The organism is Pseudomonas sp. MDT1-17, assembly GCF_054898105.1.
Genome location: NZ_JBUBVM010000001.1, coordinates 3547661 through 3663003, shown reverse-complemented (window position 1 = coordinate 3663003; position 115343 = coordinate 3547661). Strand labels below are relative to the sequence as shown.

General features: G+C 59.9%; 101 protein-coding genes and 1 tRNA gene (2 of these 102 running past the window's edge). 51 read left to right on the top strand and 51 right to left on the bottom strand.

Going from position 1 to position 115343, the window contains the following annotated elements; all coding sequences use genetic code 11:
* From fdhE to ACYZTX_RS16965, 4 genes are all read left to right on the top strand, one after another.
* Positions 1–565, top strand: the 3' portion of a protein-coding gene (fdhE, locus tag ACYZTX_RS16980; protein WP_462035039.1) for a formate dehydrogenase accessory protein FdhE. 362 nt of this gene lie to the left of the window's left edge; the window shows 565 of its 927 coding nt (coding positions 363–927); its start codon lies off the left edge, out of view; its stop codon occupies positions 563–565.
* A 51-nt stretch (positions 566–616) separates the two neighbouring features.
* Complete coding sequence (selA, locus tag ACYZTX_RS16975; protein WP_462035038.1) at positions 617–2035, top strand: L-seryl-tRNA(Sec) selenium transferase; 1419 nt, start codon at positions 617–619, stop codon at positions 2033–2035.
* Between the two features lies 1 nt (position 2036).
* Positions 2037–3944, top strand: coding sequence for a selenocysteine-specific translation elongation factor (gene selB, locus ACYZTX_RS16970; protein WP_462037060.1), 1908 nt, complete (start codon positions 2037–2039; stop codon positions 3942–3944).
* A gap of 6 nt (positions 3945–3950) precedes the next feature.
* A tRNA-Sec gene (locus tag ACYZTX_RS16965) sits at positions 3951–4046 on the top strand.
* A gap of 12 nt (positions 4047–4058) precedes the next feature.
* Here the strand turns inward: ACYZTX_RS16965 and ACYZTX_RS16960 are convergent.
* Together ACYZTX_RS16960 and ACYZTX_RS16955 are read right to left on the bottom strand one after the other, a co-directional pair.
* Positions 4059–4544, bottom strand: a complete 486-nt coding sequence (locus tag ACYZTX_RS16960) for an RES family NAD+ phosphorylase (protein ID WP_462035037.1) — start codon at positions 4542–4544, stop codon at positions 4059–4061.
* Positions 4541–5050: an antitoxin Xre/MbcA/ParS toxin-binding domain-containing protein gene (locus tag ACYZTX_RS16955; protein ID WP_462035036.1), complete on the bottom strand. Its 510-nt coding sequence runs from the start codon at positions 5048–5050 to the stop codon at positions 4541–4543. Before ACYZTX_RS16955 ends, ACYZTX_RS16960 begins: the two co-directional genes overlap by 4 nt.
* 603 nt (positions 5051–5653) lie before the next feature.
* Between ACYZTX_RS16955 and ACYZTX_RS16950 the strand changes: the two genes are divergently transcribed.
* Complete coding sequence (locus tag ACYZTX_RS16950) at positions 5654–6025, top strand: DUF6124 family protein (protein WP_462035035.1); 372 nt, start codon at positions 5654–5656, stop codon at positions 6023–6025.
* A 215-nt stretch (positions 6026–6240) separates the two neighbouring features.
* Here the strand turns inward: ACYZTX_RS16950 and phaC are convergent, their stop codons facing one another.
* The 3 genes from phaC to phbB all read right to left on the bottom strand — a co-directional run bounded on the left by phaC (position 6241) and on the right by phbB (position 10032).
* Complete coding sequence (phaC, locus tag ACYZTX_RS16945; protein ID WP_462035034.1) at positions 6241–7944, bottom strand: class I poly(R)-hydroxyalkanoic acid synthase; 1704 nt, start codon at positions 7942–7944, stop codon at positions 6241–6243.
* Positions 7945–8042: 98 nt separating this feature from the next.
* Positions 8043–9221 (bottom strand): acetyl-CoA C-acetyltransferase, encoded by a 1179-nt coding sequence (locus ACYZTX_RS16940; protein WP_462035033.1) that lies wholly within the window; start codon positions 9219–9221, stop codon positions 8043–8045.
* A 64-nt stretch (positions 9222–9285) separates the two neighbouring features.
* Positions 9286–10032 carry an acetoacetyl-CoA reductase gene (gene phbB / locus ACYZTX_RS16935; RefSeq protein WP_462035032.1) on the bottom strand — a complete coding sequence of 249 codons (747 nt, stop codon included), beginning with the start codon at positions 10030–10032 and terminating at the stop codon, positions 9286–9288.
* Positions 10033–10360: 328 nt separating this feature from the next.
* Here phbB and ACYZTX_RS16930 point away from each other — a divergent pair, with 328 nt between their 5' ends.
* Entirely contained in the window at positions 10361–11398 is a 1038-nt protein-coding gene (locus ACYZTX_RS16930; RefSeq protein ID WP_462035031.1) for an AraC family transcriptional regulator, read from the top strand.
* A gap of 24 nt (positions 11399–11422) precedes the next feature.
* Here the strand turns inward: ACYZTX_RS16930 and ACYZTX_RS16925 are convergent, their stop codons facing one another.
* A complete protein-coding gene (locus ACYZTX_RS16925) occupies positions 11423–13960 on the bottom strand; it encodes a DUF3141 domain-containing protein (protein WP_462035030.1) in 2538 nt (845 codons plus the stop codon).
* Positions 13961–14215: 255 nt separating this feature from the next.
* Between ACYZTX_RS16925 and phaP the strand changes: the two genes are divergently transcribed.
* Entirely contained in the window at positions 14216–14785 is a 570-nt protein-coding gene (gene phaP / locus ACYZTX_RS16920; RefSeq protein ID WP_462035029.1) for a TIGR01841 family phasin, read from the top strand.
* Between the two features lie 35 nt (positions 14786–14820).
* Here the strand turns inward: phaP and phaR are convergent, their stop codons facing one another.
* The 6 genes from phaR to ACYZTX_RS16890 form a co-directional block, all read right to left on the bottom strand.
* A complete protein-coding gene (gene phaR / locus ACYZTX_RS16915; RefSeq protein WP_462035028.1) occupies positions 14821–15369 on the bottom strand; it encodes a polyhydroxyalkanoate synthesis repressor PhaR in 549 nt (182 codons plus the stop codon).
* Between the two features lie 145 nt (positions 15370–15514).
* Complete coding sequence (locus ACYZTX_RS16910) at positions 15515–16783, bottom strand: OprD family porin (RefSeq protein WP_462035027.1); 1269 nt, start codon at positions 16781–16783, stop codon at positions 15515–15517.
* Between the two features lie 128 nt (positions 16784–16911).
* Positions 16912–18684 carry an acyl-CoA dehydrogenase C-terminal domain-containing protein gene (locus ACYZTX_RS16905; RefSeq protein ID WP_462035026.1) on the bottom strand — a complete coding sequence of 591 codons (1773 nt, stop codon included), beginning with the start codon at positions 18682–18684 and terminating at the stop codon, positions 16912–16914.
* A 64-nt stretch (positions 18685–18748) separates the two neighbouring features.
* The gene (locus ACYZTX_RS16900) at positions 18749–20419 is read right to left on the bottom strand and encodes a cation acetate symporter (RefSeq protein ID WP_462035025.1); all 1671 of its coding nucleotides are present in this window, start codon (positions 20417–20419) and stop codon (positions 18749–18751) included.
* Complete coding sequence (locus tag ACYZTX_RS16895; RefSeq protein WP_462035024.1) at positions 20419–20745, bottom strand: DUF485 domain-containing protein; 327 nt, start codon at positions 20743–20745, stop codon at positions 20419–20421. Before ACYZTX_RS16895 ends, ACYZTX_RS16900 begins: the two co-directional genes overlap by 1 nt.
* A gap of 131 nt (positions 20746–20876) precedes the next feature.
* Positions 20877–22499, bottom strand: a complete 1623-nt coding sequence (locus ACYZTX_RS16890; RefSeq protein WP_462035023.1) for an acyl-CoA synthetase — start codon at positions 22497–22499, stop codon at positions 20877–20879.
* Between the two features lie 230 nt (positions 22500–22729).
* Between ACYZTX_RS16890 and ACYZTX_RS16885 the strand changes: the two genes are divergently transcribed.
* The 6 genes from ACYZTX_RS16885 (at position 22730) to ACYZTX_RS16860 (ending at position 29370) form a co-directional block, all read left to right on the top strand.
* Complete coding sequence (locus ACYZTX_RS16885; RefSeq protein ID WP_462035022.1) at positions 22730–25006, top strand: PAS domain-containing sensor histidine kinase; 2277 nt, start codon at positions 22730–22732, stop codon at positions 25004–25006.
* Between the two features lie 4 nt (positions 25007–25010).
* Positions 25011–25646: a response regulator transcription factor gene (locus ACYZTX_RS16880; RefSeq protein ID WP_462035021.1), complete on the top strand. Its 636-nt coding sequence runs from the start codon at positions 25011–25013 to the stop codon at positions 25644–25646.
* A 78-nt stretch (positions 25647–25724) separates the two neighbouring features.
* Complete coding sequence (locus ACYZTX_RS16875; RefSeq protein WP_462035020.1) at positions 25725–26825, top strand: AI-2E family transporter; 1101 nt, start codon at positions 25725–25727, stop codon at positions 26823–26825.
* Between the two features lie 66 nt (positions 26826–26891).
* Positions 26892–27356, top strand: coding sequence for a MaoC family dehydratase (locus ACYZTX_RS16870; RefSeq protein WP_462035019.1), 465 nt, complete (start codon positions 26892–26894; stop codon positions 27354–27356).
* Between the two features lie 102 nt (positions 27357–27458).
* A complete protein-coding gene (locus tag ACYZTX_RS16865; protein WP_462035018.1) occupies positions 27459–28643 on the top strand; it encodes a patatin-like phospholipase family protein in 1185 nt (394 codons plus the stop codon).
* A gap of 130 nt (positions 28644–28773) precedes the next feature.
* Positions 28774–29370 (top strand): flavin reductase family protein, encoded by a 597-nt coding sequence (locus ACYZTX_RS16860; RefSeq protein WP_462035017.1) that lies wholly within the window; start codon positions 28774–28776, stop codon positions 29368–29370.
* On the opposite strand, the gene ACYZTX_RS16855 is transcribed toward ACYZTX_RS16860, so the two are convergent.
* Positions 29354–30223: a LysR substrate-binding domain-containing protein gene (locus ACYZTX_RS16855; protein WP_462030176.1), complete on the bottom strand. Its 870-nt coding sequence runs from the start codon at positions 30221–30223 to the stop codon at positions 29354–29356. The genes ACYZTX_RS16860 and ACYZTX_RS16855 overlap by 17 nt on opposite strands.
* 132 nt (positions 30224–30355) lie before the next feature.
* Between ACYZTX_RS16855 and ACYZTX_RS16850 the strand changes: the two genes are divergently transcribed.
* On the top strand, positions 30356–30970 hold the full coding sequence (locus ACYZTX_RS16850; RefSeq protein ID WP_462035016.1) for a DUF1989 domain-containing protein: 615 nt from the start codon (positions 30356–30358) through the stop codon (positions 30968–30970).
* Between the two features lie 85 nt (positions 30971–31055).
* Positions 31056–31997 carry a LysR family transcriptional regulator gene (locus ACYZTX_RS16845; RefSeq protein ID WP_462035015.1) on the top strand — a complete coding sequence of 314 codons (942 nt, stop codon included), beginning with the start codon at positions 31056–31058 and terminating at the stop codon, positions 31995–31997.
* On the opposite strand, the gene ACYZTX_RS16840 is transcribed toward ACYZTX_RS16845, so the two are convergent.
* Complete coding sequence (locus ACYZTX_RS16840; RefSeq protein ID WP_462035014.1) at positions 31968–33329, bottom strand: amidase family protein; 1362 nt, start codon at positions 33327–33329, stop codon at positions 31968–31970. The two genes, ACYZTX_RS16845 and ACYZTX_RS16840, sit on opposite strands and share 30 nt — an antisense overlap.
* Positions 33330–33365: 36 nt before the next feature.
* On the bottom strand, positions 33366–34034 hold the full coding sequence (locus ACYZTX_RS16835; RefSeq protein ID WP_462035013.1) for an FMN-dependent NADH-azoreductase: 669 nt from the start codon (positions 34032–34034) through the stop codon (positions 33366–33368).
* Between the two features lie 332 nt (positions 34035–34366).
* On the opposite strand from ACYZTX_RS16835, the gene ACYZTX_RS16830 reads away from it, so the two are divergent.
* The 3 genes from ACYZTX_RS16830 to ACYZTX_RS16820 all read left to right on the top strand — a co-directional run bounded on the left by ACYZTX_RS16830 (position 34367) and on the right by ACYZTX_RS16820 (position 37270).
* Entirely contained in the window at positions 34367–35797 is a 1431-nt protein-coding gene (locus ACYZTX_RS16830) for a purine-cytosine permease family protein (protein ID WP_462030178.1), read from the top strand.
* A gap of 52 nt (positions 35798–35849) precedes the next feature.
* A complete protein-coding gene (locus ACYZTX_RS16825; protein ID WP_282378109.1) occupies positions 35850–36401 on the top strand; it encodes a VOC family protein in 552 nt (183 codons plus the stop codon).
* A gap of 89 nt (positions 36402–36490) precedes the next feature.
* Positions 36491–37270, top strand: coding sequence for a creatininase (locus ACYZTX_RS16820; RefSeq protein ID WP_282378111.1), 780 nt, complete (start codon positions 36491–36493; stop codon positions 37268–37270).
* Positions 37271–37282: 12 nt separating this feature from the next.
* Here the strand turns inward: ACYZTX_RS16820 and ACYZTX_RS16815 are convergent, their stop codons facing one another.
* The gene (locus ACYZTX_RS16815; protein WP_462035012.1) at positions 37283–37957 is read right to left on the bottom strand and encodes a LysR family transcriptional regulator; all 675 of its coding nucleotides are present in this window, start codon (positions 37955–37957) and stop codon (positions 37283–37285) included.
* A 38-nt stretch (positions 37958–37995) separates the two neighbouring features.
* Positions 37996–38127 (bottom strand): LysR family transcriptional regulator, encoded by a 132-nt coding sequence (locus tag ACYZTX_RS16810; RefSeq protein ID WP_282378114.1) that lies wholly within the window; start codon positions 38125–38127, stop codon positions 37996–37998.
* 66 nt (positions 38128–38193) lie between these two features.
* On the opposite strand from ACYZTX_RS16810, the gene ACYZTX_RS16805 reads away from it, so the two are divergent.
* Positions 38194–38862 (top strand): LysR substrate-binding domain-containing protein, encoded by a 669-nt coding sequence (locus tag ACYZTX_RS16805; protein WP_462035011.1) that lies wholly within the window; start codon positions 38194–38196, stop codon positions 38860–38862.
* Between the two features lie 36 nt (positions 38863–38898).
* On the opposite strand, the gene ACYZTX_RS16800 is transcribed toward ACYZTX_RS16805, so the two are convergent.
* The 8 genes from ACYZTX_RS16800 to wecB form a co-directional block, all read right to left on the bottom strand.
* Positions 38899–39546, bottom strand: coding sequence for an MliC family protein (locus ACYZTX_RS16800; protein WP_462035010.1), 648 nt, complete (start codon positions 39544–39546; stop codon positions 38899–38901).
* A 130-nt stretch (positions 39547–39676) separates the two neighbouring features.
* A complete protein-coding gene (locus ACYZTX_RS16795; protein WP_462035009.1) occupies positions 39677–40540 on the bottom strand; it encodes an alpha-amylase family protein in 864 nt (287 codons plus the stop codon).
* Complete coding sequence (locus tag ACYZTX_RS16790; protein WP_462035008.1) at positions 40537–41526, bottom strand: alginate O-acetyltransferase AlgX-related protein; 990 nt, start codon at positions 41524–41526, stop codon at positions 40537–40539. The genes ACYZTX_RS16795 and ACYZTX_RS16790 overlap by 4 nt, the downstream gene beginning before the upstream one ends.
* Positions 41523–42176, bottom strand: a complete 654-nt coding sequence (locus tag ACYZTX_RS16785; RefSeq protein WP_462035007.1) for an alginate O-acetyltransferase AlgF — start codon at positions 42174–42176, stop codon at positions 41523–41525. Before ACYZTX_RS16785 ends, ACYZTX_RS16790 begins: the two co-directional genes overlap by 4 nt.
* Positions 42177–42184: 8 nt before the next feature.
* Positions 42185–44728 (bottom strand): NfrA family protein, encoded by a 2544-nt coding sequence (locus ACYZTX_RS16780; RefSeq protein ID WP_462035006.1) that lies wholly within the window; start codon positions 44726–44728, stop codon positions 42185–42187.
* Entirely contained in the window at positions 44725–46839 is a 2115-nt protein-coding gene (locus ACYZTX_RS16775) for a glycosyl transferase family protein (RefSeq protein WP_462035005.1), read from the bottom strand. The genes ACYZTX_RS16780 and ACYZTX_RS16775 overlap by 4 nt, the downstream gene beginning before the upstream one ends.
* A gap of 12 nt (positions 46840–46851) precedes the next feature.
* On the bottom strand, positions 46852–49065 hold the full coding sequence (locus ACYZTX_RS16770; RefSeq protein ID WP_462035004.1) for a hypothetical protein: 2214 nt from the start codon (positions 49063–49065) through the stop codon (positions 46852–46854).
* A gap of 41 nt (positions 49066–49106) precedes the next feature.
* Complete coding sequence (gene wecB / locus ACYZTX_RS16765; protein ID WP_462037059.1) at positions 49107–50345, bottom strand: non-hydrolyzing UDP-N-acetylglucosamine 2-epimerase; 1239 nt, start codon at positions 50343–50345, stop codon at positions 49107–49109.
* A 909-nt stretch (positions 50346–51254) separates the two neighbouring features.
* On the opposite strand from wecB, the gene ACYZTX_RS16760 reads away from it, so the two are divergent.
* Positions 51255–52976: a type I secretion system permease/ATPase gene (locus ACYZTX_RS16760; protein WP_462035003.1), complete on the top strand. Its 1722-nt coding sequence runs from the start codon at positions 51255–51257 to the stop codon at positions 52974–52976.
* Positions 52969–54339 carry an HlyD family type I secretion periplasmic adaptor subunit gene (locus tag ACYZTX_RS16755; RefSeq protein ID WP_462035002.1) on the top strand — a complete coding sequence of 457 codons (1371 nt, stop codon included), beginning with the start codon at positions 52969–52971 and terminating at the stop codon, positions 54337–54339. The genes ACYZTX_RS16760 and ACYZTX_RS16755 overlap by 8 nt, the downstream gene beginning before the upstream one ends.
* A gap of 97 nt (positions 54340–54436) precedes the next feature.
* On the opposite strand, the gene ACYZTX_RS16750 is transcribed toward ACYZTX_RS16755, so the two are convergent.
* The gene (locus ACYZTX_RS16750; RefSeq protein ID WP_462035001.1) at positions 54437–60052 is read right to left on the bottom strand and encodes a putative Ig domain-containing protein; all 5616 of its coding nucleotides are present in this window, start codon (positions 60050–60052) and stop codon (positions 54437–54439) included.
* Positions 60053–60507: 455 nt separating this feature from the next.
* The gene (locus ACYZTX_RS16745) at positions 60508–61176 is read right to left on the bottom strand and encodes a polysaccharide lyase family 7 protein (protein WP_462035000.1); all 669 of its coding nucleotides are present in this window, start codon (positions 61174–61176) and stop codon (positions 60508–60510) included.
* A gap of 351 nt (positions 61177–61527) precedes the next feature.
* Between ACYZTX_RS16745 and ACYZTX_RS16740 the strand changes: the two genes are divergently transcribed.
* From ACYZTX_RS16740 to ACYZTX_RS16730, 3 genes are all read left to right on the top strand, one after another.
* Positions 61528–62619: a DUF3616 domain-containing protein gene (locus tag ACYZTX_RS16740; RefSeq protein WP_462034999.1), complete on the top strand. Its 1092-nt coding sequence runs from the start codon at positions 61528–61530 to the stop codon at positions 62617–62619.
* Positions 62620–62813: 194 nt separating this feature from the next.
* Positions 62814–63605 carry an alpha/beta fold hydrolase gene (locus ACYZTX_RS16735; protein WP_462034998.1) on the top strand — a complete coding sequence of 264 codons (792 nt, stop codon included), beginning with the start codon at positions 62814–62816 and terminating at the stop codon, positions 63603–63605.
* A 382-nt stretch (positions 63606–63987) separates the two neighbouring features.
* Positions 63988–64659, top strand: a complete 672-nt coding sequence (locus ACYZTX_RS16730) for a dTMP kinase (protein WP_462034997.1) — start codon at positions 63988–63990, stop codon at positions 64657–64659.
* A 300-nt stretch (positions 64660–64959) separates the two neighbouring features.
* On the opposite strand, the gene ACYZTX_RS16725 is transcribed toward ACYZTX_RS16730, so the two are convergent.
* From ACYZTX_RS16725 to napE, 5 genes are read right to left on the bottom strand one after another with little or no spacing between them, the layout of a single operon-like run.
* On the bottom strand, positions 64960–65556 hold the full coding sequence (locus ACYZTX_RS16725) for a cytochrome c3 family protein (RefSeq protein WP_462034996.1): 597 nt from the start codon (positions 65554–65556) through the stop codon (positions 64960–64962).
* 9 nt (positions 65557–65565) lie between these two features.
* Positions 65566–66051, bottom strand: coding sequence for a nitrate reductase cytochrome c-type subunit (locus ACYZTX_RS16720; protein ID WP_462034995.1), 486 nt, complete (start codon positions 66049–66051; stop codon positions 65566–65568).
* A gap of 11 nt (positions 66052–66062) precedes the next feature.
* On the bottom strand, positions 66063–68567 hold the full coding sequence (napA, locus tag ACYZTX_RS16715) for a nitrate reductase catalytic subunit NapA (RefSeq protein WP_462034994.1): 2505 nt from the start codon (positions 68565–68567) through the stop codon (positions 66063–66065).
* Positions 68564–68824: a chaperone NapD gene (locus ACYZTX_RS16710; RefSeq protein WP_462034993.1), complete on the bottom strand. Its 261-nt coding sequence runs from the start codon at positions 68822–68824 to the stop codon at positions 68564–68566. The genes napA and ACYZTX_RS16710 overlap by 4 nt, the downstream gene beginning before the upstream one ends.
* A 38-nt stretch (positions 68825–68862) precedes the next feature.
* Positions 68863–69030, bottom strand: coding sequence for a periplasmic nitrate reductase, NapE protein (gene napE, locus ACYZTX_RS16705; protein WP_046027232.1), 168 nt, complete (start codon positions 69028–69030; stop codon positions 68863–68865).
* 318 nt (positions 69031–69348) lie between these two features.
* On the opposite strand from napE, the gene ACYZTX_RS16700 reads away from it, so the two are divergent.
* The 10 genes from ACYZTX_RS16700 to ACYZTX_RS16655 all read left to right on the top strand — a co-directional run bounded on the left by ACYZTX_RS16700 (position 69349) and on the right by ACYZTX_RS16655 (position 81386).
* Entirely contained in the window at positions 69349–69792 is a 444-nt protein-coding gene (locus tag ACYZTX_RS16700; protein WP_462034992.1) for a CopD family copper resistance protein, read from the top strand.
* Positions 69793–69909: 117 nt separating this feature from the next.
* Positions 69910–71256, top strand: a complete 1347-nt coding sequence (locus ACYZTX_RS16695; RefSeq protein WP_462034991.1) for an oxygen-independent coproporphyrinogen III oxidase — start codon at positions 69910–69912, stop codon at positions 71254–71256.
* A gap of 22 nt (positions 71257–71278) precedes the next feature.
* Positions 71279–72667 carry an oxygen-independent coproporphyrinogen III oxidase gene (hemN, locus tag ACYZTX_RS16690; RefSeq protein ID WP_462034990.1) on the top strand — a complete coding sequence of 463 codons (1389 nt, stop codon included), beginning with the start codon at positions 71279–71281 and terminating at the stop codon, positions 72665–72667.
* A gap of 104 nt (positions 72668–72771) precedes the next feature.
* Positions 72772–74952 carry a transcriptional regulator NosR gene (nosR, locus tag ACYZTX_RS16685; protein ID WP_462034989.1) on the top strand — a complete coding sequence of 727 codons (2181 nt, stop codon included), beginning with the start codon at positions 72772–72774 and terminating at the stop codon, positions 74950–74952.
* A gap of 56 nt (positions 74953–75008) precedes the next feature.
* A complete protein-coding gene (gene nosZ / locus ACYZTX_RS16680; protein ID WP_462034988.1) occupies positions 75009–76928 on the top strand; it encodes a TAT-dependent nitrous-oxide reductase in 1920 nt (639 codons plus the stop codon).
* A 27-nt stretch (positions 76929–76955) separates the two neighbouring features.
* Positions 76956–78248 carry a nitrous oxide reductase family maturation protein NosD gene (locus ACYZTX_RS16675; RefSeq protein ID WP_462034987.1) on the top strand — a complete coding sequence of 431 codons (1293 nt, stop codon included), beginning with the start codon at positions 76956–76958 and terminating at the stop codon, positions 78246–78248.
* Positions 78245–79168: an ABC transporter ATP-binding protein gene (locus ACYZTX_RS16670; protein ID WP_462034986.1), complete on the top strand. Its 924-nt coding sequence runs from the start codon at positions 78245–78247 to the stop codon at positions 79166–79168. Before ACYZTX_RS16675 ends, ACYZTX_RS16670 begins: the two co-directional genes overlap by 4 nt.
* A complete protein-coding gene (locus tag ACYZTX_RS16665; RefSeq protein ID WP_462034985.1) occupies positions 79165–79995 on the top strand; it encodes an ABC transporter permease in 831 nt (276 codons plus the stop codon). Before ACYZTX_RS16670 ends, ACYZTX_RS16665 begins: the two co-directional genes overlap by 4 nt.
* Positions 79996–80028: 33 nt before the next feature.
* Positions 80029–80532, top strand: a complete 504-nt coding sequence (locus tag ACYZTX_RS16660) for a nitrous oxide reductase accessory protein NosL (RefSeq protein WP_462034984.1) — start codon at positions 80029–80031, stop codon at positions 80530–80532.
* A 110-nt stretch (positions 80533–80642) separates the two neighbouring features.
* Positions 80643–81386, top strand: coding sequence for an SDR family NAD(P)-dependent oxidoreductase (locus ACYZTX_RS16655; RefSeq protein WP_462034983.1), 744 nt, complete (start codon positions 80643–80645; stop codon positions 81384–81386).
* Positions 81387–81946: 560 nt separating this feature from the next.
* On the opposite strand, the gene ACYZTX_RS16650 is transcribed toward ACYZTX_RS16655, so the two are convergent.
* The 11 genes from ACYZTX_RS16650 to ACYZTX_RS16600 form a co-directional block, all read right to left on the bottom strand.
* Positions 81947–83452 carry a cytochrome D1 domain-containing protein gene (locus tag ACYZTX_RS16650; protein ID WP_462034982.1) on the bottom strand — a complete coding sequence of 502 codons (1506 nt, stop codon included), beginning with the start codon at positions 83450–83452 and terminating at the stop codon, positions 81947–81949.
* Positions 83449–84288, bottom strand: coding sequence for a uroporphyrinogen-III C-methyltransferase (gene cobA / locus ACYZTX_RS16645; protein WP_462034981.1), 840 nt, complete (start codon positions 84286–84288; stop codon positions 83449–83451). Before cobA ends, ACYZTX_RS16650 begins: the two co-directional genes overlap by 4 nt.
* Positions 84289–84359: 71 nt before the next feature.
* Positions 84360–85538, bottom strand: coding sequence for a heme d1 biosynthesis radical SAM protein NirJ (gene nirJ, locus ACYZTX_RS16640; RefSeq protein ID WP_462034980.1), 1179 nt, complete (start codon positions 85536–85538; stop codon positions 84360–84362).
* A gap of 205 nt (positions 85539–85743) precedes the next feature.
* On the bottom strand, positions 85744–86259 hold the full coding sequence (ahbB, locus tag ACYZTX_RS16635) for a siroheme decarboxylase subunit beta (protein ID WP_462034979.1): 516 nt from the start codon (positions 86257–86259) through the stop codon (positions 85744–85746).
* A complete protein-coding gene (locus ACYZTX_RS16630; protein ID WP_462034978.1) occupies positions 86234–86677 on the bottom strand; it encodes an Lrp/AsnC family transcriptional regulator in 444 nt (147 codons plus the stop codon). The genes ahbB (ACYZTX_RS16635) and ACYZTX_RS16630 overlap by 26 nt, the downstream gene beginning before the upstream one ends.
* Positions 86670–87185, bottom strand: coding sequence for a siroheme decarboxylase subunit beta (gene ahbB / locus ACYZTX_RS16625; RefSeq protein ID WP_462034977.1), 516 nt, complete (start codon positions 87183–87185; stop codon positions 86670–86672). The genes ACYZTX_RS16630 and ahbB (ACYZTX_RS16625) overlap by 8 nt, the downstream gene beginning before the upstream one ends.
* Positions 87182–87640, bottom strand: a complete 459-nt coding sequence (locus tag ACYZTX_RS16620) for an Lrp/AsnC family transcriptional regulator (RefSeq protein ID WP_462034976.1) — start codon at positions 87638–87640, stop codon at positions 87182–87184. Before ACYZTX_RS16620 ends, ahbB (ACYZTX_RS16625) begins: the two co-directional genes overlap by 4 nt.
* A 1-nt stretch (position 87641) precedes the next feature.
* Entirely contained in the window at positions 87642–88820 is a 1179-nt protein-coding gene (locus tag ACYZTX_RS16615) for a cytochrome D1 domain-containing protein (protein ID WP_462034975.1), read from the bottom strand.
* On the bottom strand, positions 88817–89143 hold the full coding sequence (locus ACYZTX_RS16610; protein WP_462034974.1) for a c-type cytochrome: 327 nt from the start codon (positions 89141–89143) through the stop codon (positions 88817–88819). Before ACYZTX_RS16610 ends, ACYZTX_RS16615 begins: the two co-directional genes overlap by 4 nt.
* 16 nt (positions 89144–89159) lie before the next feature.
* Positions 89160–89477 (bottom strand): c-type cytochrome, encoded by a 318-nt coding sequence (locus ACYZTX_RS16605; protein WP_462034973.1) that lies wholly within the window; start codon positions 89475–89477, stop codon positions 89160–89162.
* Positions 89478–89501: 24 nt separating this feature from the next.
* Complete coding sequence (locus tag ACYZTX_RS16600) at positions 89502–91190, bottom strand: cytochrome D1 domain-containing protein (protein ID WP_462034972.1); 1689 nt, start codon at positions 91188–91190, stop codon at positions 89502–89504.
* Positions 91191–91389: 199 nt separating this feature from the next.
* Here ACYZTX_RS16600 and ACYZTX_RS16595 point away from each other — a divergent pair, with 199 nt between their 5' ends.
* Genes ACYZTX_RS16595 through ACYZTX_RS16585 form a run of 3 tightly spaced genes read left to right on the top strand, consistent with a single transcriptional unit; the run spans position 91390 to position 93032 of the window.
* The gene (locus ACYZTX_RS16595) at positions 91390–92193 is read left to right on the top strand and encodes an AAA family ATPase (protein WP_462034971.1); all 804 of its coding nucleotides are present in this window, start codon (positions 91390–91392) and stop codon (positions 92191–92193) included.
* On the top strand, positions 92177–92764 hold the full coding sequence (locus ACYZTX_RS16590; RefSeq protein ID WP_462034970.1) for a cytochrome c oxidase subunit 3 family protein: 588 nt from the start codon (positions 92177–92179) through the stop codon (positions 92762–92764). Before ACYZTX_RS16595 ends, ACYZTX_RS16590 begins: the two co-directional genes overlap by 17 nt.
* A gap of 10 nt (positions 92765–92774) precedes the next feature.
* Positions 92775–93032, top strand: a complete 258-nt coding sequence (locus ACYZTX_RS16585; RefSeq protein WP_462034969.1) for a cytochrome C oxidase subunit IV family protein — start codon at positions 92775–92777, stop codon at positions 93030–93032.
* 392 nt (positions 93033–93424) lie between these two features.
* Here the strand turns inward: ACYZTX_RS16585 and ACYZTX_RS16580 are convergent, their stop codons facing one another.
* Positions 93425–94483 carry an IS110 family RNA-guided transposase gene (locus ACYZTX_RS16580; RefSeq protein ID WP_462037001.1) on the bottom strand — a complete coding sequence of 353 codons (1059 nt, stop codon included), beginning with the start codon at positions 94481–94483 and terminating at the stop codon, positions 93425–93427.
* Between the two features lie 251 nt (positions 94484–94734).
* Here ACYZTX_RS16580 and ACYZTX_RS16575 point away from each other — a divergent pair, with 251 nt between their 5' ends.
* From ACYZTX_RS16575 to ACYZTX_RS16565, 3 genes are all read left to right on the top strand, one after another.
* Positions 94735–95175 (top strand): c-type cytochrome, encoded by a 441-nt coding sequence (locus tag ACYZTX_RS16575; RefSeq protein WP_462034968.1) that lies wholly within the window; start codon positions 94735–94737, stop codon positions 95173–95175.
* Between the two features lie 3 nt (positions 95176–95178).
* The gene (locus tag ACYZTX_RS16570) at positions 95179–96609 is read left to right on the top strand and encodes a cbb3-type cytochrome c oxidase subunit I (RefSeq protein WP_462034967.1); all 1431 of its coding nucleotides are present in this window, start codon (positions 95179–95181) and stop codon (positions 96607–96609) included.
* 77 nt (positions 96610–96686) lie between these two features.
* Positions 96687–98534, top strand: coding sequence for a nitric oxide reductase activation protein NorD (locus ACYZTX_RS16565; RefSeq protein WP_462034966.1), 1848 nt, complete (start codon positions 96687–96689; stop codon positions 98532–98534).
* A gap of 191 nt (positions 98535–98725) precedes the next feature.
* On the opposite strand, the gene ACYZTX_RS16560 is transcribed toward ACYZTX_RS16565, so the two are convergent.
* Complete coding sequence (locus ACYZTX_RS16560) at positions 98726–98923, bottom strand: protein DnrP (RefSeq protein WP_462034965.1); 198 nt, start codon at positions 98921–98923, stop codon at positions 98726–98728.
* The gene (locus ACYZTX_RS16555) at positions 98920–99603 is read right to left on the bottom strand and encodes a Crp/Fnr family transcriptional regulator (protein WP_283184266.1); all 684 of its coding nucleotides are present in this window, start codon (positions 99601–99603) and stop codon (positions 98920–98922) included. Before ACYZTX_RS16555 ends, ACYZTX_RS16560 begins: the two co-directional genes overlap by 4 nt.
* A 482-nt stretch (positions 99604–100085) precedes the next feature.
* Between ACYZTX_RS16555 and ACYZTX_RS16550 the strand changes: the two genes are divergently transcribed.
* Together ACYZTX_RS16550 and ACYZTX_RS16545 are read left to right on the top strand one after the other, a co-directional pair.
* Complete coding sequence (locus tag ACYZTX_RS16550) at positions 100086–101276, top strand: NnrS family protein (RefSeq protein WP_462034964.1); 1191 nt, start codon at positions 100086–100088, stop codon at positions 101274–101276.
* A gap of 28 nt (positions 101277–101304) precedes the next feature.
* Positions 101305–101742: a CopD family copper resistance protein gene (locus ACYZTX_RS16545; protein WP_462034963.1), complete on the top strand. Its 438-nt coding sequence runs from the start codon at positions 101305–101307 to the stop codon at positions 101740–101742.
* 75 nt (positions 101743–101817) lie between these two features.
* Here ACYZTX_RS16545 and ytfE read toward each other — a convergent pair whose 3' ends face one another.
* Positions 101818–102492 (bottom strand): iron-sulfur cluster repair protein YtfE, encoded by a 675-nt coding sequence (ytfE, locus tag ACYZTX_RS16540; RefSeq protein ID WP_462034962.1) that lies wholly within the window; start codon positions 102490–102492, stop codon positions 101818–101820.
* 154 nt (positions 102493–102646) lie between these two features.
* On the opposite strand from ytfE, the gene norR reads away from it, so the two are divergent.
* The 7 genes from norR (at position 102647) to ubiT (ending at position 109415) form a co-directional block, all read left to right on the top strand.
* On the top strand, positions 102647–104176 hold the full coding sequence (norR, locus tag ACYZTX_RS16535; RefSeq protein ID WP_462034961.1) for a nitric oxide reductase transcriptional regulator NorR: 1530 nt from the start codon (positions 102647–102649) through the stop codon (positions 104174–104176).
* Positions 104177–104264: 88 nt separating this feature from the next.
* A complete protein-coding gene (gene pdxH / locus ACYZTX_RS16530; RefSeq protein ID WP_462034960.1) occupies positions 104265–104912 on the top strand; it encodes a pyridoxamine 5'-phosphate oxidase in 648 nt (215 codons plus the stop codon).
* Positions 104913–105149: 237 nt separating this feature from the next.
* Complete coding sequence (moaB, locus tag ACYZTX_RS16525; protein ID WP_462034959.1) at positions 105150–105704, top strand: molybdenum cofactor biosynthesis protein B; 555 nt, start codon at positions 105150–105152, stop codon at positions 105702–105704.
* Entirely contained in the window at positions 105701–106936 is a 1236-nt protein-coding gene (locus ACYZTX_RS16520) for a molybdopterin molybdotransferase MoeA (protein WP_462034958.1), read from the top strand. The genes moaB and ACYZTX_RS16520 overlap by 4 nt, the downstream gene beginning before the upstream one ends.
* Positions 106937–107054: 118 nt before the next feature.
* Positions 107055–108050 (top strand): ubiquinone anaerobic biosynthesis protein UbiU, encoded by a 996-nt coding sequence (gene ubiU / locus ACYZTX_RS16515; RefSeq protein ID WP_462034957.1) that lies wholly within the window; start codon positions 107055–107057, stop codon positions 108048–108050.
* Positions 108051–108060: 10 nt separating this feature from the next.
* Positions 108061–108951, top strand: coding sequence for a U32 family peptidase (locus tag ACYZTX_RS16510; protein WP_462034956.1), 891 nt, complete (start codon positions 108061–108063; stop codon positions 108949–108951).
* Complete coding sequence (gene ubiT, locus ACYZTX_RS16505; protein WP_462034955.1) at positions 108945–109415, top strand: ubiquinone anaerobic biosynthesis accessory factor UbiT; 471 nt, start codon at positions 108945–108947, stop codon at positions 109413–109415. The genes ACYZTX_RS16510 and ubiT overlap by 7 nt, the downstream gene beginning before the upstream one ends.
* Before the next feature lie 110 nt (positions 109416–109525).
* Here ubiT and ACYZTX_RS16500 read toward each other — a convergent pair whose 3' ends face one another.
* From ACYZTX_RS16500 to ACYZTX_RS16485, 4 genes are all read right to left on the bottom strand, one after another.
* Entirely contained in the window at positions 109526–109936 is a 411-nt protein-coding gene (locus ACYZTX_RS16500; RefSeq protein ID WP_462034954.1) for a putative zinc-binding protein, read from the bottom strand.
* A gap of 21 nt (positions 109937–109957) precedes the next feature.
* Positions 109958–110632: a Crp/Fnr family transcriptional regulator gene (locus tag ACYZTX_RS16495; protein WP_462034953.1), complete on the bottom strand. Its 675-nt coding sequence runs from the start codon at positions 110630–110632 to the stop codon at positions 109958–109960.
* Positions 110633–110718: 86 nt separating this feature from the next.
* Positions 110719–111366 carry a two-component system response regulator NarL gene (gene narL / locus ACYZTX_RS16490; protein WP_462034952.1) on the bottom strand — a complete coding sequence of 216 codons (648 nt, stop codon included), beginning with the start codon at positions 111364–111366 and terminating at the stop codon, positions 110719–110721.
* Positions 111363–113165 carry a HAMP domain-containing protein gene (locus ACYZTX_RS16485; RefSeq protein WP_462034951.1) on the bottom strand — a complete coding sequence of 601 codons (1803 nt, stop codon included), beginning with the start codon at positions 113163–113165 and terminating at the stop codon, positions 111363–111365. Before ACYZTX_RS16485 ends, narL begins: the two co-directional genes overlap by 4 nt.
* Positions 113166–113469: 304 nt before the next feature.
* Here ACYZTX_RS16485 and ACYZTX_RS16480 point away from each other — a divergent pair, with 304 nt between their 5' ends.
* Both ACYZTX_RS16480 and ACYZTX_RS16475 read left to right on the top strand, forming a co-directional pair.
* Positions 113470–114774 carry an MFS transporter gene (locus tag ACYZTX_RS16480; RefSeq protein ID WP_461963557.1) on the top strand — a complete coding sequence of 435 codons (1305 nt, stop codon included), beginning with the start codon at positions 113470–113472 and terminating at the stop codon, positions 114772–114774.
* A protein-coding gene (locus tag ACYZTX_RS16475; protein WP_462034950.1) for a NarK family nitrate/nitrite MFS transporter crosses the window boundary here: on the top strand, positions 114752–115343 show its 5' portion. 806 nt of this gene lie beyond the right edge of the window; the window shows 592 of its 1398 coding nt (coding positions 1–592); its start codon is at positions 114752–114754; its stop codon lies off the right edge, out of view. Before ACYZTX_RS16480 ends, ACYZTX_RS16475 begins: the two co-directional genes overlap by 23 nt.

Sequence of the window (115343 nt, the reverse complement as noted above, 5' to 3'; positions counted from 1 at the left end):
GGCGACTTTGCGCAGTGCCAATGCCGGGCAACTCAAGGCCTGGGCGATTGCGCTGGTCAGCGGCCAGTTCGCCTTGTTGCCCGCGGCCGTGGTGCCGTTTCTCGGCGCGGCGTTGCAGGTGGCCTGGAGTCATTGGTTGCTGAGCACGCCGGACCTTGTGCTGAAGCCCGGCGACAGTCTCAGCCAATGCCCGGCCTGCAGTTCGCCAGCCATGGCCGGGATCATCCGCCACCGTGGCAAATACAACGGCTTGCGGTATCTGGTGTGCTCGCTGTGTGCCTGCGAATGGCATGTGGTGCGGGTCAAATGCGTGTATTGCGAACAGAGCAAGGGCCTTGAATACGTCAGCCTCGATGACGACCGCCATGCCGCCAACCAGGCCCCGTTGCGCGCGGAAGTCTGCCCCGGTTGCCGCAGTTACCTGAAACTGGTCTATCTGGAAAACGACGCCGAGGCCGAAGCGCTCTCGGCAGATCTGACCAGCCTGATGCTGGACATGCGTCTGGAGCAGGAAGGGTACCTGCGTCCGGCGCCGAATCTTCTGCTGGCACCCGGAGGCGATTGAGCGCAACGGCTACACTCAGGCGCGACGGTCAATCGTTTTCAGGAGCGCCTGATGTCCTCCAGTTCCGCGAGCCAAACCCTGCGGCTGCCTTCCATCGACAGTTTGCTGCGTCATCCTGCGTGCCAACCGTTGGCCGAGCGTTATGGGCGTGACGCGTTGCTGGCCAATCTGCGGCAATTGCTGGATGACTTGCGCGAACCGGTTCTTTTAAGCCAACTCGACGCCGTTGAAATCACGCCCGAAGTATTGGCGGGCAGAGCGGGCGAACGCTTGGCCCTCCGGCATCGCAGTCACGTGCGCCGGGTGTTCAATCTCACCGGCACGGTGCTGCACACCAACCTCGGTAGAGCGCTATTACCGGAGGAGGCGATCGAAGCGGTGCAAATGGCCGCCCGCTATCCGCTCAATCTGGAATTCGACCTGCACAGCGGCAAGCGCGGCGACCGTGACGATCTGATCGAAGGCCTGATCCGCGAGCTGACCGGGGCCGAGGCAGTCACCGTCGTCAACAACAATGCCGCCGCGGTGTTGCTGACGCTCAACAGTCTGGGCGCGCGCAAGGAAGGCATTATTTCCCGGGGCGAACTGATCGAAATCGGTGGTGCTTTCCGCATTCCCGACATCATGGCGAGAGCCGGGGTCAGGCTTCACGAAGTCGGCACCACAAACCGCACCCATGCCCGCGATTACGAGGCCGCCATCGGCCCCCGTAGCGGTTTGGTGATGCGCGTCCATGCGAGCAACTACACCATCGAAGGCTTCACCGCGCGGGTGCCGACCGCCGAGTTGGCGCAACTCGCTCATCAACACGGCTTGCCATTGCTTGAAGACCTCGGCAGCGGCAGCCTGCTGGACCTGACGCGCTGGGGCTTGCCCGCCGAACCGACGGTGCGCCAGGCGCTGATCGACGGTGCAGATATCGTCACCTTCAGCGGCGACAAATTACTCGGCGGTCCCCAGGCGGGGTTGATTGTTGGCCGCAAGGACCTGATCGCCAAGATCAAGAAGAACCCACTAAAGCGCGCCTTGCGGGTCGACAAACTGACCTTGGCCGCCCTCGAAGCGGTGTTGGGCCTGTATCGCGATCCTGATCGACTGGCCGAACGGCTGCCGAGTTTGCGCCTGCTGACCCGACCACAGGCGGACATCCTCGCCCAGGCTGAGCGCCTGCAACCCTCGCTGGCCAAGGTGCTGGGTGACGACTGGAGCGTCAGCGCAGTCCCGGCGCTGGGCATGATCGGCAGCGGCAGCCAACCGGTGGCACGATTGCCGAGTGCCGCGTTATGCCTGCGGCCGCACGCGTCAAAACGTCTTCGTGGACGGCGGCTGCACGGTCTGGAAGCAGCCCTGCGTGCGTTGCCGATTCCGGTGCTCGGGCGCATTGATGACGATGCGTTGTGGCTGGATCTGCGGCAATTGGACGATGAGCCGGCGTGGCTGGCTCAACTCGATCAATTGCGGGAGCAGTAGGGTGATCGTCGGCACCGCAGGGCACATCGACCACGGCAAGACTTCCTTGCTCCAGGCACTGACCGGCCAGGCCGGCGATCGTCGCCGGGAAGAACGTGAACGCGGCATGACCATCGACCTCGGCTATCTTTACGCGGCGCTGGAACTGCAAGCGCCCCTGACCGGTTTTATCGATGTGCCCGGTCATGAGCGCTTCACCCACAACATGCTGGCGGGGGCTCAGGGCATTGATCTGGTGTTGCTGGTGGTCGCGGCCGACGACGGCGTCATGCCGCAGACTCGCGAACACCTGGCCATCGTTGAACTGCTGGGAATCCCTCGGGCACTGGTGGCAATCACCAAATGCGACCGCGTCGAACCGTCCAGAGTGCAGGTCGTGCGCGAACAGATCCAGACATTGCTGGCGCCGGGACCTTATGCAAACGCGCCGCAGTTTGCGCTGTCGAGTGTGACCGGGGAGGGCATCGAGACACTGCGACAGGCCTTGCTCGAGGCGCAGCGTGAAGTCCTAAAACGCAGCACCACTGGCGGTTTTCGTCTGGCGATCGATCGTGCCTTCAGCGTGGCCGGCGCCGGTATCGTGGTGACCGGCACTGCGTTGTCTGGCCAGGTAGCGGTGGGCGATACGCTGATGCTCGGCCCGCTGGGCAAACCCGTTCGCGTGCGCGGCCTGCATGCGCAGAATCTGGCGGCCGAAGTCGCAACGGCCGGACAGCGAGTGGCGTTGAACCTGAGTGCCGAACGTTTGGCCCTGGAGCAGATTCACCGCGGCCACTGGCTGCTGGCCGAGTGGCTGTACGCGCCGACCCAGCGAGTGGATATCGACCTGCAATTGTTGGCGAGCGAAGCCAAGGCGTTCCAGCACTTTCAGCCCGTACACGTTCACGTGGGAACTCAGGACGTGACCGGACGGGTGGCGTTGCTGGAAGGCGCCAGCCTGGCGCCGGGTGAGCGGATGTTTGCGCAACTGCTGCTGAATGCGCCGGTGCAAGCCGTGAAGGGCGACCCCTTGATCCTGCGCGACCAGAGCGCTCAACGCACCCTCGGCGGCGCGCGGGTGCTCGACCCGTTTGCACCGACCCGACAACGCCGAAGTCCTGAACGGTTGGCCCAGCTACACGCCCTCGCTACAAGCAATGCGTTGGAAGACTGCCTGCCGGCGTTATTGGCCAACAGCGACACCGGGCTTGATCCGCAGCGTCTGGAGCGTCAGTTCAACCGCCCACGCAACACGTGGGTTTTGCCCGATGGCGTGCGCCTGATCGACACCCGCCAAGGTCCGTTGCTGTTCAGTACTGCCCGCTGGGAAGCGCTGAAAGCGCCGTTGCTGGAGCACCTCGCACGTTTCCATCAACTGGAACCGGATCAAATGGGCCCGGACCGGGATCGCCTGCGCCGGTTCACCGGCACCGCGCTGGGGCGCCCGACATTCATCAGTCTGCTCGACGAATTACTCGCCAGCGGTGCTATTGCCGCCAGCGGGCCGTGGCTGCATTTGCCCGATCATCAAGTACGTTTGAGCGAAGACGATGAAGCCCTGTGGCAACAGGTGCAACCGTTGTTCGAACAGGCCGGTTTCGATCCGCCGTGGCTGCGCAACCTTGGCCATGACGAGGCGGCCGTGCGTTTGCTGCTGCGCAAAATGGCGAGGCTGGGTTTAGTGCATCAAGTCGTCCGTGACCTGTTCTACACCGACACAATGATCCGCCGGTTGGCGGCTATGCTGTTGCAACTGGCCGAGGAAAACCCGGTGATTCAGGTCACGGCGTTTCGTGATGCGGTGGGCCTGGGTCGCAAGCGCAGCATCCAGATTCTCGAATACTTCGACCGGATCGGCCTGACCCGACGGTTTGGCGACAAGCGCCATATCCGCCTCGACAATGCCTTGGCCCAACACACCGATCACTGACTTCAAGGAAGGCAATCGCGCCCGGTGGCGCGGCCGGGCTTCAAACCCGGTTGGGGACGGCATCCGTTCCCGGGCAGGTTCGACTCCGGCTGCCTTCCGCCATTTTTCCTTTCACTAGAGCAACCGGGTATCCAGCCCAAAGCGCTCCTGAGAAACAAGTTTGAATTGATCCGCGGCCAAGTCGCAGCTCACCAACAGATTCCACGAATGACGGGTGACCGCAGACGGGATGAGCAAAAAGGGATGCTCGGCCAGCAGCTCATCAGCAAACAGCTGCTGATTGGGCGAGAGTTGAGACGGGATGAGCCAATTCGGGTTCGGCACATCTTCGGGCTGAACAACCTTGATGAAATTCGAATCCAGCACTTCGAAACACGTCAACACGTGAGGCACCCTATCGAGCGTATCGAAGCCTGCGTGGGCCGCAACTTCCAAAATGGCAGTGGACGGATCGGCCGAAGCATAAATAACCCGGCGGCCGGGAGGGTTCCATCGACCACCGGATTGCTGCGCACCCATGCCACTGTCCCACGTGTCCTTGAAGACCTCGCGGTCAAGGCGCCAAGCGTGCCACTTCCCATCCCAGGGCAAAGGATTCATTGATAAACCCCGTGTTCAATCCGGGTCAAATAGTCCTCGACTACCTGGAAGCCAAGCGAGTTGTCGATCAGCTCCAGCGGGATATTTCCGTCCAGGTATTTGCAGGGTTTCTTCAACCAATCCTCAGCCAACTGCTGATTGCCAAACACGTTGATGGCGTGCTCCAGGGCCTGCGCATACTGGAAGGCGACTGTACTTTGTTGCTGGTTTAGCCGCACTGGTTTGGTCTCCTTCGCCAAGCGCTGGACGGTCCTGAGGGATTTCCCCGTAATACGCTGAACAAGGCCGTGCGCCATGTAAAGATCGGATATAGAAAGCATGTCCCTGACGTCGTTCAGGTCAAAACCTTCCTGTGTGTATCGGATGATCAACATGCGCGTATCACCTTTGCGGCCATGTAACAGCACCTCAGTCGGCTTTCGGGTGACACTCTTGGTCTCCGTCGCTACGACTGCTTTTCCTGTGGGTTTGACGGCAGGCTTGTCTGCTTGATTCGCGGCGGGCATACCGATTTCCTCCATGCGACATTTGACGCAATCATAGCGCCAAATGTCGCGACCTGCGCAATTGAGTTTCTCGGCGAAAGTATTGCTCCCGCACGTTGCGTTCTCACAGCATGAAACCAAGCCTGCCGGGTGGAGCTACCACGTTAAACGTCGCGCGTCCGACAGCCAACCCGAAAAACAGGTGGGACAAATCCTCGATTTTTTGATTTTCGACACCGCTTGTGGGAATCGCGCTGACGCCAATTCCACACCGTTAAGTTCGCGTGTTTAAAGACACTCAGTGTTACTTCGCGGAGGCTACAACACCTTGCGTCGTTGCCTACAGGTGCGTAAGAATCCGCCGGCTTGTGCGTCTTGGGCCTGGGCTCTATCGTTTCTCTGTCGCTGAACAACAGCGATCGGGTTTGGTAGACCCTCAGCATCGACGCATAGCGTCACCTTGTTCGGCCCTTTCTTAGGGCTGCGTTTTATGGTGGCCATGCGCAGGGCTCCTTCGGGGGCGCCGGTTCCGATGCCCGGTCTACCAACCTTCGTATGGCCGCCACCCTCCGTTTGGTAGCGAGAGGGTGATGGCTCCTTTTAAGTAGCATCGGAGTTTCATCTATGTTTAAACCAACACCGAATCCCCCGGACGCAGATCCGACATCTCAATTCGAAAGCCCCGATTCAGAAAAACACGACGAGGCCGTCAAACGCGCACTCGATTTCTATCTCGACCCTGCCGCCCACACCGCCCACATCAAAGCCACCCCGCGGAAGCTGACCACGATGTACACCGTCAACCCGGAAATCGATGTCGAAACCCTGTTGGGTGACGCTTGCGAGTCGCTGGCATCGGCCAACGTCATGACCATGGATTTGGCCGATCATTTGGAGGGACCCAGTCGCAATACCCTGTTGGGCATTGCGCAAGTCATCATGCTGGGCGAGCTGGCGGTAAACCGGGCGCTGGATCGACTCGACCCATCTGAGTAGCCACGAGGGGGCTTGTCAGAACGCCGCACCGCCTCGTTCGGCTCTGTAGCAGCTGTCGAGCTTGCGAGGCTGCGTCCGGCTGCGAAGCAGTCGTAAGGTCGGACAATGCGGTGCGTCAGACTCACCGCGTACTCAGGTTTTACGACTGCTCCGCAGCCGAACGCAGCCTCGCAAGCTCGACAGCTGCTACAAGGTAGGCGTTACTACTCCAGCGGTCACTGCATCACATAACGCCCCGGTGCCGACTCAATCGCCGGGTATTGGGCGTTACCGGTATGCAGCACCGAGGGCTGGCGTTCGCCGGACTGTTCAGCCAGCCAGACGAACCAGTCATTCCACCAGCTACCGGCATGTTGCTCGGCATTCTTGAACCAGGTTTCAGGGTTTTTTGTGACCCGGTTGTTGGTCCAGTAGTGACGTTTTTCCTTGGCCGGCGGGTTGATCACCCCGGCGATATGCCCAGAAGCGCCCAGTACAAAACGCTTGGTTCCGGAGAGCAACTCGGTGCTGGCGTAAGCGCTTCTCCACGGCACGATGTGATCGTCATGGGTGGCGAGGATGTACGCCGGCGCATCAATGGCACGCAGGTTGAGTTTGACCCCGCAGCAGTCCAGCTCACCGGATTTCAGGTCGTTCTGCAGATAGGTGTGACGCAGATACCAGCAGTACATCGGGCCTGGAAGGTTGGTGCTGTCGTTGTTCCAGAACAGCAGGTCGAGCGGGATCGGTTTCTGGCCCTTGAGGTATTTGTCGACGTTGTAGTTCCACCACAAATCGTTGGGGCGCAGCAGCGAGAAGGTGTTGCCCATGTCCTCGCCCTTGAACAGGCCGATCGGGCCATCCTGGCCGCCGATGGTGCGCTCGCGGTAGGCCACCAATTGTTCGTCGACGAAGATGTCGATGGGGCCGGTATCGAGGTAGTCGAGGAAGGTGGTCAACAGGCTTACGCTGCCGATCTCGCGGTCGCCACGCGCCGCCAGGACGGCCAGTGCCGAGCTCAACAAGGTGCCGCCGATGCAGAAGCCGACGCAATTGGGCCGCTGCTCGCCGCTGATCTCGCGGGTCACTTGCAGGCCTTTGATGATGCCGGTTTCGATCAGGTCATCCCAGGTGGTGCCCGCGTGTGCCTGGTCGAAGTTGCGCCACGACATCAGAAACACCGGGTGTCCTTGTTTCAACAGATGGGCCACCATCGAGTTGTCCGGGCGCAAGTCGAGAATGTAGTACTTGTTGATTGACGGCGGCACGACAAACACCGGACGCCGGTACTGGGTTTCGGTTTGCGGGTAATACTGAATCAGCTGGAAGAGTTCGTTCTCGAACACCACTTCGCCGGGGGTGTTGGCGAGGTCGACGCCCACTTTGAACGCGCCGGCGTCGCACTGGCGCATCTTGCCTTCTCGCAGGTCGCTGGCCAGGTGCAACAGGCCTGTGAGGAGGCTGCTTCCCTGGGTATCGACGACCCGTTGCAGCGCATCGGGGTTACTGGCCAGGAAATTGCTCGGCGCACCAGCAGCGATGGCTTGTTCCACCAGATAGAGCAGGCGCTGACGCGGTTTTTTGTCCGGGATTTCTAACGTGTCCAGCAGTTTCAGCAGAAACCCGGCGTTGAGCAGGTAAAAGGCGGCGAGGGAGCCGAAAAGTGGCTGGCTCCAGTTACCGCTGGCGAAACGTCGATCGTCGAAGGTGAAGGGCTGACCGGTCAGCAGACGCTGGCCGAGTTCGCCCCATTGCTGTTGGTAGTCCGATTGAAGACTGTCCAGGGTAGCGCGCGGCAGGTCAAACCACTCGTTGTAGGCTTGGCCGGTAAACCACGGGTTGGTGCTGACCCAGAGACGTAATTGTTGCACTGCAAAGGAGGCAATGAACGGTACCTGGCCTGACCAGAAGGTGTTAAAGGTATGTGCGTTGTTGTCCATGGAAATCCTTGCCCACATCAGTAAACTTGGCAGAAAAAAACCGCGGCGCCGGACTTCGGCGCCGCGTCAGCAGTCAAGCAAGCAGTCCTGTGTTGCTTTTATCGTTCGATGACCAGGCTGACACCCTGGCCGCCACCGATGCACAACGTGGCCAGACCTTTTTTGCCGTCGCGACGAATCAGCTCGTGCAACAGCGACACCAGAATCCGCGCGCCCGATGCGCCGATCGGATGGCCCAGGGCAATCGCGCCGCCGTTGACGTTGACCTTGCTGGTGTCCCAACCCAATTCTTTGCCGACCGCCAGTGATTGCGCAGCGAACGCTTCATTGGCTTCGATCAGGTCGAGGTCGTCCAGGGTCCACCCGGCTTTTGCCAGTACCAGGCGGGTGGCCGGTACCGGGCCGATACCCATGATCGACGGGTCCACACCGGCACTGGCGTAGGCCGTGATGCGTGCCAGCACCGGCAAGCCGAGGGCCTTGGCCTTGGCGGCGCTGGCCAGCAACAGCACGGCGGCGCCATCGTTAAGGGTCGACGAGTTGCCGGCCGTCACGCTGCCGTCTTTCTGGAAAGCGGGTTTGAGGTTGCTCAATGCTTGCAGCGTGCTGTTCGGGCGCGGCTGTTCATCGGTGTCGAACGCCAGCGGCTCACCCTTGCGCTGAGGGATCAGGATCGGGGTAATTTCACGTTTGAAGTAACCCGCTTCGATGGCAGCTGCGGCTTTCTGTTGCGAAGCTGCGGCGAAGGCGTCTTGGGCTTCGCGACTGAGGTCATACTTCTGCGCCAGGTTCTCTGCGGTGATGCCCATGTGGTAGTCGTTGAAGGCGTCCCACAAACCGTCCTGAATCACGCTGTCTTGCAGTTGCGCATGACCCAGACGCAAACCGGTGCGTGCCTTGGGCAGAACATAGGGCGCCAGGCTCATGTTTTCCTGACCGCCGGCAATCACCAGTTCGGCGTCGCCGCAACGGATGGCCTGGACCGCAAGCTGAACAGCCTTGAGGCCAGAACCGCAGACCTTGTTCAGGGTCAGGGCAGGGGTGGTATGGGGCAGGCCGGCCTTGATGGCCGTCTGGCGTGCGGGGTTTTGCCCCGAGCCTGCGGTGAGTACCTGACCGAGGATCACTTCATCGATCTGTGAGCCGTCCAGACCTGTCTCTTCCAGCAGGCGGCGAATGATCGCTGCGCCCAGTTCAGTGGCTGGAATCGCGGACAAGGCACCTTGAAAACTGCCAATAGCGGTACGAGTAGCGGCAACGATTACGACTTCGTTCATGCGTGACCTCATAAAAAAGACAACATTCGTCTAGCGCGAGCAGGGCGTCCTTGCCCTGGCCGGTCTACTGCATATTCATGCCGCCGTTGACCGAGAAGTCCGCGCCGGTGCTGTAGCCCGATTCATCGGAAGCCAGCCAGGCCACGATGGACGCGATTTCTTCGGGTTGGCCGAGGCGCCCGACCGGTGTGGCTGCGATCATGGTCTCGAGAATGTCCGGACGGATGGCCGCGGTCATGCTGGTCTGGATGTAACCTGGGGAGACGGTGTTGACGGTCACGCCCTTGCCGGACACTTCCCGGGCCAGAGCCATGGTGAAACCATGGATGCCGGCCTTGGCCGCGCTGTAGTTGGTCTGGCCGAACTGGCCGCGCTGACCGTTGATCGAGGAGATGTTGATGACCCGTCCCCAACCCTTGGCCAACATCCCTTCGATCACCTGTTTAGTGGTGTTGAACAGGCCTGTCAGGTTGGTGCCGATCACTGCGTTCCAATCTTCTGGAGTCAGTTTGCGAAAGGACGCATCGCGAGTGATGCCCGCGTTGTTGACCAATACATCGATCGGGCCGAATTGCTCACGTGCCATTTCGAACGCTTTGCGCGTTGATTCCCAATCGGTGATATCGCCATAGATGAATTCGAATTGATAACCCTCCGCCAGTTGGCTCGCCATCCATTCGTTCTTGCGGGCAGAGTCAGAGCTGCAGCCCACGATGACCTGGAATCCTTCCTTGTACAGGCGCTGGCTTATCGCAGTGCCAATCCCACCCATACCACCCGTGACCAACGCAATACGACTAAGCGACTTCATACACTCTCTTCCTTTTTGTGTTTTGCGCTGCAAGATGGGTGGATTGTTCGGTATTGGCGGGGCGTACGGAAGTGTTGAGAGGTGACTGTGTGGTGTCCAACGGTGCCATGCATGGAATAAAACTGAACTGTTCACTGCTGTTGGCATCGCCTCGCAGGCTCGGCAGTTGCTACAGGGTGACGAATGGTCTGAAAAACTGGCTAAAAGTGAGGATTACCTATACTGGGATCAATATTGGCAACGGAACACCCCGTTAGCATTTTGATTCAACGCAGATCAGTCATGGCTCCGGACAGGATGTTCGGTTCCACAGGTCATTGAGGACGTCATGTATAGAATCAGTTCAGGTTATGCCAGCGTGCTGGTGAATACGCTCTCGGCACAAGGGCTGGATGTTGCCCGTCTGTGTCGGGAGGCTGGGATGGACATGGAGACCGTTAACAACCCGGGAGCCTTCTGCGAACGAGGGGCTATTTATCGGCTATGGGAACTGGGAGCCCTGGCCGCTGGCGATCCAGACATCGGTTTGAAGGCCTATGGAAACTTCCATCCCGGTAACCTTCAAATCGTCGGCTACACCATGATGTCCAGTTTGAATCTGAAAAAAGCACTTGAACGCCTGGTGCGTTTCAGCCCTTTGATCAGTACCGGATTCAGCCTCTTCTTTTTGCCGGAGCAACAGCATTATCGACTGGCGTCGCTGGATCATCAGCAAAAGGGGTCGGTCAAACCCCGGCAGTACTCGGATGCAGGCATGGCTTCATTGCTGGGTTTTTGCCGTTGGCTGGCGGGAGGCAACTTACCGCAACCGCTGAGTGTGGAGTTCGCCTATCCCGAACCTGAAGACACGTCCGAGCATCAAAGACTGTTTGGCTGCGACCTGCATTTTGGGGCTGCCTATGACAGCATCCTGTTTGACGGGCAGGAGCTTCTGCGTCCGCTGAGCATGGCTAACGAAGAACTGGCGGTACTGCATGACAGTTTTGCCGAAGCTCGATTGGTTTCGCTGCATGGCTTCACCATCGTCGGCAGAATTCGGGCACTCATTACCAAGCGCTTGAGTCAGGGCCAGGGGTCGTGCGATATGGAGTCGATCGCGGCCGCATTGAACATCAGCAAGCGAACGCTACAACGCACCCTGGAAAAAGACGGGACGCAATTCAAGGACGTGCAGAATGCCGTGCGCCGGCAATTGGCCGAATTCTACTTGCGCAACTCTCGCTTCAACATGAAGCATGTCGCATATCTCCTTGGTTTTCATGACCACAGCAGTTTCAACAAAGCCTGTAGCCGCTGGTTTGGCATGACACCCGGTCAGTATCGGGCCGATGAATCGTTTGAAATAGAGGAAGCCGCGCCCGTGTGACGCGGTTCTCCTCACCGTTAAACGTTATTTCACCGGAGGTTTTTTTACGCCTTTCTTGCCCTTGGCAGGTTTGCCCGCTGGACTCGCAACCTTGGCGATGGGGTCAGGGGTCGCTGCGGGTATTTTCTGCTTGATCGGCTTAGGGATTACCGCTGGGGTTTTCTGCTTGATCGGCTCTGGCGTTATCGCCGGGGATTTCTGTTTGATCGGCTCAGGAGTTACCACCGGGGCTTTCTGCTTGATCGGCTCTGGGGTTGCCGTCGGGATTTTCTCCTCGATGGCATCGGCCTCACCGGGTGGTTGGGTCAGGCTGAAACCTGGCAAGGGAACGTCGAGCAGCGTGTGCAGCTCACACCAGAATGGGTTGTCGGCGCCGCTGGTCAGCAGTTCCGGCAGCAGATTGGCGACGGCCGCCAGCACTTGTTGGCGCTCTTCGACCTCAACCAGAATCAAGGGCAGGCTGTGCAGGCTTTCTTGCGGGTGGGTGGCGACCAGCAGTTTTTGCAGGCGCAGGGTTTCGCGCAGATCAAGTGGCTTGGCACTGTAGTCCTGGAGCAGCACTTGCAGTTGCAGGATCAATTTTTCAACGCTTTCCTTGCCCGACTCGTCGCTGTCGCGGCCCAGCAGGAACAGGATCCGTATCAAGGCTTCCATCAGACCGCCAAGGGGCAGGGCATCCTGCAGGCGCTCGATCAGGACCTTGTCGTGTTGCTTGGCATGTTCCTGGAGATTTCGCCCCGGTGCATTGCCGGCGAGGCTATTGAGTACGCCATACACGCCGTAGAAACACATTTCCCGAGCCGCATCACGCAGATCCCGATAGCCGTTCAAGGCGTCTTGCATCTGGTTGGAAAACAATTCCTGCCAGACCAGCAACGGATTGTTTTGACTGGCGGGGTGACGATCCTTGCTCACTTGGGCGGCGCTTCCCGCCAGCCACCACAGCGCCGGGTTCAAGCTGCTCCAGGCCACGTGCTGCTGATGGAAAGGGTGTGCCCGGCGCAGCAGTTCGGCGCTGGGTTCGTTGATCAGTTGGCGCAACCATGGGCGTATGAATTCGTCGTACACACTGTTGTTGATGGCGGACGCGCGCTGGACCAGCGCGAATTCGCGATCATCATCACGAGGCTTCTGCACTTCGCCATGGATGTCGGCGATGCGCCGGGGCTCGAAACGCACGGCATACGGCGTCGCCGAGTTCTCCGGCAGGTCTTCGATCAGCATTTCATACAGCCCGGCTGACAGCGCATTGATTGCATCGACCGCACCGAGTAACTCACGGTGCTCACGCCGCGCCACTTCACCGGATACGAAGATGCCCAGATGACCGATGCTCGCGTGCCGCAAGTACACGATGGTGCGTCCGGCATTTTGCAACGCGAGATCGCTGGGATAGACGTCGGTGATCCAGTCCAGTGCCTGCTGCGGTGAGGTGATGTTGTCGCCATACGAGCAGAACACCACCACCGGCACTTCGATCAGTTTGAGGTCAAGGCCGCTGCTCTTGCGACCGAGGCCGCCGGACAGCTGATTACCGATGAACAAGTCGTCGACAATCATCTCGATCTCTTCGCCATTGAGCAGGGTCGGGCTGCCCCACCAGCGTTCGAAATCCAGAAAACGTGCGGCCTCGCTGTCGACTTCACTGAACAGATGGTAGTACTTGCCCCAATAGGTGTTGGCCGGGTCCAGGCTTTCGAAATTGCTCACCAGCCAGGTGCCGTCGAAACGGTCATTACCCAGGTCGCTACCGAGGCGCGCCATCCAGCCACCGCCCAGCAAACCGCCGGTGTAGCGCATCGGATTGCGGCCATTGACCCCGGCCCAGTACGACAACGGCGCACCATTGACGATGATCAACCCTGGCAACTTCGGCCGGGTGGCGGCCAAACCCATTAACGCCCAGCCCGCCTGGCAGTTGCCAATGACGACAGGTTTGGCGCTGTCCGGATGCCGGGCGCTGACGACTTCGATGAACCGCGCCTGGGCTTCGACGATATCCGCGAGGGTTTGCCCAGGGCGTGGCGAGTGACTGAAGGAAATGAAATAGGTCGGGTGGCCGGCTCTCAGACTTTCGCCGATGACCGAATCCTGTTTGAAACCGCCGATGCCCGAGCCGTGGCCGCCGCGCGGGTCAATGATGATCACCGGCTGTTTTTTGCTGTCGATCCGTTGACCGGGGCCCGCGAGGATTTGCAACAACGAATAGTTGACCGGGCGAGGCAGGTCTTCGCCGGCAACCAGCGTTTCATGATTGAACTTGAGCAGCAGCGGATACCCGGCGCGTTCGTGGGCCAGGGTGTTGTCGCCGCGCTGGCGCAAGGTGTCCCAGAACAACACGCTGCGTTCGCCAAGGTCTGTGAAGTATTCCTGCCAGTCAGCGAGGGTCGGCTGGCTGAGTTGCCCAAGGCTTAAAGGCGCGAAGGTTTTTGCCTGGCGCTTCTGCACGGCGTCAAGGACGTTGCGGGTATTGAGGCGCTGCAGATGATTGAGGTGTTCGAACAAGCCAGCGGGTTCGGAAAGCTCTTCATCTTGCAGCGCAATATTGACTTCCTGACCCATCGTGATCTCCTGACGCTATACATGAGAACCTGCGCATCTGAACCCTTTAGTTAAACAGGGCTAGGCTGGCCGTTCGATAGGCTGGAGTTTATAGCGAATAGGGCGGGCTTGAGCAAAGTTTATTTTGCACCGCACAAAAATAGACGTTGCCAAATGGTTTTGTGCACTGCAATATCAAGGCTAACGCGATGACTGGCCGGATCGCTATCGCGTCCTCTGGTCCATAAGGGCCTTCCAGTACCAGGAGATTCAAGCATGTCTTTTTTCAATTCGGAAAAACTGCAAACCGCTCAGAAAGCCAACCTCGACCTTCTGCAGCAAATCAGCGGCAAAGTCTTCGCCAGCGTTGAACAGCTCAGCCAGTTGCAGTTCAAGGCACTGCGCGAATCCGCCGAAGAGCAGTTCGAAGGTGTTCGCAAGCTGATGGCCGTCCGTGATCCACAAGGTTTCGCTGAGCTGCAGGCTTCTTTCACCCAGCCGAGCGCGCAAACCGAACGTCTGGCCGAGTTCAATCGTCAGGTTCAAGCGCTGATCGTCGGTACTCAGTCGGACATCGCCAAACTGACCTCGAGTCAGGTCGAAGCGGGCACCCAACAGGTGCAAGAGTTCGTTGAAACGATCAGCAAAAATGCACCGGCCGGCTCCGAGCCTGTTGTGGCAGCGTTCAAGTCGGGCCTGGCGAATGCCGGTACGGTGTTCGAAAGTGCACAGAAAGCCGTAAAACAGGCTGCTGATGTGGCTCAGAGCAATTTCGACGCAGCGACTGCCGCGGCCACGAAAGCGGCCCCGGAAGCCAACGCCAAGGCTACCAGCGGTAACAAGTAAGTCACGTCAAGCAAGCGGCACCGATGGCGATGGGATCACTCCCCATCGCCATTTTTTTTCGGCCCGTTACCGGTGCCGGGTTTACCGCCAAACATGCCAAACAGGTTTTGGGTATTGAGATACAACGCCTTCGACTGGTCGACATATTGGCGCATCAGATCCTGCATTACCGGGGCCTGTTGATGCATGAAGTCGCTCCAGGCCTCTGACGACTGCGCGCCAGTCTGGGACTGGATGTCGATGACGGTCTGAATGCTCTTGTCCAGGTAACTGCCGAGTACGCCCTGATAAGGGCCGTAGAACTGGATAACTCCCAGCAGCATTTCGGTGGTGAAGATGGGCTCACCGCCGCTTTCGGCTTCCAGAATCACTTGCAGCAGGATGCTGCGCGTCAGATCCTCGCCGCTCTTGGCATCGACCACCTGAAAGGCAATTTTGTCGACCACCAACTGGCGTATGTCCGCCAGCGTCAAATGACTGCTGGTGTGGGTGTCATACAGTCGGCGATTGGGGTACTTCTTGATCAGGCGGGGAGGGGTGTCGGTCATGCTGGGCGTCTCGCGGCGGGCCTGGTTTGCAGGCATCTTAACCTACTCTGGCCACTGCCGCGGATCGGTGTTGGGAAGGCGGGGCTAAGAGCAGAATCAAAAGATCGCAGCCTTCGGCAGCTCCTACAAAAGGAATGCGTACCCAGTAGGAGCTGCCGCAGGCTGCGATCTCTTGATCTACTTACCAGATCGGCAAGGTGTAGCTGACGATCAGGCGGTTTTCATCCAGATCGCTGCCGAAGTTGGTCGAGCGCACCGTCGCATTGCGCCATTTCACCCCGACATTTTTCAGCGGCCCGCTCTGCACGACATAACCGATGTCGGTATCACGTTCCCATTCCTTGCCTTCCGGACGGTTGCCGCCCAGATCGATGTGGTCGCCGGTGATGTAGCGGGTCATGAAGGTCAGGCCCGGAACGCCGATGGCCGCAAAGTTGTAGTCGTAGCGAGCCTGCCAGGACTTTTCGTCCTTGCTGGCGAAGTCACCGATCTGCACGAAGTTCACCAGGAAGGCATCGGTGCCGTTGACGTAGGCGAAACCGGTGTCGCCGCTCATGCCTTGATAACCCAGCCCCAAGGCATGCCCGCCGAGGTTGTAGGTGAACATCGCGCCAATGGCATTGTTATCGACATTACTGCCACCATCGTCCGTGGAGCGGGCGAAGCGCAGATCCGTCTTCAGCGACTGGCCGGTTGTTACCGGCAACATGTAGGTCAGGTTGACCAGGTGCTGGCTGTAGAAGTTGTCGAGATGGCCGTAGCTGTAGCCGGCGGCGAGGTTGCTGGTCCATTTGTAATTCAGGCTGGCGAAATCGAAGCTGTCGCTATCGGCATGACGCGTGGTGATGCCCTTGGCGCCGGTCCGGGTAATACCCATGTCCTCGTAGTCCGAGGAGTCGCGCTGATTGACCTGCGTCAGTCGCCCGGCATCCACGGTCAGGCCTTCGATTTCCAGCGACGTCAACTGGCCGCCCTTGAAGGTTTGTGGCAACAGTCGTGAATCGTTCGCCAATACCGTCGGCAGTTTCGGCAGCAGCGTGCCGAGTTTCAGCGTGCTTTTCGAGGCACGCACTTTGGCGGTCAGGCCCAGTTCGCCGTACTCGTCCTGCGCACCTTTGCGGGTATCGCTATGGCGTTTGAGCAGACCGGAACCTGCGCGATCAGGGCTGGAATCGAGTTTGACGCCCAGCAGACCGATCGCATCGAAGCCGACACCGATCAAACCTTCGGTAAATCCCGACTCATAGCGCAGCAGGAAACCCTGCGCCCATTCCTCTTGTTTGGATTGGGGCGCGTTGTCCTGGCGATAGTCACGATTGAAATAGAAGTTGCGCAGCTCAAGGCTGGCCTTGCTGTCTTTGACAAATTCAGCAGCGGCGGGGGCCGAGAGGCTGACGACGCCGCCGGCCAGCAACAGTCGGGTAGCGAGGGTGCGGGTGTTGCGGTCCATAGTGAAGCCCCTTTGTTTTTATTATGGAAAGACAGGTCCTGCGGCCCTCGCCAAGTGGGCGAGGGCTTATCAATAAAAAACGCGAACGCCAAAGAGATAGGAGCGTGGCGCCGCGTGCGGTTCAATCGTTAGAACTGTTCGGCGCTCAGGCCAAACAAGGAGGCACTGCCCGCGCGAATGGATTGCTCCAGACTCAAAATGCGTGGCAACAGGCGGTGGATGTAGAAGTCGGCGGTGGCGATCTTCGCGCCATAAAACCCTTCATCTTCACCGCGTTTTTGCTGGGCAACCTGTGCCATGCGCGCCCAAAGCCAGGCGTAGGCGACATAACCGAACAGGTGCAAATACTCCACCGAAGCGGCACCGACTTCGTTGCGGTTGGTCGCGGCCTGATCCTGCAACCAGTCGCGCAGGTCCTCCAGACGCTGCACGGCATCGAACAGTTGAGTGGAGTAGGGCGCGCCAGGCTGATGGGCGAAGTGGCGAATCTCGCCGGTGAACTGACGCAGCGCAACACCCTTGTCGGCGAGCACTTTGCGTCCTAGCAAGTCCAGGGCCTGAATGCCGTTGGTGCCTTCGTAGATCTGTGCGATGCGTACATCACGGACCAATTGTTCCTGGCCCCACTCGCGGATATAGCCATGGCCGCCAAACACTTGCTGGCCGTTGATGCAGCTTTCCAGGCCGGTATCGGTGAAAAACGCCTTGGCCACGGGGGTGAGCAGCGCGACCAGGGTCTGGGCGTTGTCCCGCTCCTTGGCGTCATCGGAAAACTTCGCCAGATCGAGTTGCTGACCGACATAACTGGCGAACGCGCGACCGCCTTCGGTCATTGCTTTCATGCTCAGCAGCATGCGGCGTACATCGGGGTGGACGATGATCGGATCGGCCACTTTGTCCGGGTCGATGGCACCGGTCGGCGCGCGGCTCTGCACACGTTCGCGGGCATAGGCGACGGCACTCTGATAGGACGCTTCGGCGCAGCCAATGCCTTGAATGCCGATGGACAGGCGCTCGTAGTTCATCATGGTGAACATCGCCGCCAGGCCTTTGTTGGCTTCGCCGACCAACCAACCGCTGGCGCCGTCGAAGTTCATCACGCAGGTGGCCGAGGCCTTGATGCCCATCTTGTGTTCGATCGAACCGCAACTCACGGCGTTGGCATCGCCGAGGGAACCGTCGGCATTGACCAGCACTTTGGGCACGACAAACAGCGAGATGCCTTTGGGCCCCGCAGGCGCGTCCGGCAGTTTGGCCAACACCAGATGGACAATGTTTTCGGTCAGGTCCTGATCGCCACCGGTGATGAAAATCTTGCTGCCGGTGATGTTGAAGCTGCCATCGGCCTGAGGTTCGGCGCGGGTGCGGATAATCCCCAGATCAGTGCCGGCGTGGGCTTCGGTCAGGCACATCGAACCGGCCCAGCGGCCTTCGTACATCGGCGGCAGGTAGAGGTTTTTCAGGGTGTCGCTGGCGTGGGCATCCAGCGCCAGGCAGGCACCGGAACTCAACGCGGAATAGAGTGCAAAGCTTGAATTGGCGCCGTAGAGCATTTCTTCGAATTGCACGGCTAGCATCTTCGGCATGCCCATGCCGCCGAAATCAGCGTTACCTGACAGACCCACCCAGCCGCCTTCGATGTAGGTGGCATAAGCCTGTTTGAAACCGATCGGCGTGCTCACCTGACCATCGGCCCACTGCGCGCCTTCTTCGTCGCCGCTACGATTTAATGGCGCAATCAGGTGCGAGGTGACTTTCGCCGCCTCTTCCAGAATGGCGTCAGCGGTGGCGGCGTCGACGCTGTCGGCCAGGGCCGGCAGGCGTGCCCACAGGGCCGGGGCGTCGAACACTTCATGCAGCACAAAGCGCATGTCGCGCAGCGGGGCGTTGAATTCGGGCATAACGTGAACCTCAAAAGGTTGTGCGATGGGCACGGCGCCGCAACAGCGGGCCGTGCCCTTTCAATCAATGAGCGGAAGCGCTGGCGGCACCGAGGCCGGTCTGGGCGCGAACAAACTGGTCGGCGTAAGCGTCACGCTCCTTGTCGGCCCGCACACTGCGGTCGAGTTTCGACACCATGACGATCACGAAGAACGCCAGCGGCATGGAGAACAGTGCCGGATGGTCGTACGGGAAGATCGCGTGAGCATGGCCGAGCACCGTGACCCAGACCGCTGGCGAGAGGATCACCAGTACCAGCGCGCAGAGCAGGCCGGCGAAACCGCCGATGATCGCGCCTTTTGTGGTCAAGCCTTTCCAGTACATGGCCATGATCAACACCGGGAAGTTGGTCGACGCGGCGATGCCGAACGTCAGGCCCACCAGGAACGCGACATTCATCTTCTCGAACAGAATGCCCAGCAGAATCGCGATGATGCCCAAGCCGACAGTAGCCATGCGGGTCACGCGCATTTCCTGTTTCTGGCTGGCTTTGCCCTTCTTGAACACCGTGGCGTAGAGGTCATGGGAAATCGCCGAAGCACCGGCCAATGCCAGCCCGGAGACCACCGCGAGGATGGTGGCGAAGGCGACGGCTGCGAGGAAACCGAAAAACAGGTTGCCACCGACCGCTTTGGCCAGGTGCATGGCGACCATGTTGCCGCCGCCAATCAAGGCGCCGCCGACTTCACCATTGACGTAGTACTGCGGATCGGTGCCGATGATCACCATCGCGGCGAAGCCCAGGGTGCAAACCACCAGGAAGAAGAAGCCGATGAACCCGGTGGCGTAGAACACCGATTTGCGAGCTTCTTTGGCGTTAGGCACGGTGAAGAAACGCATCAGAATGTGCGGCAGGCCGGCAATCCCGAACACCAGGCCCAGCGACATCGACGCGGTGTTGATCGGGTCGGCGAGCATCGAGCCGGGGCCCATGATGTTCCAGCCACTGGCGTGGGCCTGAACGGCTTTGTCGGCCAGGGTTTCGTAGCTGAAACCGAACTGCGACATGGCCATGACCGCCAGGGTCGTGCCGCCCGCGAGCAGCAGCACAGCTTTAATGATCTGGACCCAAGTCGTTGCGATCATCCCGCCAAAAATCACATACACCAGCATCAGTGCACCAACGATCACCACCGCAACCGGGTAGTCGAGACCGAACAGCAGCTTGATCAATTGACCCGCACCGACCATCTGCACGATCAGGTAGCAGCACACCACCGTCAACGAACCAAACGCGGCAAAAATCCGCACTTTGTTCTGGTCCAGTCGATAGGACACGATGTCGGCAAAGGTGTAGCGCCCCAGGTTGCGCAGGCGCTCGGCCATCAGGAAGGTGATAATCGGCCAACCGACGAAGAAGCCGATGGTATAGATGAAGCCGTCGTAGCCCTTGGCAAACACCAGGCTGGACAGCCCCAGCAAGGTGGCGGCGGACATGTAGTCACCGGCAATCGCCAAACCGTTCTGGAACCCGGTGATGCCACCGCCCGCGGTGTAGAAGTCTGAAGTGGATTTGGTTTGCCGCGCGGCCCACCAGGTGATGGCCAGCGTGCCTAAAACGAATACAAAGAACATGCCGATCGCATGCAGGTTGAGCGGTTGTTTTTCCACCGCACCCAGCGCGGGCGCAGCGATCACAACGGAGGCCGGCAACAGTCCGGCAGCGGCGAGGATAAGTTTACGGAGCAGGTTCATTACTTGCTCTCCTCGAGAATAGCGGCGCCCAGGGCATCAAAGCGCGTGTTGGCGCTGTAGACGTACCAACCGGTCAGGAGCCAGGAAAAAATGATGATCGCCGCGCCAACCGGCATGCCCAGGGTCAACATCCGATGCTCGGCGATCGGCGCATGCAGCCATTGCGGGGCAAACGCCACCACCAGCATGAACCCGTAGTAGGTGCCCAGCACCGCAGCACTCAGCGACCAGGCCAGGCGCGACCGGCTGCTCACCAGTTGAAGGAATTTCGGGTTGGACCGAATGCGTTCACAGCGTTGGGTATCGGTTGAATGGATGTCGATCATGGTGGCTCCACCTTGTTTTTGTTATCGATGCTTTGGGTATTCAAGGGCAGGGCAGCGCCGAATCCGGCCTGCACGAGCCCGAAGCAGCCGGTAAAAACACCGGCCACTTGATGGGTACTACGTTGATTCGGTTAGAGCGCTTTGGCCCTGTCGCGCAGAACGTACTTCTGGATCTTGCCGGTCGAAGTCTTCGGCAGCAGGGTGAAAATCACCGTGCGCGGGACTTTGAAGCCGGCCAGGTGTTCGCGGCAGAAACTGATGATGTCGGCCTCGCGAACGTCCTGGTGATCAGCTTTCAATGTGATAAAGGCGCAGGGCGTTTCGCCCCACTTCTCATCGGGTCGGGCGACGACGGCTGCTTCCATCACACCTGGATGGCGATAGAGCACACCTTCCAGTTCGATGGTGGAAATGTTCTCGCCACCGGAAATGATGATGTCCTTGAGTCGGTCCTTGATCTCCACATAACCGTTGGGATGACACACCGCCAGGTCGCCGGTGTGGAACCAGCCGCCTTCGAACGCTTCGGCCGTGGCGGTCGAGTTCTTCAGGTAGCCCTTCATCACGGTGTTGCCGCGCATGAAGATCTCACCGATGGTCTGACCGTCACGCGGGGTGGGTTCCAGCGTCTTCGAGTCGCCGACCATCACGCCTTCGAGCGTCGGGTAGCGCACACCCTGACGGGATTTGATTTGCGCTCGCTCTTCCAGCGGCAACTCATCCCATTCGGCATGCCAGGCGCAGAGCGTCACCGGACCATACGTCTCGGTCAGGCCATAAACGTGGGTGACCTTGATGCCCATTTCTTCCACGGCACCGATCACTTTGGCCGGCGGCGCGGCGCCGGCGACCATGGCGTTGACCGGGTGATCGATCGCCGCTTTTGCCGATTCCGGCATGTTCACCAGCGCGTTGAGCACGATCGGCGCAGCGCACAGGTGAGTGATCTGATGCTCGCGGATCAACGTGAGGATTTTCTGTGGATCGACACGGCGCAGGAACACATGCACACCGGCCATCGCGGTGATGATCCACGGGTAACACCAACCGTTGCAGTGGAACATCGGCAGGGTCCAGAGGTAGACCGGATGGTTGCCCATGGCCCAGGTCATCTGGTTGCCCAACGAGTTCAGGTAAGCACCGCGATGGTGATAGACCACGCCTTTCGGGTTGCCGGTGGTGCCGGAGGTGTAATTCAGCGAAATGGCGTCCCATTCGTTCGCTGGCCACTGCCAGGCGTAGGCCGGATCGCCTTCGGCCAACAGCGCTTCATAGTCCAGATCGCTGACTGCCTGGCCTTCGCCGTATTCCGGGTCATTAACGTCGATGACCAGTGGCGGGTGATCCAGCATGCCGATCGCCGCGTGAATCACATCATGGAACTCACGGTCGGTAATCAGCACCTTGGCTTCGCCATGCTGCAGCATGAAGGCAATGGCTTCTGCATCCAGACGCACGTTGAGTGGGTTGAGCACCGCACCAATCATTGGCACGCCGAAATGCACTTCGAGCATCTCTGGAATGTTGGGCAGCATCACCGCCACCGTGTCGTTCTTGCCGATGCCGCGACCGGCCAGCGCCGAAGCCAGGCGACGGCAACGGGTGTAGGTCTGCGCCCAAGTGCGGCGGATAGAGCCATGGATCACGGCGGGGTAGTCCGGATAAACGCTGGCGGTGCGCTCGATGAAGCTGAGCGGAGACAAGGCAATATGATTGACAGCCGCAGGGCCTAGCCCTTGTTCATAGATCGACATGTACGGGTACTCGGTGGCTGATTGTTAGCTCTATAGGTGACCTTGCAGCGTAGCCGCCGGGTTCACCTTTTATGTCCGGCCTGCTTTATATAACATTCAGCTACTGATATGGAAGTACAACCTACGTCATATAGTATATGTACTATATTTTATTCTGGCAGGTCTAAATGAACTCAGTGACACCGCCATGGCCGGTATATCCTTGGCTTCCACAACGAAGCGGACCTGTGATGACCCTGACTCCCGTTCGATTGCACAGCTGGTTGCGCCTGCAGCGCGAGGGTGTGTCTCTGGCCGCCCGGGCCGATGCGTTGTGCCGTGCGTTGCAGGAATGTCCCGAGGTGCGCCGGGCGGTTTATTTGAGTTGGCAACCCAATGCGCGGATTTACAGCCACGAGGGCGCCGCCCAGCATTTTCCTCCGGGCCTGGGTGACCCGTCGCTGGCCAGCGATCAGTTGCTGTTAGATCGGCTGGTCGAGGCGGGGCGCCTGGATCTGGCGCAAGTGCGGCAACTCGATTGCTGGTTGTCCGGTCGATTGCGTCGGGCCGCCATCAGCCATGGCCAGGTGTCTGATCTGGCCTTGCAACCGGGGCAGCCGGGGTTGTTGCTGGTGGAAGTGTGCGAGGGCGTGAGTCTTGATTGGCTCGGTTGGGTGCAGGACTTGCTGACGACGTTGCTGAGCAGCGTCAACGGTATGCTGCGCGGCTCGCCGCTGTTGGGCCACGATCCGCAACCGAGTCTGTTGCTCGATGCACAGGGCCGGCCGCTGGAGTTCAATGCCGCGCTGTTGGCACTGCTCGCCGAAAAACCGCTGATCGATGTGCTGGGCTTTTTGCCTGTGAATCACCGGGTGCTGGTACGCGCCTGCCTTGACCAGCAACGCGCTATCGAGGGCGTCGAAGCCCAGTTCGAAGCGCAGATATTGATCTGGACGTTTATCCCCGATCCCCAGGACAACCGCGTGCTCGCCCGTTGCCGCGACGCCACGGCACAAGTGCTGGCCGAGCGTGAAGCGGCCACGGCACGGCGGCTGTACCGGCTGATCATCGAGAACACCACCGACCTGATTTCCAGGCACACACCGGACGGGCGTTTTCTCGATGCCTCGCCGGCGTCCTGGACATTGCTCGGCTACTGGCCGGAGGAGTTGCGCGGGCAAATGGCCCAGGGGTTGTTCCATGGTCAGGACCTGGCCAGCCTGGTGCAGCGTGCGCGGGATGCCCTGGAGCAGGACGGTTATCACACGATGACGTATCGCATTCGCCATCGAGACGGGCATTACCTGTGGTTCGAAACCGCGAGCCGGGCGATTCGTGAAACCTACACCGGGACGGTGGTCGAAGTGGTCAGCGTCTCCCGGGACATTACCGCCCGGGTGCAAGCCGAAGAGAACAAGCGGCGCCTGGCGGAAGTCGTCGAGGCCAACACCGATCCGGTGTTGTTCATCGACCCCGAGGGGCAAGTCACTTATCTCAACCCGGCGGCGCGGCGCATCCTCGGGATCGACGAGCAACAACCGATGCCAGCCCTGGCGCAATTGTTCGCCAGCAGCGACCTGGCACGTCTGAGGCGTGATGGCTGGAGCAGCGCCGAACGTGACGGTGTCTGGAGCACCGAGGCGCGGTTGCAGCCACCGGGTGGCGGCACTTCCGTGCCGGTATCGCTGGTGCTGCTGGCGCACCGTTCGGCCGGCGGCGAGCGCTATTACTCCTTGGTCGCACGGGACATGACCGAGCGTGAACTGCGTGAGGTGCAACAGCGCCGCCATCAGGACGAACTGGCACACACTGCGCGGTTGGTCACCCTGGGTGAATTGGCCTCGGGCATTGCACACGAAATCAATCAGCCGTTGGCGGCGGTGGTCAATTATGCCAATGCCAGCCAGCGCTACTTACAGACGCTGGACTCCAATCCCCAGGCCGCCGAACGGGTGGCGCAAGGGCTGCAACGCATTACCCACCACGCCACGCATGCTTCGGAGGTGATCAGGCGACTACGGGCATTTCTGCGCAAGGGACAGCGGCACCTGCAGGCCCTGAACTTTACCGACGTCGCCCGCGAGGCCGTGCGTTTGTGTGCCTGGGAAGCGAGCAATTGCCAAGTGACAATCGAGGATCGACTGCCGGATAATCTGCCGCCGATTTATGCTGATCGCGTGCTGCTGGAGCAGGTCCTGCTCAATCTGTTGCGCAATGCCATCGATGCCAACCGCGAACAACATCCGGGGCAACCTTCACTGATCGTGATGACTGCCGGGCAGGGCAGTGGTGCAACCGTGGAGATCAACGTGCAGGACCAGGGACCGGGCGTCAGCGAGCCCGAACTGGAGCAGATATTTACCCCGTTCTATACCAGCAAGGCCGATGGCCTGGGACTTGGCTTGTCCATGAGCCGCAGCATCATCGAAGGTTTCGGTGGCGAGTTGCAGGCCCGACGCCAACCTGTCGGGCTGCTGATGTGTTGCCGTTTGCCGCTGGCCGGCCCAACAAAACAACAACAGGAATAACGTAATGGCAGGTGTGACGGAGCACGTGGTGTATGTGGTCGACGATGATCAGGGCATGCTCGATTCAACGGTCTGGTTATTGGAGTCGGTAGGGCTCAAAGCCTTGCCGTTTACCAGTGGCGTAGAGTTTCTCGGTGCCTGTGATGCCACACTCGATGCCTGCGTGCTGCTCGATGTTCGCATGCCCGGCATGGGCGGTTTGAACGTGCAGGAAGAAATGCGTGCACGTGAGCTGAACCTGCCGATCATTTTCGTCAGCGGGCACGCCGATGTGCCGATCGTGGTTCGCGCCTTCAAGGCCGGCGCCCATGACTTCATCGAGAAACCCTATAACGAGCAGTTGCTGCTGGACAGCGTGCAACAGGCGCTCAGCAACTGCGCGGCCAACCGCTCAGGCAATCAGGGACACGAAGCACTGCAGGCGCGTTTGCTCACACTGACCCCACGGGAGCGCGATGTCTTACTGCCGCTGGTGCAGGGTTACACCACCCGTGAAATCGCTGAACAACTGGGCGTCAGTGCAAAAACCGTCGACCTGTATCGCTCGCGGGTGATGAAACGCATGCAGGCCAATACCCTGCCGGATCTGGTGGGCATGGCCATCGCCGCTGAACTGGTCGATCCGCTCAAGCTGCGGTGATTTCTCGTGTTTTCCATTGAGCGTCTATGCTGGGCTAACCGATCTCATACCTTCGCAGCAATCTGCAAGGAGGCAGCAATGGTGCCCACATCCAGCTCCGAGAAGGCGTTCACTCGCAGTCTGCTCGATGTTTTGATTCGTGCCGGCCTGATAGCCGTACTGGTGCTTTTCTGCTTTGAGATCTTCAGCCCGTTCCGCGACCTCATGCTGTGGTCGCTGATCCTGGCGATCACCCTTTACCCATTGCAAGAGCGGCTCAAAGGGCCGCTGGGCCAGAAAGACGGCCGTATTGCGACGCTGATTGTGCTGGTCGCCATTGTTGTGCTCATGGTGCCGATCTATTTATTGGTCACCTCGATTGCCGATTCGGTCACGCATGCCATGACCACTGTCAAGGACGGCAGCTTCCATATCCCGCCACCCGCTGACTCAGTCGCTGACTGGCCGTTAGTGGGCAAGTCTGTCTCTGCTTTATGGCTGCAGGCCTCAACCGATCTTCCCGACCTGACAGCGAAGTACCTGCCGCAGATAAAACATTACAGCGTGAGCTTTCTGGGCAAACTGGCCGGCGTCGGCATGGGGTTCCTCACCTTTATCTTTGCGCTGATCATCGCCGGCATTTTCATGGCCTATGGCAAGAGCGGCAGCCGCAGTGCGGTACAGATCGCGAGCCGCGTCAGCGATCCGGGCAAGGGACCGAAGATCGCCGAGCTGTGTACCGCTACGATCCGTGCGGTCGCGCTGGGAGTGGTCGGCATCGCTTTCATCCAGATGCTGCTGGTGGGCATCGGATTCGTGCTCATGGGCGTCCCCGGTGCCGGGCTGCTTGCCTTGGCGGTGTTGCTGCTCGGCATCATGCAATTGCCGGCGACGCTGATTACGCTGCCCGTGATTGCCTTTGTGTTCGCCACCGAAGGGGCCAGCACGGCGACCATCATCTTCGCCATCTATGTGTTCGTTGCCGGCCTGGTGGATAACGTACTCAAGCCATTGCTGTTGGGGCGCGGTGTCGATGTGCCGATGCCGGTGGTGTTGATCGGTGCCCTGGGCGGCATGGTCACCAGCGGTATCCTCGGGCTGTTCATCGGCCCGGTGGTGCTTGCGGTCGGTTATCAGTTGTTCTGGCAATGGGTGGAAGATTCGCCGCAGAACAGACCGGATGTCCCGCCGACATTATGACTGCCCGGGCTTGCGCTAGCATGAAAGATGTCTAGGCCACTCGCCCTGACGAGAGAGGGTTGAATCATGACCACCCATGCCTGGGGAAAACTCTACCTCGATGACCTGAGCCTGGGTCAGGCGTTCAAAAGCGACACCGTTCGAGTCGAACGAGCGGCGATGTTGGCCTTTGCTCAAGCGTTCGATCCGCAACCCTTTCACCTTGATCCCGAGGCCGCCGGCTTTAGCCTGTTCGGCGCGCTGGCCGCCAGTGGCTGGAACACGGCGGCGTTGACGATGAAACTGCTGGTTGCCAGCGTACCGCTGGCTGACGGGATCATCGGCCTGGGCATCGAATTGAGCTGGCCGACGCCGACCTACCCGGACGATCTGTTACGTCTCAGAACCACCGTGCAGGCCATCGATCCGTCTGCCACCAAGCCGGACCGGGGCGTGGTGACCATGCTCATGGAAACCTGCAATCAGAACGACAAGGTGGTGCAGCGTGCAACCGGAAAACTGCTGGTGTTCAGACGACCGCCACGTGACTGAGAGAGTAGTCATGGGTAGGTGGCGCGCGCATGATGGCTGAGGCCATCTCACCGAGTCAGTTGAGCGCGTTCTCTGTCAATTGCAGGGACCGGAGGAGCCGTTTTGAAACCATTTCTGCCCAGGCCCAGTGCCTCAACGATGAACATGTTGCGTGAAGGGTGCCTGCAACGCCGTGACGCGGTACCGCAAGCGCTGACGGAACAAGCGGTCATCCCGGGCATCCCGAATGCACGCTATTGGCTGGACCAGGACCTGACGCTGTTCATTCGGGACGCGACTCTGGCCAACGATCGAGAGGTCGAAGCGCTCGCCGACTCAGAGTTGCCGATCGACATGCTGCCACGGGGTTATTACCTGGCCGTTTCCGGGGGCGGCGATGCTGGCACCTTCGCGGCGGGAATCATTGCGGGATGGACCCTGCATGGCAGCCGACCTGCTTTCAAGGTCGTCACCGGTATCAGCGCGGGTGCCCTGGTCGCCCCGTTCGCTTACCTGGGGCCCGAGTACGACAGCGTCATTCTGGGGATCTGCAACGCAATCGGTCCAAAAGACGTTTTCCATTCCCGAAGTGTGCTGACCCGCCTGGCCAGCGACGGTATAGCGGACAGCAAGCCCCTGGCACGCCTCATTGCCAAGTACATCACTGCCGAGGTGCTTGCGGCCATCGCCGCGCAATATGCCAAAGGACGACTGCTGATGATCGGTACCACCGATCTGGATGCAGGGCGTCCCGTCACCTGGAACATGGGCGCGATTGCTTCAAGCGGAGCACCGGGAGCGCTCCACCTGTTTCGCCACATCATGGTCGCGTCGATGAGTATTCCCGGCGCCGTCTCGCCGGTCATGATCGATGTGGAGGTCGACGGCAAACAGTTTCAGGAAATGCACGTGGACGGAGGCGTTCTCACCCAAGTGTTCCTTTACCCGCCGGCCACCGTGATGGCGCTGAACAGCGTGACAGGAGCGCGTATACGCCGGGACCGTCATTTCTATGTCATTCGCAACGGCAAACTGGCACCACAGTGGTCCGGAACCAAGCGCCGTACCTTGAGCATCGGCGGTCGCGCCATCAGCACGTTGATCCAGACTCAGGGGATCAGCGACCTGGACCGCATCTACCGAATTGCACAGCAGGATGGGGCGGACTTCAACCTGGCGTACATCGGCTCCGATTTTAATATCGCTCGCAATCATAAATTTGATGGCGAGTACATGAAGCGCTTATTCGATTACGCCTTTCAACTCAGCGCGAAAGGCTATCCGTGGCATAAATCGCCGAATACGTGAGAGAGGCGCAGTCCGACTTCTAAGCCGATCGCGTATAGATTTCACTTATAGCCACAGCAAGATTCAGTATTATTTTTTCGCAAAGGAAGGTGTTCCACTCCCGCTATCAGTACACGCGGGAGGGCGATTTATGTTTCTTGTGACGGGGCAGGATGATGAGGAAATCAACAAACACTGGATGAGTTGTGTGGTACCGAGACCGATCGGCTGGATTTCCACACTCAGCAAGGACGGCGTACCGAACCTGGCGCCGTACAGCTTCTTCAATGCGCTGTCGGAGAACCCGCCGATTGTCGTTTTTGGCTCCAATGGTCGACATGCTCACGGCGCAAAAGATACGGCCAGAAACATTCTCGATACCGGTGAGTTCGTCGTCAACATGGCCACCTATGACCTGCGCGTTGAAGTACGGGCATCCAGTGAAGCAGCACTGCCTGAGGTCAATGAGTTTGATCGGGTGGGACTCGAATGTGAGGCGTCTTCGCTGGTAATGCCTCCGCGCGTTAAAGCATCGCCTATACACATTGAGTGCGTGTTGCTGAAGGCTATCGAGCTACCCTCGGAGATTGAGGAAAACCTGCTGATCATCGGCCGGGTTGTCGGCCTCCATATCAACAAAACCTGCCTCACCGAAGGACGTATCGATCTCTCCAAATTCCGACCATTGGCCCGGCTCGGTTACGGCCAGTTCTCAACGATCGGCGAGCCTGTTAAAGGCGTTGCCTGAGGAAGTGGGCAAATTCTCGCGCCAGCTGCGAGGGCTCTTCCTGGGTGGGAAGCAGTAGTGCGATCTCGTATTTGATCACCGGCGAGAATGGCTTCAGGACCAGATTCCTGGTGAAGGGCAGGCTGACTACCGGGTCGATGATCCCGACGCCCACTCCGGCGCAGACCAGTTCGCAGGCCGTGGAGAAGAACTCTGTCTCGGCCACCACGTTCCAGGATGCCCCGCACGCCGAAAAAGCCATGGCCAACTGCTGGTAGATCGGGTCACCCTTGAACAGCGAAACGAAAGGCATGCCATCCAGGTCAGCAGGCGTAATCACGTCCAGTTCTGCGAGGGGGTGGCCGATCGGCACCATGCACTGACATTCGTATGAAATCACCTCCATGTTCGAGGACGGGTAGTCGAGGGGCAGTTCGGCGATGGCCAGGTCGAATTGCTGCGTCGACATCAGCTCACGAACAGACTGGGAGTTGCGAGTGATGATTTTGAGCTCAAGCCCCGGACGCTCTTTCGCGAATTCGGCCATCAAGCGTGGCAACAGGTTGATCGAGATACTGGCGTAGGCGGCAATTGCCAGGTGACCGCGTTTCCCGGTCCGAATCTCCTTGGCGATGCGATTGGTTTTCTCCACCGCCTCCAGCGCTCGTTCCGCCTCGACAAAAAATAGCCGGGCTTCGGGGGTGGGTTGCAGGCGACCGCCTTTGCGCACGAAGAGTTTCAGGCCGGTCTCGTGCTCCAGATTGGCAATGGTGCTGCTAATGGCCGGTTGAGAAATGCCCAGAAGCTCCGCAGCACGGGTCATCGTCCCGTGGATCATCAAGGTTCTGAAGCACTCAAGTTGCCGAATTCGCATGGGCCACCCTATAGATTTCACTTATACAGGGGCGACTTTATATTATTGGTTTGAGGTTTTCCTCTGTGTTTTCCTTTACGGCAGGTACCCGGCCTGTAGGCCATCAGCCCTGCAAGAGGAGAACAACACAACATGACTGCAATTACGTCCGTTTACCCTGGTGAACTGGTCCGCTTGCCTGCCCGGCGTGGTGTAGCGATCCAGTTGAAACGGGGTCAAACCATCAAGCTTATCAACACCCATGGCAAGCAGGTCGTCGACACCTGGGCATTCAACCCGGACGACCTCTGCGAGGCCATGTCGATGGAGCACAGTCGTCCCTTCTGGTTGAAGCTCAATCCTCGGCAAGGTGACAGCCTCGTCACCAACAAGCGCCGGAAAATGCTGACACTCATCGAGGACACCTCACCGGGTATCCACGACACGTTGGTGGCCGCTTGCGATCCGACGCGCTATGAGCAACTGGGCGTTATCGGTCATCATGACAGCTGCAACGAAAACCTGTTTCTGGCCCTGGATGCCATCGGCCTGGTGACGCCTGAAACGCCGAGCCCGTTGAACCTGTTCATGAATGTGCCGGTGCATCAGGATGGGCGCATTGAGTTCGCGGCGCCGGTCAGTGAACCTGGGCAATACGTATCCCTCAAGGCTGAAATGGATGCGATTGTGGTCTTTTCCGCCTGTCCGCAGGACATTACTGCTGTCAATGGAATGCGGCCCCAGGACGTTCACTACAGCGTCACCTGACGCCAGACAACGCCTGCCGGTGGATCGTGTCTGCCGGCAGGACACTGAATCCGTCGCTATCAAAGACGGGTACCCGGAGTAAGCCATGCGCAAAATACCCCCATTGAATTCCGTGCGCGCGTTTGAGGCGGTCGCACGGCACCAGAGTTTTTCTGCGGCGGCCAACGAACTCTCTGTGACGGTCGCTGCGGTCAGTCATCAGGTCCGGCAGCTGGAAGAGGGGCTGGGACAGAAGCTCCTTGAGAGGGGCCGGACGGTGACTCTCACCCCTGCCGGTAAAACGATCTATCCGCTATTGCGCGACGGCTTTGACCAGATTGCCCAGGCGTTTGCCCTGATAGGTGCGCCCAAGGAGGGGAATGCCATTCAGGTCTCCACCACGCGCGCGTTTGCCGAGCGATGGCTGATGCCTCGCCTGGCTAAGTTCAACGGGATTTATCCAAACATCGTGGTGCATATTCATGCCTCGGAGAAGATCGTGGATCTGCGATCCGAGACGGTCGATCTGGCCATTCGGTACGGGCCGAGCGAGGCAGACAGACAGGGGCCGGTGTTGTTCGACGATGAGTACATCGCCGTGGCGGATCAAAGCATTTGTCCCGTCGACCGCCATCCAACGATCAGCGACTTTTACAACCGCTCCTTGCTGGCGTTCAAATGGAAGAATCAGGCGCTGCAGGCACCTTCCTGGTCCGCGTGGCTGGCCCGGGTCGAGCACGATACAACCCGGGATTTGCGAATCTCCTGGTACAGCGAAGAAACACTGGCACTGCATGCGGTAGAGCGGGGATTGGGGCCGCTGCTGTGCAGCAATGTGTTGATTGACGATGAGCTTCGCTCGGGTCGTATGCGTCGAGTGGCAGGACCGACCTTGCCGGGTTTCACTTACCACCTGATAGAGGACACAAGGACCAATCCGCGCCGCAATCTTTCGTTGTTTCGGGACTGGCTGCTGAGTGAAGCGAAATCGTTCAGGGAAACGGCTCTGAATGACCAGTCAGGCAGTCGGCTGGCGCTCACTTCCTGACAGGGCCGCCTCTATCGCCAGACAGGCACTGAGCAGTTTATCGTCGCGACCTCGCGTTGTGGAAAACAGGGTTGAGGTGGCAAGACCGACGCTATCCTTGCCAGACGGAATGGCCACCCCCGGCATGTCCAGCAAACTGCCAATCATGGTGAGCGACAGAGTCTCGAGATTGACGGCAGCAAACAGCTCGTCATCGTTTTCCAGAGGAGCCATCGGCGGCGCGACGTGTTTCACCGTTGGCATGACCAGGATGGCGCCCTCAAGCTCATGCTCCATCGCAGACATCAACTCAAGGCGCAGACTTCGAATCCTGGCTTCGGCCTCAGTATCGATAAGCTTGGCCGAGCGAAGACGAGCACGCACGCGTCTGTCCATCCGGGAGCCCAGTGGGCCTTCCACGACCTCGCCCAAGAGACGCCAGGCTTCTATCGCCCCCAACCAACCCGTTCGGGCAATCAGCTCGCGTGTGCGAGTGACGGCGGCGACCGGACGGCGCTCGACATGCGCTCCAATTACACGAAGCAGCGACATCATCGATTGCAGATTTTGTCGTACCACTGGCTGTAACGCTGGATCAGACATCACGCCGTCGTCGACGACAAAGCGCAGGCCGGTAAGGTTGGCGGACTGGATGGCCGCTTCTTTGAGACCCCGCATCGCTGCGTCGAACGCCACGCAATCCGCCACGGTATGGGCAAAAGGACCCAGACTATCGAGCGTAATAGCGAGAGGGTGCACACCCGCCATGCTGTAACGGCCCGTCGATGCCCTGTAGCCAACAAGACCATTGAATGCCGCCGGGATACGAATGGAACCCGCTGTGTCAGTGCCGATGGCGCTGGTGACGATACCCCTCTGAACCGCGATCGCCGAACCTGAGGAGGAACCACCTGGAACCCGGGCTTCGTCGACCTGAATGTCAGCGGTTGGCGTACCGAAATGAGGGTTCAACCCCAGGCCCGAATACGCGAACTCAGTGAGGTTGGTTTTACCGATCGGAATCATCCCCAGTGACGCCAGCGCGCCGATGACCACGGCATCCTCAAGCACGATCGGCGCGTCGATCCGGGTGATGGAGCCTGCGGTTGTCCGGCTACCGGCAACATCCAGCAGATCCTTGGCGGCGTAGGGTATGCCGTCAAAAGGGCTCAGGGTCGCACCTTGATGCCAGCGCTCGGTCGACGCTTTGGCTTCACTGATTGCCCGTTGATCGATGACGGAAATGAACACGTGTTCCGAGGCCCTGGCCGCGGCCAACGCGGCCTCGATCAACTCATCAGGTGTCGTGAGGCCTTGTTTCAATCGCTTGGCGGTTTCCAGCATCGTGATCATGGTTGCTCCGATTGGGTGGGCGACTGTACCTGGCAGTCAAGCGGGCGACAGCTCGCTTTGACGCTCTTCAATCAACTGCTTGACCAGCACTGGAACGGCATCGAACGCATCGGCGATGGAGGCCTCATGGCGAGCGTCACCAAACTCTTGGTAGTCGATGGAGATGACGTGGGTCTCATTCACGCCAAGATAATGCGCGCAGGTCTGGATGTGCGTGTCCAGGTGGTTCATCTTTTCGCGAACGCCGCCCGGGCCAAATCCAAACTCGCCCCGAGAAGACAAAATCACCAGTTTCTTGCCGCTCATGATGGGTTGCAGGGGGTAGTCGCCGCGAGCCAGATCAAACGTGAAGGTCTTGCCGATACGAATCACTTTGTCGAACCACGACTTGAGGGAGGCTGGCATACCGTAGTTGTACATCGGGGCGCCCATGACGATGACATCGGCCCGATCGATCTCATCGATCAACTCGTCCGAGAGCCGGGTCTCCTCGCGCTTTTCGGGCGTCATGTGCGCCTCGGGTGTAAAGACCGCGGCAATCCAGGCCTCCGTCACGAAAGGGGGAGGGTTGTGCCCTACGTCGCGGACAATGACTTGGGTCTTGTCATCTTGTTCAATCCAGGCCTCGACAAATGCTGTCGACAGTTTGCGGCTCAGGGATCGATCGGTTCGTGCGCTGGCATCAATGTGAAGAATAGTGGTCATGGGGCGCTTCCTGTTAAGCCAGAGGCGGGATTACCTCGGCGACTGAAACAAGTGGGCCACGAGCACCGATGATTCAGCTATTGATATTTATTTGAGCTGTGTCAAATAAAACTCAACAAGCGAGTTTTATTTGTTAATGAGACTTTAAAGTTGTTTTGTTTGAGGTTCGGGGAGGATGTTACATGTCTCGGCAAGCTGCACAATTGATGTTTTCTCAACATCACAATATTTCTAAAACGTCTTTTAGTTATTATCAATTACGTAAAAGTACGTAGCTCGCTTTAATGGTTCGGGGCGATACAAGTGGTCGCCGCTCAGCGAGGAAAATAATAATGTCAACGCGTCGCGATTCTGAAAATAGCGTAATGAACGAGGTCAATTATGATGCATTGGGCATTGAGCCAGTGCCTGATAGCCATCGTACTTCAAGCCCGTTGGACCAGTTCTGGATCTGGGCTGGAGCGAATGTGGCGCCCATCAATTGGGTGCTGGGTGCCATTGGTATCCAGTTGGGCTTGAGCCTGATTGAAACCCTGCTGGTAATAGCGGTCGGCAATCTGTTGGGCGCCGCATTGTTTGGCGGCATCTGCCTCATGGGGCACCGCACGGGGGTGCCACAAATGGTGCTCTCGCGGTTGGCGTTCGGTCGGCGCGGCGCCTACCTGCCCACTATCATGCAAGTGCTGATGCCCATGGGATGGGTGGCCACAAACACCTGGATCGTCCTTGATCTTGCGGTTGCCGCCCTGGAAAAAATCGGTATTAGTGGTGGGATGGAGCTCAAGTACGGCATTGCGTTGGTCGTGATGTTTATCCAGGTCGGCATCGCTGCCTGGGGCTTCAACGCCATCAAGTGCTTCGAGCGCTACACCATGCCGGTGATACTGCTGATCATGGTCGTAATGACCGTGCTGGCCTTCACCCACGTGGACATCCAATGGCACGCCTCGACCACCGCAGGCATCAGCAAGCTTTCGGCAATGAGCAGCCTCATGACCGCGATAGGCATTGGATGGGGCATTTCGTGGCTGGTATACGCTTCGGATTACACCCGTTTTACCCAGAGCAAACTGTCTGACGGCCAGGTATTCCGGTCGACCTTCCTTGGCATGTTCCTGCCCACCGTCTGGTTGGCATTTCTCGGCGCTGCCATCGCTTCTGCGGGTGGCGGCTCGGACCCTGCGCAACTCATCATTGCGGTGTTTGGCACGATGGCGCTGCCGGTACTCCTTGTGCTGTTACATGGCCCGGTCGCTACGAACATCGTTGTCATCTATTCGGCAGCACTGGCAACGCTGTCTCTGGATATCCGCGTTCCACGCTGGGTTGTTTCGATGGTCTCCGGGGTGGTCGCACTGTTCATCCTCTACCTGTTCCTGCAATCCGGCGAGTTTGTGCATGCCTTTGAAAACCTGATGGTCTTCTTTGTGGTGTGGATCAGTCCGTGGGCCGGTATCACTCTGGTCGATTTCTTCCTGATTCGTCGTGGTCAAGTCGATCTGAAATCGCTTTATTGCCATCACTCTGAAAGTGCCTGCAGCGACGTCAATTGGCGAGGCGTGTTTGCACTTGCAATAGGTGTGCTGGCGGCGTGGTTGTTTCAAGTGGGAACCATTAAATCGCTGCAAGGGCCACTTGCCATGGCACTGGGTGGGATTGATTTGTCATGGTTGGCGGGATTTGCTGTGGGAGGTGGCGTTTACTACCTGTTGCACCGCTCACGACGAATAGAAGTTACCCAGTCATCAGTCCTGGTGAAGTAAAAATAATTGATGTGTTGGTTAACTTTTAATTAATTTAAAGAGGTCACAGCAAATGTCTCATCTTGAACAATTAAATGTCCTGACGGCGTTGAACGCTGGAGCTGAAGTCGATGCGTTCCTGGGTAACGTCGTCGAGATTGCGATTGTGACGCGTGATCACAAACGGACCATGGATGGTTTGCTCAAGTTGGGTATCGGTCCATGGCGTGTCTACACCTTCAGCCCGGAAAACACCCAAAACCAGACCTATCGTGGCGAGCCTGCCGATTTTGTTCTGAAAGTTTGCTTCGCCCAGTCGGGAAACATGGTCTGGGAGTTGATGGAGCCCGTTTCGGGACCGACGATTTTCGCTGATTTCCTGGACAAGCATGGCGAAGGCATTCAGCACGTCGCTTATGACTGCAACAACATCCCGTTTGAAGAGCGTATCGCCGAGCTGGAACGACGCGGCTATCAGTGCGTGCAGTCAGGCTCCTGGATGGGCGTGAATCATTTCGCGTTCTTCGGCACCGAGGCTGATACCACCACCGTGTTTGAAACCTATGCATTTCCCGCGGATTGGGATTACCCGGAACCGGAGCAGTGGTATCCGCCGCGGGCATAAAGCAACGGCGGCAATGTCTCAGCGCCTGCGGTATGCAAGCCTGGCGCTGAGGCCTTCACCACAGAGAACGACGCCCGGAGTACAACATCATGAACACCGTTCGTATGGATAACATCAGTTGGGTCGACTACGAGCGCCGAGTGCAATCAGGCGCCGTGGTTTTTCTGCCGATTGGCGCGACCGAACAACACGGCCCTCACTTGCCCCTTGGAACCGATGCATTGCTTGCCAGTGCAATCAGTGAAGACGTGGCCAGAGAAATCGACGGGATCGTCGCGCCAGCCCTATCCTATGGGTATAAATCCCAGCCGAAGTGTGGAGGAGGGCAGCACTTTTGCGGAACAACCAGTGTGGATGGTGCGACCCTGATCGCGATGGTCCGGGACGCCGTACGTGAGTTTCATCGCCATGGCGTGAAGCGTCTGGTGCTGGTGATTGGTCACTACGAAAATCAGTGGTTCGTGACCGAAGGCATTGAGCTGGCAATGCGTGATATTGGCGAGAACTCCGGTTTGGAGGTCATGCGTCTCGAGCATTGGGAGTTCGTAAAGTCACCGACGCTCGACAAGATCTTTCCCGACGGTTTTCCGGGTATCGCGCTGGAACATGCCGCGGTCATCGAGACGTCGATGATGCTGCACTATCACCCACAGATGGTTTCTCTGGACAAGATCCCGGATCACGGGCCCGCTGAGTTTCCGGTTTACGACATGTATCCGACCCGGACCGAATGGGTGCCGGTGAGTGGCGTGCTGTCCTCTGCACGGGGATCCAGCGCAGACAAGGGGAAACTGCTGGTGAATGATGTCATCAGCGGGATCGTCCAGGCAGTACGGTTCGAGTTCAGGCTCGATCACACCTTGCGGTAATCCACGTCTGATTCAGCTTTCAAAGCAGGACACCAGGAAACTCATCACCGCCTGGACGGACGGGGTATGGCGGATGTCGCTGTGAACCACCAGCCATACATCCCGCGCAAGGTCCGCGCTGACGCTTTCCATCGCCTGCAAGCCGTAGCGGTCGCCCAGAAAGTAGGGCAGCGCAGCGACACCGGCGCCTGCTTGAGCAATGGTGGCCTGGATATTCAAGTCATTGCTGCGCAGCAGGATCGGTCGATCACCCGCTTGCGCCTTGAGCCAGACCTGTTGCGGGGTCTGTTCCATGGTCTCGTCGTAAGCGATGAACGCCAGATCTTCCGGTGCCGTTTTTGACACATAGTCCGCCGAGCCATACAGGTAAAACGGTATCGTTGCGACCTTGCGGGCCACCAGGTCCGGCTCCTTGGGGCGACTGAGGCGCACGGCAATATCGGCTTCGCGCCGCGACAACGAGGCGCTGCCCAGGCTGCCAATCAACTGCAAGGACAGCTGCGGATGTTGCGCCCGCAATACATTGATTCGGGGCGCTATCAACGCACACGCCAACGCCGGCGGGGCACTGACGGTGACTTCGCCGGTGTAGCTTTCCTGCCCGGCCAGCGCTCTGCGTTGCACCGCGAACGACTCGCTTTCCATGCGCCGTCCTAACTGGGCGATACGTTCCCCGTCTTCGGTCATGACATACGAGCGAGGGCGCCTGTCCACCAATTTGAGGTTCAGCGAACCTCCAGGGCGCTGATGCGTCGCGCCACGGTGGCATGGTCGACCTTGAGCTTGCGTGCCGCCCCCGATAAAGACTGTTCGTGGGCGAAAACGATGAAGTAGCGCAGATCCTCCCAATCAAACATGGGCGTTTTCTCATAGATGAGGTGACCCGCGCGCTGACGCTAACCCCTGACGGTGAACGGCTGTTGATGGGCGCGCGCAAGATGATGATGCATTTCGACACCTTCGTACGTGAGATCAAGGAGCCCGCCGCGGTGAATCTTCTGCGCCTGGGGATCTCGGAAAACCTGGTGCCCACTCAGCTTCCCAGGTTGTTGTCGCGATTCAGCAGACTCTATCCCGATGTTCAGTTAGAGCTCACCACGGGCTTGAGTCACGATCTGCTGGGCGACTACGAAAACGGGCAGTTGGACGTGGTCATTACCAAGCGAAAAATCAGCCCCAATGCCCAGCGAGGACGAGTCATCTGGCGCGAACCTTTGGTCTGGATCGCCGCCAGGGACTACGAAATCGAAGCCTCAAAACCTCTACGATTAGTGATGATGCGGCCGCCCTGCGCGTACCGGGCAATCATGATCGAGGCCTTGGCTACCGTCCGGCGGGAATGGACTTCAGCGTGCCTGGCCAGCAATTTGATTGGCGTTCAGGCTGCAGTCGTCGGCGGGCTGGGCATTACCGCATTGGGAACGTCGTTTCTGCAGGAAGGCATGCGGATTCTGGAACCGTCTGAAAAGTTGCCGACGTTACCGAGCACTGAAGTGGCGGTGATGGGTGACGACGTCCGCACTCAGCATCTCGTCCAGCCGTTGGTATCGCTGCTGACGGAAGGGCTTATGTCGGGCACCCGTCTGACCTGAGAAGAATGAAGTTATGCCGTACTTGCGCCTGAGCAATCAGCCGACCGGCTCGGCTGTACAATTCATGTCCCCTGAGCCTGGCTTCTGGAAAAGGGCCACGTTGCCGTCTTGCCAGAAGCGGTAGTTCCCCTGGTAATCCTTGCCCGTGTATTGGGTTCCCGAATCACTCGGCACCTGGTTCAGGGTGATCGAGGTGTTCGCCCATCTCAGGTACACGACACCAGGCTGCGTAGTAAAGAAGGAGGCAGCAATCAGCGCGTTAAACCCGGTACAACGAAAAGTCAGGGGGCCTTCGGTGAGTCGGTATGGATCCTTGGTTCTCACAATGGCCGAGCCTTGGCGCAACTGGTGCGCGCGTTCGGCATAACTTCGGATCGAGCACATCTTGGGGTCCGGCTCGGAGGCACACTGATTGCGGGCGTCGATCCAGAACTGCTGGTCAATCATGACCTTGTCTGGACGCGGTACTGAATGTTCATCGGTGAGCGCCAGGCGATAAAGACGCGTCAGTTCGATATCCATCTGCGCGAGTTGTGGATCGCGACAGATAAGCTTTTCGACGGATGCCCTTGCCGTGGAGCAGTCGAAGCTGGTCACGAACGACGCAGCATTTGCGCAGGTGCTCGTCGCCGCGCACACGCTGGCAGCGAGCAGACAGGTGAAAAGGGCCGTGACCGTTTTCATGTTGGCTTTACCCAGTTCATTACGTGATGCCCGGATTGCCGTGGGACGTATCGGTCCGTTGAACAGTTATTCATTCGCATTGGGTGTATCGCAGTGTAAGTCAGAGTTCAAAACTTGCCACGATTTCGCTTTATCGCAGCAATTCCTCGACCAACTCAGGCGTCACGTAGTGCGGCCCGTCGAACAGGTAAAGCGGATAACCGTCATAGGCCGCCAGTTGCGGCTTGAGCTCGGCAGCGGTCGCGGAGCGGAAGCCGCCGCCGAAGTTGGGACGAAAGGCTTCGACGATGATCCGCACACGCTCTTTGCCCAGACGCTGGCGCATGGCGTCGGCGTAGGTTCGGGCGACCGGTGCGGTGCGGGCGTAGACGCCGACGCCGTCCTGGAAGAATACGCCGATGTCGTCCGGCAGCCATTGCTTGAGCCATTCGGCCGTGGCGACGGGGCCGATATTGGCGCCATCATAAACGCTGATCCACAACGGTCGAGGCAGCTTGGCCAGCAGGGCGGGCAGCTCTTTGGCGCGGGTCCAGCTGGGGTCGACTTCGGCCGGGAAATACCATCCAGTCACGTGTAACGGCGTAGGCAATTTGGCGATCCGTTCCGAGACCTTGGCCAGTTCCTCGATGTTGTCCCGTGAGCGGTTCTCGCTGAAATAACCCGCCAGCCCAAGGATCACATCCTGCGCCCAGGGTGCCTTGGCGATGCGTGCCCAGTCGGGCAGGACCGGGACACTGGGCAGGCCGGTGCCGGGAACGAAGGCCTGATCGTCGACGACTGTCCATTGCACCAGCAACTCACGAGCGCCAAGTTTTTCCCAGTGTCCGCTGATACCAACGGTCTTGTTGTCCGGCTGCCAGACGATGCCGACAATCCCCGGGTCCAAGGCCTTGGTCTTCGTCACGTAGAGCATGCCGGTACCTGCGCCAACGGTGACGGCAAGCAACAGAGCCGCAACAGTCGCGCGACGTGTGGTGTAGCCGAAGATTTTCACGGCAGTACCTTTTTGATGCGTTGATGCCATTGGCTCAGCGAGGTGACGCCTTTTGCGCTCCAGTTGGCTGCCGCATCCGGGCCAAGGTGGAACTGGCCCTCGTTGAATTGCCAGACAATCACTTGTGGCTTGTGTTCGGCAAAGTCCGTCGACTCCAGGTATTGCAGCAGCGTAGCCCACGGACCGACGTCGCCGGGGTTCCATGTCAGTGCGACGGGACGGTCCAGCGCATTTGAGAGCTTCTGCGTAAAACCCAGGTAAGGCTGGACAAAGCTGTTGCCGATCACCTGGACCGGCGCCGGGGCGTCATCGATCAGCAAATCTTTCTCTGCCTGATGGCGAACGGTGTAGATGTCGCGACCAATCGCCTTGCGCTTGATCGCTGGCAGAAAATTACTGGCCAGGTCGCCGAACGCACGCCTGTCGAACCACTGGCCCAGCACCGAGCCACCACCGGGGTCACCTTGCAGGCGGTAGCGCGCGGTAATCAGTTGCGCCGTGGCGTCGGCGGTGTTTTCGGCGCTCCAGGCTGTCCAGTGGTAGTCGGCGCGGTAAAACGCGGTCTGTTTGCCTTGCTCGGTCCGTTGCAGGATCGGCTTGATGTTCAGCGTGGTCAGGCCCGCTTGCGTCAGGTCGCTCTGCAAATGGTCGTAACGCTGCATGACGGCCGCGCTCAAGGGCTGATCGGCAGGAAGACGCTGAGCATAAAACGGCGCTTTCATCGGCACCAACAGCACCACCAGCCCGATGTGTTCACGTTCAAGTTGCTGCTGGAGTTCTTTGACCAGCGCAATGTTGCGGGCAGTGCCGGTGTTGTCGACCTTGCTCAGGCTTTCCCAGGCAGGAAATAACCAGCCGCCGTTGCCGGTGATCACCGCCGAGGCCGCTTGAACGCCGGTGCCTGACAGACTCGACAGCAGGCCAGCGAGCATGGCGGGCATCGACCATCGACGGACAAACCGTTCGGATGTGACTTGAAGGTTCATGGGGCGCTCTGGTCGACAAGGCCGATCAGGCGTGGCGCCTGGCGGGAGCCGATCACGAACAGGCTATAGCGATCGCCGGCCTTGAACGGCGCCAGCTTCAGCGGCGGGCTGGCGATTTCATTGCAGCTGGCAATCAACGTCGCCTGTACCGGGTTGATCGTGCGCTGGGCTTGTCCGTTGAACGGCAGCTGGTTGAATACCGGGGCGCCATTGGCCAGTTTGACCCCAGCCTTTTCGCAACCGCTGCTCAGGTTATAAACGTTGAGTTCGGCGCGCAGGTCTTTACCGCGCAGCGGCGGGTCGACGACCAGGCGTGGCGCCCGTGCCGGGTCGCTGTCCAGAATCAAGGTCACCCTGGCACTTTTCGGTGCGCTTAGGCCTGTTATCTCGCGACCATTGACGGTCAGCTTGAGCGGCTGCCGCGAGTCCACGACCTGAAAGGGGCTGGCCACCGTGCTCCGGGCGGAAAGGCTAACGCTTGCGCTTTGGCCCACCTGGACCTGCATCGCGGTGTCGGCCGGATTGACTACCCGCACATACGCGGAGCCTTCGGGCAATTTGGGCGCGTACAGCTGGGCGATTTCCGGGGCGGCTTGTGCGCCTGTCGAGAGCAGGCCAAGACCCAGCCACACACAGATTCGAGCGTTCATACAAGTCCTCAGTAGGAATAAGTCAGGCGAGCGAACACGCCTTCGGCACGGTCATCGCCCAGCACCTTGACGCGGTACTGCAGGGAAAAATCAACGTAGGAGCGAGGCGCGTTGTACGCGTCTTCACGGAACCAGTACCGGACGTTGTTACCGACACCCACGCCGCCGGCCTTGCCGGACGATGAGTCCGAACGGCCATCGGCATCGGTGCCGCTGTTCATCTTCGAGTCGTAGTCGTATGCGGCCACGACATGCGGGAAGCTCACCCAGCGCGAGCCAGCGCCACCGATCGCATAGCTGCGGCCGACCTGCCATTCGCTGTTGAAGTAGTTGCGCGAGTCGTTGACGTAATGACCCGCTTCGGCGAACAACTGCGAGGTCCACCAACTGGAGGCATCGACGCGCAGGTCAGTGCCGACGCTGGAGCCGTAACCCAAACGCAGCAGCCAGTCACCGTCAACGTCGGACGATCCCAAGGGGAATGTGCGCTCGACGGCGGCCATCACGTTCAGAGCGGTGAAGGGTTTGACCCGCACGCCGACAGCACCTTGCAGCGCATCGAATCCGGTGTCCGAATCGCCGTTCTTGCTCCAGAGCGTATCGGTGACGCGTCCGTAAAGTTCGACAAAGCGGGCGTTGCGATAGCCCAGCGGACGCCAGGACAGTTCGGTGCTGTTTTGCAGGCTGTCATTGCTGCTACTGCCGCCGCTCGGCGCGGAGCTCAGCCCACTGCTGGAACTGTTGCCGCGATAACTGGTGGTGCTGGTCAAACCCATTCTGCGCGAGACATCGCCCACCGCGCGGCGAGTGTCGAACAGCTGCTGCGCGGGCATGTCCAGTTCACCGGTCTGTTGCGCATCGATGACGCGCTCGAAGTAGCCTACGGCTTGCTGGTCTTCGTTGGCGCGCATTGCGGTGTAGGCCGCATCCTGAGTGGCCGTCGGCGTGAGCCGGGTGTCGGCATCGGCCTTGCGGAACGAACCGAGGGCGCCGTCATCATCGCCGGCCTGAACCGACAAATACGCGATCTGCAGGTCACTCATTGATTCCAGTTCGCCGCTGTCCCGCGCTTGTTGCAGTCTTTCGCGGGCGGTGCGGCGCTGGCCGAGGGCGGCATACAGACTGGCTTCTTCGTAAGCGGGCAGGCTGCCGAGGGCCAGGGCTTGGGTGAAGTCTTTGCGCGCCCCGGCATCGTCGCCGGATTGCTGGCGCAAACGACCGCGCTGGGCCAGCAGCCGTGCGTCATCGCCATTGAGCTTGAGACCGTCGCTGGCAGCCACGATGGCTTCGGGCACACGCTTCTGCTCGCTCAGGGCACTGACCAACAGACGCCGATACGCCGGATTTTGCGGCGCGCGGCCGATGGCTTCGTTCGCCAGGGCAACCGCCGTCGCGGGGTCCTTGCGGGCCAAGGCAGCGTAGGCCTGGGCGGCCATGTCGGTGCCCGCATCGCGCTGGTTGCCCGGCCAGATATCACAGACCAGGCCGAAGGCACTTTCCTGACAGTTCAAGGCCGGTGCCGGAAAGTGGGCAACAGCGTTCAAGCCGTTGTTTTTCTGCCGCAGCGCCATTCGTGCGGCGGTGCGTCGACGGGCCACTTCGCCGCCTTCAACGTCGACCAGTGGCTGCAGATGATCGAGCGCCTGCTGAGGCTCGCCATGGGCCAGTGCGGCGTCCGCGGCGAAGAAACGAATGTCACGAATTTCCGCTTCCAGCAGGCCATCGATGGCCAGGGCGTGATTCAGGTCAGCCTGGGCTGCCTGAGTCTTACCCTGACGATCAAGGGCGTAGCTGCGCAAAATCCACGGTGCGATTTCCCCATCGTCCTGAGCCAACGCGCCTGACGCCGCCAGCTCGGCGCCACGGAAATCGCGGGCCGCGAGCAGGGCACTGATCAGCAATTGCTGATTGGCGCCGATTTCCGGGGCCAGGGCGACGGCTTTTCGGGCCTGGTCAACGGCGAGGGTCGCATGGCCTTGCTCCAGGGCGCGATAACCCTGAACCGCCAGCGGCGCCGCCAGTTGACGACGAATCGCTTCGCGACGCATCAACAACGTATCGTCGTCCGGGAACACCGCGAGGGCCTGGGTAGTGGCTTGATCCGCGTCTTGCAGATGCTGTTGGCGCTGCAAGGATTCGATCAGCAGCAATCGATAATCCATGCGTTTGGGCGCTTGGGCGATGGCTTTGCGTGCCGCCTGCGCAGCAGTGCCGAAGTCGTCGCGGTCGTAGGCCTTGAAGGCCTGAGCCGCGGCGCCGAAGCCTGGGGCCTGACGCGACTGGGGGTAGCGTTTGGGATGATCACGCAGTTCCTTGTCGCGTTGAGCCAGCACAATCAGGGTGTTCAAACGGGTGATATCAGCCCGCTGACGCAACGCTTCGCGGGCCTTGGCGATGGCCAGGTCGTAGTCTTTGCGCTCGTACGCGCTGTACGCCTCGTTGGCCGTTTCATAGGCCGGGCCGGTCAACGGCAGGGGCAGCGTCTCGGCATGAACCAGCCCGGGTAACAGGCTTAGCCCCGTGGCCATGAGGGTCAGGAAGGGGCGGTTCATGCCGGAAGCTCCTCAGGGTAATGGCTGTGCTGACGCGCCACGGCCTTTTCGATGGTGGAGCGGGGCAGCACGCCGCTGTCGACCAGATAGTCGCCAATGCGTCCGTGATGCTGCGGGCGGTACTGCAACATGGAGCGGCTGAACACGTCGCGATCCAGCAGTCCCATTTCGATCAACAGGTCGCCCAGCAGTGGCGCACGGGCATCCGGTACGGATTGGCCTTCGCGCACGTTCAGTTGACGCAATTGCGCAACGATTTCGCTTTCCCGGGCAATCAGCTGCACCGGTTCGCTGCCCAGTTCATCGCTGACCTGTTGCAGACCTTCGGCCGGCAGAGGGCTGGCGACGGCGACTTGCGCGCGGCCGTCGGCATTCAAGCCAAGCGGCACCACGCGCCAGCGCAGGGCGAACTCATCGTCCAGCGTCACGATTGAGTCGCGGGCCTTGGCGGCCACATCGAACACCCGCGGCAGATCGTTCTGGAAGGCGATGGCTTCCGCCAGCGTCTCATCGTCCAGCCAACCGTTGCTGAGCAAAATCCGCCCCAACGGCATGTGCCGGGTTTTCTGTTCGGCGAGGGCGCTTTGCAGGTCGGCGTCGTTGATCGCCTGCCAGGACAGCAACACGCTGCCCAGCTTGCGCGGTGCGGCAGCCACCAGGTCGGTGGACGGGAAGTCGTGCATGGTCTTGTCCCACACCAGCTTGCGGTTCATGACTTTGCCGACGATGAACATGCGCCAGGCCCGTGACGCGGCCATGAAGTTGACGAAGTTGCCTACCACCATGCGCGGGATGGACAACAAACCATGCTGCCAGCCGTACAGCACGGTGGTGAAATAGCAGCGGTGGGCGATGCGCCAGGCCAGCGCGGCACCGTTGGCCAGCAGCAGGTACTTGATGAAGCCGTTGGTTTCGAACGGCGTCGGGAAACTCACGTCCCACAGGCCACTCTGGCGCAGGATGATCAGGCCCAGCAGTTGCACCAGAATCACGTAGGCGATGATGCTGACGAACGCCGTCACCACGCCCTTGCGGTCACGAAACAGCAGGTACCGGTTGGCCAGCGAGCCGTTCCAGCCCATTTGCTCCCAGCCTTGCAGGCCAATGCCCAGCGTCCAGCGGGCTTTCTGGCGGAACGCGGTACGGAAGGTATCGGGAAAGAATTCGCGCACGCACAACGGCATCTTCAGGGTCGATTCGTAAGGCTTGCGAAACCAGGATTTGCGCAACACGCGAAACTGCACCGGGAAGCGCACGAAAATCGCGTTCATGCCGACCTTGGCCAGGCGTGCGCCGACGTCGTAGTCCTCGGTGAGGCTGTCAGTGTTGAACGGCTGGTTCTGGGTTTCCCCGGCCAGTACGCGCAGGGCACGGTGGGAGAAACAGGTGCCGACACCGGCAGACGGCACCGTGTCGGTCATGCTTTCCCGCACCACCAAATCCTTGCCATGCCATTCGGCGAATTCGTCCATATAGGTGCCGGCCACCCATTCGTACCAGTTGCGCTCCAGCGAAACCACGGGCAACTGGATCATGTCCTTGCGCGGCAGCAAGTAATTGAACAGGCGCAATTCCATCGGGTGCAGCACGTCTTCGCTGTCGTGCAATACGACGCCGGCGAAGGTCATGCCGTGGGTTTGCTCGTGCAGGAAGATCGCCTGGATCACCCAGTTCAGGCAGTCGGCCTTGCAGGTCGGCCCGGCATGCGGGACTTCCACGCGATGCAGCTGCTTGTAGCGCCGACGCATGCGTTCCACTTCATCGATGGTGCGTGGGTCATTGATGTAGGTGCCGACGAAGACCACATAGTTCTGATAATCCAGGGTCGACACCATGTTCTCGATCATCGGTGCGATGACGTCATATTCCAGCCAGGCCGGGACCATGATCGCCAACGGCTGCTCATCCCGGGCCATCAGTTGCTCGGCGGTCAGCGGCCGGTATTTGCGATCCACGGTGAACTTGCGAAACAGGCGGCGAGACCAGTACCACAGGTCAATGAACAGATCGTCCAGGCTGGAGATCAGAATCAGCACCGCGACCACGATGGTCGAGATCTCCAGGAAGCTGTAGTAATGGGCCAGCCAATAGGGCCAATAAAGCGACGTCATCGAAAGGTTCCGTTACTGGCGATTGCGACGGGCGCTACGGCCAGCCAGCAACAGGATGAGGACCAACAGAATGCCACCCGGAATCAGCCACAACAGCGACGGCGTGCGCCAGGCGTCCAGGCCCTTGGGTTCTTCGTTGTCGATCAATTGGCTGCCACTTGGGTCTTGGGTGTCGAAGGTGGTCAGTGCGCCGTTGTCACCGAGGATGGCCACGTCGCCGCGAGTCAGCAGAATCTGTTTGGCGAAGCGTGGCGCGTCATTGCCCAGGGCGCGATAGACCAGACCGTGCTGGCCGCCGGCATCCACCACTTGCAACGAGGCCAGGTGGTTGAGGGGATGGATGTCCAGCAACATCTGATCCTTGTGATTGATGCGCAAGCGACCCTGATCATCGACCTGCACCGATTCCTTGCTGTCCTTGATCGGCAACTCGAAGGCCAGGAAGGCTTTGTCCGGCGCGACCGAAACCTTTGGGTCGGCGCTGACGTTCAGTTGCGCCCGCAATGGCGAAACGCCGGCGGCGTCAGCCACCGAAATCACCTGCGGCAAGCTGCTCGCCGGATGCTCGAGGTAGGCCTGCGGCACGAGGATTTGCGTGTCCATGGCAAAGCGCGCGGCCATGCCGGAGAAGTCATCAGCCAGCGCGGTTTTTTCCAGCACGATATGGCTGGTCGGCAGCACCGAGACCGGGAAGGCCTGTGGCGTTTCCAGGCAACGATCGCTGACCGGCTGACGCTGGAACGACACGCGCAAAACGTTCTTCGAACCCAGGGCGTAACGCGGGATACGTGCTTCGATGCGTTGCTGTTCACCGTTGGCCACGAGCTGTTGCGCGCCAATCAGGTAATCGTTGAGAAACAGCGAGGCCACCGGCGCGGTGTCCGAGGCACCAGGGGCGGCAGACACATCGATCACCGCCCTCACCGGCAGGCGACCGTCGTAGGCCACGCTGCCCAGAGGGAACGAGGTACTCCAGTCGGATTTGGCCAGCACGTCGATGGCGCCGGGGTTACCGCCCAGGCGTGACAAGGCCACACGGCCGTCGGCGCTCAATGGCATCTGTGCTTCGCTGACCGTCAATTGGCGGCTGCGTGCGAGTGTGTTCCAGGCCGAGCTGAACAGGGCCAATGCCTTGCCGGTCGCTTGCGGCGCGATCATCAACACCGGACGTGTGCCCAGCAATGCCAGGCGTACGTTGTCGGTACCGGTGGCGGCCAGACCTGCATTGATATGCCGCTCACGCCATTGCGTGAAGGCGTTGGCTGCCGTTGCGTCGAGGCCCTGAATCTGGCTCTGCAGCGCGTCCAGCGATTCATTGACAGCTTTGAGCAGTTGCGGGTCGTTGATGGCCAGATCCGCCTGGACGTTCGGCGTCTGCCCCAACATCAACAGCGCACCGATTTGCGCCGGCTCGGCCAGAACGTGCGCGCCTTTGCCGTTAAGGCTGGCAAACGCTGGAATCGTCAACAGTTCGGCGGGGATCCGCAGGCCACTCAGGTCAATGCTGTCTTGCACGGCGGGGAAGGGCAGAACGCGGCTGTGCTTGCCAATCCGCTCCAGTGCCACACCGAGGCGCCAGGCCGCGTCGTAGCTTTCAGTGGATAAGGTGCCCGGCGCGACCATGATCCCCGGTTTGCCAGGCAATGCCGTCCAGGCAGCACCGACGTCCTGTAACTGGCTGGCGTCGTAGCTGTAATTGAGGCGGGTACCCGGTTCGATACGCAACACGTTGCCGATGGCACGCTCGTCTTCGCACAACACACGGGACACGACTGACGACCAGGCAATGCCCAGGCGCAGCGAGCCGCTGTCACGCGCTTTCTTGTCCACGCCCAGTATGGCGCTGGCATCACCCTGGGCTTCACTGAGCCCTTCGGCGCGTACCGGATAGCCGTCCAACGACAGCAACAGCGTGTTGCGTCCGCCTTCGCCATTGAGGTAACTGGCGTCGAAATTCAAGGTGGCATTCGTCAACGGCACACCCGCCGGTACCGGCAGATACAGTTCGCGTCGGGCGTCAGTGGAGCCGAGAATGATCGGTGCGTCGATCCCCAGATCGCTCAAGCGGATTTCACGCTCCTGTCGGGTGTCGGCGTTGAGCCGGTTGATTGCCTGGGTGAGCGGGCTGTCCGCGGCCAAGGCAAAGGTCGGCATGAGCGCGAGCAGGCTCACGCCACAGGCAAGGGCGCTGAGCGCACCCGTATGGATGGCAACGGAAGACTTCATTCAGGTAGATCTCGAGCTGATAGGGGGAGGAGTGGTTTGGTTTATTGAGAGGTAAAAGCCGGGTGATTTTTCTCGGGCACGGGCACTGCTGACGGGTAATGCAGGAACTTGGGCAAGGGCTGCCCGGCCACGACGAAATCATTGACCGGGCGACCCATCAGGGCATCGACGATGCGTGCACTGGCCTTGCCATCACCGTAAGGGTTGGCTGCCTGGGAGCATCGGCGCCACAGCAAGTCGTCATCGAACAATGCGTTGACGCCAGTGATGATCGAGTCCGGCGAGGTGCCAACCAGGCGCACAGTGCCCGCCGCGACAGCTTCGGGACGCTCGGTCACATCACGCATGACCAGCACCGGCTTGCCCAGGGAGGGTGCTTCTTCCTGCACGCCACCGGAGTCGGTGAGGATCACATGCGCACGTTGCATCAGGCGCACGAAGGCCAGATAGTCCAGCGGCTTGATCAGGTGCACGTTGGGCAGATCGCCCAGCTGTTCAGTGACGGGGCCCATGACATTGGGGTTCAAGTGCACCGGATAGACGATCTGGATATCAGCGCGCCGCGCCAGATGGCTCAAGGCCTTGCAGATATCCAGGAATCCTTCGCCGAAGTTTTCCCGGCGATGCCCGGTCACCAGCAGCACCTTGCGGCCGGTTTGCAGGAACGAGAACTGCCGGTCCAGGCTTGCACGCAGGTCAGCGTCCTGCTCGATTCGCCGGGCCGTCATCTGCAACGCGTCAATTACCGTATTGCCGGTCACGAAGGTGCGACCTTGAAGGCGTTCGTCGAGCAGGTTCTGGCGCGACTCGTGGGTCGGCGCGAACAGCATGTCCGCCCCGAGGTCGATGCAGCGGCGGTTCATTTCTTCCGGCCACGGGCTGCAGATATCACCGGTTCGCAGCCCGGCTTCGACATGACCGACCGGGATGCGTCGATGGAACGCAGCCATTGAGGCAACCATGGCCGAAGTGGTATCGCCATGTACCAGCACCCGGTCCGGGCGGGTCATTTCCAGCACAGGGTCAATCGCCCCGTAAAGCGCCGCGGTCAACGAGTTGAGCGACTGGTGCGGGGTCATCACATCGAGGGTGTAATCGGTCTTGAGGTCGAACAGATCCAGCACCTGTTTAAGCATGCTTTGATGTTGGCCGGTGACGCATATCTGGGAATGAATGCCAGGTTCCGCAGCGAGGGCTTTGACCAAAGGCGCCATCTTGATGGCTTCTGGACGGGTACCGAAGATCGAAAGGATTTTAACCCTTGAATGAGGACGAGCGATGATGTCTTCCTTGCGCAGTTTCAGTGCGCACACAACAGCGGCCCAAGTTTTATTGAAACTTGAGCGCGTCAGCGTTATTTGAATTTAGTAAAGACCGGGGCAGTCAGCGTGAGATCAGATGTTCACTTCATTGTGAGGTAGTGCGTCGCCTTAAGCCCGGAACCGGCCGGATTATTAGCATCGATGGCGAATGTTGCAAAGTGTTATATGCGTTATTTTTTTAATGATAAACGTTTGAAACTTTTATGTTTGTGGTCGGTCTTTTTTAGTTTTTTGTAATTCTTTGGAAGTTTGTTCTGATTGTTGTATCGCCATTAATATCCTGATTTATAACGATATAATTGTTTTTACATCCATTCGTCGGCGCGGATGAATTATTCATTTGTTACATCGGTCGCGCTCTGCGTGTTAACGGTCTGGATTTCTAAAGTGAGGGTTATGATAGTCACTGAAATGACGCCTGTATATTGTCATGGTGCAATAAGTGTTTCTTTGCGAAGTATTAATGAACTTTCCCTCTGTCTTCAATTATTGATAATCCTTCAGCCTTTACTGGTTAGGGAGTGACTCGGAGAATGGAGTCTTTGAGTGACCAATAACAGCAAAGCGCCATCCCATCTCCCACCGTTAAAACCCGCCTGATCAGTGATTGTCAGCCAGACATCGATACTCAAGGGGGGAGCCGTACGGATCTCGGCAATATTCCCGCCCGTCACCCACATGAAAACCCAGCCCGTCGAACCGGCACTAACCCAAGGATGCGTTGTCAGTAATTGGCGCCTGTAGCGACGAGATTCGTCTCTGATAGCGGCACGTCAGGCTACGTTTAGTGTTTCTCCAATGCCTTAGGGCAAAAGCTCGCGATGGATTGCGTCTTTGACCGACTATTCCTTTTGCGAGCGACACTCTATGGGTTTGCTTCTCGATCCGCGTCATGACATTGATGCCGCTTTATTAAGCTATCGCCGTGTGTTCTGGTCGTTGGCACTGTTCAGTGGTGTGATCAACCTGCTGGTGCTGGTGCCGTCGCTCTACATGATGCAGGTGTACGACCGGGTACTCACCAGTCGCAACGAAACCACCTTGTTCATGCTCACCTTGATCGCCCTGGGACTGTTCATGTTCAGCGCCCTGATCGAGTGGGCACGCGGCGAGGTGATGATTCGCATGAGCGCGGGGTTGGACGAGGCCTTGGGCGAGCGGATTTTCGACGCCGCCTTCGCCCGCAGCCTGCGTGAGCACAACGCCAACCCGGCGCAGGTGCTCACCGATCTGGCGACGCTGCGGCAGTTGATCACCGGCCAGGGCCTGATCGCCTTGCTGGATGCACCGTGGTTGCCCATCTTCGTGCTGGTGGCGTTCATCTTTCATCCCTGGTTCGGCGTGCTGACGCTGGTTCTGGCCTTGGTGCTGATCGGCCTGGCGCTGTGGGGCGAGCTGGCGACTCGCACGCGCTTGGCCGAAGCCAATCGCCTGGGCGTGCAGTCGTCGATCTATGTAAACAGCACGTTACAGAATGCCGAAGTCATCCAGGCTCTGGGCATGCTCGGGCCGTTGCGCCAGCGCTGGAGCCTGCTACAACAACGCATCATTGCCGCCCAGGCCCATGCCAGTGATCGCGGCGCGCGCATCACTTCGACGACCCGTTTCGTGCGCATCTCCGGACAGTCGCTGGCCTTGGGCCTGGGGGCGTTGCTGGTACTTGAAGGCCAATTGTCGGCGGGCATGATGATTGCGATGTCGCTGCTGCTGGGGCGTGCCCTGGCGCCCGTGGAAATCGCCATTGGCTCGTGGAAGCAATTTAACTCCGGCCGCCAGAGCTACCAGCGCCTGAGCCAACTGCTTGCCCAGCATCCGCGCGAGCGCCTGCGCATGCCATTGCCACCGCCCACTGGCGCGGTGCGCCTGGAGCAGGTGTATGTCGGCCCGCCCGGCGCCTCGCAACCGATCCTGCGGGGCATCAATTTCAGCCTGTCCAAAGGTGATGTGCTCGCCGTCGTCGGCCCCAGCGCCAGTGGTAAATCAACGCTGGCCAGGGCGCTGGTCGGCGTATGGCCGGCCATGGGCGGGTCGGTGCGCCTGGACGACGCAGAGATCAGTCAATGGTCCCACGACGCCTTGGGCCCGCACCTTGGATACCTGCCGCAGGACATCGAGCTGTTCGACGGCAGTGTGGCCGAAAACATTGCCCGCTTTGGCGAGCAGGACGCCGACAAGATCATCGCCGCCGGGCGTCACGCCGGCATTCACGAGATGATCCTGAAATTCCCCAAGGGTTACGACACGCCGCTGGGCCCCGGCGGGCTTGGCTTGTCCGGTGGACAAAAGCAACGCCTCGGCCTGGCTCGCGCGCTCTATGGACGCCCGTCGCTGATCGTACTCGATGAGCCCAACTCCAACCTCGATGAAGCCGGAGAGGTGGCACTGGTGCAGGCCATCAATGCGCTCAAGGCGGCTGGCAGCACCGTGGTGCTGATTACCCACCGGCCTAATGTGCTGGCGGTGGTTGATCACATCCTGGTGCTCAAGGACGGTACTCAACATGCATTCGGTCCAAGGGATCGGTTGCTCAAGGCATTGAGGCCGGGGCCAAGACCGGCCGCGGTCAGGGAGGCTGGCGGAGATGCGTGATCTGACCCCAGAGGCACAAACGTACAGCGAGCAGGGGCTGAGCGTGCGCGGCGCCACAACGCTGCCCTGCGCCAGCACCGACGCCGGGGGGGCGGCACGCTATGGTGTGGGTTTCCTGGTCCTGACGCTGGGTGGCTTCCTGCTCTGGGCCTGCCTGGCGCCGCTCGACCAGGGTGTCGTGGGCAGCGGCACCGTGGTGGTGGCGGGCGAACGCAAGGCTGTGCAGTCATTGGTCGGTGGGGTGGTGGAAAAGCTGCTGGTCAGCGATGGCGACCGCGTCACCCAGGGACAGTTGCTGGTGCAGCTCAATACGGTGCAGGCGCAGTCGCAACGGGACGTGACCTTGGGCAAGTTGCTCAACGATCGCAGCGTCGAGGCGCGGTTGATTGCCGAGCGCCTTGGCTCAGCCGAGATCCAATGGCCCGCCGAATTGCTGGAACGCGCCGACGAGCCGCGGGTCAAGGCCTCCATGGCCTTGCAGAGCCAGTTGTTTCTGACCCGCCGCGCAGAACTGGGCAGCCGCTTGCAGATCATCGAACACGAAGCCGCGGCCTTGCAGCAGCAATTGCTCGGCTACGAAGGCGTCAAGCGTAACTACGATACGCAGATGCGCTTCCAGCAGCAGGAGCTGGAAGGCCTGCGTAATTTGGCCCTTGAAGGCTACATTCCGCGCAACAAACTCTTCGAGGCCGAGCGCAATGCAGCCCAATTGGCTGGACAGATTTCCTCTGGAGTGGGCGATGTCGGCAGGACCCGCCAGGCGATCAACGAAAGCCGGCTCAAGGCTTTGCAGGCGCAGCAGGAATTTCGCCGCGATGCCGAAACCCAGCTCAGCGAGGTCTCTGCCGAGGCGGCAGGTTATGCCGATCAGATTCATGCCTTGCAGTTTGAAGTCGACAACGGTGCGATCCGTGCGCCGGCGTCCGGGCAGGTCATGGACGTGAGCATTCATACGGTCGGGGGCGTTGCGCAGGCCGGCCAAACCCTGATGCAGGTGGTGCCGCTGGATGCGCCGATGGCGATCACCGCGCGTTTCGAGCCGCTGATGGCCAATAAGTTACGCCCGGGTCTGCCGGTGCATGTGCATTTCACCGCGCTGCAACGGGTGGATACGCCGACCGTCACCGGTACGGTGACTACGGTGTCGGCGGACCAGTTGATCAATGAACAGACGCACCAGCCGTATTTTTCCGCCAAGGTCGAAATTCCCGCCGACACCGTCGCCTCGCTGCAAGCCGCCGGGCTGCTGGTGCGCCCCGGCATGCTCGCCGATGTCACGGTGGTGACGGGGGAACGCACCTTGATGAATTACTTGATGAAACCTTTGCGTGAACGCTTGCTTGCGGCCTTCAAAGAGGAATGACATGTGGGAGCGAGCCTGCTCGCGATAGCGGTGGATCAATCAGCATCCATGCTGAATGTACCGCCGTCTTCGCGAGCAGGCTCGCTCCCACATGAGGTCAGGCTGTGAAGTCGCTGGCGTGCAGCTCCTGCACGCCCACCATTTGTATTTCGAAGTCAGGCGTGGCGTCGGTGTTGACGCTACCATAGAGGATGCCATCGGCAAAGCGAAGTTGGCCGGTGGCGTTGGTGGGGTCGAAGGCGTTGCTGCCGATGAACGTGAAGGCATCAACGGTGGCGGTCAGCGGGTTGGCGTCCAGGCCGGTGAAATCCAGATGATCACCCTCGGTGGTCTTGAAACCGCTGATCACATCGTGCAACGCCCCGACGCCCATGTCCGACAGGGCACCAAACGCGTAGGTGTCCGCGCCAGTGCCGCCGGTGAGGTTGTCGGTGCCTGCGCCGCCGATCAGCCGATCATCGCCCGAACCACCCACCAGCGTGTCGTTACCGGCACCTCCGTTCAGGATGTTCGCGGCGCTGTTGCCCGACAGACTGTCGGCGTAGGCGCTTCCCGTCACGTTTTCAAAGAATTTCAAGGTGTCGAGCCCAGAACCCACGGTGTTTTGTTGTGCGGACGTCGAGAGGTTTACGGTAACCCCCGCCGAGGCACGCTCAAAGGACACCGTGTCTTTGCCATCGCGCCCGTCCAGCATGTTGTTGCCGGCACCGGCGAACAGCGTGTTGTCCAGCGCGTTGCCCGTGCCATTGGCGGCGCCAGCGCTGTCGATAGACAGATTCTCGACGTTGTTGCCGAGGGTATAGGCCGCCAGGCTGCTGTGGACGCTGTCGATTCCTCCAGGCACCGCATTGCTGTTGGTCTCGATCACGGTGTCGTCGGCGTTGTCGACATAGTAAGTGTCGTCACCATCGCCGCCGCTCATGCTGTCGGCCCCTGCGGCACCATCGAGCACGTTGTCGGCAGCATTGCCGGTGATGAAGTTGCGCCGCTCATTGCCGGTGCCGTCGATTTCTGACACGCCGGTGAGTACCAGGTTCTCGAGATTGGCGCCCAGCGTCCAACTGACCGAGGCCTGCACCGTATCGATCTGCGAGGTCGAGGTATTGGTTTCCATCACGCTGTCGAACGCGTTATCGACCACGTAGATGTCGTTGCCATCGCCACCGGTCATGGTGTCGGCGCCCAAGTCGCCATCCAGTGTGTCGTTGCCCGAACTGCCCACCAGGGTATCAGCCTGATCAGTACCGGAAATCATCCCGCCCTGGTTCTGAGCGTTGTCGAAAATGGCCTGCACGCTGTTGTTGTCGTTGGGGTTGCCTTGGAAGCCAAGGTCATCGGCGATGTAATCGGCCAAGCGCTGGCCGACGATTTCCGCCGATTCCTCGTGCAGGTGCCAGACGTCGTCCGGGTACACCAGCGGATCGACTTCATAACGCAAGGGCAGGTCGGTGTAGTCCACCGCCAGCTTGACGTCGGCGCGCTCGGCGGCGATGGCTTCCTGGGCGGCGCGGACATAGCCGGCCCCCCCGACGATGGAGGCAATTTTCTCTTCCGAATAACCACGGGCACGCGCCGCATCCTGCTCGTAGTGACCGGTTTCCATCATGTACACGCTGAAGTTACCGAACTGGGCATGCAGGTAATCAAACACATTCAGGGTCGCGGCCTTGTACGCCGCTGCTGCCGCGGCTTTGTCGGTGGAGCGGCCAATCTCCTGGGCGGCTTCCTCGCCCTGGCCCCAGATGATGCCCATGGTGACGTTATCAATGGATTTGAGTTCGGTGAGCTGGTCCTGCAGCAACGCCACGGCACGCAATAGCGCAGGCCCGGGTTGGTTGGTGTCGGTCAGCCACCAGCACAAATTGAGTTGCTCGGCGCCCAGGGTCGACAGGCCGTTGACCGTGCTGCCACCCACCGCGATGTCAATGCCATTGCCATCGGCGTCGGTAAACTGGCTGCGCACGTCATAGTCGGTGTAGCGGTCCAGGTCCTTGACCAGCATTGAGGTGCCGGATTGATCGTCGTCCTCCGTCATGCGCAGCAGGCGCGCATTGGATTGGCCGAGTGTGGGCAGGTAGAGGATGTCTTGCTGGGCGCGCTCACCGAACACGAAATCACTGGCGGTCAGGGTGTTGAGGTAGTTGCCGTTGAGGGCGATTTCGAAGCGATTGCCATCGGCGTCGGCCTCGGCGGATTTGATGTAGGTCTTGTCGCCGGCCGCGTTGAGGGTCATGTACAGCGTGCCATTGCTGCCATCGCCGAGGCCGAGAAAACCAAGTCCCGAAACATTGATCTTGTCGACGCCCACGGTGAAGTCATAAATCGTGTCGGTGGCCGTGACACCGCCGGTGTCGTAGTCGCGGTAGCTGTCGAGTACGTTGGTGTAGCGGAAGGTGTCGGCACCGTCGCCGCCGTACAGCGAATCGCGTCCGGCGCCGCCGTCGACGATGTCCGCGCCGGTGCCGGCCTTGATGGTGTCGTTGCCACCGAGGCCGAGGATCAGGTCTGCGCCCGCCGTACCGTTGAGGCTTTCGGCGTTGTTGGTGCCGGTGATGGTGTTGGCGGGCGCATCGGCCACCGCCAGGGCGAAGCTGTCGCTGACCGACGCCCCTGAAGGATCGGTGGCCTTGACCAGTACGTTGTAATTGCCGGACGCCGTGCTGATCGGCGTGCCGGAGAACGTCAGGCTGGTGGCATTGAAACTCAGCCAAACGGGCAGGGCGCTGCCGTCGGCGAGGGTCGCGGTGTAGGTCAGCGCATCCTGGTTGGCATCGGTGAAACTGTCGTGGGTCACGGTGTAGTTGAACGGCGTGCTTTCGGTGGCGCTCTGGTCGAGGAGGGGGATGGTCACCACCGGCGCTACATTGCTGGGGGTGTTTTGGTCGGCGAAGAGGAAATGACTCGCCGTCAGGCTGTTCACCAGGTTGCCCGCCAGTGACACTTCGAAGCGGTTGCCGTTGGCGTCGACGGTGAGGTCCTTGAGGTAGGTTCGGTTACTCGAGGCGCTGTAGGTCACTTGCAGCGTGCCGTTCAGGCCATTGCCCAGGGCCGTGTAGCCGAGCGCCGAGACATCGATCTTGTCGGCGGTCACGTCGAAATCGAGGATCTGGTCACTGGCACTGGTGGACCCGGTGCGGTAGCTGTCGAGTGTTGAGGTGTAGCGGAATACATCGGCACCCGCGCCGCCGGTGAGTTTGTCCGCGCCGGTGCCGCCGACCAGAATGTCGTTGCCGGCGCCACCATTAAGGGTGTCGTTACCGGCGCCACCGAACAGTTGTTCGTTGGCAGCGGTGCCCGTCAGCGTGTCGTTGTTCGGTGTGCCATTGATCACAGTGGGTGCGGCGGGTACGTCCTGTACGGCCAGGGTAAAGCTGTCGTTGACGGTTGCATTGCTGCCATCGGACGCGGTGACCTGTACGGAGTAAGTGCCCGACGCGGTGTCGCCAGGTGTGCCGCTGAACGTACGAGTGGCGGCGTCGAAAGTCAGCCAGCTGGGCAGGGCGCTGCCATTGGCCAGCTTGGCGGTGTAGCTGAGGCTGTCATTATCCGGATCGGTAAAACTGGCGGCCGGCACCACGTAGCTGAACGGGGTGTTTTCGGTGGCGTTCTGATCCAGCAACGCCGTTGCCACCACCGGCGCATGGTTGACCGTTGGCGAAGTGGCAAAGACGAAATTGGCGCTGGTCAGTTTGTCGAGGTAATTGCCGTCCAGCGCGACCTCGAAGCGGTTGCCATTGGCGTCGGCAGTCAGGGTCTTGATATAAGTCTTGGTGCCGGCAGTGTTGAGCACCAGGTACACGGTGTTGTTTTTGCCGTCCCCCAGGCCGGTGAAACCCATGGCCGAGAGGTCGATCTTGTCGGCGGTGATATCGAAGTCGGTGATCAGGTCGCCAAGGTTGGCGCCACCGGTGTTGTAGTCGCGATAACTGTCCAGGCGGTTGGAGAACACGAAAGTGTCCGCTCCGGTGCCACCGGTGAGGGTGTCCATGCCGGCGCCGCCGTCAATTTTGTCGTCGCCCGCGCCGCCACTGAGGCTATCGTTGCCTGCCAGGCCGAGCAGGGTGTCGGCCGAATCACTACCCGACAGCGAGTCGCTGCCGCTGGTGCCGGTGACCACACGGTTGAAGATGAAGTTGCTGGCGGTCAGGGTGCTGACCAGGTTGCCCGAGAGAATCAATTCGAAGCGATTGCCGCTGGCGTCGGCATCGTAGTCCTTGATGTAGGTGCGGTCGTTGCTGGCGCTGTAGCTGACCTGCAAGGTGCCGCCACGGCCATTGCCCAGGCCGGTGAAACCGAGGCCGGCGAGGTCGATCTTGTCCTGGGTGACGTCGAAGTCGGTAATGGTGTCATCGAAGCTTGCGGTTGCGTTGCGGTAACTGTCGGACTGGGCGATGAAACGGAACGTATCGGCACCCGTGCCGCCGGTGAGTTTGTCGATGCCTGCACCGCCCACCAGAATGTCGCCACCGGCCCCGCCATTGATCGTGTCGTTGCCGGCCGCGCCATAGAAAATCTCGCTGGCGGCGCTGCCCAGCAGGGTGTCGTTGCCAGCCGTGCCTTGCACGGTGGTCATCGGCACCGTGGCGCTGACGTAGCTGCCGTCGCCATAGACCAGGGTGGCGCCTTTACTGGTGTGACTGATGGTGTTGCCGATGATGGCGTTGCGATCGGTGCCGTCTTCATTGCGCTCTGCAACACCGTAGGTCGACAGGTCGCTGCCGCTGATGATATTGCCCTGGATGAGGTTATCACTGCCGTTGAAGTACCTGCCGGACACGCCCAGGGTGTCGTCGTAGGACTGGATGATGATCTCGGGTACAGCGCCGCCCAGTGAGTTGTTGTTGAGCGTGTTGTCGATGACTTCGACGTGGTTGCTGCCGTAGACGCGTATCCCGGCGCTGGCGTTGTCGTGGATATCGACGCCGCTGACGGTCACGTCGCTGGACAGTTTGATCAGCACGCCTTCGGCGCCGTTGCCGTACACCTCGCCACCGGTGATGGTGATGTTGCTGGGGGAGGGGATGTCCTCGCTGCCGCGCTGCACCACGATGCCATTGCCGCCATTGTTGTAGGCAATGTTGTTGGTGAGGGTGAAGTCGTGGGTACTGGTGACGACGTTGAAACCGTGGCGGTCATTGTCGTAGGCGACATTGTTTTCGAAGGTGCTGTCGCTGAGGAAGTCAGCAACAAAGCCGTCCAGGCCATTGCCGTGGGACACGCTGTTCTTGATGACCATGTTGACGGTCTGCTCGTGGGGGTCGAAACCGTACCCGGAGCAATCCTTGATCTCGACGCTGTCGAGGGTGACGTTGGAGTCGTAGCCTTCCTCGCCGGGAATGTAGCCGTTGAACCAACCGTCAATCTTGCCCGTGGTGTTGTCACGGTTGCCGTCGATGGTGAGGTTGCTGACGCCGAAGTCGTGGGTTTCCTCGCCATAGGCCGAGCGGATGACACCGGTGATCTTGGTGTCGGAGCCGTCAGCCACCTTGACGGTGGTTTCGCCCATGCCGTCCCCGTACAGGTAGACGTTGCTCTTGAGCATCAGGCAGCCGTCGGAAGGTTCCTCACCTCCCGAAACGATATAAGTTCCGGTCGGCATATACACCTGACCCCCGCCTGCGGCGGCCGCTGCATCAATCGCACTTTGTATCGCCGCCGTGTCGTCTGTGATGCCATCTCCTTTGGCGCCAAAATTTTGTACGTCGAAAATCATGAGGTTATCTCCGTATCAGGCTAGAACTCGCTAGACGCCAATATTCCATCGACGACCACCGTGTTATGACCCAGCGGAGCGCAAAAGTTGTGACCGCATATCGGAGAAGTGTCAATAAACCTAACTAACTGATCGGCGGCTGTTAAGAATTTCGAGCAAATAACGTTTCGTTGACGCTCGCTCAGGCAGCGTGCGATGCCCTGTGGGAGCGGGCTGGCAGGCACCTGGTCGCCGCGCTGGGTTTCATCGCTACGGTGTTTTTCGAGGTGTTATTTATCGAGAGGTTTCGCGAACGAGGCAGTGCAGAAGAAGTTATTTGTTGAGCCACAAGTATTCAAGAATAGACCGGAGCACTGTCTAACTCTTCGAGTTGAAGATTCACCGCTTCCGTGCGCCCGATCTGAAGTCTTCACCCTTCGGATCGGGGTGCCAACGGTAGTGACCTGAAGAAGCGACTAAATGTTGTGTTGGATCTCCAGCATCCTGAACGTCACTTTTCCGCCCTCGGTGGGATAGCCGGTGTTGTCCTGCACATACGCACCCGCTTTGAAATACAGTGGTTTGGTCTTCCAGCTCGGGTCGACGGTGGTTCTCCAGTTGTATCCTGCTGCGCTGATGCCCAGCGCGCCCTTCGGGCTGAGGTGGATCTGGTAGGAAAAGTTGCGGTTGAGCGGCACACCCGTCGCAATGGTAATGACCTGGCCCTCTTCATCGTCGGGGCGCAGGCGCACCTTGGCGACAATGTTTCCCGTCGAAGCCGACGTTTTGTATTGGTATTCCAGCTTCACCATGGGGCTGTTGCTGTCCTTGTTGTGAATCTGACCAATCACGATCTTGCCGGTGCTGGGCACCTGATTGACGGCCAGACTCGCCCGCAGTTTGTTATCCGCCGCTGGATACTGCCAGTTGCGCAGAGCTCCATTGCTATAGGTTTCTCGCAATTCGCTACGTGGGTACACAGCGTTGGCCGTCCTGGAACCGGTCACAGGTGCCCAGAAGGTAAGGGTAGCGGCTTCAGAACTGAAATACTGGTCGTTGAAGCCTTGCGCCAATCGAGGCGTTTCGATGGTGGCCGGTGGGCTGCCTTCAGGGATGCTCAAATTCCAGGTGGCGAGGTCGATCATGGCAATAATCCTGTATTCGGGGAATGTTGCGGCCACAGTTGCGCTCGAACCGACGCTATTGAACTGTGTCAAATGGGTCTGCTGATTAGGAAATCCGTATGGCGGTAGATTGACGTCAAATGTTCGTCGAGGTGGTTGTTGCAGGCTTTGTGCCTGCGGGGGGCACCGTTAGTCGGCTATTTTTGGAGTTGATGGAACTAATCCGGATTGCTTGGCAGATGCAGCAAAGGGGCCTCAACCATCAACGGTGGACGGTTCGGCTAGGACGAGTGCATGCTCCGGACGAAGAGCACGCGCAGAATCCGGTTCTGAATAACCGGCGCGCAGCGCCATAAAGACAGGAGACCGCTCATGAGCCACCGAAGCAATTTTGCGTTATTGAGCTTTGATCCGGCGTTTGCGTCGTTGCGCGATGGCCTTTCGGTCGCTCAGCAGATTGACGACACACTCTGGGTGGCGAACGACGAAACCACGAGCCTGGAACGCCTGAAAATCCAGGATGCTGCGCCCGGCGGCATCGTAAGGTGCGACGAGCACCAATCGTTTCCGCTTCTGGAATATCTGGATCTGCCCGTACCGAAACAAGGCGCCGAGATCGATATCGAGGGCTTGGCCTATGCCCATGACAGTGGTTACCTCTGGGTGGTGGGCTCCCATAGCCTGAAGCGCAAGAAGTCCGAGGCCGGCACTTCTGCACAAAAGAATATCAAGCGCCTGTCGACAGTAGAGGCGGACGGCAACCGTTTTCTGCTGGCCCGCATCCCTGTGGTGAAGCAGAACGACAGCTATGTACTCGCCAGGAAAGTGGATGCCGATGGACGTACAGCGGCGCAGCTGCAGGGCAACGAAGTCGGTAACGACCTGACCGCGGCCATTGCTGAAGATCCTCAGCTACGCGACTTCCTGCGTATCCCGGGTAAGGACAACGGCTTCGATATCGAAGGGTTGGTGATGATCGGCACGCGCCTTCTGCTGGGGCTGCGTGGGCCGGTTCTACGCGGCTGGGCCGTGGTGTTGGAGATCGAACCCGAGCTGAACGACGCCTCGTCTGACACGCTGGTGCTGAAGAAGATCGGTCCGGATGGGCGCCGCTACCGCAAGCACTTCTTCGCGCTCAATGGCCTGGGCTTGCGTGACCTGTGCACCCGCGGTGACGATCTGCTGTTCCTGGCGGGCCCCACCATGGAGCAGGACGGTCCGGTAACGGTCTTCCGCTGGCGCGGCGGTTTCGCTTCCGACGAGGAAAGCGTGGTCTTCACCGATCAATTGGAGACGGTGCTGGAGGTGCCTTTCGGGCAAGGCGACGATCACGCAGAGGGGATGTGTCTGTTCCAATCGGGCGAGCAGCCTGGGGAGGTCCTGATGATCGTCTACGACGCTGCAGCTGAGAGTCGTAAACACGGCGATACGGATGTGGAAGGGGACCTGTTCATCCTGGATTAGCCACGCACATCGACGTCAACGCGGCCTGTAGATCAGTTTGCCTGGACTGCTGGTCGCCACGCTCGGACTTGCAGGCCCTGCAGTTCGAGTCGGTCTTCATCGCGGTGAAATGCCTCGGCGCAACAAATGTCACCCTTTTTTGCAACGCAAAAGCCAGACGCTGTCTTAACAGCGGGTAGGCCAAGGGGGAAACCATGACAACGCACAAATTAACCATTAAAGACTTGCAGTTGAACGTTTCAATCCGCGGCCAAGGCTCACCGCTGCTCTTGCTCAACGGCCTGGGTGGTTTGATCTGTACCTTCGATCCCCTGCGCGATGAACTGGTGGACTACAAGACCATTACGTTGGACGTTCCCGGGGTCGGCAAATCGCAAATGCCCCGTTGGCCGATGCGTCTGCCGCGCCATGCCGACCTGATCGCCGAGATGCTCAAGCAATTGGGAATCGACCAGGTCGATGTGTTCGGCGTGAGTTGGGGCGGAGCGTTGGCGCAAGAATTTGCCCTGCGTTACCCGAGCATGGTGCGCCGGCTGATCCTCGCGGCGACCTCGGCCGGCCCGGCGATGCTGGTGAAGCCCGCCGACATCCTGGATTTTTTTGGCAGGAGCAAAAGCGCCAAACCGCGCAAGCAAGAAGGCTCGCGCAATTCGATACAGACGCTGCTGCGCTTCGGTGTGGTGAACGGCATGCTCACGGTCAACCCGCGAACCTATTACCACCAGCTCACCGCCTTGGTCGGCTGGACCAGCCTGCTGCGGCTGTTCCGTCTGCGCCAGCGCACGCTGATCCTCACCGGCGAACGCGACACCCTGGTGCGGCTGTACAACGCGCACATCCTGCGCCGCACCATTCGCCGTGCCGAACTGCACGTCCTGCAGGGCGAGGGGCATTTTTTCGTGGTGACCAGCGCCAGGCGAACCGCCGAAGCGATACGCGAATTCCTCTGCCAGCAGTACGGCGATGAAGAGCCCCAGGCTGTGTGAAAACGTTTCAGAGCAAGTTTGACAGTCAGAATCGAAACGAACCTAATAGGCTTCATGGTTTACCTAAAGCTCAGTCATATAGAAAATAGTAGGGCGTTCAGGTTAATCAGCGACGCTGACAACAAAGAGCAAAGCGGACGGCAGCGAAATGAACACCGATGTGAGCAGTTCCATCCAGACACACGATTGAATTTATGGGCGATGCCCGATGTTCGTAAGCGGCTGTAACCCTGGATTTTGAGACCCGTTAGCCAGAAACTAATTTAGAGTGTTCATCAATGTCTGTTCGTAAAGGCCCTGCACTCGATTCGCGTAGTCGCGCCAAGCGGTTCCAGCGAACGAACCAGGCAAAAAAAACCGTATATCAATCGTTATTTGAAGAATGAATCGTCCGCTGTTTGTTTCTCTAGACGGGCCCAAGGGAACCGGCAAAACCACACTTTTGGAAGCCGTCACGAAAGTACTGAGGGCAGACAACAAAAAGGTGATCCGACTTTGCGAGCAAAAAAGCGATCCCTATAGGGGTGAAACAATGGCCCTCGTTAACAAACTCGTCAGAAATCCCACTCGGGATTTGGAGTTGGAGGTTTGTGAGCGCTTTGCTGATAGCCGTACCTGGATTTCCCAGCACGTGCTGACTAAACAGCCACCAGACAGCATCATCTTGATCGATCGCTGGTACCCGTCTGATGCCGCGTTTCGCCGGATAGTCCCGTTTGCAGAGATTCTACAGTTGAACATTGATCGAAACGTGCGAGTGCCAGACCTGCATGTCGGAGTTGTCACCGCCCCTGATATTTCATGGGCGAGGGCAGCGGCACGACGGCGTGGACTGAGCAGTACTGTGATCCATAAGCTGGAAGAACATGTCGCTTGTACCAAGGCGTTCGAGCGAGCGATTGCAGATCACGGCTGGGTTTTATGCCGTAATGAAGGAACGATCGAAGACGCAACGATGCAGGTGGTTTCTGAGATCTATAGCGTCCTTCGATGCCACGCAGGCGAAGTTCGCTGCGCCGGCCTTGATGCGGTTGAGATAGCCGTAGATATATAGTTCGTTAGCAGGAGCGATGGGGTGATTTGTCGCCGCAGCGGCCGGCTGACGCTTTGACTGGAGGCCTGTCAACGAATGCGTAAAGCTAAAACTTTCCAAATTTGAAACTTTGGATGAAGACATGTAGTCGCTATTAAATCGAACTCGGTAAGCTGAGATTTGTGTGGCTGAACGATTGAGTCAATCTATTGCATCGACTGGTTGAGTCCACAACCCATTGAGGTGATTCGCATACGAACGTGAACTATCCAGTTGCGAGCGGGCCTTTAGGCAAGTTCCACGCAGCTCACCAGAAAATCTTTACCAGCCTTTTACTCCGCTCATATCCGGCAGCCTGTGAGCGATGCCCTTATGGCAGTCGATGCAGGTGGCCTCACCACTGGCCAATGACGTCGAGTGCATGGCCGCGGCCCGCTTGCCCTGGCGGGTGAAGTCCATGAACTCGAAGTTGTGGCAGTTGCGGCATTCGCGGGAGTCGTTAGCCTTGAGCCTGGCCCACTCATGTTCGGCCAGTTCGCGGCGCAGGGTGAGGAACTTGTCGCGAGTATCGATAGTGCCGAAAATCTTGCCCCAGACCTCCTTGGACGCTTGCATCTTGCGCGCGATCTTGTGTGTCCATTCGTGGGGGACGTGGCAGTCCGGGCAACTGGCGCGCACGCCGGAGCGGTTGGTGTAGTGAATGGTGTCCTTCAATTCGACGAATACGTTGTCACGCATTTCATGGCAGGAAATGCAGAACTTTTCGGTATTGCTCAGCTCGAGCGCGGTGTTGAACCCCCCCCAGAAAATGATCCCGGCGATGAAACCGCCTAACGTCAGAAAGCCCAGACTGTAATAGAGGCTCGGACGACGCAGGATGCCCCAGTAATCCTTGAGCAGGGCGAACAGTGCTTTCATGTTGCCTCCTCAGGGTTTCTGCGCGGCGTTGGCGTCGTCTTGCAGTATTTTGTCGATCGTCTCGAAGCTGTTCCCCACCAACGGCAGCACATCTGCTTGCGGCACGTGGCACTGGTTACAGAAGTACCGACGGGGTGAGACCGCTGCCAGCGCCTGACCGTCGCGGTCCATGTAGTGGGTGATGCTGATCATCGTCGCCTGGGTCCGTGCGCTGTTGGCACGGCTGTGACAGGACAGGCACTTGTTGCCGTTCTTGTCGATCTGATATCCGCGGATGGTGTGCGGGATGGTCGGCGGCTGATCCGGGTAGTTGCGTTCGCGTTTCAGGTCCTTGTTTTCTTCGTCGGCGATGGGCGGGGCCGGCATACTTTGGGTCAAGGTGCCGCCGGGTCTGCGCCCATCTGGCCCTGGAGCATCGAGCGGGTAACCGACTTCTGCAGCGATGACCACGCCCATCGCTGCGAGCAGGAGCAACGGCAGGATTCGAAAAGACATGACAGTTCTCCTCAGGCCACGCTGATCAACTCGATTCGTATCGCGCATTTTTTGTAGTCGGTCTGCTTGGAGATCGGATCGGTGGCATCGAGCGTGACTTTGTTGATCAGCTTGTTGGCATCGAAAAACGGCACGAACACCAAGCCTTGAGGCGGTTTATTACGCCCGCGTGTTTCGACGCGCGCACGGATTTCCCCGCGTCGGCTGATCAGTTTCACCTCACTGCCACGCCGTGCTTTCAAGGCCTTGGCATCTTCGGGGTGCATGTAGACCAGTGCGTCCGGCACCGCTTTGTGCAGTTCCTCGACGCGCTGGGTCATGGTGCCGGTATGCCAGTGTTCGAGGACGCGTCCGGTGCTCAGCCAGAACGGGAAATCGGCGTCCGGTGCTTCGGCCGGCGGCTCATAGGGAAGGGCGAAGATGATCGCTTTCTTGTCCGGGTAGCCATAAAACTGCACTTCGCTGCCTTTCTCGACGTACGGGTCCAGCCCCTCGCGGTAACGCCAGCGGGTTTCCTTGCCGTCGACCACTGGCCAGCGCAGACCCCGTTCGCTGTGGTAACGGTCGAATGCGGCGAGGTCGTGACCGTGGCCGCGACCGAACTGGGCGTACTCCTCGAACAAACCTTTTTGCAAGTAGAAGCCAAAGGCTTTGGCTTCATCGTTTTTGTATCCGGCTTCCAGTTGCTCGACCGGGAACTGATCAACCTGGCCGTTCTTGAACAGCACGTCGAACAGGGTCTTACCCTTGTACTCAGGAGACTTGGCCAGTAATTCGGCGGGCCAGGTTTCATCGGTGGTGAAACGCTTGGAAAATTCCAGTAACTGCCACAGGTCCGACTTGGCGTCCCCTGGTGCGCTCACCAACTGGTGCCAGAACTGCGTACGCCGCTCGGCGTTGCCGAAGGCACCTTCCTTTTCCACCCACATGGCGCTGGGCAGGATCAGGTCGGCGGCTTGGGCGGAAACGGTAGGGTAGACATCCGAAACAATCACGAAATTTTCAGGGTTACGCCAACCCGGCAGGACCTCCTGCATGATGTTCGGCCCGGCGTGCATATTATTGCTCGCCTGGGTCCAGTAGACGTTGAGAATGCCGTCCTTGAGCATGCGACTCTGTTCCACCGCGTGAAAACCAGGCTTTTCCTGAATGGTGCCGGCGGGCAGTTTCCAGATTTTTTCGGCGATGGCGCGATGCTTGGGGTTGGTCACGACCAGATCGGCAGGTAACCGGTGGGAGAACGTCCCGACTTCGCGTGCTGTACCACAGGCCGATGGCTGGCCGGTCAATGAGAATGGGCTATTGCCCGGTTCGCTGATTTTTCCGGTAAGCAGGTGGATGTTGTAAATCAGGTTGTTGGCCCATACGCCACGAGTGTGCTGGTTGAAGCCCATGGTCCAGAACGACACGATCTTGCGCTTGGGATCGGCATACAGCTCGGCCAGGTTCTTGAGCCGTTCTGCCGGAACACCCGTCTCCTCGGCGGTTCGTTCCAGGGTGTACGGTTTGACGAAGGCTGCGTATTGCTCGAAGGAAATGTCCGTCCAGGTGTTGGCCTTGCCGGCATTTTTCGCCTTCATTTCCCGTGGATCGTCAGGGCGCAGGCCGTAGCCGATGTCATCGGCGCCTTTGGCAAAGCGGGTGTGTTTGGTGATGAAGTCCTGGTTCACCGCGCCGCTTTCTATGATGTGGTTGGCGATGTAGTTGAGGATCATCAGATCGGTTTGCGGCTTGAACACCATGGGGATGTCGGCCAGTTCGAAGCTGCGGTGTTCGAAGGTCGACAGTACGGCGACTTTCACGTGAGGCTGACTCAGGCGTCGGTCAGTGACACGGCTCCAGAGCACCGGGTGCATCTCGGCCATGTTCGAACCCCAGAGCACGAAGGCGTCGGTGGCTTCGATGTCGTCGTAGCAACCCATCGGCTCATCCATGCCAAAGGTGCGCATAAAACCCATCACCGCCGAGGCCATGCAATGCCGCGCGTTGGGGTCGATGTTATTGCTGCGAAAGCCTCCCTTCATCAGCTTGTTGGCGGCATAGCCTTCCCACACGGTCCATTGCCCGGAGCCGAACATGCCGACCGACTCGGGGCCCTTACTCTTCAGGGCTTCCTTGAATTTCGACTCCATGATGTCGAAAGCTTTCACCCAACTGATCGGCTGGAATTCGCCCTGCTTGTCGTATTGGCCATTCTTCATTCGCAGCAGCGGTTGGGTCAGGCGGTCGACGCCGTACATGATCTTCGACAGAAAATAACCCTTCACGCAGTTCAGGCCTCGATTGACCTCGGCCTTGACGTCGCCGTGGGTGGCAACCACCCGGTTATCCCGAGTCGCGACCATAACGCTGCAACCGGTGCCACAGAAACGGCAGGGCGCCTTGTTCCAGTCCAAGGTGACCATGTCTGCTTCGGTAATCAGGTTACTGGAGGAGGTCACAATCGGCAGACCGGCAGCAGCGGCAGCGATGGCGGCCGCCTGGGTCTTGACGAATGCTCGGCGGGACATGCTCATTCGATATCTCCTTCGGGCTCGAGGAGTTCGTGATAAATCAACGCGGCGTTGAGTACGCCCGGCAAGTTGTTGATCTGTTCAATGCGTTGAAGGATTTGGCTTTCGTGTAAGGCTTCAAGTACCACCACCAGTTTTCCCGCAGCACTTTCCTGATGCAGTTCCACACCGTCCAAAAGACGCAAGTTTGCTTTAACCGAGTCGAATAATTCAGGTCGGGCAAGTACCACAAGGCTGGCAATATGCAGGGCGTCGTCCATGTGCAGGCTCCAACAGGCTTTTAAGAAAAGGCTATTAGTCAGTTGGGTGGTCCCGGTGGGCCGTACAACATTTGGAAAAACCAGACGATGAAGCCGTAGCCGCCGACGATAGCGACAGATAGCAACGGAAAGAGGCAGACGACAAGAAAGAGAAACAGCCGGGTTTCCTTGCTGCGTTCAGGTTTGCGTTCTTCAGCCCATGACATTGGGGAATCTCCAGCCGAACCTACGTTCATACTAGGTCACGATGTTTAGGCAGGCCGCCTATCAGGTATTTGTCTCGACCAGCGGTAAAAACGATCGCTCCTGCGCGCTCGATAGTAGTCCTGTCATGCTGAGTGAGCGTCCCCCTGGCTTGCCTCCCATGTTCTTCTGAACTGGATGATGCCGCACGGTGAGTGTGGGTTTTGTGGCTTTCTTGATCGATGTCAACCGTATGGATCGGACGGCTCTGTAGTCTCCAGAGACCGACATCCCGTGCGCTTGTGCCATAACGGGTTGCCTTGACTCAAGGCGAAACCTCCATGATTTATCCGCTGATTCTGACGTTGCACCTGTTTGCCGCCCTGATCTTTATCGGCACAGTGTTCTTCGAAGTCCTGTTCCTGGAAAGCATCCGCAAACAGCTACCCGCGAGGGTGATGCTGCTGGTCGAGCAGGGCATCGGCCGGCGAGCGCGTTCGCTGATGCCATGGGTGCTGCTGGTGTTGTTCGGCGCGGGGCTTGGCATGGTCTGGCTGCGCTACATGCCAGTGCTTGCCTCACCGCTGGCCTCATCGTTCGGCACATTGCTGGCTTTGAAAATCGCGGTGGCGGTGAGCGTACTGCTGCATTTTCTGGTCGCCATGTTTTTGTTCAAAAGTGGCCGAATGAGTCCGCGGTACCTGCATTTCATCCATGGCAGCCTGTTCTGCCACATGGTCATTATCGTGCTGTTGGCCAAGGGCATGTTTTACCTGACCTGGTAATCGGACCTGACCGGTGGTCCGTTCTGCAAAGACATCGCTTGCGCTTGATACAAATCAAGGCGCATTGATCGTTAAGTCCCGACACTGATGATCCGCAGCCAGTCTCGGAGACCCGTCATGCTCGATCTATTTCACAACCCCGGCGAGCCGACCGCACGGTGCGATCAAGGCGTGCTTGACCCTAACTGCCATGCCGACACGCAAAAATTTCATAACGGTATTGGCTCTCTGGATCTGCTTCGTGCCCTGCGCGTCAGCCGCCAGAAGTGCCGTCCGCTGTCCCTGAACGTGCAACTGCCTTCCAGCCTCAAGCCGTCTTCCTGTTCCCCGCGCGATATCGTCGGCGAGCACCACGGTATCGAGCAGTACCTTGAGCACCTGGAGCAGGAAATCGACCTCGTCGGTTGTCACCTGGGTGCGGAGCAACGGGTCGAGCAGTTTCATTTGGGGGGCGGCACTCCCGCGCCTGCCCATCTGGAGCGGCTGATGAGTCATCTGCGTGGGCGGTTCAATTTTCTTGAACATGAAGGCGGTGACTACAGCGTCGAGGTAGACCTTCACCATACCGACTGGTCGACCATGGGGTTGTTGCGCAATCAGGGATTCAATCACGTCAGCATCGGCGTGCCGGATATCGACGCCGACTGTGACAGGTCGGTGGCCTGCTACCAGAACCCGGCGCCGATCCAGTCGCTCATGGATGCCGCGCGCACCTTTGGTTTTCGATCCATCAACGTCGATCTGGGTTTTGGCCATGCCTGGCAGACGCCAGACAGTTTTGCGCTGAAGCTGGCGAGCATTATCGAACTGGAGCCGGACCGGCTGATGGTGTTCGATTATGCCCGGCCACCACGGCGCTATCGGCCGGTGCTCGGTGACAAAATCAGAGCACTGTGCAGCCAGGACGATAAAGGCGCGATGCGCCAGATCTGCTTTGATCAACTGCTTTGCGCGGGTTATCACTACATCGGTCTGGGGCAGTTTGTCCGGCCCGATGATGATTTGGCGGTCGCCCAGGAGCGAGGCCGGTTGCGCCGTACCTGTGAGGGTTTCTCCCGTCACGGCTATTGCGATCATGTTGGATTCGGTTTGGGTGCCATCAGCCAGATCGACGATTTGTACACGCAAAACACCGACGAGATTGAACGCTATCAGCAGCAACTGGAGATGCGGCAATTGCCGACGTGTCGAGGCTGGCGCTTCGAGGCGGGGGATCAGATCAGGCAAATGGTCATGGAGCGTCTGGCCTGTGATCAGGAACTGGATATCCGCGCCATCGAGAGGCGCTACGGACTGGCTTTTTCCAAGTACTTCTCCGCCGTCTGGCCGTTGCTGGAGCAACTGAGCCGGGATGGGTTGATTGAATTGTCAGACCGTTTCATCAGCATCCTTCCCGCCGGTCGGCCGGAAGTGGATGCCATCTGCAACCTGTTTGAAAAAGATTTGGGCGGTGCGAAGCATTAACCCCATTGCGAGTTGATCGATCATGAACAAGACATTTGATTTCAATCGCGCCCTGGTCGAAAAGTATGACCGCCCGGGGCCGCGCTATACCTCTTACCCCACAGCGCCGCAGTTTCATCAGGCGTTTGCCGTTGACGATTATCAGCGTGCCGCCCGCGACAGCAATCAGGTGGCCGCGCCGAAACCGTTGTCGGTGTACATCCACATTCCGTTCTGCAAGAGCCTTTGTTACTACTGCGCCTGCAACAAAATCATTACCCAGAAAACCCATCGCGCCGTCGAGTACCTGAAGTACCTCAAGCGTGAAATCGCGATGCAGGCGGCCTTGTTCGACAGCACCCGCAAGCTCACTCAGTTGCACTTGGGTGGCGGCACGCCGACCTATTTGACCAGCGAGCAGCTGGCGGACCTGATGGACTGCCTGCACCAGGCATTCAACATGGATGACAGCGATGACCATGAGTTTTCCATCGAGGTCGACCCGCGCACCATCAGCACCGAGCAGATTCAGTCGTTGCGCCAGTTGGGCTTCAATCGCCTGAGCTTCGGCGTGCAGGATTTCGACCCCGACGTGCAGGCAGCGGTCAATCGCCTGCAAAGTGAAGAGCAGATTTATGCGCTGGTCGCGGCGGCGCGCGAGGCGCAATTCAAGTCGATCAGCGTCGACCTTATCTACGGTCTGCCACTGCAAACCGTGACGAGTTTCGACGTCACCCTCAGCAAGATCATCGCGCTGCGTCCGGACCGGATTGCCGCCTACAGCTACGCGCATTTGCCGGAGATGGTCCGCGCGCAACGGCTGATTCGACCCGCCGACATGCCGCCACCGGAGCGCAAGCTGGAACTGCTCGAGCTGACCATCCGCCGTCTGACCGAGGCCGGTTACGTCTATATCGGCATGGATCATTTCGCCTTGCCGGATGACGAGCTGGCGCTGGCCCGGGCCAATGGCACCCTGCAGCGTAACTTCCAGGGCTATTCCACCCATGCCGACTGCGATTTGATCGGCCTTGGCGTGTCGTCGATCGGCAAGGTCGGTGACAGCTACAGCCAAAGCGTCAAGGAGCTTTCGCAGTACTACGCCCGTATCGATCAAGGGTTGTTGCCGGTGCATCGGGGTTATCGCTTGAACGCCGACGACCTGCTGCGTCGCGAGGTGATCAGCGACCTGATGTGCCATGGCCGTATCGCGTTCGACAAGTATGAGGCGGGTCATGGCATTCGCTTTACCGAGTACTTTGCCGAGGCGCTGGCACAGCTGGACGAGCATGTGCGCGATGGGCTGCTGCAGATTCATCGCGACGAATTGGTGCTGTTGCCACAAGGGCATTTGATGATGCGCAGTGCCGCGATGGCGTTTGACGCCTATCTGGGTGGTGAACAAAAAGGGCAGTTTTCACGCACCGTCTGAGACATTGGAGCGTGTCCTATAACGACTTATGTTGATTTCAATCAAGGGCAGGGGGCGCAACGCTCCCTAACATGACCGCAAGCCCTTTTGAAATCAGCGAGCCCATGACAATTCATCAGCCTTCGATACACGGCAACCTGCGCGACTGGGGCGTCGGGCTGGTGGTCCTGCTGATGCTGATGCTCGCCACCTTCGACGGGGTTCAGGCCAAGCAATACGGCGACATCGAGCAGCAGCGCATCGAGAAAACCTTCCCTCAGACCGACTCGGTTTCCGCGCCCGAAGGCCCGTTCAAGGTGCGCACGCTGTCCGCCGCCGGCAAGGTGCTCGGCTATGTTTTCCAGAGCCTGGACGTGGTGGATATTCCGGCCTACTCAGGCAAACCGATCAACACCCAAGTGATCCTCGACACCGCCGGCATGATTCAGGATGCCTATGTGCTGGAGCACCACGAGCCGATTTTGCTGATTGGCATCCCTGAGGCAAAACTTCACGGCTTCAGCGCCAAATACAAAGGGATCAAGGTCAGTCAGCGGGTCGTCGTCGGCCATTCCAGCGATCCGAATGCGGTTACCGTCGATGCGATTGCAGGGGCCACCGTCACGGCGATGGTGGTCAACGAGGTCATCATGCGCGCCGCCCACGAAGTGGCGGTATCACTTAAGTTGATCGCGGACACGGGCGGTGCGGCGCGCAAACCCGCCACCGTGCGCCAGGACTTTTTCGAGCCTGCCACCTGGGAACAACTGACCGGCAACGGCGCCATCCGCCGCTTGAACCTGACCCGTGGCCAGGTCGACACCGCCTTCAAGGGCACCGAAGCCGAAGGCGTCGACAACGCCAGCGCCGATCAGGTTGATGAGACCTTTATCGAGCTCTACACCGCCGACTTGAACCCGCCGACCATTGGCCGCGCGCTGCTGGGCGACAATCAATATCGCTTCCTCATGCAAGACCTCAAGCCCGGCGAACAGGCCATCGCGGTACTGGGTCGCGGGCTGTTTTCCTATAAAGGCTCGGGGTATGTGCGCGGCGGGATTTTCGATCGGGTGCAATTGCGCCAGTTCGGGAATGTCATCAGCTTTCGCGACATGGACCACCAGCGGCTCTCGGATGTGTTTGCCAAAGACATGCCCGAGTTCACTGAGATGTCGATTTTCATTGTGCGCGAACCGGCGAAGTTTGATCCGGGATCGCCCTGGTCTCTTGAGTTATTGGTACGTCGCCAGACCGGCCCGGTCAGTGGCACGTTCAGCAGCTTCGAACTGGCCTATCAATTGCCCGAGCCCTACCTTGAGCGCCCACTGCCCAGCGCCGAAGAACTGGCCGCCATCGAGGAAGCCAGCCGGCCGATGTGGTTGACCATCTGGTATCAGAAACACTTCCAGATCGCTGTACTCGGGGCTGCGTTGCTGCTGCTGACGGCCATCCTGTTCCTGCAAGACAAGTTCACCCGCCGGCCGCATTTTCTGCACTGGCTGCGCCGCGGGTACCTGGTCTTTACCGTGGTGTTTATCGGCTGGTACGCGCTGGGGCAGTTGTCAGTGGTCAATGTCCTGACCTTCGCCCATGCGCTGTTCGATCATTTTCGCTGGGAGCTGTTTCTCACCGATCCGCTGATTTTCATGCTCTGGGTCTTCACCGCAGCGAGCATTCTATTGTGGGGTCGCGGCGTGTTCTGCGGCTGGTTGTGCCCGTTTGGTGCCTTGCAAGAGTTGATCAACGAAGCCGCGCGCAAGCTGAAAATCCCCCAGTACGAACTGCCGTTCGCGGTCCATGAACGGCTGTGGGCGATCAAGTACATCATTTTGCTGCTGCTGTTCGGTATCTCCCTGGAGTCGATGTCCACCGCCGAACTGTTCGCCGAGGTGGAACCGTTCAAGACCGCCATCACCCTCAGGTTCGACCGCCAATGGTGGTTCGTCCTCTACGCAGTGGCGCTGCTGGTCATCAACCTCTTCACCCGTAAAGTCTATTGCCGCTACATCTGCCCCCTGGGTGCGGCGCTGGCGATTCCGAGCAAATTTCGCCTGTTCGACTGGCTCAAACGCCGCAAGGACTGCGGCACGCCCTGCCAACTGTGCGCCAAGGAATGCGAGATCCAGGCGATTCACCCCGATGGCCGGATCAATGCCAACGAGTGCCATTACTGCCTCGATTGCCAGATGACTTACGAGAACGACCACAAATGCCCGCCGCTGATCAACAAGCGCAAGAAACGCGGCAAAGCGGCACCTGTCGCTGCGCAACTGATCCCTGTCGTGGAAGTAACCGCTCTGGAATGAACCCCGCGAGCGCACGTACGCAGCGACCGTTTTTATCCCTTCAAGGAACACACCTCATGAACGACACAGAATCCAAAAAACCCACTGAAGTGCCGGAGCCGACCGGCCTCAGTCGTCGCGGCTTCCTGGGCACCAGTGCGGTGACCGGCGCGGTACTGGCCGGTGCCACGGCCATCGGTGGCGCAGTGTTTACCCGTGAGACCTGGGCGGCAGCGGCCAAGGACGCGCAACTGAAAACCCACGTCGGGCCGGGCGAGCTGGATCAGTACTACGGTTTCTGGAGCGGCGGCCATCAGGGCGAAGTGCGGATCATGGGCATTCCGTCGATGCGCGAGTTGTTGCGTGTTCCGGTGTTCAACGTCGACTCTGCCACCGGCTGGGGCCTGACCAACGAAAGCAAACGGATCATGGGCGACAGCGCGCATTTTCAAAATGGCGACTGCCACCACCCGCATTTGTCGATGACCGACGGCAAGTACGACGGCAAGTACCTGTTCATCAATGACAAGGCCAACAGCCGCGTTGCGCGTATCCGTCTGGACATCATGAAGTGCGACAAGATGCTCACAGTGCCCAATGTGCAGGCGGTTCACGGGCTGCGCCTGCAGAAAGTCCCGCACACAAAGTACGTGTTCGCCAATGCCGAGTTCGTCATTCCGCACCCCAATGACGGCAGCACCTTCGACCTGCAGGACAAGAACAGCTACACGATGTTCAACGCCATCGATGCCGAAAAAATGGAGATGGCCTTCCAGGTCATCGTCGACGGCAACCTGGATAACACCGACGCCGACTACACCGGCAAGTATGCGGCGTCGACCTGCTACAACTCGGAGAAGGCCTACGACCTGGGCGGCATGATGCGCAATGAGCGTGACTGGGTGGTGGTGTTCAACATCCAGCGCATCGAAGCGGCGATCAAGGCGGGCAAGTTCATCACCCTGGACGGCTCCAAAGTCCCGGTGGTCGATGGGCGCAAAAACGAGGGCAAGGACAGCGCGTTCACGCGTTACATCCCGGTGCCGAAGAACCCCCACGGGATCAACATGACGCCCGATGGCAAGTACTTCATTGCCGCCGGCAAACTCTCGCCCACTTGCACGATCATCGCCACCGCGAAGCTGGATGATCTGTTCGACGACAAATTCAAGGACCCGCGTGACGTGGTGGTCGGCGAACCGGAACTGGGTCTGGGCCCGCTTCACACCACCTACGACGGCCGCGGTAATGCCTACACCACGCTGTTTATCGACAGTCAGGTGGTGAAGTGGAACGTGGAGGAGGCCGTTCGCGCCTACACCGGCGAGAAGGTCAACTACATCAAGCAGAAACTCGACGTGCAGTACCAGCCGGGCCACAACCATGCGTCGCTGACCGAAACCCGTGAGGCCGACGGTCAATGGCTGATGGTCCTCAGCAAGTTTTCCAAAGACCGCTTCCTGCCGACCGGCCCGCTGCACCCGGAAAACGACCAGTTGATCGATATATCCGGCGAGGAAATGAAACTGGTGCACGACGGCCCGGCCTTCGCCGAACCCCACGACTGCATCATGGCCCGTCGTGACCAGATCAAGACCAAAAAAATCTGGGACCGCAACGACCCGTTTTTTGCCGAGACCGTGGTGATCGCGGCCAAAGACGGGATCAAGCTGGAGACCGACAACAAGGTCATCCGCGACGGCAAGAAAGTGCGCGTCTACATGACCTCGATGGCCCCGGTCTACGGTGTCACTGAGTTCACCGTCAAGCAGGGGGATGAGGTCACCGTAATCATCACCAACATCGACCAGATCGAAGACGTGACCCACGGCTTTGTGATGACCAACCACGGTGTGAGCATGGAGATCAGTCCGCAGCAGACTTCGTCGATCACGTTCACTGCCGACAAGGCTGGCCTGCATTGGTACTACTGCAGCTGGTTCTGCCATGCGCTGCACATGGAAATGGTCGGCCGCATGCTGGTCGAGAAGGCCTGACGGTTGCCCATCGACAGGAGCGGGCCAATGACCGATTTCAAGCAAACCCCGATGAAGGTCATTGCACTGGCGCTCCTGTCGCTTGGCGGCAGCGCGCTGGCGGCGGTGCAACCCGTCACTAGCTTGCCGTTGAAACTGGACGCCGAGCAACGCTGGCACCTGCCGGCGGGGGAATACCGTGGATCGTTCAGCGTCGATCAACCGATGCAAATTGTCTGCGAGCCGGGCGCGGTGTTCCAGGGAGAGGGGCAGGGCAACGGCTTGATCATCAGTGCGCCGGATGTCGGCATCGAGGGCTGTACCTTTCTGGACTGGGGGCACGACCTCACCGCGATGAACGCGGGGCTGTTCATCCAGCCCAAGGCCCATGGTGCGGTGATTAAAGGCAATCACCTGCAAGGTCGGGGCTTCGGCATCTGGGTCGACGGCACTCAGGATGTGAGCCTGATCGACAACCGCATTCAGGGTGATCCGACGATGCGCTCGCAGGATCGCGGCAACGGCATTCATCTGTATGCCGTGCATGGCGCCAAGGTCATTGGCAATCAGGTCCGCGACACCCGCGACGGCATCTACATCGACACCTCGAACGGCAACCTGCTGCAGGGCAATACCCTCGAAGACCTGCGCTATGGCGTGCATTACATGTTCGCCAACGATAACCAGTTGCTCGGCAACACCACGCGCCGCACCCGCACCGGCTACGCCTTGATGCAAAGCCGCAAGCTCACGGTGATCGGCAATCGCTCCGAGCAGGATCAGAACTACGGGATCCTGATGAACTACATCACCTATTCAACCTTGCGTGACAACTTCGTCACCGACGTGCGCGACGGCTCGACCGGCGACAGCATGATCAGCGGTGCCGAGGGCAAGGCGTTATTCATCTACAACTCGCTGTTCAACAGCATCGAACACAACCACTTCGAGCACAGCGCCGTGGGCATCCATCTCACCGCAGGCTCGGAAGATAACCGCATCGCCGACAACGCTTTTGTCGGCAATCGACGGCAGGTCAAGTACGTCGCCACCCGTTTGCAGGAATGGTCGGCAGAGGGGCGAGGCAATTACTGGAGCGATTACCTGGGCTGGGACCGCAACAACGATGGTCTCGGCGATATCGCCTACGAACCCAATGACAACGTCGACCGTCTGCTGTGGCTGTACCCGCAGGTGCGGCTGTTGATGAACAGCCCCGGCATCGAGTTGCTGCGCTGGGTGCAACGGGCCTTTCCGGTGATGAAATCGCCGGGGGTGCTGGACAGTCATCCGCTGATGAAGTCATCCACTCAAACCCTGACCCAGGAGCCCGCGGCATGAACGTCATCGACATAGAAGGTGTCAGCCAGCGTTATGGGCACGCCACGGTGTTGCATCGGTTGAACCTCAGCCTGGCGGAAGGTGAAGTACTGGGTTTGTTCGGGCACAACGGCGCGGGCAAGACCACCAGCATGAAACTGGTGCTGGGCCTGCTCCAGCCCAGCGAAGGGCAGGTCAGGGTGTTCGGCCGTTTGCCCAGTGATCCCCACGTGCGGCGCCTGCTCGGTTATCTGCCGGAGAACGTGACCTTTTACCCGCAGTTGAGCGGTCTTGAGACCTTGCGCCATTTCGCGCGACTCAAAGGCGCAGCGCCTGCTCAGGTTGACTTGCTGCTCGAGGAAGTTGGCCTGGCGGGGGCGGCACATCGGCGGGTCAAGACCTATTCCAAAGGCATGCGTCAACGCTTGGGGCTGGCGCAAGCGCTGCTCGGCGAGCCGCGTTTGTTGTTGCTGGACGAGCCGACCGTCGGCCTCGATCCCATCGCTACCCAGGATCTCTATCGCTTGCTCGATCGCCTGCGCAGCCAGGGCACCAGCATCATTCTGTGTTCTCACGTGTTGCCGGGCGTCGAGGCGCACATCAACCGCGCAGCGATTCTGACCCAGGGCCGCCTGCTGGCCCTCGGCAGTCTGCACAGTTTGCGCGAGGAAGCCGGGTTGCCGACGCTGATTCGCGCCAACGGCCTCAAGCACGCCGGACCCTTGCAGCAACGCTGGAACAACGCCGGGCACGTCACCGAGCGCTGGGGCGTCGAAGGGCTTGAAGTGGCTGCGCTCAATGGCAGCAAGCTCGGGCTGTTGCGCCAATTGCTCAATGAAGACGAACCGGCCGACGTGGAAATCCATCAGCCGTCTCTGGAAGATATTTACCGCTACTACATGAGCCGGGCCGGTGCGGCGTCGATCGGGGAGGCCGTATGAACGCTGTCTGGAACATGGCCCGCAAGGAATTCAGCGACGGTTTGCGCAATCGCTGGTTGTTGGCGATCAGTGTGTTGTTCGCGGTGCTCGCCATCGGTATCGCCTGGCTGGGCGCGGCAGCCTCCGGGCAATTGGGTTTCACTTCGGTGCCGGCCACCATTGCCAGCCTCGCCAGTCTGGCAACGTTTTTGATGCCGTTGATTGCGTTGCTGTTGGCCTATGACGCCATCGTTGGCGAGGACGAGAGCGGCACGTTGCTGCTGTTGCTGACCTATCCCTTGGGTCGCGGGCAGATTCTGCTCGGCAAGTTTGTCGGCCACGGGTTGATCCTGGCGCTGGCGACGTTGATCGGTTTTGGTTGCGCGATGCTGGCCATCGCCGTGTTGGTGGATGATGTCGAACTGAGCCTGCTGCTCTGGGCCTTTGGCCGGTTCATGGCGTCGTCGACGTTGCTGGGCTGGGGTTTTCTGGGGCTGGCCTATGTACTGAGCAGTGTGTCTGCCGAGAAATCCACGGCGGCCGGGTTGGCGTTGGGTGTCTGGTTCTTCTTCGTGCTGGTGTTCGACCTGGCACTGCTGGCGCTGCTGGTGCTGAGTGAAGGGCAGTTCAACCCGAAAGTGCTGCCCTGGTTGCTGTTGCTCAATCCCGCCGACATCTATCGCCTGATCAACCTTTCCGGTTTTGAACCCGGCGCCCATGCCGCGGGTGTGCTGACGCTGGGCAGCGATTTGCCGATGCCGGGCTCGATGCTCTGGCTATGCCTGTCGCTGTGGGTGGTGGCGCCGTTGGGCTCGGCCTGGCTGTTGTTTCGACGCCGGGCGACATGAACTTCCCCTTTGATAGTTTTGGAGTAGCTGACGATGAGTGCGTTTTATCTGACGACGGTGCGCGCAGTGGCGGGCCTGATGATGTGTCTGTTGCTGTCGGCCTGTGACAATCCGGCGCAAGCCACCTACAACGACGCCGCCGCAGCCTTTCATCCCAGTGATGAATGCCATGTCTGCGGGATGATCATCAACGGATTCCCCGGACCCAAGGGCGAAGTGGTCGAGCCGGCCGGGATCAAGAAGTTCTGCTCCACGGCGGAAATGATCGGTTGGTGGTTGCAGCCGGAAAATCATCATGGCAATGCCAGACTGTATGTCCACGACATGGGCCGCAGTCCGTGGAACGCGCCGGATGACGCCCACCTGATCGATGCCAAAGATGCGTTTTACGTGGTCGGCACCCAACTCAAAGGCGCCATGGGCGTCGTGCTGGCGTCCTTCTCCAGTCGGCAGGCCGCTGAAAAGCTTGCCGCGGAGCAGGGCGGTCGCTTGCTGCGCTTCAGCGAGATCACTCCTGCGCTGCTGCAGCAACACTAGCGTCGTCGCGAAAATCTGATCGCCGTCAAGTCGGTATTTCTTCACCTGCTCAAAGATAGGGGCTCGCTACGTCCCCAGTGCTTGGCATCCGCGATGCCCAGGAGAAGATGATGAATACCGAGTTTCAGGATCGTTTGGCGGTGGTCACGGGTGCCAGCTCCGGGATAGGTCTGGCACTGTGCACCGCGTTGTTACTGCGTGGCGTCAAGGTGCTGGCGATGTCACGGACCCTGGGTGAACTGCCGGCCTTGCAGCAGATCTACGGCGAACGGTTGCAGTGGTTTGCCGGGGACGTCACGCATCAGCAAGATTTGCGCGAGCTGGCCGAGCGCGCTGCGGCGCTGGGTCCCGTGGACTATCTGGTGCCCAATGCGGGTATCGCCGAGATGGCCGACAGCCTGGATATGTCGGCCTTCCAGCGTCAGTGGGCGGTCAACGGCGCCGGGGCGCTGAATACCCTGGCGGCGTTGCGGGGTGAATTGGCGAGGCCGGCTTCGGTGGTGTTTGTCGGGAGTTTCCTGACCGGTTCGAGCTTCCCCGGGCTGGCCGCCTGCATTGCCAGCAAGGCTGCGCTCGCGGCTCAGGTACGCACGCTGGCGGTGGAGTTCGCGAGCTTTGAAGTGCGCATCAATCTGGTCTCCCCGGGACCGACCGCGACCTCGATGTGGGACAACCTTGGGTTGAGCGAAGATCAGCTTGAAGACGTCGCTACCCACCTCACCAAACGCCTGCTGCCCGGTCACTTTCTCGACGCGGCGGCGGTGGCCAATGTGATTGTCTTTCAGCTGTCGCAGGGTGCTCGCGGTGTTTACGGTCAGGACTGGAAGGTCGATAACGGTTACACCTTGGGCTGAAGGGTAAATATTTACGCTCGGGGTACATATCCGTTTCTGCGGTAACGGCGGCTATTGGTTCCACTTTTACAGCGGGTCACTTGGAGAAGCGCCAAGTAACCAAGCGCTCTTGCCCCTGACGTACGGTGCCTCGCCTAGGCTCGGCATGCCCTCGCTCCGGTCCTGCTCCGTGGGCCTTCCGACGGGGCAGATCAAGATCAAAAGCCAAAGCCAAAGCAAGATCAACAGCCCCCGCCGCTCACTCACTGATCGTTCCCATGCTCCGCGTCCCGCTGTCGACGCAAGGCGTAAGTCTTGTGCACTGGTGACCCGGAGCGTCACGGGATGCATTCCTTTGCTACGCGTGGGAACGATCTTCAAAGTCGACAATGGATACACCCTGGGCTGAAGCCTCTATGCAGTCTGTAGCAGCTGCCGAAGGCTGCGTTCGGCTGCGCAGCAGTCGCAAAATCAGACGCTGCGGTGTGTCAGGTTTACCGAGGAGGCAGGTCTTGCGTCTGCTTCGCAGCCGAACGCAGCCTTCGGCAGCTGCTACAGGGATGTGCGTGAGGGCAGGAGCCCTAATGCGAAGTCCCCTCAGCAAACTCAATCTTGTTCCCCACGTTGTACTTGCCCGACGGCTTGTTCATCGCAATGCGTTTGATCTCCTTAAGGGTGTTGCTGTCGTAGACGATCAGTGCGCCGTCGGTGGCCCAGATGCTCAGCAGCAGGTAGCGGCCATCCCGGGTGAACTCAACATGAGCGGCGGTTTTACCGGGCATCGGGCGCAGCGTGTGGGCGATTTCCAGGGTCTGCTTGTCGATCAGGTGGATCGCATCGTTGTCCGGCCCAAAGAACACGTCGCTCCAGGCATACCGCGAGTTGACGTGACTGCGCATGAAGAAACCCGGCCCCAGGGTCGGAATTTCCTTGATCAGTTTCCAGGTCTTGAAGTCGATGACCGAGATCAGCCCCTTGCTGATATTTGGCGTGGCGAACACCCACTCACCGTTACGTTTCCAATAGGTCCCCGACCCCAAATGCGGCATGCCCGGCAGCGGGATGTCGGTGACCACCTTGCCGCTGTCGAGGTCGACTACCTGACCGCCCTGGGCCTTGCGCGAGGTGGCCAGCAGTTGCTTGTAGTCCGGTGAAAAGGAGAAATCGTCGAGAACATCCCCGGCAGGGATCCGCCGTGGCTGGAAATCCGGGGTGCCGGCCCAGGACAGTTCCCAGACTTCCTTCACGTCTTTGAGCGCCACGATAAAGCTGTCGCGCGGCGGAGCGGAGTAGACCGCGCTGACCCGTGACGCGGTGCCGTCCTGCCCGATCGTGGGAATGGTTTTGACCAGCGACAGATCGCGGGCATCAAGCACCACCAGGTTGCCGGGCAAATAGTTGCCCACCAGCACCCACCGTCCATCCTTGCTCACCGCCAGGTTGCGGGTGTTGATCCCGGCGCGGACCTCGGCGATCAGTTTCAGGTTGTGCAAGTCATACAGGCTGATCCAGCCGTCACGAGAGGCAAAGTAAACGAAGCGCCCGTCCGGCGAGAATTTCGGCCCGCCATGCACGGCAAAGTGCGAGGCAAACCGCGCCAGCACCTCAAAGCGGTCACCGTCGAGGATGTCGATGTGATGGTCGCCGGCTTCCACCACCACGAACAGGTTCAGTGGGTCGGCGCCATGTTGGGGCGTGGTGGGCAGCTTACTGAGGTCTGCGAGCAGCGAGTGACTGCCGCGAATGTCGTCATTGCTCCAGGTGGGCGGGGTGGCGGGCGGTTGCTGAAGGTAGTCCACCAGCGCGTCGATCTGCGCGGGGCTGAACACGTTGGCATAGCCGGCCATCTGGCTTGCAGGGCGGCCGTTGTGAATCACGCTGCGAATTTCATCCGGTTTGATTCGGCTGAGACTTTCCGGCAACAACGCCGGCCCCGCACCGCCGAGACGGTTAATGCCGTGGCAGCGCTGGCAATGCTCCTGGTAATTGTGCGCGGCCTGTTCAAGTGCCGCGCCCGAGAGTGGAACCGCTGCGCCGGCATGGGCCGCACTGACCCATAACACGTGGGCAAGGACCATGCGCCTCATATCGCCACCTTGGCATGGCGGTGCAGTGCTTGAGCCGGGTAAAGCCGCGCCGGGTATTCCAGTTGTTCTGCCGCAAACAGATCGACCACGGTGCCGATCACCGTCAGTGTCGGAATGCCCGGTGGGCAATCCAGCGCCAGGGTCGGCAGTTGGTGCAGCTTGCCACGGGCGACGTGCTGGTCGGGACGCGTGCCGTTGCTGATCAGCGCCGCCGGCGTATCGGCTGACAGCCCGGCTTCGATCAAGCGTTGAGCGATGATGCCCAGGTTCGACAACCCCATGTAAAACACCAAGGTCTGGCTGCTGTCGGCGAGGCTGCTCCAGGGCAGCGACAACTCACCATCACGTTGCAAATGGCCGGTGATGAATCGGCAGGAATTGACCAGATCCCGGTGAGTCAACGGTATGCCCGCGTAAGCGCTGCAGCCGGAAGCGGCGGTAATGCCCGGCACCACCTGACAGTCAACACCGCGTTGCAGCAGGTACTCCAGCTCCTCGGCGCCGCGACCGAAGATGAACGGGTCGCCGCCCTTGAGCCGGACCACGCGCTGTCCTTGATCGGCGAGGTCAGCAAGCAGTTCGTTGATTTGTTCCTGGGGCAGGCTGTGGCAGCCGCTGGCCTTGCCGACGTAATGCCGGGCGCAGGTGAGGGGGATCAACGTCAGCAGCTCGGGGCTGATCAGCCGGTCATAGACCACGGTGTCGGCCTGCATCAACAGGCTCCAGGCGCGCAGGGTCAGCAGGCGTGGATCGCCGGGGCCAGCGCCGACCAGGGCAACTTCGCCCGGTCTGAACGCGGATTGAAGGGTGGCCGGTATAGCAATCGATGGAGGCATGGGACGTCCTTGGTGCTTCATCAGGTTGACCGGCCCCAGCCCTTTGTCAGCTGGTTGGCCGGACGGGCTATTCAGTGGGTGATGCAAGGAATGGTCGTTGACGGCGGCATACCGATTTCGTCATCGCTGAGGTGGCAGCCGGGGTCCTGGCCCCAGAGGTCACCCTCGGCCCAGGCGCGTGTGCGGGTATTGCCGTTGCAGATGTGCAACCAGCGGCATTTCGCGCAGCGGCCGCCGACGGCGCGGGGATGCTCACGCAGGCGCAACAGCAGCGCATCCGGCTGGTCCAGCCACAGTGTGCGGAAGGGGGTGCGCCGGACATTGCCCACTGAGTGCTGCCACCAGTAGGTGTCGGGGTGTACTTCGCCGGTGTTGTCGATATTGGCGATGCCGCTGCCGGACGCGTTGCCGCCCCAGGCGCGGAGCATGTTTTCCAGGCGTGGGTAATGCTCGGGAAGACGAAGGCCGGCCCATTGCAGCAGGAGAATGGCGTCGGCATCGTTGTTGCCGCTGACAAAATCGCTGTCGCGGCCCTGTTGGATGTCGTCCCAGGCGTGTTCGAAGATCAGTGTCATGGCCTCGCGGCTCATCTGCTGTTGCGCGTCGAGTTTGCGACTGCGTTTGCCGCGACCGCTGTAGTTGAGGTGCGACAGGTAAAACTTTTGCACGTCGTACTCGCGCATCAGCGCCAGTAACTGAGGCAGCTGCGGATGGTTCTCCTGGGTCAGGGTGGTGCGCAGGCCGACACGGATGCCCTGTTCGCGACAGAGCCGGATCGCCTGCAGGGAACGGGCGAAGCTGCCCTTGAGTTGGCGGAAGGCATCGTGGGTGGCTTCCAGGCCATCGATGCTGATCCCGACATAGTCAAAATTCGCCGCGCTGATCTGCGAAATGTTCTGCTCATCGATCAGCGTGCCGTTGGTGGACAAGGCCACAAAGAAACCCTTGGCCCGGGCATACGCACTGAGCACAAACAGATCCTCGCGCAACAGCGGTTCGCCACCCGAGAGAATCAACACCTTCACCCCGGCATCATGCAGGTCGTCGATCACGGTCAGCGCGGCGGCCGTATCCAATTCGTCGCGAAAGACACTATCAGCCGAGGTGGCGTAGCAATGTTTGCAGGTCAGGTTGCAGCGCCTGAGCAGGTTCCAGATCACCACCGGCGGCCGGTTGCTGCCCGGGGGACTGGTTCTGGGCGCAGGCGCCTGGCCGGCCAGCGCACGCAGGTATTGGCTGATCCTCAACATGCAACTCTCCTTGAGTCAGGGTGTGTTCAGCGTGAAGCGGGCGGCAAGCGCAAGCCTGATGCCCGTAGCAGCTGTCGAGCTTGCGAGGCTGCGTTCGGCTGCGCAGCAGTCGTAAAACCTGTGTGCGAGGTTTATCTGAAGCACCGTATCGCCTGATTTCACGACTGCTTCGCAGCCGAACGCAGCCTCGCAAGCTCGACAGCTGCTACAAGGTGTGTGTTGAACTGACCGGAATTAAACGCAAGCCGGTTTTTTTCAGGATGCGGCTGCTTACCAGCATCTCGTCGGCCACACAGGCGTCGCCCAGCAAGTAGCGCAGGTGCTCGCGGTAGCTGTTGATTTCATCGGCGCTGCGGCCATGAACCATGGCGAACAGGTTGTAACGCCAGTCGATTCGGCGCGGGCGGCGATAGCAGTGGCTGACGAAGGGTTGCGCGCCGATCAGCGCGCCGAGGCGCGGCATGTCGGTGTCGCGCACATTCCAGACCGTCATGCCGTTGTGGCGATAGCCTAATCGGTAGTGGTTGGGCACGGCGGCGATACGCCGAATCGCGCCCTCGGCCTGCAAGCGCTTGAGCAGATCCAGGGTGGATTCGATGTTCAGTCCCAGCTGTTCCGCGAGCCACGCCCAAGGGTCGTCCAGCAGCGGCAGACCGGCCTGGGTCAACACGATCAGACGCTGGACGAGGGTGTCTTCAGGCCGGGAAATACAGACCGACATGGTAGGTCTCCTCTTTGGGCAGGTTGAGCAGCGGGAGGCCGGTCAGGGTTTCGATGCGCTGCAGGGCTTCGGTCAGGTGATGTTCAGTTGCGCAGGCGAGCACGAACCACATGTTCCAGGCGTGCTCGCGTCGGTAGTTGTGCGCCACTTCCGGCATGCCCTGCAGTTGCTCGGCGACGTCGTCGAAACGCTCTTCCGGCACCGCCAGCGCGGCGAGAGTGAAGGCGCCGCCCAGCTGTTCAATGTCGAACATCGGGCCGAAGCGTGTGAGAACGCCGTCATCGAGTAGGGCATGCAGTCGGTCGAGCAGTTCAGTGCTGCTGCTCTCCAGTTCGGCAGCCAATGCCTGCCAGGGGTGGCGCACCAGCGGCAGGCCCAATTGCAAGCGGTTGATCAGTCGGCGGTCGAGGTCATCCATGGGTGGGTGCGCCTGTTCGCGAGGGCGCAAAGCGTCCACCGCACTGTTTGAAGACCTGGCTGCTGAACAGCAGTTGATGGGGCAGGTCGCTCAGCAGATGGTCTTCCAGCAGCGCCTGGATCTGCGCCTCCACCTGGACACGTTGACGCCCGTGCACCATGCAAAACAGGTTGTACCGCCACTGCGGCAAGCGCCGGGGTCGTTGATAGCAAAGGTTAATGCCGGGCGCTCGCCCCAGGCGCTGGCCGACTTCGTCGATCAGCGCATCGGGGATATCCAGCACCAGCATGGCGTTGGCGGTAAAGCCCAGCGCGCGATGGTGCAGCACCAGGCCAACGCGGCGGAACAGCCCTTGCTCGCTCCACAGACGCATTTGTTCGAGGACTTGGGCTTCGTCAGTGTTTATCCGCTCGGCGAGAGCTTGATAGGGGCGCGATACCAGCGGCAACCCGCCTTCGAGGTGCCGGCGCATCGCCAGCGCTTGTTTGGGGTTCAATCCAGGTTTCATGAGTCTTCTCCCAGGGCAAAGCCCAGGTCGATGCGGTAGGCAGTCAACATCGGCAGGTCCAGCGGCATGAGGCCGGTGTCGTCCTCGAGTTCTTTGAGCACACGCTCGATGTGAAGGCGATCAGGGCCGGTCAGCACAAACCACAGGTTGTAGAAATGCTCCCGTGCGTAGTTGTGATTGACCTCGGGGTACTGACTGACGCGATCGGCCACCTGTTGCAGGCGTTCGGCGGGCACGGCGAAGGCGGCGAGGGTGCTGGCCCCGGCGCGGCTGTGTTCGAACACCGGGCCGATCCGTGAGAGGGTGCCGGCCTTGTCCATTTCTTCCAGGCAGGCCATCACTTGGGATTCTCGGCAGCCGAGGATCCGCGCCATCTCCTTGTACGGTGCGGGGCACAGCGGCATGCCGTGCTGGAAGCGGTCGATGAGTTGACGACTGAGCAGCTCAAGGTTCATTTCAATACCCCATTTTCTGCGCGCGACTGCTGAAGAAGATGCCGCTCGGCGCGGTGGCCGGCAGGGTGCTCAGCAGCTTCAGGCTGTACGGATCCCAGACCTGAACCTGATCGCCGTCGCGTAACGACAGCCACAGTTGGTCACCGCGCGCGGTGAATTCCATGTGCAGCACCGCCGGCCCCGGCTTCAGATCGGCGACGACGGCGTGGGTTTCGGTGTCGATGACCTGAACCCGATCATTGTCCGGGTAGGCGAAATTGACCCATAGCTGCCGACCGTCCGGGCGTGACGTGACGAATATCGGTTGACCGGCGACCGGGATCACAGCGGTCTGCTGCCAGGTGCGTGAATCCATCACCAACACTTGATGACGGCCAACGGCGGGCACGAAGGCCTGGTTATCGGCGACGGCCCAGCCTTCCAGGTGCGGCATCTTGTACACGGGGAGTTTCGCCTGGCCGCGTCCGTAATCGCCGAGTACCCGCTGCACACCGCGTTCTGGATGCCAGAGGTCGAGTTGGGCCATGCCGTCTTCGCCGAACAGCCCGGCCATGTAGTAGCGCCCATCGGGAGTAATCAGGGCGTCGTAGGGTTGCTGGCCGATGCCGGTGAAACGGCTGATTTGTGGTGTGTTGCCCTGACTGAAATCGGCGGTCCAGATCTCACCGGTATCGAACAGGCTGAACACAAAACGTTGCCCCGGCGCGTCGACCAGGCCGACCACCCGGGAGCGCTTGCTGCCATCGGCCAGGGGCGTGGCCGGAATATCAGCGACCAACTGCAGGGTGGCGGCATCGAACACCTTGACCCCGCCGGGCACGTAGTTGGACACCGCGATCAACTTGCCGTCCTGACTGATGGCGCCGCCAATGCTGTTGCCGCCCTGGATCACACGATGGTCGATACGCCGGGTCAGCAAATCGATTTTGCTCAACCCGCCGTCGCGCCCAAACACATAGGCAAAGCGCTGGTCGCGGGAGAACACCACCGAGGCATGGGACAGATCGCCGAAACCTTCGAGTCGGGCCAGCGCGGTGCGTGTGTCGCTTTCGATGATTTGTACGCTGCCGGTGGCGCGCTCCACGACCACACCCAGATCGCCGGTGCCGCGCAACGGTGGCTGAACGCAAGCGGACAACAATAGCCCGGTCGCCGCTGACAGCAGGATTGAACGGATCATGGTGCGGGGTATCCCTGGAGAAGAAGATCGACCAGCCAACGAATGTCGTCGGGGCTGAGCAGCGGGGCCCAACCGGGCATCGCGGTACCGGGCCGACCTTGGCTGACGGTGGCAATCAGGCTGTCCCTGGACTTGCCGGCCAGCGCTGCGCGCGTCAGTTCGGGGCCCAGCCCGCCGGTCAGGTGCAGCCCATGGCAGGCGCCGCAGTCCTGGGTCAGCAGGTGGTCGAGTTGTGCCTGACGCTGGGCGTCCGGCGCCGCAACCGCAGTTGCGCAAATGAGGAGGAGGGCCGCCAGAATCGCAGCGTGTCGATAAACCATCATGACGCCCTCCAGTCGGTTATTTGAGTGTCAGTACCCAGGTCGCGAGAATTTTCGCTTCTTCATCCGTTACCGGATTAGCCGGCATTGGCATCGGCCCCCAGTTGCCTGATGTGCCGTTTTTGATGTGGCCTGCCAGGGTGTCCGCGGCTCCGGCCACGCCCGCATTCTTGGCCGCTACTTCCTTGAGCGCGGGGCCGACCAGTTTGGTGTCGATGGAATGGCAGGCGGCGCAGGGTTTGCTCTTGAACAACGCCGGCCCGTCCTCGGCAGCCATGGCCGGCTGCACGCTCAGCGCAGCGGTCAGGGCGAACAGTGAAAACAGAGTATTTTTCATGATGTTTCCTTGCATTGATGGAGCTCAATAAATGTCGTGTTGGGTGTTGTAGACGTTGAACTTCCCGGTGGGTGTGATCAGTCGTTTGTCCTTGATGACTGACTTGAGCTTCAGTGTTTTGTCGTCGATCACCACCAGCGCCGATTCGTCTTCCTGGCCGCTCCACACGGAGAACCAGACTTCATCGCCGGCCTTGTTGTATTCCGGTTGCACGACGCGCATGGCGCCTTTCTTGATGCCCGCGTATTCGGCGATGGGCAGCACGGTGTAGCCAGCGTCGAGCTTGTCGAGGTTGAACACCGCCACCGACTGACTCAGCTTGGTGTCCGGGTTGAGGGTGGTGTCGACGTACAGGTGACGGGATTTTGGATGGGTTTTGATAAACAGCGATCCGCCGCCCTGGCCCTTGAGCGAGGCGACCTGCTTCCAGGCGTATTGCGGGTGTTTGGTCGGGTCGGTGCCGATCAGCGAGATGCCGTCATCACCCAAGTGGCTGGTGGCCCAGACCGGGCCGTAGGTCGGGTGGTTGAAGTTGGCGCCGCGACCCGGGTGAGGGGTTTTGCCGACGTCCACCAGCGCGGTCAACTTGCGCTCCTTGGAGTCGATCACGGCGACCTTGTTCGAATTGTTGGCGGCGGTCATGAAGTAGCGGTGCGTGCTGTCCCAGCCACCGTCATGCAGGAACGGCGCGGCATCGATGTAGGTGACGGTGAGGTTTTTGATGTCCTGGTAATTGACCAGCATGACCTTGCCGGTTTCCTTGACGTTGACGATGAACTCCGGCCATTCGTGGGAGGCGATGATCGCTGCGACCCGGGGTTCCGGGTGATAGTCCTGCTTGTCGACGGTCATGCCGCGGGTCGAAACGATCTGTTTCGGCTCCAGGGTTTCGCCGTCCATGATGGTGAACTGCGGCGGCCAATAAGAACCGGCGATGGTGTATTTGTCTTCGTAGCCCTTGAACTTGGAGGTCTCGACCGAGCGCGCCTCGATGCCCACTTTGACTTCGGCGACCTTGGTCGGCTCGACTGGCCACAGGTCAATCATGTCGATTCGCGCGTCTCGACCAATCACCAGCAGGTAGCGCCCCGACGCGGAGATCCGCGAGATGTGCACTGCGTAACCGGTCTCGATCAGCTTGACGATCTTTTTGCTGTCACCGTCGATCAGGGCGATCTTGCCGTCATCGCGCAGCGTCACCGAAAACAGGTTCGGCAGGTTGAGTTTGCTCAGCTGCTTCTTCGGACGATCCTCGGGTTTGACCAACACTTTCCAGGTCTTCAGCGTCTCGGCCATGCCCCATTCCGGCGGCGTCGGTGGTGCGTGCTGAATAAACTTGGCCATTGACGTGATCTGATCCTTGGTCAGCGCATTGGACGTTCCCCAGTTCGGCATGCCCGCCGGCGACCCGTAGGTAATCAAGGCCTCCAGGAATGGCTGCCCGCGGTTCTGGGTAATGTCCGGTGTCAGCGGTTTGCCGGTAGCCCCTTTGCGCAACACGCCATGGCAGCCTGCGCAGCGCTGGAAGTAGATTTCCTTTGATGAGTCGAACTCGGCCTGGCTCATGTCGGGAGCGCCAGCAGTTTTGACCATGGGCGGGGTGGCCGCAGCGGCGGGCTCTTCAGCGCTGGCGGCATGACTCACCGCCAGGGCCAGTGACGAACACAATGTAGCGAGGGTCAGGGCAAACGTTTTTCTATTGCTGATCAGCATTCCATTTCTCCTCAGGCAAGACCTTTGCGATGTGCTGAAACGGCAGCGCAGAACGCAGGTTCTTAGTGCCGTGCAAGGCTATGCCCGAGCAGGCCAATGCTCGCTTGACGGCGATCAAGTTTGCCGACCATGTCCCTTGCCAGGTTGTCGCAGGGGCCCGTAGCGTGTTGCTTGAATCCGCTTATGGAACAGACAGCCCATGGACCGAATCCAGTCTTGCGAACACCCGATCGAACCCTTTTATCAACCGCTCAATAATGAAGAGGTGCTGTTCGAACAAGCCTGGCGACACGGCATGCCAGTGCTGATCAAAGGCCCGACGGGATGCGGCAAGACCCGTTTTGTCCAGCACATGGCCCATCGGCTGAAACTGCCGCTGTACACCGTGGCTTGCCACGATGATTTGAGCGCGGCCGACCTGATCGGTCGCCATCTGATCGGTGCCCAAGGCACCTGGTGGCAGGACGGACCGCTGACCCGCGCGGTGCGAGAGGGCGGCATCTGTTACCTCGACGAAGTGGTCGAGGCGCGCCAGGACACAGTGGTCGTATTGCATCCCCTGGCCGATGATCGTCGGGAACTGTTCCTGGAACGCACCGGCGAAGTGCTGAAGGCGCCGCCGTCATTCATGCTCGTGGTGTCTTACAACCCCGGTTACCAGAACCTGCTTAAAGGCATGAAGCCCAGCACCCGACAACGCTTCGTGGCGATGCGCTTCGGCTATCCGCCGGTGGCCGATGAGGAACGCATCGTTGCCCGGGAGGCTCAGGTGGACAACGCGCTGGCGGCGCAAGTGGTTCGGCTGGGTCAGGCGCTGCGCCGACTCGATCAACATGATCTGGAGGAGGTCGCCTCAACGCGACTGCTGATTTTCACGGCACGTATGATTCGCTCCGGCATGAGCCCGCGTGAGGCCTGCATGGCCTGTCTGGCCGAGCCGCTGAGCGATGATCCGCTGACCGTTGCCGCCCTGATGGACGTGGTTGATGTCCACTTCGGCTGAGTCCTCGGGCGTCTCGCGTCGCGACTTGCCGGGCGATCTGGCGATGTGGTTTTTCATACTGGCCGAACTGTCGGTGTTCGCCATCCTGATCCTGGCGTTCGCCGTGACCCAGGTGCTCAAGCCGCAGATGTTCAGTGAAAGCCGTTTATTGCTGAACACCTCGACCGGGCTGGCGATGACCCTGAGCCTGCTCACCGCGGGGCTGTTCGCTGCGCTGGCTCAAGAGCAAGTCAGGCGCTCACGGCCCCGACATGGCGCCGTCTTCCTGCTCATGGCGTTGCTCGTCGCCAGTGTCTACGTGGTGCTGAAACTCACAGAATACCGGCACTTGCTGGCCTCGGGGCTGGGCATGGAGCACAACACGTTTTTCACCCTCTACTGGATCCTTACCGGTTTTCATTTTCTCCACGTCTTGCTCGGCATGGTCATTCTCGGATGGCTGGCCGAGCGCTGTCGCCGTGGCCTGTACGACGCCAACAAGCGCAGCGGATTTGAATCCGGCGTGTTGTATTGGCACATGGTCGATCTGATCTGGGTCATGCTTTTTCCGCTGGTCTATGTGCTGAGTTGACGAGGTTCTCATGTCTGTTTCCAGGGTTTTGCTCGTCTGTTGGGCAGCGCTCGCGACGTTAAGCGTGTGCACGGTGATGCTGGCCCAGGCCGGTGCGACGTGGGGGCTGTCGATTGCCATCTTGCTGGTGGCGGTCGGCAAGGCGTGGCTGATCACCGATGGCTTCATGGAGATGCGCCGTGCACCGCGGCTGTGGCGCAGCTTGATGTTGAGCTGGGCGCTGGTGTTGGCGGCTGTTGTGGGGCTGACACTGATTTTGTTCCGTTAAGCGATCCATGTAGCAGCTGGCGAAGCCTGCGTTCGGCTGCGAAGCAGTCGCAAACCCTGAATGCACGGTGTAACTGACGGACTGCATTGCCTGATTTCACGACTGCTGCGCAGCCGAACGCAGGCTTCGCCAGCTGCTATGTATGGACTCGCCCCCACTGTCTACCCGCTTTTGAAAAAACCGTCGCCCCGTTGCATCTATGTATCAGGCCTATTCGTGGAAGCCGTCTTCGGCTTCTGGCCAAAATTGGTAAAGCTCGTGGTATGCCGATTACAGTCAGGCCTCGAAGGCCAGTAGCAGCTAAGGCATCAATCCACGCCGGTCTTACCTGGGGTCAATTTTCTTCAGCAAAGGGTCGGACAGTCAGTACCTCGGTGGCAGAACTCTGTCGCTCAGTGGCTTATCGTCGCTTGCTGGCCATCACCAGCGTGGCGACGATAAGTCTGGTCATTCTGTAGAAGCACCCAGACGATTCGCAGGTTGCGGTTGGCTAGCCTGATCGCAGCCTCCTTACGACCCAGCCGGCTCACCCAGCGCAACAAGCGGCGGTCATCGGGTTGCTGGGAATCAGGTCGTAGTTGTTGCAGCACCGCATGGGCTCCCTGGATCATCAGGCTGCGTAAATAAACATCACCTCGCTTGGTCATGTCCCCCAGCCGGACCGTCTGCCCGCTGCTGTGCTGGTCAGGCACCATGCCAAAGTACGCGGCAAACTTGCGGGCATTGGGAAATCGCTCAGGTTTGGTTTCCTTGGCCACCAGTGCCGTGGCAGTGACTGGGCCGATGCCGCGCACAGTCATCAGTCGCTTCGCCGTCATGTCGGCGTTGGCGGCCACTTCCAGGCGTCCCGTCAGCACGCTGATGCGCTCGCCCAAATGGCGCCACTCGGCCAACAGTTCGTCGATCAGTTCACGCAGCAGGCCAGGCACCGGCTGGGTAGCATCTTCCAGTACCCGCGGAATTTTCTGGCTGATCGCAACATCGCCCTGCGCCAAGGCCACGCCGTGCTCGAGCAGCAGGCCGCGCATCTGATTACTTACCGCCGTGCGTCGACGCACATAGCCCTGACGGGCGCGATGCAGCGCCTGCATTGCCAGCGCCGCAACGCTTTTGACCGGTACTGCGCATATCTTTTCATCGCGACCAGCCCGCAGAATCGCCAGCGCATCGTTGCGATCATTTTTAGGCCCGCTGCGGTGTGTGGCCACCAAACCGGCTGGAAGAATGCGCGCCAAATTGCCTTGGTCTTGCAGCTGCCGGGCCCAGGCTTGAGCGCCCGGACCGGTCTCCATCAAAACCACGACATGAGGCGGTAACTGTTGGAGAAACTCATAAAACGCCTCACGCGACTTGATCCGCTGCTCATAGCGCACCTGGCCGAGGACATCTTCACCGGCGACCTGAAAGACCTGCTTGGCCAGATCGACCGCCAAAGTTGTGCAGGCCGACAAATCGGAAGAAGACAGGGATTGATCAATCGAACTATGATTTTTCATGGACTCGCCCTCGCTGTCGTTGGCTGTTTAGACTGCCACCGTGGCGCATTGACGCCTCGGCTTGGGCGAGTCCATCCAATTACATGGACCGAGTACGGCTTAAGCGTAATACCCGACCAAAACCATCTGACTTTCTTGATCGCCATCAAGCAGGTTTCAACCCTTCGCTTCCTATCATGGACACGCCTAGCAAAGAGGAAGCGACCATGTCAGACACCTTCACCAAAGGCATGGCCAGGAATATTTACTTTGGGGGAAGCATCTTCTTCTTCCTGATATTCCTGGCTTTGACCTATCACACGGAACAGACCTTTCCCGAGCGCAGCAATGAAGCGCTGTTAACCGAATCAGTCGAGCGCGGCAAGTTGGTCTGGGAGCAAAACAACTGCATCGGCTGCCACACGCTGTTGGGCGAGGGCGCTTACTTCGCGCCTGAGCTGGGCAACGTGTTCCAGCGGCGCGGCGGGGAGGAGAGCTTCAAACCCTTCCTGCAGGCCTGGATGAAAATGCAGCCACTGGGCGTACCGGGCCGGCGAGCGATGCCTCAGTTCAAGTTGAGTGACCAGGAGGTGGATGACATCGCCGAGTTCCTCAAATGGACCTCGAAAATCAACACCAATGGCTGGCCGCCAAACAAGGAGGGCTAAGCGATGAGCATTGCTAATCCGCATCTGAAATTCGCCTCGCAAGCCGTGGCCAAACCGTACTTCGTGTTTGCCCTGATCCTGTTTCTCGGTCAGATACTGTTCGGTTTAATCATGGGCCTGCAATACGTGATCGGAGACTTTCTGTTCCCGATCATCCCCTTCAACGTGGCGCGGATGGTGCACACCAACCTGCTGATCGTCTGGATATTGTTCGGCTTCATGGGGGCTGCCTACTACCTGATTCCGGAAGAGGCCGACCGCGAATTGCACAGTCCGAAGCTGGCGATCATCCTGTTCTGGGTATTCGCCGCCGCTGGCGTGCTGACGATCCTCGGTTACCTGCTGGTGCCGTATGCCGGCCTGGCCAAGCTGACCCACAACGAGCTGTTGCCGACCATGGGTCGAGAGTTCCTCGAACAGCCGACCATCTCCAAGATGGGCATTGTGGTGGTCTGCCTGGGCTTTCTTTACAACATCGGCATGACCCTGCTCAAAGGGCGCAAGACCACCGTCAGTATGGTCATGATGACCGGGCTGATCGGGCTTGCGGTGTTCTTCCTGTTCTCCTTCTACAACCCCGGCAACCTCGCCCGCGACAAGTTCTACTGGTGGTGGGTGGTGCATCTTTGGGTAGAAGGCGTGTGGGAACTGATCATGGGGTCGATGCTGGCCTTCGTGCTGATCAAGATCACCGGTGTGGACCGGGAGGTCGTGGAAAAATGGCTCTACGTGATCATCGCCATGGCGCTGATCACGGGGATCATCGGTACCGGTCACCACTTCTTCTGGATCGGTGCACCTGAGGTCTGGTTGTGGGTGGGTTCAATCTTCTCGGCACTCGAGCCGCTACCTTTCCTGGCGATGGTGATATTCGCCTTCAGCATGGTCAAGAACCGTCGACGGGACCACCCGAACCGCGCGGCCACGCTGTGGGCCAAGGGCACCACCGTCACCGCGTTCTTCGGCGCTGGCGTCTGGGGCTTCCTGCACACCCTGGCACCGGTCAACTTCTACACCCATGGTTCGCAGTTAACGGCGGCTCACGGTCACCTGGCCTTCTACGGTGCTTACGCGATGATCGTGATGACCTTGATCAGCTACGCCATGCCGAAACTGCGCGGGCTCGGCGAGGCAGCGGACGAGCGTTCGCAGCAACTCGAGATCTGGGGTTTCTGGTTGATGACCCTGTCGATGGTGATGATCACGCTGCTGCTCACCGCTGCCGGTGTCGTGCAGATCTACCTGCAACGCTGGCCGGTGGATGGCGTCGCGTTACCGTTCATGGCCACTGTCGATCATCTGCAAGTGCTGTTCTGGGCTCGTCTGGGCGCCGGTCTCGGATTCTTCGCAGGGTTGCTCTGCTACCTGTTCAGTTTCAAGCGACGGGTGCCAGTGGGGATCACTGCTTCTGCCGCATCCGCTGTTCGTTCGTGAGTCAATAACATCCTTGAGGAGGACGGCCCGGCTGGTACAGCGGGCCGTTTCACATTGGTTTTCAGAGGAAAAAAACCATGGCCTTTACCGTCGAACTGGAAGAGTGGGTCGGCAGTGTCTGGCATCGCTTTATCACCCGTCGCGCCAGCCCGGACTTTCCCGAGGCCCGGGTCGAACTGATCCACCAGCAGCGACCGCTGGCGCTGTTGTTTCGCGCCATGGGCGGCGCCAATGGCGTCGGCGTGGAAGCCGCCAGCGACCGCGATTTGCTGCTGCGGCGCAACGTGCTGCAGCAGATCGCCGGCACCTGCAAACAAGTACCGTTGGCCTGGTGCGACGAGAATAACCTTCGCCTGCCATCGAGCCTCGCGGTCTATCCGGATGCCGCGCTGAATCAAGAGCTGTATCGCTGGCTCGCGCTGCTGGCGGCCCAGGCCGGGCAGATGCGCCACTGGGGGCGAGATAATCAACGCTGGACACAAATGCTCTTGCAACGTTTTCCGGCTTTGCGTTCGCGCTACGAGCGACTGGTCGATGCTCATTTGCAATTGCGCCCGGATCCCGCCTCGTTGAGGGGTGGCGAAGCGGCGCTGGAGCGAGCATTGCGCCAGGCACTGCGCGATCCCGTTAGCGTCGAACATTTTCCCCGCAGCGAACGGGCGGCCTGGCCGCTGCCGCTGTGGTTGTATCCGCCGCTGCATCTGGCAAGCCCCCAGGCGGGGGATCTCGAAGAGTCGCAAGACTCGGAAGATCACCTGGCCACGCCTCCCGGCGAACAGAAAAGCGGACGCAAACGCGCCACGCGGATTGATGAAAGCACCAGCAAAGGAGGGCTGCTGGTGGTGCGTCTGGAGAACCTGTTCAGTTGGAGCGAACACGTCGATCTGGATCGCTGGTCGGACGACAGCGAAGACCCGGACGCCGCAAGGGTCGCCGACGACCTGGACGAGCTGACCCTGTCGCGCACCCGTCTGCGCAAGGGCGGCGGCCTCAAGCTGCACCTGGATTTGCCGCCCGCCGATGTCGACGATATTCCGCTTGGCGAGGGCATCAAGTTGCCGGAATGGGACTATCGCAAACAGCAGCTGCAGGACGCCTTCGTCAATCTGCAAATGATGGAGCCCCGCGACTGTGAGGCGCAGCCATTGCCGCCACGGCTCAAGGCCTCGGCGCACCGTCTGCGCCGCCAGTTCGAGCATCTGCGCAATGACCGTCAATGGTTACGCCAGCAACCTCAAGGGTCTGAACTGGACATGCAAGCCTGGCTGGATTTTCACGTTGAACGCGAGCATGGCCAATGTGCGGAACGAGGTCTGTTCATGGAACAACGACAGACACGCCGCGACCTGGCGTGCCTGTTGCTGGCCGACGTTTCGATGTCCACCGACGCCCACTTGAACGATGAGCATCGGGTGATTGATGTGATCCGCGACAGCTTGCTGCTGTTCGGTGAAACCCTGTCGGTGCTCGGCGATGATTTCGCCCTGTACGGGTTTTCTTCGCTGCGTCGTCATCAAGTACGCATGCAAGAACTCAAGTCCTTCACCCAGCGTTATGACGACAACACCCGAGGCCGCATTCAAGGGCTAAAACCGGGTTATTACACACGCATGGGCGCCGCCATTCGCCAGGCCACCCAACTGTTGGGCAAGAGCAAACGACGCAGCAAACTGTTGCTGCTGCTGACGGATGGCAAACCGAATGATCTGGATTTGTATGAGGGACGCTACGGTGTCGAAGATACCCGCGAGGCGGTGCTGGAGGCGCGGCGCCAAGGGCTGACGCCGTTCTGTATCACGATTGATCGCGAGGCTGGGGATTACCTGCCTTACATGTTCGGTGCCAATGGCTACACCTTGATCCGCCAGCCCGAGCAATTACCCCTGCGCTTGCCGCAGTTGTACCGTCAGTTGACCCAACCGTGATCGACACGGTCTCTGTAGCAGCTGACGAGCCTGCGAGGCTGCGTTCGGCTCGGGCCGCGTTCGGACGAAGCAGTCGTCAAACCAGTCGCCGCGGTGTGTCAGGTAAAAAGGGGACTCAGGATTTACGATTGCTGCGCAGCCCAACGCAGCCTCGCAGGCTCGGCAGCTGCTACAGGGGAAATGTGCGGGGATCAGATACTGCGTGGCAGCCAGAAAAACATCGCTAAGCAGAAGATCGTCAGGCCGATGCAGAACCACTTGAATCGGCGCAACCGACGTTGCGCCGCGTGCGCGGCCAATGCCGGCAGGGGCATGCCACATTGGCTGCATTCGGTTTCCTGTGAGGGGTTGGCGTGTTGGCAATACAAACAGACGGGCATGGCACTCACTCGAACTGTTCCAGGCGCAGACGGTCGAGAATGGCGATCTGGCGACCGTCCTGGGTGATGATGTTTTCATCGATCAGGCGACGAATGATCCGAGAAAAGGTTTCCGGCTGGATCGACAGATGCCCGGCAATCAGTTGCTTGGCCATCGGCAGTTCGAATTGGCTGTCAACGGTTTGCTGGCGCACCAACTGCGTCAGCAGATAGCGAACGACCCTGTGGGTGGCGTTTTTCAGTGACAGGGTTTCGATTTCGTTGACCCGTTGATGCAGGCGAACGCAGAGCTTGCCGAGCAGTGCAAACGTCAGTCGGCTATTACTCTGCAGCAGGCGCATGTAGGTGTTATTGGATAGCCGATAGAGCTGAGTGGGGCAGATCGCTTCGGCCGAGGCCACATAGTTCGGGGTGTCCATCAGCATCATCGCCTCGGCGAAGGTTTGCCGATCGCTGATCACCTCGAATACTTTTTCCTGCCCATCCGGTGTCAGGCGGTAGATTTTCACCGCCCCGGCAATCACAAAATAGAACGAGTCTGCCGGCTCGCCCTGGCGGAACAATGGTTCGCCTTTGTCGATGCTCAGCAAGTGGCTGGTACTCATCAATTCATCCAGCTGTTCTTCGTTTAACGGTTCGAACAAATGATGACTGCGCAGAATCTGGTGATGGACGCGATGAAGCACCATAAGAATTCATCCTGAAGGTTGAGAAGGGGGCTGCTATCAAGTCAGACGAGGCCTAGAGAGACGCCGCTGGCCAACGCCAGGACCGAGGTCAGCACCACAAACCAGGCCAGTGGCTGGATGACTTTTTTCATGACGGCTCCTGGGCATTTAGAGGGATCTAAATTTTCTGAGTTCAAAAAGCATGAGCAAGACACGGGCCATGCCTGGGGGCCTTTATTTATTGAAGGTGTCGGGCATAAGGGTTAAAAAGACCATGAGCGTTAGGGTTTAAATGACCATTAAAGGGTCATTTTTACCCTGAATGGAAGGCCTCTGTGGGGAGGAGAGCCTGCCCCGGCACAGCGCGGCAGCGGGGCACGCCCCTTGCACACTTGATCTGCGACAAAGGCAATTGATCGCTGATACCCGATGATTGACCCACGTATTGACCTCGACGCTTGCGGGTTAGCGCCAGGTCAGCAGCAAGGTAAAGGAGTGGCTTTATGCAAGTGCTTGACCGCCGTAAAGCGATGGCCATCGCGCCCCTGTTACGTTTGGCCTTTCGGCCATTTTTCCTCGCCGGCTGCCTGCTGGCCGTGCTGGCCATTCCGCTGTGGCTGGCCGCCTTCAGTGGTGCGCTTTCCGGCTGGCAGCCGGCCGGTGGCTGGCTGGGCTGGCATCGACATGAATTGTTGTTCGGGTTCGGGCTGGCGATCATCGCGGGTTTTCTGCTGACGGCCGTGCAAACCTGGACCGGTCGCCCCGGCATCAGCGGGCAACCGCTGGCCGCGCTGGCGTTGCTGTGGTTGTTGGCGCGCGTGGCCTGGTTGGTCAATGCACCGTGGCCGGTGCTTGCGGTGTTGGAATTGGCGTTCCCGCTGGCGGTGGCCGCGCTCATGGGTTTCACCTTGTGGAAGGTGCGGCAGAAACGTAACTACCCGATTGCAGTGGTGCTGCTGTTGTTAGCGGCGGCCGACGGCTTGTCCCTGTATGGACTGGTCGAAGGTCATGAAGGCTGGCAGCGTCAAGGCGTGCTGACCGGTCTCTGGCTGGTGGCGGCGATGATGGGGTTGATCGGTGGGCGAGTCATTCCGTTCTTCATCCAGCGCGGCCTCGGCAAGGTCGATGGCGTTGCCCCATGGCCTTGGCTGGATTGGCTGCTGCTGATTGGCTCTCCTCTTGTGGCGTTGTTGTATGCCGCCGGACCTGCACTTGACCCCAATCTCTGGGTGGGCCTGTTGTTCGCCGTGTTGGCCGCAGCGCATCTGGTGCGTCTGGTTCGCTGGCATGATCGCGCACTCTGGCGCGTGCCGTTGCTGTGGTCGTTGTACCTGGCGTATGGCTGGTTGGCGGTGGCCTGTCTCGGCATGGCGCTGTGGCATTTCGGCGTGCCGGTGAATCCGAGTCTGGCGGTGCATTGCCTGACGATAGGTGCCATGGGCGGCCTGGTGTTGGCGATGATCGCGCGGGTCAGCCTGGGCCACACCGGCCGAGCGCTGGAGCCACCGTCGGGCATGACCCTGGCGTTCATATTGCTCAACCTGGCGTGTCTGAGCCGGGTCGTGTTGATCTTGTTCTTTCCCCTGCCTGCGTTGTGGCTGGCCGGTGTGTGCTGGTCGCTGGCGTTTGCCCTGTACGCCTGGCGCTACGGGCCGATGCTGCTGCGGGCCCGGGTGGACGGTCATCCGGGATAAGCAAGCGAACTGATGGAGGCTGCCGGTGATGTATCCCTTTTTACTGGTCACCCACTTGTTGGCGGCGATTGCCTTCATCGGCACGCTGTTTTTCGAGGTGGTCATCTGGCATCACGCCCGCCAGCCGTTGGCGGCTACCGCGCAAACGACAGCGGATCAGGCCATTGCAGTGCGTTCGCGCAAGGTGCTGCATGGCGTGGTGTTGCTGTTGTATGGCGCCGGCATCAGCCTGGCGTGGCAACACCGTGGCGTATTGAGTCAGCCGCTGGCCAGTAGCTTTGGCACGTTGCTGAGTCTGAAAATCATCCTGGCCCTGAGCATCATCGGCCATTACTTCCTGCTGGCGTACTGGCTGAAAAGCGCACGACTGACCGCGACCCGTGCCAGCTGGATTCGCCGCAGCATCCTCGGGCACATGGTGTTGATCGTGATCCTGGCCAAGGCCATGTTCTATTGGCACGGTTGATCACACGCCGGCCCTGAAAGACAAAACCCGCGTCAACCGGTTGGCTGGCGCGGGCTGGGTGTGACCGGCAATCGATCAATGGCGAGGGTTCAGGGCGTTAATGAACAACACGTTGTTTTCCAGATGGATGTGTTGCATCAGGTCATCTCGAAACTCCAGCAGCCCACGATAAAGGGCACGCCAGGTGTTACAGGCATCGGCAGGCGAGGTGATGTTGTGGGTCAGCGCAAGCAGCCTTTCCAGCGCTTCGCCATGTTGATCATGTTCAAAACGCAGCACCTGGATCGGCGGTGCGGCCTGAGGGCCGATGCCCTGTTGCAGCATAGGGAAGAGCACTTGTTCTTCCTTGAGCATGTGGCCTTCGAGTTCTTGCTGAATGTCCGTCAGGAGATCGGCCAGGCCGTTGGGGCAGCTGCTGCGCGCACCGTGGACCTGCTCGACACGACGGGCCAGGCGGATCAGTTCCGGCAGTTGCTCGCGGTGGCGGGCGTGGTAGCGCGCCAGAAGGTGGGCGATCAACAGCTCCGAAGGTTCGTTGCGCCAGTCGTGTTGGGTTTCGCCAGTGTCTTGCAGCCTGTGCAGCGCATCGGCAATCAGGACCGGATCGAGCGCTTTGCCAAGGGCGGCTTCACGCAGGCTTTTATGCCCGCCACAACAGAAGTCCAGGTTGAAGGTGTGAAAAATCCGGGTGGCACCGGGAATGTCGCAGGCCAGTTGGCCGAGACTTTGTTCCAGTAAGGTCAGGCTCATCAGGGTTCCTTGTTTGGATTTCAACGGTTCCCCAGGCTTATTGCATCCGGCATGCCATACTTAACATATTGAAAAATATAGGTTAATTTTTAATTGTGGTGATCGGCACCCTGACGCTTTAGGGTTAATCCAACCATAGAGGGTAATTACTACCATGCTGCGTGAAAGCCTGGCCGCCGACCTGATCGTCGAGTTGCCCAATGCTGTGCGGTTGCAACGACTGGTCCAGACCCTGCGCGAGTACTTCAACAGTGGCGCTGTCGGATTGCTGCGTCTGGATGACGACAGCTTGAGGCCGGTCGCGACGGTGGGGCTGGTGCATGAAGCGTTGGGGCGCCGGTTCGTCATCGCCCAGCATCCGCGGCTGGCGGCGATCATGGCGTCGCGCGAACCGACCTGGTTCGAGCCCGACAGTCGCCTGCCGGACCCCTATGACGGCTTGCTCGACAGCCACGTCGGCGAACCGCTGCCGGTGCATGACTGCATGGGCGTGAGCCTGTATGTGGAGGGGCGGATCTGGGGCGCGATCACCCTTGATGCGCTGCACGCCGGGACGTTCGACAGCCGTGCGCGGGAAGAACTCAAGCGCTGCACCTTGCAGATCGAAGCCGCCGTGCGGGTGACCCGGCTCGAGCAGGAAAACCGCAGCCTGCGCTTGTCCCGCAGCGATATTCAAGACGTGCGAAGACCCGCTGATGAAGGCGAAATCCTCGGGCAGAGTGAGGTGCTGCATCAGTTGCTCAATGAACTGGACGTACTGGCCGACTCCGAGCTGCCGGTATTGCTGCTGGGCGAGACCGGCGTCGGCAAAGAGCTTTTCGCTAGGCGCTTGCATCGTCTCTCGCGCCGCAGTCATAAGCCTCTGGTGCAGGTCAACTGCGCCGCTTTGCCGGAGTCGCTGGCAGAGAGTGAATTGTTCGGTCATGTCAAAGGCGCCTTTTCCGGCGCCACCAGCGACCGTGCCGGACGTTTCGATGCCGCCAACGGTGGCACGCTGTTTCTCGATGAAGTCGGTGAATTGCCGTTGGCCGTGCAAGCGAAGCTGCTCCGCACTCTGCAGAACGGTGAGATCCAGCGCCTCGGCGCCGACAAGCCGTTGCATGTCGATGTGCGAATCATCGCCGCGACCAACCGGCACTTGCCGGACAGCATCCGCGACGGCTTGTTTCGGGCCGATCTGTATCACCGGCTCTCGGTGTATCCGGTGCCGATTCCGCCCCTGCGCGAGCGGGGCAACGATGTGTTGATGCTGGCCGGGCATTTCCTTGAACTCAATCGGGCGCGGCTCGGCCTGCGCGGCTTGCGTCTGTCGCCAGCGGCCGAGCGCTCGCTGCTGGCGTATAGCTGGCCGGGCAATGTACGGGAGCTGGAACATGTGATCAGTCGAGCCGCGTTGAAGCAGCTCAGTCGCGGAACGAGTCGCACCCTGATCATGACGCTGGAACCCGAAATTCTGGATCTCGACAGTGCCGTGGGCGGGCAGGGTGCGGTCGTCGAAAGTCCCCTTGACGTTACGGCTGATGAGCCGTTCCAGCCCTTGGGTGAAGCGGTTGACGATTACCAGCGCAAGAAAATTCTTCAGGCCTTGAGCCTGTCCGGGGAAAACTGGGCCAGCGCCGCGCGGATTCTGGAAGTCGATCCCAGCAACCTGCACAAGCTGGCTCGGCGTCTGCGTCTCAAATAAGGCTGGGTGTGCTCAGTGTTGATGGTGGTCAAGGTGGTCTTGCGCAGTGCATCGCACACTGGGCAGAACCTTTTTGGAGATCACCGTCATGCCCCTTTCCCTGGCACAAATGCGCCGTAACTACACCCTTTTTGGCCTGCAGGACGAGGCTGCGCTGGACGACCCGCTGGCGATGTTCCGGCAATGGCTGCAACTGGCCCGCGACCTCGAGTGCCCGCCTGCCGAAGCCAATAGCATGGTGTTGGCGACGGTCGACAGTGAAGGGCGCCCGCACTGCCGGGTCCTGCTGCTCAAGGGCTATAGCGATGAAGGCTTTACCTTTTTTGGCAATTACCAGAGTGACAAGGGCCTGCAACTGGCCGCTAACCCGAATGCGGCCATGACCTTTTTCTGGCCGGGGCTGGAGCGTCAGGTGCGTATTGAAGGCCAGGTGTCCAGGCTCGACCCGACGCTGTCGGATGCGTACTTCGATTCCCGCTCGCTGGACAGTCGCCTGGGCGCCTGGGCTTCACCGCAGAGCCAGCTGTTGGCCAATCGGGCCGCGCTTGGAACGCTGTTGAGGGAAACCACCCAACGCTTCGCCGGCAAGACCGTGCCGCGGCCCGAACATTGGGGCGGTTACTGTCTGCACCCTGAGCGACTGGAGTTCTGGCAAGGCCGCGCCGACCGCTTGCATGACCGACTCGATTACCGGTTGCGCAATGGTGTTTGGCAACACAACCGCTTGGCGCCTTGAGCAGAACGTGTAGCAATGAAGAACAGTGTGGGAGCGGGCTTGCTCGCGAATGCGGTGTGTCAGTCACCATTGATGTTGCCTGACACACCGCATTCGCGAGCAAGCCCGCTCCCACAGGTTTCGTGTGCTCCGCACATCTTCTTATGTCCCTGTAGAGGTACCTCCTTGGAGGAATAGGCTCACTGCGGATTCCGGTTCAGGCTTTGGGCCATACCTCATCTACGGGAAGGCTTGGATATGGCCCATCTGGCGCAACGCACGTTTGAACCCCTGAACATTGCCGTGCTGACCATCAGCGATACGCGCACCTTTGACACCGACACCTCGGGACAGACTCTGACGGATTTGCTGCAAACGGCCGGGCATATGTTGATCGATCGCGATCTGGTCAAGGACGACATTTATCAGATCCGCGCAAAGGTATCCCACTGGATTGCCGACCCCAAGGTGCAAGTAGTGTTGATGACCGGCGGCACCGGTTTCACCGCTCGCGACAACACGCCGCAAGCGGTGCTGCCGTTGCTGGACAAGCATGTGGAAGGCTTCGGCGAACTGTTCCGTCAGGTGTCCCTGGCGGAAATCGGCATGTCCAGCCTGCAATCCCGGGCATTGGCCGGGATGAGCAACGGCGTGCTGGTGTGCTGCGTTCCGGGTTCGCCGGGAGCGTGTCGAACCGCCTGGAACCAGATTCTGCTGGAACAACTGGACAGCCGCACCGGCCCGTGCAATTTCGCCCCGCATTTGAAACCGCAAGGGCAGCGGGTCATCGACGCCTGCGAGTCACGCTCATGACCGGTCGGGTGCGCGACCTCGGCCACCTGATGCCCGTGGACGAGGCCATCAGCCGTCTGCTGGAGCAGGCACCGCCGCCGCCCCTGATGCAAAAGATCGGTCTGGATCAAGCCTTGGGGCGGGTTCTGGCGTCAGACATTTATTCCCCGGTGAACTTGCCGGCCTGGGACAATAGTGCCATGGACGGTTATGCCCTCAGGGCCGCTGACCTGCCACCGGAAGGTGGCTATTTGTCGATTGGCGGGCGAATTGCGGCAGGAGATCCGGCGTGCTCGCCCTTGCTCGCGCAGCAGGCGGTGCAAATCTTTACCGGTGCGCCATTGCCACCGGGTGCCGACACGGTGGTGCCGCAAGAGCGTTGCCGAATCGAGGCCGAGCGCGTCTGGTTTCCGCCCGTAAGCATTGGCGATCACGTACGCAAGGAAGGCGAGGAAGTTCGTCGAGGCGATCTGTTGCTCAAGACCGGCAAGCGGCTGCGCGCGCAGGAAGTGGGGTTGCTGGCCGGCGCTGGCATCGCGCGGGTCGAGGTCTATCGACCCCTGCAGGTGTGCTTGCTCAGCAGCGGCAATGAACTGCGTGAGCCGGGCGATCCCTTGGCGCCGGGGCAGATTTACAACAGCAATCGTTACTGCCTCGGGGCGTTGTTAAGTGGTTGGGGCGTCGAGGTGCATGACTATGGCGTCATGGCTGATGAATTAGCCGCCAGCCGCCATGCCCTGAGCCTGGCGTCTTCGGAATGCGACCTGCTGTTGAGTTCCGGTGGCGTCTCGGTCGGTGAGGAAGATCACCTCAAACAGGCCATCGAGGAACTCGGCAGCCTGGATTTCTGGCGGCTGGCCATTCAGCCGGGTAAACCGCTGGCTTTTGGCGAAGTGGCCGGCAAACCCTGGATCGGCATGCCGGGCAATCCTTCAGCGGCGCTGATTACTGCGTTGGTGGTGGTGCGTCCGTTCCTGCTCAGGGCCCAAGGCGTCAGCGACGTGTTGCCGGTGCCCTTGGCCGTGCCCGCCGGGTTCGACTGGTTGCAGCGCAACAAGCGCCGGCAGTACCTGCGGGCACGACTGACGCCTGATGCTGACGGCCAGTTGAGCGTGGAACTGCACCCTCAGCAAAGCTCCGCGATGTTGAGCGCCGCGTGCTGGGCTGACGGGCTGGCGGTGATCGAGTGCGAGCAGCAAGTGCTCAAGCACGACAAGGTCATGTTCCTGTCCTTCGCTGACCTGATGCATTGATGGCAATTGATTGCCGTCAAGGCTGTGCCTGCCGGTCTCGCTAGACTGGCAGCGCCTTTTTCGATGGCTGCGCCACAGGCATCGAGGGTCGAGACGCGTTTTTCCATGAGGATTACCCATGCAACTGGTCTGCCCGGCAGGGAACCTGCCTGCGCTAAAAGCGGCGGTGCGCGAAGGCGCCGATGCCGTCTATGTCGGTTTTCGCGATGACACCAATGCCCGGCATTTCGCGGGGCTTAACATGGACGACAAACAGTTCGACGCCGCGGTCGCCCACATCCGCCAGCACCAACGAAAACTCTACGTCGCGGTCAACACGTACCCTCAACCCAAGGGCTGGGAACGCTGGCAGCGCGCGGTCGATCGGGCCGCCGATTTCGGCGTGGATGCGCTGATCGCCGCTGACCCCGGGGTGCTCAACTACGCCAGCCAGCGGCATCCGCAACTCGCGTTGCACCTGTCGGTCCAGGGCTCGGCAACCCATGCCGCAGCGCTGGAGTTTTATGCGCAGCGTTACGGGATTCGTCGCGCGGTGCTGCCACGGGTGTTGTCGTTGGCGCAAGTGCGCCAGGTCGCCGCGAGCAGCCCGGTGCCCATCGAAGTCTTTGGCTTCGGCAGCTTGTGCATCATGGCCGAAGGGCGTTGCCATCTGTCTTCCTACATCACCGGCGAGTCGCCAAACCTGTGCGGTGTGTGTTCGCCAGCCAAGGCGGTGCGCTGGAGCGACGACGCCGACGGCTTGAGCGCACGGCTCAGTGAAGTGCTGATCGACCGTTACACCCCCGAAGAACCCGCCGGTTACCCAACCCTGTGCAAAGGCCGCTTCCTGGTTGGCGGCAAACGTTTTCATGCACTGGAAGAACCCACCAGCCTCGACACGCTGGACTTACTGCCGGAATTGACCGCCATCGGCGTCGAAGCGGTGAAAATCGAAGGCCGCCAACGCAGCCCGGCCTATGTCGAACAAGTCACCCGTGTCTGGCGCGCGGCACTGGATGTCCACCGTGGCTCGCCGGGCAGTTTTCGGGTCAAGGATGAATGGCGTCGGGTGCTGGCCGGTTTATCCGAAGGCAGCCAGACCACCCTGGGTGCTTATCATCGATCATGGCAATGAGGGAGGCGACATGAAGCTCAGCCTGGGACCGGTCCTGTTTTATTGGGACAAAGAGCAACTCAGTCACTTTTACGCCGAGATGTCGGCCTTGCCCCTGGATGTGATTTATCTCGGGGAAACCGTGTGCTCGAAACGCCGGGCATTTTCACTCGATCAATGGCTGGGCCTGGGGCGCGAGTTGCAGGAATGCAGCCAGGCACAGTTGGTGCTCTCCAGCCTGACGTTGATCGAAGCGGCGTCCGAACTCTCCAGCCTGCGTCGGCTCTGCGACAACGGCCAGTTGTTGGTGGAAGCCAACGACATGGGCGCGGTGCAGTTCCTGGCCGAGCGCAAGTTGCCGTTCGTGGGCGGTCCGGCGCTGAATGTGTACAACGGTCATACGCTGGCGCAACTGCTGGACTGCGGGATGACCCGTTGGGTGCCGCCCGTGGAATGTTCGGCGGCGCTGATTGGCGATGTACTCGAACAGGTGCGCGAACTGGACCGTAAGGTTCCGCAAGTTGAAATCTTTGCCTACGGGCATTTGCCCTTGGCCTATTCCGCACGCTGCTTCACGGCCCGGGCGGAAAACCTGCCCAAGGACGACTGCCGGTTTTGCTGCCTCAACTACCCCGACGGCCTGGCACTGACCAGTCAGGAAGGGCAGGCGCTGTTTACCATTAACGGTATTCAGACGATGTCGGCCGAGGTGACCAATCTGCTGGCCGATTACGCCGGGTTGGTGGCTTGCGGTGCCGATGTGTTGCGTCTGAGCCCTCGCGCTCAGGGTATGGCAGAGGTCATTGCCGCCTATCAACGGGTTCGTCTGGGCGAGACACCGCCGCTGTTCGTTGACGGGTGCAATGGCTACTGGCATGGCCAGGCTGGCATGTTGCGCGTCGAGGAGGTCGGCCTGTGTTGAACCGAAAAAAATGGCTGTTGAAAGGCGCCGACCGGTTATTGCCGCTGGTACGCCGGGTGCCCTTTGCGGTGCAGCGCCTGGCGTTGCAGCAGGGGCTCAATCGCTGCCTCGCCGAGCCGTTGCGCGATGGCGAATTTGAAGTGTTACGTGGGCGTTGGTTGTGCCTGCGGATTCCGGATCTGGGTTTGTCCTGGTACCTGACGCTCAGCCGGGAGGGGTTGCGGATTGCCGAGCTCGCTCCGGCGGATGTGACCATCAGTGGCAACTGGCGAGAGTTTTTATTGCTGGCCAGCCGTCAGGAAGACCCGGACACGCTGTTCTTTCGCAGACGCCTGGTGATCGAGGGCGATACGGAGTTGGGGCTGGCACTGAAGAACCTGATCGACAGCCTTGATCCCGACGTGTTGCCGGTGTGGCTGTGGCGCAATCTGGAACGGGCCGGGAAGGGGTTGGCGGCGGGGTAACGATCAAAAGATCGCAGCCTTCGGCAGCTCCTACAGGTATTGCATACACCCGATAATTCGCGGCTGCCTGCGGTCGGTGTAGGAGCTGCCGAAGGCTGCGATCTTTTAGCTCAGACCACTGGCGAAGCGGCATAAACAGGTCGCTGTTCCTCCTGCCGACTATCACTGGCAATCAACTGCTTGATCTCTTCAAACAACTCATCACTCTGCGCCTGTGTGCAGTCCTCGCCATTGCGTTTGCGCAGCCCGTAATGGCTAAGAATCAGATGCACATCCGCATGCAGGCCATGTTGCTTCAGGCAGTTTTCGACGCATTCCAACGGGCAGCCGTCCAGCGCATAGATCCGTCGTCCGGAACGCGCCTTGTTGACCAGCGCCGTCACATGCCCGCCGACGCCGACGATGCAGGACATCTCGGCCAGCCCGCTGCGATCCAGTCGCACGGCCAGGGTATTGGCCAGTTGGGCAACGTTGGAGCAGCCTGAGCAGGCGTAAATCAGAGGCAAGCTTGAACGGGGCATGAGCACTCTCCATGTTTGCGTCTATTGGAATGTCGCGAGATCCTCTTCGGCGAGGATGCTGATGTTGCGTCGTTCCATGGCGATCAGGCCGCTGTCCACCAGGCGGTGCAAAATCCGCGAAAAGGTTTCCGGCTGAATACCAAGCTTCGAGGCCACCAGACGTTTGGACACCTGCAAGACAATCAAACCGCTGACCGGGTTGCGTTCCTGGAACAGAAAATTGATCACCCGACGGCTCGCGCTGGCCATGGTCAAGGTGTCGATGTCGCGCAGACGCAGGTGCAAGTGAACGCTCATGCTCGCGAGGATGGCCAGGCACACCTTCGGCTGGTCTTCGAGTGCATTGCGGTAATGGGTGCCCTCGATAGTCACCAGCACGCTGTCCTTCAGCGCCGTGGCGCTTACCGGGTAGAGGCGGGCCTGGCTGAACAGCAACGCTTCGGCAAAGGTCTGGCCGGGCTGAATGATCTCCACCAGGTTCTCCTGGCCTTCGCCGGTAAGCCGGTACAACTTGATCTGACCGCTGACCAGCAGGAAAAAGCGCTTGGCCGGATCCCCCTGGTGCATGAGTGTGCTGTGACAAGCCAGGCGCTTGAGCATCGCCAGGCCGCAGACTTCCTCGAAGACTTTCTCCGGCAGTTGGCTGAACAGGTGATGACGACGCAAGGTTAAAACGATGGAAGGATGGGTCAGCATGGCGTACCTCCGCTGACGGTCATAGTAAAGAGCGCCGGCCGGATGACCTATGCCTCTGCCGGCCTACCTCCAAGGAGGGATGCCCGTCAGCCTGCATTGCGCAGATGCTCCATGGCCCACACCGCCGCCTCGACCCGCGAGCGCAAGCCGAGTTTGTGCAGCAGGTTCTTGACGTGAACCTTGACCGTCCCTTCGGTGATGCCCAACTTGTGCCCGATGACCTTGTTGCTGAAACCGCTGGCAATGGTTTTCAACACTTGACGTTCACGCTCGGTCAGTTCCACCACGGTCTGGCGCTGTGGTGAGCGCAGCGCCTGGGCCATGACTTGGGTCAGGCCCGGGCTGATCACCAGTGCGCCGTTCAAGGCATCTCGAATGTACTGAATCAACAGTTCGGGTTCCATGTCCTTGAGCAGATAGCCGTCGGCATCCAGACGCAGTGCGTCGCGAATATCGTCTTCAGCGTCCGAAACCGTGAACAGCAGCACCTTGCCGGTGTAGTGCATTGCCCGTAATTGGCGCAGGGTTTCAATGCCATTCATCTGCGGCATGTTGTTATCGAGCAGCACCAGATCCGGTTGCAGCGGCTCGATCAGACTGAGTGCTTCTTCGCCGTTGCCGGCTTCGCCGACGATCAGGAAATCATCTTCGAGTTCGAGTATCTGGCGAATGCCGTGACGCATCATCGGATGGTCGTCGACCAGCAGGATGGTGTGTTGCAGGGACGGGTTCATGTGACGCTACCTTCTGTTTGCTGCCCGAGAAATTCCGGTTGGAATTCCAGTTGGACGCGGGTGCCTTGCGGCTCCCTGGAAACTATTTTGAGTTGACCGCGCAAGCTGCGGGCCCGCTCATCCATGATGTTCAGGCCATGGTGTTCGCGTTGGTCGACGTTGCCGCTGAACCCGCGACCGTCGTCTTCGACGATGAGCCTGACGGTTTCACCGTCCTGACGCAGTTCGAGCCAGGCGTTTTGTGCGTGGGCATGGCGCAGGCAATTGGAGAGCGCCTCACGGGTGATCTGCAAAATGTGGATTTGCTCGCTGGCCGATAGCTGAAAGGCCAGCGCGTCGACGTGCAGGTGCACCTGAAATTCCCCGCGACGGGAGAACTCCTCGGCGGTGTCCTTGAGTTCGTGCACCAGTCCCGCGTCGTGAATCTGCAAGCGAAAGGTGGTCAGCAACTCGCGTAGCTGGCGGTAGGCATTGTTCAGCCCGTCGCGCAGTTCGGCAGTGACATTTTCCAGGGTCTCGACCGGTTCGCCACGGCGCATCAGGGTCTGCAGGCGGCTGACTTGCAGCTTCATGTAGGACAGGGCCTGGGCCAGTGAGTCGTGCAACTCGCGGGCAATGATCGTGCGTTCGTCGAGCAACAGCAGGCGATGATCCTGCTCCCGTTGACGCTTGAGCGAGAGCGACGTGCCGATCAGGTTGGCCAGGGCCTGGATCAGCTGGGTTTCCCAGGCTTGCGTCGGATGCCCGTCGACAAAATGTGCCTTGAGTTCACCCAGTTCACTGCCCTGGTTACTGATGCTGAACGTTTGTGGACTGGCCTTATGGTGCTTCTGGCACGTGGCGCAGTCGCTGCTGGCGCAGACTTCCCGGATGTTCGCGCCGTGGAGGGCGAGCAACTGCTGGGCCGGTGCCTGCAATTGTCCTTGCAGACACAGCGACAGGCGCAAGCCGGGCAAGCGTTGCTGGAAGCGTCGAATCAATTCATCCAGGCCTTCGGCATTGGCCAGGCGTGTGGCCAGGCTGCGGCTGCTTTGGTACAGCAGTTCGAGAGCGGCATTGGCTTGTTGCAGGTTCAGGGTTTTTTGCTGGACCTGACTCTCCAGCGTGCGATGCGACTCTTCGATCGTCTCGGCCATGGCGTTGAAGCTTGTGGCCAATTGGCCCAGCTCGTCCTGGGACTGATGGTTGACCCGCACCTTGAAGTCGCCGCGGCGAAAGCGCTGGGTCGCATCCACCAACTCTTTCAAGGGCATGACGACCCCGTACTGCAATTCATAGAGCCCAATCAGCAGGACGAACAGGGTGGTGAACAAGGCCAGGCCCTGGATCACCTGTTGCCAGCCTTGCTTTTGTTCGCTTTGGCGCTGCAGCAGGCTGACGAACTGGTTCAGTTGTTCAATGAAGGGCAGGGCCTGGGCCTGAAAATAGGCGGCATCGCCGCGCTCCAGTGCCGGGCGCAAATCCTCGTTCCATTGTTGCTGGATTTGCCCATAGCTGATTTGCAGGGCAGCGGTCGGGCCATCTTCCAGCACCGCCTTGAGCGACTGGCTGGTGAGACGGGTTTGCAGGCTGTCCGTGACGGCGGCGATGTCTGAGGCGGTTGCACCCGCCGCCAGTTTCCAGCTCAGGTGGTAGGTCTCCATGCGCACCGAGCCTGCGGTGTTGATGGCAGCGGCATCGCCCTGGCTGAACCAGGCGATCAGTCCGGCGCTCAATGAACTGGCGAGAGCGAGCACGGCGATCAGGATCACCGCCAGCCCGGCGCGAGCGGGCAGGGAACTGCGCAACCAGCGCAGCATCAGTGCTGATCCGGGAAGAAATCAGGAAAACAGAGCATGTGCAGCTCCAGGGTGGGGTTTTGCCGCCGATCCCGGGCGCGCTACCTCTAAAGAGTTGTCGACTGATCCTAGTCAGCAAAAAACGTGGAGAAAACACCTAAGGCGCTGATAAACAAACGGTTTTAGGGTTTCCCTGAACTACCTCCTTAGAGGTAGACCGCACAAGCATAGGCCTATGCCCCCTATGGCTTCGTTGACATGGATCAAGTTTTTACGGGGTTGGCCTCTCTAGTCTGCCGGCATGGCTAACTGACTGGAGAGGATTGTGAACCAACCGCGTGTACGACAAGGCTTGGTGCTGGGCATGAGCACGCTGGCCTTCACTGTGTGTTTCATGGTCTGGATGATGTTTGCCGTGCTCGGGGTGCCGATCAAGGACCTGCTCCAGCTCAACGAAACCCAATTCGGCCTGCTGGCCGCGACCCCGGTACTGACCGGCTCGCTGGTGCGTTTGCCACTGGGTCTGCTGACCGACCGTTTTGGCGGGCGCAGCGTGTTCTTCCTGCTGATGCTGGCCTGCGTGGCGCCGCTGTACCTGATCAGTCACGCCACTGCCTACTGGCAGTTCCTGGTGTTGGGCTTGTTCGTCGGCCTGGCCGGCGGCTCGTTCTCGGTCGGGATTGCCTACGTCGCCAAATGGTTCGACAAGGAAAATCAGGGCTTCGCCATGGGCATCTTCGGTGCTGGTAACGCCGGGGCTGCGGTGACCAAGTTTCTCGCCCCGGCACTGATCGCCGCCGGCAGCTGGCAGCTGGTGCCGAAAGTCTTCAGCGCGATCCTCTTTATTACCGCGCTGTTGTTCTGGTTCTTCAGCGCCGAAAACAAGGACCACCGCAGTGCCACCGGCGCCACGTTGCGTGAGCAATTGAGCTCGCTGAAGGACCCGGCGGTGTGGCGCTACTGCCAGTACTACTCGATCGTCTTCGGTGGTTATGTCGCCCTCGCGCTGTGGATGACCAAGTACTACGTGCAGGAATACGGTTTCAGCCTGCAAAGCGCGGCGCTGCTGGCGGCCTGTTTTTCCCTTCCCGGTGGCGTACTGCGTGCCGTCGGCGGCTGGATGTCGGATCGCTGGGGTGCGCAAAGCGTGACCTGGTGGGTGTTGTGGGTCAGCTGGATCTGCCTGTTCCTGCTCTCGTATCCCCAAACCCAACTGCAAGTGCAAACGATCAACGGCCCGGTGGATTTCCACATCGGCCTCAATCCCGCGCTGTTCACCGTGCTGCTGTTCGTCATGGGCATCGCCTTCGCGTTCGGCAAGGCCTCGGTCTTCAAGTACATCGCCAACGACTACCCGAAAAACATGGGCGCGGTGTCCGGCATCGTCGGCCTCGCGGGTGGCCTGGGTGGTTTCGTGTTGCCGATCCTGTTCGGCGCCCTGGTGGACCTCACCGGCGTGCGCTCTTCCTGCTTCATGTTGATGTACGGCGTGGTCTGGGTCTCCCTCACCTGGATGTACTTCAGCGAAATACGCAAAAGCCCGGTGCTGGGTAAAGCACCGCTGCTGACCCCATCCCCGATTTCCAGCATTGCCCTAGGAGAAGAACATGTCCGTTCTGCAAAAGCCTGACAAAGGCCCGGTCATTCATGACTGGCGCCCCGAGGACCCAGCATTCTGGGGGCGTAGCGGCAAACAGACCGCCACGCGCAACTTGTGGATTTCCATTCCTGCGCTGCTGCTGGCCTTTGCGGTGTGGATGGTCTGGAGCACGGTGATCGTGCGTTTGAACGCCATCGGCTTCACCTTCACCACTGACCAGCTGTTCTGGCTGGCGGCGTTGCCGGGGCTGTCCGGTGCGACCTTGCGCGTCTTCTATTCCTTTATGGTGCCGATCTTCGGTGGCCGTCGCTGGACCGCCCTGAGCACTGCGTCGCTGTTGCTGCCATCGATCTGGATGGGCTTCGCCGTGCAGGACCCGAGCACCTCCTACAGCGTGTTCGTGTTGATTGCCTTGCTCTGCGGTTTTGGTGGCGGCAACTTCGCCTCGAGCATGTCCAACATCAGCTTCTTCTATCCCAAGTCGCAACAGGGCACAGCCCTTGGCCTCAATGCCGGGCTGGGTAACCTGGGTGTCTCGGTGATGCAGTTCTGTGTGCCGCTGGTGATTACTTTCGGCGTGTTCGGCTTCATGGGCGGCT

Bases quoted from the DNA above. Each gene is read 5' to 3' on its own strand.
- selA (WP_462035038.1), top strand. From the start codon at position 617: ATGTCCTCCAGTTCCGCGAGCCAAACCCTGCGGCTGCCTTCCATCGAC.
- ACYZTX_RS16960 (WP_462035037.1), bottom strand. From the start codon at position 4,544: ATGAATCCTTTGCCCTGGGATGGGAAGTGGCACGCTTGGCGCCTTGAC.
- ACYZTX_RS16955 (WP_462035036.1), bottom strand. From the start codon at position 5,050: ATGCCCGCCGCGAATCAAGCAGACAAGCCTGCCGTCAAACCCACAGGA.
- ACYZTX_RS16950 (WP_462035035.1), top strand. From the start codon at position 5,654: ATGTTTAAACCAACACCGAATCCCCCGGACGCAGATCCGACATCTCAA.
- phaC (WP_462035034.1), bottom strand. From the start codon at position 7,944: ATGGACAACAACGCACATACCTTTAACACCTTCTGGTCAGGCCAGGTA.
- ACYZTX_RS16940 (WP_462035033.1), bottom strand. From the start codon at position 9,221: ATGAACGAAGTCGTAATCGTTGCCGCTACTCGTACCGCTATTGGCAGT.
- phbB (WP_462035032.1), bottom strand. From the start codon at position 10,032: ATGAAGTCGCTTAGTCGTATTGCGTTGGTCACGGGTGGTATGGGTGGG.
- ACYZTX_RS16930 (WP_462035031.1), top strand. From the start codon at position 10,361: ATGTATAGAATCAGTTCAGGTTATGCCAGCGTGCTGGTGAATACGCTC.
- ACYZTX_RS16925 (WP_462035030.1), bottom strand. From the start codon at position 13,960: ATGGGTCAGGAAGTCAATATTGCGCTGCAAGATGAAGAGCTTTCCGAA.
- phaP (WP_462035029.1), top strand. From the start codon at position 14,216: ATGTCTTTTTTCAATTCGGAAAAACTGCAAACCGCTCAGAAAGCCAAC.
- phaR (WP_462035028.1), bottom strand. From the start codon at position 15,369: ATGCCTGCAAACCAGGCCCGCCGCGAGACGCCCAGCATGACCGACACC.
- ACYZTX_RS16910 (WP_462035027.1), bottom strand. From the start codon at position 16,783: ATGGACCGCAACACCCGCACCCTCGCTACCCGACTGTTGCTGGCCGGC.
- ACYZTX_RS16905 (WP_462035026.1), bottom strand. From the start codon at position 18,684: ATGCCCGAATTCAACGCCCCGCTGCGCGACATGCGCTTTGTGCTGCAT.
- ACYZTX_RS16900 (WP_462035025.1), bottom strand. From the start codon at position 20,419: ATGAACCTGCTCCGTAAACTTATCCTCGCCGCTGCCGGACTGTTGCCG.
- ACYZTX_RS16895 (WP_462035024.1), bottom strand. From the start codon at position 20,745: ATGATCGACATCCATTCAACCGATACCCAACGCTGTGAACGCATTCGG.
- ACYZTX_RS16890 (WP_462035023.1), bottom strand. From the start codon at position 22,499: ATGTCGATCTATGAACAAGGGCTAGGCCCTGCGGCTGTCAATCATATT.
- ACYZTX_RS16885 (WP_462035022.1), top strand. From the start codon at position 22,730: ATGACCCTGACTCCCGTTCGATTGCACAGCTGGTTGCGCCTGCAGCGC.
- ACYZTX_RS16880 (WP_462035021.1), top strand. From the start codon at position 25,011: ATGGCAGGTGTGACGGAGCACGTGGTGTATGTGGTCGACGATGATCAG.
- ACYZTX_RS16875 (WP_462035020.1), top strand. From the start codon at position 25,725: ATGGTGCCCACATCCAGCTCCGAGAAGGCGTTCACTCGCAGTCTGCTC.
- ACYZTX_RS16870 (WP_462035019.1), top strand. From the start codon at position 26,892: ATGACCACCCATGCCTGGGGAAAACTCTACCTCGATGACCTGAGCCTG.
- ACYZTX_RS16860 (WP_462035017.1), top strand. From the start codon at position 28,774: ATGTTTCTTGTGACGGGGCAGGATGATGAGGAAATCAACAAACACTGG.
- ACYZTX_RS16855 (WP_462030176.1), bottom strand. From the start codon at position 30,223: ATGCGAATTCGGCAACTTGAGTGCTTCAGAACCTTGATGATCCACGGG.
- ACYZTX_RS16850 (WP_462035016.1), top strand. From the start codon at position 30,356: ATGACTGCAATTACGTCCGTTTACCCTGGTGAACTGGTCCGCTTGCCT.
- ACYZTX_RS16845 (WP_462035015.1), top strand. From the start codon at position 31,056: ATGCGCAAAATACCCCCATTGAATTCCGTGCGCGCGTTTGAGGCGGTC.
- ACYZTX_RS16840 (WP_462035014.1), bottom strand. From the start codon at position 33,329: ATGATCACGATGCTGGAAACCGCCAAGCGATTGAAACAAGGCCTCACG.
- ACYZTX_RS16835 (WP_462035013.1), bottom strand. From the start codon at position 34,034: ATGACCACTATTCTTCACATTGATGCCAGCGCACGAACCGATCGATCC.
- ACYZTX_RS16830 (WP_462030178.1), top strand. From the start codon at position 34,367: ATGTCAACGCGTCGCGATTCTGAAAATAGCGTAATGAACGAGGTCAAT.
- ACYZTX_RS16825 (WP_282378109.1), top strand. From the start codon at position 35,850: ATGTCTCATCTTGAACAATTAAATGTCCTGACGGCGTTGAACGCTGGA.
- ACYZTX_RS16820 (WP_282378111.1), top strand. From the start codon at position 36,491: ATGAACACCGTTCGTATGGATAACATCAGTTGGGTCGACTACGAGCGC.
- ACYZTX_RS16815 (WP_462035012.1), bottom strand. From the start codon at position 37,957: ATGACCGAAGACGGGGAACGTATCGCCCAGTTAGGACGGCGCATGGAA.
- ACYZTX_RS16810 (WP_282378114.1), bottom strand. From the start codon at position 38,127: ATGTTTGATTGGGAGGATCTGCGCTACTTCATCGTTTTCGCCCACGAA.
- ACYZTX_RS16805 (WP_462035011.1), top strand. From the start codon at position 38,194: ATGGGCGCGCGCAAGATGATGATGCATTTCGACACCTTCGTACGTGAG.
- ACYZTX_RS16800 (WP_462035010.1), bottom strand. From the start codon at position 39,546: ATGAAAACGGTCACGGCCCTTTTCACCTGTCTGCTCGCTGCCAGCGTG.
- ACYZTX_RS16790 (WP_462035008.1), bottom strand. From the start codon at position 41,526: ATGAACCTTCAAGTCACATCCGAACGGTTTGTCCGTCGATGGTCGATG.
- ACYZTX_RS16785 (WP_462035007.1), bottom strand. From the start codon at position 42,176: ATGAACGCTCGAATCTGTGTGTGGCTGGGTCTTGGCCTGCTCTCGACA.
- ACYZTX_RS16780 (WP_462035006.1), bottom strand. From the start codon at position 44,728: ATGAACCGCCCCTTCCTGACCCTCATGGCCACGGGGCTAAGCCTGTTA.
- ACYZTX_RS16775 (WP_462035005.1), bottom strand. From the start codon at position 46,839: ATGACGTCGCTTTATTGGCCCTATTGGCTGGCCCATTACTACAGCTTC.
- ACYZTX_RS16770 (WP_462035004.1), bottom strand. From the start codon at position 49,065: ATGAAGTCTTCCGTTGCCATCCATACGGGTGCGCTCAGCGCCCTTGCC.
- ACYZTX_RS16760 (WP_462035003.1), top strand. From the start codon at position 51,255: ATGGGTTTGCTTCTCGATCCGCGTCATGACATTGATGCCGCTTTATTA.
- ACYZTX_RS16755 (WP_462035002.1), top strand. From the start codon at position 52,969: ATGCGTGATCTGACCCCAGAGGCACAAACGTACAGCGAGCAGGGGCTG.
- ACYZTX_RS16750 (WP_462035001.1), bottom strand. From the start codon at position 60,052: ATGATTTTCGACGTACAAAATTTTGGCGCCAAAGGAGATGGCATCACA.
- ACYZTX_RS16745 (WP_462035000.1), bottom strand. From the start codon at position 61,176: ATGATCGACCTCGCCACCTGGAATTTGAGCATCCCTGAAGGCAGCCCA.
- ACYZTX_RS16740 (WP_462034999.1), top strand. From the start codon at position 61,528: ATGAGCCACCGAAGCAATTTTGCGTTATTGAGCTTTGATCCGGCGTTT.
- ACYZTX_RS16735 (WP_462034998.1), top strand. From the start codon at position 62,814: ATGACAACGCACAAATTAACCATTAAAGACTTGCAGTTGAACGTTTCA.
- ACYZTX_RS16730 (WP_462034997.1), top strand. From the start codon at position 63,988: ATGAATCGTCCGCTGTTTGTTTCTCTAGACGGGCCCAAGGGAACCGGC.
- ACYZTX_RS16725 (WP_462034996.1), bottom strand. From the start codon at position 65,556: ATGAAAGCACTGTTCGCCCTGCTCAAGGATTACTGGGGCATCCTGCGT.
- ACYZTX_RS16720 (WP_462034995.1), bottom strand. From the start codon at position 66,051: ATGTCTTTTCGAATCCTGCCGTTGCTCCTGCTCGCAGCGATGGGCGTG.
- napA (WP_462034994.1), bottom strand. From the start codon at position 68,567: ATGAGCATGTCCCGCCGAGCATTCGTCAAGACCCAGGCGGCCGCCATC.
- ACYZTX_RS16710 (WP_462034993.1), bottom strand. From the start codon at position 68,824: ATGGACGACGCCCTGCATATTGCCAGCCTTGTGGTACTTGCCCGACCT.
- napE (WP_046027232.1), bottom strand. From the start codon at position 69,030: ATGTCATGGGCTGAAGAACGCAAACCTGAACGCAGCAAGGAAACCCGG.
- ACYZTX_RS16700 (WP_462034992.1), top strand. From the start codon at position 69,349: ATGATTTATCCGCTGATTCTGACGTTGCACCTGTTTGCCGCCCTGATC.
- ACYZTX_RS16695 (WP_462034991.1), top strand. From the start codon at position 69,910: ATGCTCGATCTATTTCACAACCCCGGCGAGCCGACCGCACGGTGCGAT.
- hemN (WP_462034990.1), top strand. From the start codon at position 71,279: ATGAACAAGACATTTGATTTCAATCGCGCCCTGGTCGAAAAGTATGAC.
- nosR (WP_462034989.1), top strand. From the start codon at position 72,772: ATGACAATTCATCAGCCTTCGATACACGGCAACCTGCGCGACTGGGGC.
- nosZ (WP_462034988.1), top strand. From the start codon at position 75,009: ATGAACGACACAGAATCCAAAAAACCCACTGAAGTGCCGGAGCCGACC.
- ACYZTX_RS16675 (WP_462034987.1), top strand. From the start codon at position 76,956: ATGACCGATTTCAAGCAAACCCCGATGAAGGTCATTGCACTGGCGCTC.
- ACYZTX_RS16670 (WP_462034986.1), top strand. From the start codon at position 78,245: ATGAACGTCATCGACATAGAAGGTGTCAGCCAGCGTTATGGGCACGCC.
- ACYZTX_RS16665 (WP_462034985.1), top strand. From the start codon at position 79,165: ATGAACGCTGTCTGGAACATGGCCCGCAAGGAATTCAGCGACGGTTTG.
- ACYZTX_RS16660 (WP_462034984.1), top strand. From the start codon at position 80,029: ATGAGTGCGTTTTATCTGACGACGGTGCGCGCAGTGGCGGGCCTGATG.
- ACYZTX_RS16655 (WP_462034983.1), top strand. From the start codon at position 80,643: ATGAATACCGAGTTTCAGGATCGTTTGGCGGTGGTCACGGGTGCCAGC.
- ACYZTX_RS16650 (WP_462034982.1), bottom strand. From the start codon at position 83,452: ATGAGGCGCATGGTCCTTGCCCACGTGTTATGGGTCAGTGCGGCCCAT.
- cobA (WP_462034981.1), bottom strand. From the start codon at position 84,288: ATGCCTCCATCGATTGCTATACCGGCCACCCTTCAATCCGCGTTCAGA.
- nirJ (WP_462034980.1), bottom strand. From the start codon at position 85,538: ATGTTGAGGATCAGCCAATACCTGCGTGCGCTGGCCGGCCAGGCGCCT.
- ahbB (WP_462034979.1), bottom strand. From the start codon at position 86,259: ATGTCGGTCTGTATTTCCCGGCCTGAAGACACCCTCGTCCAGCGTCTG.
- ACYZTX_RS16630 (WP_462034978.1), bottom strand. From the start codon at position 86,677: ATGGATGACCTCGACCGCCGACTGATCAACCGCTTGCAATTGGGCCTG.
- ahbB (WP_462034977.1), bottom strand. From the start codon at position 87,185: ATGAAACCTGGATTGAACCCCAAACAAGCGCTGGCGATGCGCCGGCAC.
- ACYZTX_RS16620 (WP_462034976.1), bottom strand. From the start codon at position 87,640: ATGAACCTTGAGCTGCTCAGTCGTCAACTCATCGACCGCTTCCAGCAC.
- ACYZTX_RS16615 (WP_462034975.1), bottom strand. From the start codon at position 88,820: ATGATCCGTTCAATCCTGCTGTCAGCGGCGACCGGGCTATTGTTGTCC.
- ACYZTX_RS16610 (WP_462034974.1), bottom strand. From the start codon at position 89,143: ATGATGGTTTATCGACACGCTGCGATTCTGGCGGCCCTCCTCCTCATT.
- ACYZTX_RS16605 (WP_462034973.1), bottom strand. From the start codon at position 89,477: ATGAAAAATACTCTGTTTTCACTGTTCGCCCTGACCGCTGCGCTGAGC.
- ACYZTX_RS16600 (WP_462034972.1), bottom strand. From the start codon at position 91,190: ATGCTGATCAGCAATAGAAAAACGTTTGCCCTGACCCTCGCTACATTG.
- ACYZTX_RS16595 (WP_462034971.1), top strand. From the start codon at position 91,390: ATGGACCGAATCCAGTCTTGCGAACACCCGATCGAACCCTTTTATCAA.
- ACYZTX_RS16590 (WP_462034970.1), top strand. From the start codon at position 92,177: ATGTCCACTTCGGCTGAGTCCTCGGGCGTCTCGCGTCGCGACTTGCCG.
- ACYZTX_RS16585 (WP_462034969.1), top strand. From the start codon at position 92,775: ATGTCTGTTTCCAGGGTTTTGCTCGTCTGTTGGGCAGCGCTCGCGACG.
- ACYZTX_RS16575 (WP_462034968.1), top strand. From the start codon at position 94,735: ATGTCAGACACCTTCACCAAAGGCATGGCCAGGAATATTTACTTTGGG.
- ACYZTX_RS16570 (WP_462034967.1), top strand. From the start codon at position 95,179: ATGAGCATTGCTAATCCGCATCTGAAATTCGCCTCGCAAGCCGTGGCC.
- ACYZTX_RS16565 (WP_462034966.1), top strand. From the start codon at position 96,687: ATGGCCTTTACCGTCGAACTGGAAGAGTGGGTCGGCAGTGTCTGGCAT.
- ACYZTX_RS16555 (WP_283184266.1), bottom strand. From the start codon at position 99,603: ATGGTGCTTCATCGCGTCCATCACCAGATTCTGCGCAGTCATCATTTG.
- ACYZTX_RS16550 (WP_462034964.1), top strand. From the start codon at position 100,086: ATGCAAGTGCTTGACCGCCGTAAAGCGATGGCCATCGCGCCCCTGTTA.
- ACYZTX_RS16545 (WP_462034963.1), top strand. From the start codon at position 101,305: ATGTATCCCTTTTTACTGGTCACCCACTTGTTGGCGGCGATTGCCTTC.
- ytfE (WP_462034962.1), bottom strand. From the start codon at position 102,492: ATGAGCCTGACCTTACTGGAACAAAGTCTCGGCCAACTGGCCTGCGAC.
- norR (WP_462034961.1), top strand. From the start codon at position 102,647: ATGCTGCGTGAAAGCCTGGCCGCCGACCTGATCGTCGAGTTGCCCAAT.
- pdxH (WP_462034960.1), top strand. From the start codon at position 104,265: ATGCCCCTTTCCCTGGCACAAATGCGCCGTAACTACACCCTTTTTGGC.
- moaB (WP_462034959.1), top strand. From the start codon at position 105,150: ATGGCCCATCTGGCGCAACGCACGTTTGAACCCCTGAACATTGCCGTG.
- ACYZTX_RS16520 (WP_462034958.1), top strand. From the start codon at position 105,701: ATGACCGGTCGGGTGCGCGACCTCGGCCACCTGATGCCCGTGGACGAG.
- ubiU (WP_462034957.1), top strand. From the start codon at position 107,055: ATGCAACTGGTCTGCCCGGCAGGGAACCTGCCTGCGCTAAAAGCGGCG.
- ACYZTX_RS16510 (WP_462034956.1), top strand. From the start codon at position 108,061: ATGAAGCTCAGCCTGGGACCGGTCCTGTTTTATTGGGACAAAGAGCAA.
- ACYZTX_RS16500 (WP_462034954.1), bottom strand. From the start codon at position 109,936: ATGCCCCGTTCAAGCTTGCCTCTGATTTACGCCTGCTCAGGCTGCTCC.
- ACYZTX_RS16495 (WP_462034953.1), bottom strand. From the start codon at position 110,632: ATGCTGACCCATCCTTCCATCGTTTTAACCTTGCGTCGTCATCACCTG.
- narL (WP_462034952.1), bottom strand. From the start codon at position 111,366: ATGAACCCGTCCCTGCAACACACCATCCTGCTGGTCGACGACCATCCG.
- ACYZTX_RS16485 (WP_462034951.1), bottom strand. From the start codon at position 113,165: ATGCTGCGCTGGTTGCGCAGTTCCCTGCCCGCTCGCGCCGGGCTGGCG.